Origin of the sequence: Pseudarthrobacter sulfonivorans (genome assembly GCF_024391045.1) — a bacterium.
Lineage (GTDB): Bacteria > Actinomycetota > Actinomycetes > Actinomycetales > Micrococcaceae > Arthrobacter > Arthrobacter sulfonivorans_B.
In genome coordinates, this window is the sequence record NZ_JANFCZ010000006.1 from 56,160 (window position 1) to 168,888 (window position 112,729).

Consider the following 112,729-nt stretch of genomic DNA (forward strand, 5'->3'; position numbering starts at 1 on the left):
GGTCCACTCCGCCCTCGCGGAGCGAATCAAATTCCACGTCCCACAGCCAGGACATGTCCCTGCCGTCGGCATAGTTGTCGTTGATGGCGATCATGGTTGCGTACCCGGCCGCCGGGAACGACTTCAGGCCAAGCCGGAAACCACTGGGATTCTTGACCAGCACAAGGTCCAGGGGCTGGCTGTCCACCACGAGGCTTTCGCCGCGGCCGAAGGCCGGCTCCACCTGGGACAGCGCGGTGAGCAGCGTCGCGTGGTTGGCAGTCGCCGCGCCACCGCCGCAGATGCTGCGCGCCAGCGCCAGCGCCGCCGCGGCATTAAAGATGTTGTAGACGCCGCGGAGCTTCATCGCAGTGGTGACCGTGCCGCCGTCGTACTCAAAATCCGCGGTGTCCGGCCCCACTTTGCGGAGTACGACGTCGGCGGGCGGCTTAAGCGGCAGCGCCGCCGGGGCGGGGCTGCCGGGCGCTGCCCGCATGTCGTCGTCGTTGGGGAAAGTGCTGAGGAGGGAATCGTCCAGGCCGAAGTACCGGACCTCCTGCCCGGTGAGGGTGTCCGCGATGCGGGCCACGCGGGGATCCTCGCGGTTGAGGACCACCGTGCCGGTGGTTTTCGCCGCGATGTGCTGCAGGAGCTGGGCTGTTTTGTCGATCTCACCGAACCGGTCCAGCTGGTCCCGCAGGACGTTCAGCAGGAGGCTGTAGCGGGGCGGGACCCGGTTGACGAAGTGTACGGCGTGGGCTTCGTCGAGCTCCAGGACGGCGACGTCGGCCTTGAGCCTGCCGCGCCAGTCAACCTCGCCGAGCAGGGCGGCTGCCACGCCGCGGGTGAAGTTGCTGCCCGTGCGGTTGGTGAAGACCTTCAGCCCCTGGCTTTCGAGGAGCTCCACCACCATCTTGGTGGTGGTGGTTTTGCCGTTGGTTCCGCTCACCACGGCCACGCCGTGGGGAAGGGTGGCGAGTGTCCGCTGCATAAAGCCGGGATCGATTCTCTCGACCACCAGCCCGGGCAGGGCGGACCCGCCACCCCTGAGCCGGGACACCCGGCGGACTAGCTTGCCGAGCGGAACGCTGATGTAAAGCATGCTCTGTAATATATCCCAGCAACGGCATGGAACCCCGCGGCGGGGAAGCCACGCCCGCCGGGGTGCGGCCGGTTGGCGCACTATGCTGAAGAGATGACAAACCCCCTTTTTGCCGCTGACCCACGCCTTGGCGCAGGCCTGCGGATCGGCGTCCTGGCGCTTCAGGGTGACTTCCGCGAACACCTGCGGGCCGTGGCGGAGTCCGGCGCGGCAGGCGTTGGTGTCCGCCGGCCCAAGGAACTGGACGGCCTGGACGGCCTGATTATTCCCGGCGGCGAATCCACTGCCATCGACAAGCTGGCCCGTGCCTTTGAACTCGCCGAACCGTTGAAGGACAGCATCCGCAACGGCCTGCCGGTCTACGGTTCCTGCGCCGGCATGATCCTCCTCGCCAGTGACATCGCGGACCCTGCCACGGACTTGGCCGGCGCTCCGCAGCAGACGTTTGGCGGCCTGGATATTACCGTCCGCCGTAACGCTTTCGGTCGGCAGCGCGAATCGTTCGAAACGGACCTGGATTTCAAGGGCCTGGAGTTCAGCGCCACGGAATCCGGCGTAGCGCCCGTACACGCGGTGTTCATCCGCGGACCCTGGGTGGAGCGTGCCGGCGCCGGCGTGGAGGTGCTCGCGCAGGTGGAACCGGCAGACCTTGAACACGCGTCCCACGCGGCGAGCCTGCCCGGGACCGCTAGAATTGTTGCAGTGCGTTCCGGCCACCTGCTGGCCACCTCCTTCCACCCGGAAGTGACTGGGGAGAAACGCGTACATGAACTTTTTATCCGCATGATCAGAGGAGACGCGTAAAGCATGTCTGGACACTCCAAATGGGCAACAACCAAGCACAAAAAGGCCATCCTTGACAGCCGCCGTGCAAAATCGTTCGCCAAGCTGATCAAGAACATCGAAGTTGCCGCCCGCTTGGGCGGACCGGACCTGCAGGGCAACCCGGGCCTGGAACTTGCCGTCACCAAGGCCAAGAAGACCTCGGTCCCCGCTGACAACATTGACCGCGCCATCAAGCGCGGCGCCGGCCTGACCGGTGAAGTGGTTGACTACACCGAGATCATGTACGAATGCCGCGGCCCGCAGGGCTCCGCACTCCTGATCGAGTGCCTCACCGACAACAAGAACCGTGCTGCCTCCGAGGTCCGCCTGGCGATCTCCCGCAACGGCGGCACCATTGCCGATCCCGGTTCGGTCAGCTACCTCTTCAGCCGCAAGGGCGTCGTCTCGCTCCCCAAGAAGGAGCTCACGGAGGACGACGTCCTGATGGCAGTCCTGGACGCGGGCGCCGACGAAGTCAAGGACAACGGGGACACCTTCGAAATCCACTCCGAACCGACGGACCTCCAGGCTGTCCGCGACGCCCTCACCGAGGCCGGCATCGAGTACGACACCGACGAAGCCGAGTTCGTTCCCTCCATGGTGGTGCCGCTCGACCTGGAAGCCGCCAAGAAGTTCATGAAGCTGGTTGACGCCCTGGAGGAGCTCGACGACGTCCAGAACGTCTACAGCAACGCCGACCTCAGCGACGAAGTCCAGGCCGCCCTGGAATCTGAGTGATCTTCCGCCTTGCGGCCTAGGGCGGCTGGCGCGTGACCCTGCGGGTACTCGGCGTTGACCCCGGCCTCACCCGTTGCGGCATCGGTGTGGTGGACGTCGAGCGGAACAGGCGGGCCACCATGGTGGCTGTAGGGGTGGTGGGGACTTCGCCCGAAGAAACCCTCGATCAGCGGCTCCTGGTCATCGCCCTGGCCATCGACGAGTGGCTGGATCGTTACGAACCGCACGTCCTCGCCGTCGAACGTGTCTTCTCCCAGCTGAACGTCAGCACCGTGATGGGCGTGGCGCAGGCTTCAGGTGTGGTGATCACGGCCGCGGCCCGGCGCGGAATCCCGGTGGCACTGCATACGCCCTCCGAGGTGAAAGCGGCGGTCACGGGCAGCGGCAACTCGAACAAGGAGGCGGTCACCAAGCTCGTCACCAAGATCCTGCGGCTGGACGCCCCGCCCCGCCCGGCAGATGCCGCGGACGCGCTGGCCCTGGCCATCACCCACGCCTGGCGGGCCGGCAGCGGAGCGGCCGTGGCCACGACCGGACCGGGCAGCATGTCGCTGACGCCCGCCCAGCGTGCCTGGGCCGATGCCGAGGCGAAGGCGCGCCGCGGACGCTGAATGTCCGTGCCGCTTGCTAGGGTATTCGTAGATATGTTCGGATAGCCGGTGCTTCGATCTTTGCTTCGAGGGCCCGGCAGTACACCAGGAGCCAGGCCTTGATCAGTTTCCTTCGCGGAACCGTAGCGCACGTTGGCCTTTCCACCGCCGTGATCGACCTCAACGGGGCCGGCATGAGCGTCAATGCCACACCCCAGACACTCAGCGGCCTCCGCACCGGCGACGAAGCCAAACTTTTTACGTCGCTGATCGTCCGCGAAGACTCACTCACCCTTTTCGGGTTTGCGTCCGACGACGAACGGGAAGTTTTCGACGTCCTGCTCAGTGTCAGCGGGGTGGGGCCGCGCCTTGCCCTCGCAGTCCTCGCCGTCCACGAGCCCGAAGCCATCAGGGTGGCCGCGCACACCGGGGACAACAAAACGTTCACCAAGGTGCCTGGCATCGGGCCCAAGGTGGCCGGCCGGATCGTGCTGGAACTTGCCGGCAAGCTCGTGCCGCACGGCACGGGCGGGGCCGCCGCACCCGCCACGGCGGCAGAAGCAGCCTGGAAGCCCCAGGTGGTAGCGGCGATGACCAGCCTTGGCTGGTCGGAGAAGGACGCCACGGCCAGCATCGACAAAGCCCTCGCGGACGAACCCGAAGTTTCCTTCCGCGGCAACGTGGCCGAAATCCTGCGGACCACCCTGCGGTGGCTTGGCCAGGACGGGGCGCGCGCCGGCAACCGGGTAGGCAGCCGTGGCTGAGCCATCGCTCGTGGCAGCAGGGGAGGAGCCCGAGGAGCGGGCCATTGAGGCTGCGCTCCGGCCCAAGAACCTGGATGACTTTGTGGGCCAGCACCGGGTGCGCAAGCAACTCTCCTTGGTTTTGCAGGCTTCCCGGATGCGCGGGCGCAGCGCCGACCATGTGCTCTTTTCCGGTCCTCCGGGCTTGGGAAAGACCACCCTGGCCATGATTGTGGCCTCCGAAATGAACGCAGCCCTGCGGATCAGCAGCGGTCCGGCCATCCAGCATGCCGGGGACCTCGCAGCCATTCTTTCCTCGCTGTCCGAAGGCGAAGTCCTGTTCCTGGACGAAATCCACCGCATGTCCCGGCCCGCCGAGGAAATGCTGTACATGGCCATGGAAGATTTCCGCGTGGACATCGTGGTGGGCAAGGGCGCCGGCGCCACTGCCATTCCGCTGGAGCTGCCCCCGTTTACCCTGGTGGGTGCCACCACGCGCGCAGGACTCTTGCCAGGCCCGCTGCGGGACAGGTTCGGGTTCACGGGCCACCTGGAGTTCTACAGCGTGGCCGAACTGGAACTGGTGCTGCGGCGTTCGGCCGGGCTGCTGGACCTCAAGGTCAACTCCGCCGGCTTCAGCGAAATCGCCGGCCGCTCCCGGGGGACACCCCGCATCGCCAACCGCCTCCTCCGCCGGGTCCGGGACTGGGCACTGGTTCACGGGATTGAGCAGATCGACGCCCGGGCAGCTTCCGCCGCCCTGGACATGTATGAAGTGGACAAACGCGGCCTGGACCGGCTGGACCGTGCGGTCCTCGAAGCGCTCATCACCAAATTCGGCGGCGGCCCGGTGGGGCTTTCCACCCTTGCCATTGCGGTCGGGGAGGAAACCGAGACCGTGGAAACGGTGGCTGAGCCGTTCCTTGTCCGTGAAGGCCTCCTGGGCCGCACACCACGGGGCCGCATCGCGATGGCACCGGCCTGGACGCACCTCGGTTATGCCGTGCCGTCGGGCGTGTTCGGGCAAGAGCCCCTGGACCTCTTCGACGCAGACGCGGACAACAGCGAAACAGCCGCCGAATGGGCGCCCAACAGCCAATAGGCCGTGCTTTCAGCTTTTCCCTTTAGACTGGGTATGACACCCGGGCGCGTCCGGGTCTTGGTTCCCGCCGGCGGCTCCGATGGGCCGTAGCCGGCCAGCACGACCATCTGCATGGCGGAACGGAACGGACGCTGCCATACGCCAGTACAGAACGGAAACTTCCCTGTGGATCCCATGAACATCGTCTTGTTCGCAATGCTCGGCATCTTTATCTTTATGATGTTCCGCCGCAACAAGAAGACCAAGGAGCAGCAGGCCACGCTGCAGTCCCAGTTCGCCCCCGGTGTTGAGGTCATGACGAGCTTCGGCCTCTTCGGCCGCATTGTCTCCATGGACGACGCCGAGAACAAAGTGGTTCTGGAGCTCTCTCCCGGAAACCTGGCCACCGTCCACCGCCAGGCAGTCACCAAGATTGTTGAGCCTGCTGTTGCAGCCGGCGAGGAACCCACCGTGGTCCCCGACGACGCCTCCTCACTGACCACCCAGGGCCTGGGCACGCCGGCAACCTCGGCCGAAACCCCCGAAGAAACCCTGAAGCGCCTCAACGATGAGGGCAAAAAGGACAGCTAGCCACCGGCAGCCCGTCCGCATCAGGCGTCACGACACCTCTACGGCAGCGGGACCACCGCCGGTGGGAGCAACAGGCTCACACCGGCGGTTCCTCCGTACACAGCGGTTCCTCCGTACATAAGAGAAAGATCGACAATGGCACGAACTGGCCCTAAGAACTCAGGCCTCAGGGTACTGGTGTGGCTCGGCGTTATCCTCGCCGTGCTGACCGCCGTATTGGCCGGCGGCACCATTGCCGGCAAGGCCAGCTGGGCACCCAAGCTGGCATTGGACCTTGAGGGCGGCACCCAGATGATCCTGGCGCCCAAGGTTGAGGGCGGTTCGAACATCAATGAAGAGCAGCTCAACCAGGCGGTGGCCATCATCCGCCAGCGTGTTGACGGCTCCGGTGTTGCCGAAGCGGAGATCAGCACGCAGTCCGGCCGCAACGTGGTGGTCAGCCTTCCCGGCACACCCACCAAGGAAACCCGCGACCTGATCCAGGCCTCCGCGGACATGAACTTCCGGCCCGTCCTGCTTAACGGCGATGCCGCTGCCGTGCCCACGGAATCGCTAACCCCCGAGGACCAGCTCCCCAAGCCCACGGCGGAACCGGCCAACAGCAGTGACGTCAACTGGATCACGCCGGACATCTACAAGCAGTTCGAAACCCTCGACTGCAATAACCCGCCAACGGACAAGCCAGCCGCCTCCGATCCCGCCAAGCCACTGGTGACCTGCGAACCGGCCACGGCAACCACCCCGGCGATCAAGTACATCCTGGGCCCGGTTGAGGTCAAGGGCAGCAACATTGTCACCTCCTCCTTCCAGCTGCAGCAGGGCTCGCAGGGTGCTGTGACCAACCAGTGGGCCGTCAACATCCAGTTCGACAGCGAAGGAACCGCCAAGTTTAAGGACGTTACCCAGCGCCTGAACCAGTTCTACGTGGCCGCCGGAGGGGAATCAGGCAACGATCCCAAGGCGCAGTTCGCCATCGTGCTGGACGACAAAGTGATCTCCGCGCCGAGGTCACTGGCCGTCATTACCGACGGACGCCCCCAGATCACGGGCAACTTCAACGAACAGTCGGCCAAGGCCCTTTCGGACCAGCTGCGCTTCGGCGCGCTGCCCATCAGTTTCGAAATTCAGAGCGACCAGCAAATCTCCGCAACCCTTGGCGGCGAGCAGCTGCGGATGGGCCTCCTCGCCGGCGTCATCGGTTTGCTCCTCGTCGTGGTTTACTCTCTGTTCCAGTACCGGGCGCTGGGATTTGTCACTATTCTTTCGCTGGTGGTGGCGGGCGCCCTGACCTACCTGGCCATTGCGATCCTCGGTTGGACGGAAAACTACCGGTTGTCCCTTGCCGGCGTTGCCGGGCTGATCGTGGCCATCGGCCAGACCGCTGACTCGTTCATTGTGTACTTTGAGCGAATCCGGGATGAACTCCGCGAAGGCCGCGGCCTGGTTTCGGCGGTGGAGAACGGCTGGAAGCGTGCCAAGCGGACCGTCCTGGCCTCCAAGGCAGTCAACCTCCTGGCCGCGCTGGTCCTCTACTTCGTGGCCGTGGGCAACGTCCGGGGCTTCGCGTTCACGCTGGGCCTGACTGCCATTGCGGACCTGATCGTGGTCTTTATGTTCACCCACCCCACGCTGCAGCTGCTCGCGCGCACCAGGTTCTTCGGGGAAGGCCACGCGTTCTCGGGCCTTGACCCGAAGCGGCTCGGTGCCGTGCCGCTCTACCGCGGTGCAGGCCGGCTGCGCACCCCGGACACCAAACCCGCCGTCGTCCGGGCCAAGAACACCGGGGCCGCGGCTGAAGCTGAACGGCGCATGACCATCGCGGAACGCCGCCTCGCGGAAAAGCAGGAGCAGCTGACAGGCTCCTCCAAGAGCGCAGCCAAGGAGACCAAGTAATGTCCAGCTTTGCCACTTTCGGTAACGAGCTCTACACGGGCAAGCGGTCCTACAACTTTGTGGGAGCCAAAAAGATCTGGTTCCTCATCGCCATCGTCGCAGTCGCCCTGTCCATCCTCATCCCCGTGGCCAAGGGCGGATTCAACCTCGGCATCGAATTCCGCGGCGGTTCCGAGTTCACGGTATCCAACGTGAAGGACACCGACTCGGGCCTGGGCCAAAAGGTCGTCGAAGACGTGGTGGCCGGCAGCGTGCCGCGCGTGGCAAATGTTGCCGGCACCACCATGCGGATCCAGACCGACAAGCTCTCTGACGATGAAACCCTCAGGATCAAGGCCGGCCTCGCCACGGCCTACGGCGTCACGGACAACGAAGTGACATCAACCTTCATCGGACCAACGTGGGGTGCGGATGTCACCAAGCAGGCGCTGATGGGCCTGCTCGTCTTCGTGGCCCTGGCTGCGGTGCTGATGGCACTGTACTTCCGCACCTGGAAGATGTCGGTGTCAGCCCTGACCGCAATGCTCGTAACGATGTTCATCACCGCCGGCGTGTATGCCCTCAGTGACTTTGAAGTGACGCCGTCGGCCATCATCGGGTTCCTGACGGTCCTCAGCTATTCGCTGTATGACACCGTGGTGGTCTTTGACAAAATCCGGGAAAATACGGCCGATCTGAATGCCTCCACGCGCCGGACTTTCGCTGAGGAAGTGAACCTCGCCGTGAACCAGACCCTGGTCCGGTCCATCAACACCATGATGGTGGCCATCCTGCCGGTGGGTGCCATCCTCTTCATCGGCGCAGGCCTGCTGGGAGCCGGCACGCTGCGGGACCTGTCCCTGGCCCTGTTCGTCGGGATCCTGATTGGCACTACCGCCACGATCTTCGTGGCGGCGCCTATGTACGCCGCGCTGCGGCAGAATGAACCTGACCTCATCAAGCAGGCGAAAAAGGTTGAACAGCGCCGGGCACAGAACGCTGCAGGCGCCCAGGAACTGTCAGCGCCCGCCGGGGCCTGAGAGCACGCGCCACCAAGGGCCGGGTTGCGTCGGAATACCGACGCAACCCGGCCCTTCCGCATTTAAGGACGGGTTACGGAACTGAACGGCCGGGGGAATAGACTGGGGTAATTATTAGGGTCGTGAGGGGTGCTTCATTGGAAGAACGTTCGGCATCGTTGCCCATGGCAAATGGTGACGGTCAACCGGGCCACGGAGTCCAGGCCGGGCTGACGGCTTCGGCACGCCCGGGAGCGGGTGTGCCGGTGGACAATTCCGGCGCGCGGCCAACGTTTCCCGGGCGTCGTGAGCGTACACGTTCGCGTTTGGCCCGGCTCACGGGCCGCGGCGCCACCACCTACTCACCAATCCTGGAGCCGCTGCTGCGGACGGTCCGGGCCAACAACCCCAAAGAGGATTTCGACCTCATCCAGCGCGCCTTCGATGTTGCGGAGAAGAGTCATCGCGGGCAGAAGCGCAAGAGTGGCGATCCCTACATCACCCACCCTGTTGCCGTAGCCACCATCCTGGCTGAACTGGGCCTCAGCGGAACCACCCTGGCCGCCGCATTGCTTCACGACACCGTTGAGGACACGCCGTACACGCTGGCGGACCTCAAAAAGGACTTCGGCCCTGAGGTTGCCATGCTGGTGGACGGTGTCACCAAACTGGACAAGGTCAGCTTCGGTGAGGCCGCCCAGTCGGAGACCGTCCGCAAAATGGTTGTGGCCATGGCCAAGGACATCCGGGTCCTCATGATCAAGCTCGCTGACCGGCTCCACAACGCCCGGACCTGGCGGTTTGTCTCCGCCGAGTCGTCGGCCCGGAAAGCCCGGGAAACGCTGGAGATCTTTGCGCCCCTGGCTCACCGGCTCGGCATGAACACCATCAAATGGGAGCTTGAAGACCTGTCCTTCGCCGCCCTTTATCCAAAGGTCTACGAAGAGATTGTCCGGATGGTGGGGGACCGCACGCCGGAACGGGAAAAGAGCCTGGGCGTCATCCGTGACCAGATCACCGAGGACCTCCGCGCGGCGCGGATCAAGGCCACCATCACCGGACGGCCCAAGCATTATTACTCGATTTACCAGAAGATGGTTGTCCGGGACAAGGATTTCGACGACATCAATGACCTCATGGGCGTTCGTGTGCTGGTCGACTCCGTGCGCGACTGCTACGCGGCACTGGGCACCATGCATTCGCGCTGGAACCCGTTGCCGGGGCGTTTCAAAGACTACATAGCCATGCCCAAGTTCAATATGTACCAGTCGCTGCACACCACAGTGATTGGTCCTGGCGGCAAACCCGTGGAGATCCAGATCCGCACGCACGAGATGCACCGCCGCGCCGAATACGGCGTTGCGGCGCACTGGAAGTACAAGGATCAGCCCAACCGTACTGCCGTTGGTCCGGGGAGTCCCCGTGATGGCGACATGGGGTGGCTGAGGTCCCTGGTCGACTGGCAGCAGGAAACCTCGGATCCGGGCGAGTTCCTGGATTCCCTGCGCTTTGAGATCAATGCGCGTGAAGTGTTTGTGTTCACGCCCAAGGGCGAGGTGATGGCCCTGCCGGCAGGGTCCACTCCGGTGGATTTTGCCTACGCCGTCCACACCGAAGTGGGGCACCGCACCATCGGCGCCCGGGTCAACGGCAAGCTGGTTCCGCTGAACAGCGAGTTGAACCACGGCGACTGGGTGGAAATCTTCACTTCCAAGGCCGAGGGCGCAGGCCCCAGCCAGGATTGGCAGCACTTCGTCAAGAGCGCCCGTGCTCGGAACAAGATCCGGCAGTGGTTCAGTAAGGAACGCCGCGAAGAAGCGATCGACCGCGGCAAGGAACTGCTGACCAGGGCGATGCGGAAGCAGAACCTCCCGCTGCAGCGGCTGATGACGCACGAGGCCCTGGCCGCCGTGGCCGCCGAGTTCAAGTACGTTGACATCTCGGGACTTTACGCCGGTGTAGGTGACGGGCACACGTCCGCGCAGTCGGTCATGGAGAAGCTCGTCGAAAGCCTGGGCGGCAGCGAGAGCGCCGACGACGACATCACCGAAGTCAGCATCCCCACCCAGGTGGCCAAGACCAAGTTCTCGGATTCCGGCGTGGTGGTCCGTGGCGTGGGTGACGTCTGGGTGAAACTGGCCCGCTGCTGTACCCCGGTTCCGCCGGACCCCATTCTCGGGTTCGTCACCCGTGGTTCGGGGGTCTCGGTGCACCGGACGGACTGCACCAACATCTCCGACCTCAAGGACCAGCCGGACAGGATCGTGGACGTCGACTGGGCACCCACCCAGTCGAGTGTCTTCCTCGTGGAAATCCAGGTGGAGGCGCTGGACCGCAAGTCCCTGCTCTCTGACGTGACGCGGGTACTGTCCGAGAACCACGTCAATATCCTGGCCGCCAGCGTGAATACTTCCAGCGACCGCGTGGCAATCTCACGGTTCGCTTTCGAGATGGGTGACCCGAAGTACCTCAGCCACGTCCTGAGCGCTGTCCGGCGCATTGATGGCGTGTTTGACGTCTACCGGACTACCGGGAACAAGCGACGGAGCTAGCAGCGCAAGTTTTTCCAGGGCGGACCGCTTATGCGGAACCCTTGGCGTGGCTTCGATAGCCAGCACAAGCAGGCGGAGCCGGACGTCCTGCTCCGGGCGGGCCAGCAGCCCTGCCAGGGCGGGCAGGGCCCGTCCGGCGTCCACATGTAGTGCGATGTCCACCGCGGTCCGGAGCGGGCTCGACACCATCAGCCCTCCCATGCTGACCACGTCAAAGGGGCCAAGCCGGACTTCATGAAGGGTGCAGCCGCGGGTGTTGCGAAGACTGGAAATCCGCCGCTTGGCATCCACAAGCAAGGCCAGCTTGTCCGGCTCCTCAGCGCAACCGTAGATCCAGGCCGCCGTCATTCTGCCTGCCACCACCCGCTGCCGGACGGACGCAGGGACGGCGTTGGCTGCCGCCCTGGCCCGGAGCTGGGCCGAGACCCGGACATCAGGCAGCGTATAGCCATGCTGGTGGAACTGTGCCAGGACACCGTCCGCTGCAAGGGTCTGGAGCTCCGGCCACGTGAAGGGGCACCCCGGCGAGTAGAGGTCCGGGTGTGGGGGAGGTGACGGGGTGGCCATCCACCCATCCTGCCGCCTCGGTGCACAAATGAAACAGGCCCGGTTCCGGTTATGTGGATAACCGGAACCGGGCCTGTTTCGGGCGGTGCGCTGGTGGGCCTGGGCCCTCTCGCTTCTGGGCCCTCTCGCTTCTGGGCCAGTTCGCTCCTAGGCCAGTTCGCTCGCTGAGCGCTGGATCTGGTCCAGCCAGGCCTGCCGGGCCTCGAGGGCTTCCCGTGCGGCCTTGATCTTTCGCTCGTCGCCGGCCTCCTCCGCCTTCTGGAGGTCGTCCTGGAGCCCGGCGATGGCTGCTTCCAGCTGCGAGAGTGCGCTGTTGGTGCGGGCCTTGGTCTCCGGGTTCGAACGCTGCCAGTTCTCCTCTTCGGCGTGGTGGACAGCGTCCTCCACCTTGCGGAGGCCTGCTTCGATCCGTCCCATATCGGCGCGGGGTACCTTGCCGGCTTCTTCCCACCGGTCGCGGACGGACTGGAGTGCCTTCTTGGCGGCAGCAAGGTCTTTGACGGGCAGGATGGCGTTGGCCTCAACAAGGAGGGCTTCCTTCACCGTGAGGTTCGCCGCGTACTCCTGGTCGATTTCCTCGTTGGCTGCCTGCCGGGACGTGAAGAAGACGTCCTGGGCGGCGCGGAAGCGGGCCCAGAGGGCGTCGTCGTCCTTGCGGCTTGCCCGGGGTGAGGCCTTCCACTCGTCCATCAGACGGCGGTACTCGCCCGCGGCGAATCCCCAGTCCGTGGAGGACGACAGGGCCTCAGCTTCAGCAATGAGCTTTTCCTTGGCCGACTTGGCGGCCGAGTTGGTGCTGTCAAGCTGGGAGAAATAGGCGCGGCGGTGGCGGTCAAAGACCGTGCGCGCGGCACGGAACCGCTTCCACAGGGCGTCTTCGTTGCTGCGGCCAAGCCGGACTCCGCTCTTCTGGGCCGCCTTCCAGTTTTCAAAGAGCTCGTTCATGCGGGCGCTGGAGGTCTTCCACTGGATCTGGGAAGGATCCTGGCCCGAGATTTCCTCTGCTTCGGCCACAATTGCCTCGCGGGCGGCCAGTTCGGCGGTGCGCACGGCGTCGTGCTCCGCCTTCTCGGCCTTCTCAAGCTCGGTGATTTGGGCGGACACGGCATCAAGCCGTGCTTCGGCGGACCGGAGGTCACCCACCATGTTCCGCTCGGCCAGCTGTTCGCGCAGGTGCGTTACGGTCTTCTGCATGTCGGTGCTGGGAGCCTTGGAACTGATGCGCTGCTCGAGGAGCAGGACCTGCGCCACGATGTCGTCGTACTTCCGCGCGAAATACCCGAGGGCTTCATCGTTGCTGACGCCCGGGTACTGCCCGACCGGGTGTTCCTGGCCATCAATGGTCAGGAAGACATGGCCATCACCTTCGACGCGGCCCCAGCGTGCGGCTTCAGCGAGAGAGGTGGCGGAGGCAACGGGTGCCGGGGCTACGGCGGGGGCAGCGGCGGCCGGCTTGGGCCGGGCGGCGAAGGCTGCCGGTGACGGTGCAGGGCGGGGAGCGGGGACGCGAGCCGCGGGCTGCGCAGCCGCGGGTTCGGCAACGGTGTCCTGCGCTGCCTCAGCCTGCGCCGTCTCAGCCTGCGGGACATCAGCCTGCGGGACGTCCGCCTGCGGGGCTTCAGCCTGCGCCGCCTGAACCTGCCCGGTTTCGGGCGCCTCGGGCGCGTCCCCTTCCTGAGGCGCCGGAGCCTGTTCAGCTACTGCCTCACCGGGCACTGCCTGGTCAGCTACGGCCTGCTCAGCTCGGGGGGCCGTCGCTTCGGTCAGGTCTGTTGCTGTTTCGTCGGATTTCTGACTGTCTGTCACCGCTAAAAGTCTTTCGCTTGGAGGAAAATACTCACATACCGCACCGCAGCCGCAAGGCCGGGCTTCCTACTTCAGAGAGACCGAGTCTATCGTGACTGGTTCCACTGGCGCGCCGTCCGTGTCGCTGCTGCCGGGTGTGACTCCCGCCGCCGCGATGCCGGTAACCACATCCAGCCCGGACGTCACCTTGCCCACCACCGTATAACCGCCTGCAGTATCGGCCGGAATTGTGGTGTCTTTGTAGACAATAAAGAACTGTGTGCCGTTACCGTAGGCATTGTTTGATGTCCTCGCCACGGCGATGGTGCCAGCCGGGTATAGGTTGTCAGCCGGGACATTCTCCAGCGGCCCCCACGTGTACTCGGGATTCCCACCGCCCTTGCCATCGGCGGAACCGCACTGCAGGACACCAAAGCTTTCAGCGGTGGTGAGCCGGTGGCAGGTCTTGCCGGTGAAGTAGCCCTCATCGCTGAGGGACTTGAAGACGGCGGCCGCCTGCGGCGCCTTGGTGCCGTCCAGTTCAACGCTGAGTTTGCCCCGGTTCAGGGCAAGCTCGCCGGTGAAAACCTTCCCCGCGGCCGTTTCGGGCAACGGAATGTTTGCCCCGTTGGTGGGCGGCGCGGAGGGTGTCGGGGACGCGGAGGAAGGGTTCAACCCGGCCTCGGCCGCGGCAAACTCGTCTTCGGTGGGGTTACCGGCAAAGGCAGTGAACTGAAGGACGACGGCGAGCACTACGGCGGCAGCTCCGGCACCGGCGGCGATGAAGTTGTCGCGTTTGCGCCGCGATTCCTGGTCCCGCCGCAGCTCGCGCTTTGCCTCCATCTGCTGGACACGGCGTTTGGCTTCGCGGGCACTGCGTGAACTGGCCGCCAAGGGTCCTCCTGTAAGTCGGTCTGCGGCCGGACAATCAGCTCCCGGACACAATGATCTGGCACCAGCTTCGTGCGCCCTCCGACACCGTATTAGAGATGCAGGCGGATGACGCATAAACTGACTGCCGCACATAGTTTATGCATGAGTTGCTGGACAGCCGCCGTTCCTGGCCCGTTTCGGGCCGAACGCCGGGCAGAGTCCCGACGCCTTCATCAAGAGGAGAACATCCACCATGGCACGCACCGCCTCCCTGTCCGGATTCCCCGAGTGGCTTCCCGAGGAGCGGCTGGTGGAGCTGCACGTGCTGGACACCCTCCGCGAAGTGTTCGAGCTGCACGGTTTCGGCTCGATCGAGACCCGGGCCGTGGAAACCGTGGGCCAGCTGCTGCGCAAAGGCGAGATCGACAAAGAGGTGTATGGGCTCAGCCGCCTGCAGGACGACGAAGGTGAGGAGGCCAGGGCCGGAAAGCACGATCCCCACGCCCTCGCACTGCACTTCGACCTGACGGTGCCTTTTGCCCGCTACGTTGTCGAAAATGCCGGCTACCTGGCTTTCCCGTTCCGGCGCTACCAGATCCAGAAAGTATGGCGCGGGGAGCGCCCGCAGGAAGGCCGGGCCCGGGAATTCACCCAGGCGGACATTGACGTTGTCGGCGACGGCGAGCTGCCCTTCCGCTACGACGTGGAAATCGCCCTGGTCATTGCCGAGGCCCTGAGCGCCCTGCCCATCCCTGACTTCCGCCTGCGCATCAACAACCGCAAGCTCGCCGAAGGCTTTTACCGCGGGATCGGCCTGGACGATACCGCCGGCGTGCTGCGGAGCATCGACAAGCTGGAAAAGATCGGCCCCGCCAAAGTTGCCGACCTGCTTAAGGCCGAACTGGGGGCAACCGACGAACAGGCCCAGCTGGCCTTGAAGTTGGCAGGGATCCGCACGGAAGACACCACGTTTGTGGGCCAGGTCCGTGCACTGGGCGTCACCAACGAGCTCCTCGAGGAGGGCCTCAACGAACTCGAACAGGTGATTGACGCCGCAGTTCAGCGCGCGCCGGGCAAGGTCGTGGCGGACCTCAGCATTGCCCGCGGACTGGACTACTACACCGGCACCGTGGTGGAGACCGTGCTGGTGGGCCATGAGCAGCTCGGTTCCATTTGTTCCGGCGGCCGGTACGACGCCCTGGCGAGCAAGGGCAACCGCAAGTTTCCCGGCGTCGGCCTCTCCATCGGCGTCACCCGCCTCGTGTCCCGAATCCTCAGCCAGGACCTGGCCAAGGCCTCACGGTCCGTCCCCACGGCGGTGCTGGTTGCCCTGACGAACGATGACAGCTGGGGTGCCGCGCAGGATGTTGCCGCCCAGCTCCGCAGCCGGGGCATTGCCACGGAAGTAGCGGCCAAGGCGGAGAAGTTCGGCAAGCAGATCAAGTTCGCGGACCGCCGCGGCATCCCGTTCGTCTGGTTCACCGACGACGACGGCAACCACCAGGTCAAAGACATCCGGTCCGGGGACCAAGTGGCTGCGTTTCCGGAACTCTGGACGCCGCCGTCGGAAGACCTCACCGTCCAGGTGATCACTGCACCCGCGGCGGTAGCGGCGCCTCAGGCCTGAGCGGCGTCCCTCAGGGACGCGCGGTCGCGGGGCACTTCGGCACGGGCACGCCGCCGTCGGCACGTGATCCGGCCGTCCCGGCCCTCAAAGTGCCCTGCGACGGCGCCGCCTGACCACCAGGAAGCGCCCGGCCGCACCGGCGGCCAGGACGGCGGCCATCCCCAGTACGGACGATGGCGGCAGGGTGAAGGCCAGCAGCAGGCAGCCGCCGAAGCCGGCCACGTTGAGCCACTTGGGCGCGTGGGGCGAGTGCACCTCCAAGGTGAAGGCGGCAGCGTTGGTGACGGCGTAATAGATCAGCACGCCGAAGCTGGAAAAGCCCACCACAGTCATCACATCAGTGGTCAGGAGCAGCAGGATGACGACGGCGGCTACCGTGAGTTCCGCGGTCACCGGCACCGTGTGCCGCCCGCCTACCCGCGCCAGCGGTGCCGGCAGGTCCCGTTCCCGGGCCATGGCCAGCGTGGTCCTGCCCACCCCGGTGATGAGCGCCAGGAGCGCGCCCAGGCATGCCGCCGCCGCGCCGGCCTGAAGTAGCGGGGCACCGGCGGCAAGCCGTGAATGGGTCACAGCGTCGAGCAGCGGAGCGGTGCTTGCCGCCAGTTGATCGCCAAGATGGCCCTGGAGCAGCAGCGCCAGTCCCAGGTAGATGACAAACGCGGCGCCCAAGGCTGCCAGGATGGCGCGGGGAATGGTCCTCGCCGGATCCTTGACCTCCTCGCCCAGCGTGGCAATCCGGGCGTACCCGGCAAAGGCGAAAAACATCAGGCCGGCCGCGGGCAGCACGCCCCCGAGCCCTCCCGCAGAGAACCCGACTGCAGAGAAGCTTCCTGCCGCGGGTCCGCCGGCGCCCGGTGCGGCGCCGTTAGGGTGTGGCCCGACGACGGCGGCTACCGCCACGAAGACCAGAGTGGCCAGCACAAGGCACAGCAGGACCCGGGTGAGCAGCGCTGTCCGCGTGATGCCGAACAAGTTCACTACCGTCAGGGCAACCACGGCCGCTACGGCAACAGGCAGGGCAAAATCCGGCGCCGCATAGTGGCCGAAGGTCAGCGCCATGGCCGCGCAGGAGGCAGTCTTGCCGCTGACAAAACCCCACCCGGCGATGAAGCCGGGCCATTCGCCCAACTGCTTCCGGCCATAGACATAGGTGCCGCCACTTGCCGGGTACCGCGCCGCCAGTTCGGCGGAGGCGACCGCGTTGCAGTAGGCCACGGCGCCCGCGAGCAGGACGGCGAGGACCAGGAAATTTCCTGCCAGGCCGGCCGCCGGGGCGAAGACCACAAACACGCCGGCGCCCAGCATCGAACCGAGTCCGATGGAGGTGGCGTCAAACACGCCGAGCCTCCGTTGAAGCTGTTGATGCGGGTTCATGGGGGAGCGGGACCTTTCCAGCGGGTAAACTCGAACGGGATTGTTCCCGGAATGATCCTATGCATCTTTAAGTCTTAGTTTTCCCGCTGTCTCCTTCAGAAAGGCGTGCTGTGCTGCGCACACATGACCTCGGATCCCTTCGCTCCGAGCACATTGGACAAACCGTCACCCTGGCCGGCTGGGTGGGCCGTCGCCGCGATCACGGTGGAGTGGCCTTCGTGGATCTCCGCGATGCGTCCGGCGTGGCCCAGGTTGTGGTCCGTGAAGAAGAGGTCTTCCACGGCCTGCGCAACGAGTACGTCCTGCAAGTCACCGGCACGGTTTCCCAGCGCCCCGAGGGCAACGAGAACCCGGCGCTGGCCACCGGCTCCATCGAGGTCATGGCGGACAAGGTGGTCATCCTGAACACCTCCGATCCGCTGCCCTTCCAGATCGATGAGCACGTCGAGGTGGGGGAGGAAGCACGCCTGAAGCACCGCTACCTGGACCTGCGCCGCCCGGGCCCCGCCCGCAACCTACGCCTTCGCTCCGAAGCCAACCGTGTTGCCCGCGAGCTGTTGCACCAGGACGGGTTTGTCGAGATCGAGACCCCCACGCTGACGCGTTCGACGCCGGAAGGCGCCCGCGACTTCGTGGTGCCCGCACGCCTGGCGCCGGGTTCCTGGTACGCACTGCCGCAGTCCCCGCAGCTTTTCAAGCAGCTCCTGCAGGTGGGCGGCTTCGAGAAGTACTACCAGATCGCACGCTGCTACCGGGACGAGGACTTCCGCGCCGACCGCCAGCCGGAATTCACCCAGCTGGACATCGAAGCCAGCTTCGTGGACCAGGACGACATCATTTCGCTGGGCGAAAACATCGTCAAGGCATTGTGGCAGCTGATCGACGTCGAAATCCCGACGCCCATCCAGCGCATTACCTACGCTGACGCGATGGCGCGGTATGGCTCGGACAAACCTGACCTTCGTTTCGGCGTGGAACTGACCGAGCTCACCGAGTTCTTCAAAGACACCAACTTTGGCGTCTTCAAGGCCCCGTACGTGGGCGCCGTGGTGATGCCCGGCGGTGCTTCCCAGCCGCGCCGCACCCTGGACGGCTGGCAGGAATTCGCCAAGCAGCGCGGCCACAAGGGCCTGGCCTACGTGCTGTTCAAGGAAGACGGCGAACTAGCCGGTCCCGTGGCGAAGAACCTGACCGACACCGAGCGCGCCGGCCTTGCCGACGCTGTGGGCGCCAAGCCCGGCGATTGCATCTTCTTCGCCGCCGGTGAGAAGACCGCTGCCCGGGCACTGCTGGGTGCCGCCCGCGTGGAGATCGGTCACCGCACCGGCCTGATCAACCCCGCGGACTGGGCGTTCTGCTGGGTGGTCGACGCGCCGATGTTCGAGCCGGCCGCTGCTGCTGTTGCCTCCGGTGACGTGGCCGTGGGCGCAGGCAAGTGGACGGCCGTGCACCACGCCTTCACCTCGCCCAAGCCGGAATTCCTGGACACTTTCGACAAGGAACCGGAATCCGCACTGTCCTACGCCTACGACATCGTCTGCAACGGCAACGAGATCGGCGGCGGCTCCATCCGTATCCACGAACGCGACGTCCAGGAGCGCGTGTTCGAACTGATGGGCCTGGACCGCGAGGACGCCCAGACCAAGTTCGGGTTCCTGCTCGAGGGCTTCAAGTTCGGCGCCCCTCCGCATGGCGGCATCGCCTTTGGCTGGGACCGCGTGGTGGCCCTGCTGGCCGGTGTGGAGTCGATCCGCGACGTCATCGCGTTCCCGAAGACCGGCAACGGCTACGATCCCCTGACCCAGGCTCCGGCGCCCATCACGGCGCAGCAGCGCAAGGAGGCAGGCGTTGATTTCAAGCCCCAGGCCAAATCCGAAGAGCCCAAAAAGGCCGAATAACCAAGGCCCTGCATAGGAGAGGCTCCCCGGGAGGAGGAACTGGATCAGTTCGCACCCGGGGAGCCTTTCGCATCTGAAAGGTGGTTCGCCGTGGACGCCCCGTCGCTTCACGCCCTGGCGTTGCTGATGGATTCCGCGTGGCCGGCTCCCGACCGCGCGGAATCCAATGGATGGGTTCTGCGTGCCGCGTCCGGCGTGACGCAGCGCGCCAACTCGGTCTGGGCCCGCGAGCAGGGTAGCGACTCCTCCGCCCAGTACGTGGCCCTGCGGGCGGCAAGGAACTGGTATCGGGACCGCCGGCTGCCGCTGATCTTCCAGGTGTTCGACGACCCCCGTTCTGCGGCCCTTAATGCAGTTCTCGACGGGGAAGGCTTCACCCGGCAGTCCGAAACCCTGGTGATGTGGCTTGAAGCGGAAACTGCAGGCGTTATGCCCGGGCACCCGGTGCAGCAACCCGGGGCGCCGGAATCCGCCGTCGAAATTTCCACCGAACCCTCCGCCGAGTGGCTGGACCTCTGGTGGCGGGTGGACGGCAGGGGAGGCCCCGCCGGGCTGGCCACCGCCCGCACCATCCTTACCGGCTGCCCGTCGGTCTACGCGCTGGTGAGGTCCGACGACGGCGTTCCCGCCGCCGTGGGGCGCCTCGCCCTCCCGCGAGGTGCCGGGAACCATGGCGGCATCTACTGCATGGCCACCCGCCCGGATCTCCGGCGGCACGGCCACGCCCGCCGGATCATGCAGACCCTTCTCTGCGAGGGAGAAGCGCGGCAGCTGGCCGGCTACTGGCTGCTGGTCACTGCCGCGAACCATGGAGCCCGCCAGCTCTACGCCGGCGCCGGCTTCGTGGAAGCAGGCCGCTATCTGTACCGGCAGGACCGGCCGAAGCGGCACCTGACCGGCTGCTGACTGTTCGGGCGCAGCACGCGTCACGGAAGGGTTATGGTTCCGGCACATCAAGGGCGACTCCAAAGGGCTCGCGCGCCTCAGCAGGACTGGGACTTCCCGCGATGACCAGCAAAACCAGCATTAGGAGTTGCTTGAAGGTTCAACTAAAGTACGCTACGATTGCAGCATGACATCCACACTTGCCCAGCCCCCGGTTCTCTTCCTCAGCCATGGCGCCCCGCCGCTTGCCGACGACGCCACCTGGACCCGGCAGCTTCATGACTGGTCCGGCACTTTTGACAAGCCCAAGGACATCCTGATGATCTCGGCGCACTGGGAAAATGCCCCCGTGACGCTCAGCGCCACGCAGCGGGATCCGGGCCTGGTTTATGACTTCGGCGGCTTTGCGCAGAGGTACTACGAAGTTCAGTACGGCGCTCCGCAGGCTCCCGAGCTCGCAACGGAGGTGGAACGGCTGGTCGCCACCCACGGCCACCACGTGGAACGCGATGAGAGCCGCGGACTGGACCATGGAGCCTACGTCCCGCTCAAGGAAATGTTCCCGGAAGCGGATGTTCCGGTGGTCCAAATGTCCATGCCAACGCTGGATCCGCAGGGCCTGTTCAACCTTGGCATGTCGCTGGCACCTTTGCGCGAACGCGGCACCCTCATCGTCGGATCGGGCTTCACCACGCATAACCTGCGCTGGTTCAACCCTGCCGGCGGCCCTGACAGCGCCCCGCCGGCTGCCTCCAGCGAATTCGATCACTGGGCGGAAGAAGCCATGGCACGCGGTGACGTTGACGCCATCCTGGACTTCCTGAACAAGGCACCCGCCGCCCGGCAGGCCCACCCCCGCAGCGAACACTGGGCGCCGCTCTACGTTGCCCTGGGTGCCGCCTACGGCTCCGGTGAACTCCGTGCCCAGACTGCGATCGACGGATTCTGGTACGGCCTGTCAAAGCGCTCCTGGACGTTGACCTAAAAACCCCCGGTCCGCGAAGGCCGCGCCGCGCCGCTGAACCACCGGGAACCCGCTCCGCGCCGCTAACCGGCGTCCGTTACCTGGATCCGCACCGAGCAGACGTCGGCCGCGGCCTTTTTCAGCACGGCTGCGCTGGGGTCGGCAACGTCCAGGAACGCAAGCCTGGACCGGCCGGCGTAAGCCTTCATGGCCGGGTGTTCCAGCACGAGGCCGGCCAGGGTGCGGTCCCCGCCGGGTGCGACGTACTCCACCACGTGGCCACCAAGGACTGCAGCGGCCCGGACCGCGACTTTCTCCACAAGCCCGGCCGCCTGGTTAGCCCGGCGCCGGGCGAACCGCTGCTGTGACTGACCACCCGCGGCGGAGCGGGACTGCACATAAGTCGACCCGGTCTTTCCGGCCAGGAGGACCCCCTCGCTGGCCACGGCGATCCCGTAGCCGCCGCGGCGCACCAGTACCAGCGCGGCGGTCCGGGGCTGGGCGGCCACCGAGGCCAGCCGCTCCAGCGGGTCGCCACCACGCCCCGGCCGCCCGTCAGGCGGCCACGGCGGTTGGAGCAGCGCAAAGGCGCCGTCGGCAGCTGCAAGCCGCACGCCGTCGTCGTCCTCGCTGAGCCGGAACCCGCCATGGGCCGCGCCGAAGCGTTCCACCCACCCCGCAAGCCGGGACCCCGGCACAAAGGCCGTCCGCACGGAACCCGCACGGGCTGATCCCTGGCGGCTAACGCCGTCAGCGCTGCGAGCGGTCATGGTGGTCCCTTGCGAGCGTGCGGATTGGAGAAGCTGAACTATGAGTAGCCTATCTATGTGGATGATCTCTTCGGCCAGGGGCCCGGCAATGACGACGACGACGGCGACAACAGCGAACCGTCATCGTCCCACCACGCCGGGGCAAGCCGCAGCGCTGCGCAGCGCAGTCCCTTGGCTGTCAGGATGCGGCCACGCACCCTCGACGACGTGGTGGGACAGCAGCACCTCCTGGGGCAAGGTTCGCCGCTGCGGCAGCTCGCCGCCGGCACCGACGCAGTGGGTCCCGCGGGACCCAGCTCCCTGATCCTGTGGGGTCCCCCGGGGACCGGCAAAACGACCCTTGCGCATGTCATCGCCAAGGGGAAGGGGCGGAAGTTCGTGGAGCTCTCCGCGATCACCGCCGGCGTCAAGGACGTACGGCGGGTGATGGACGAGGCCCTGACTGCACGCGACCTCTATAAAACAACCACGGTGCTGTTCCTGGACGAGATCCACCGTTTCAACAAGGCGCAGCAGGATGCGCTGCTGCCCGGGGTGGAGAACCGCTGGGTGGTGCTTGTGGCGGCAACCACCGAGAATCCGTCCTTTTCGGTGGTCTCCCCGCTGCTGTCCCGGTCCCTGCTGCTGACCCTGAAGCCGCTCACCGACGCGGACATTGAAGGACTCCTTAAGCGGGCCGTGGCGGACGAGCGTGGCCTGAACGGGAAAGTGGAGCTCAGCGACGAGGCCCTGGCCCACCTGGTCAGACTGTCCGGCGGCGACGCGCGGCGTGCCCTGACTGCCTTGGAAGCAGCCTCGGGTGTTGCGTTCGGCGACGCCGACGACGCCGGCGGGGACTCGCCAGTATCCATCGGGCTCAAGCACACCGAACGTGCCTTGGATGTGGCCGCCGTGCGCTACGACCGGGCGGGCGATCAGCACTACGACGTGGCCAGCGCATTCATCAAATCGGTCCGCGGCTCCGATGTGGACGCCGCGCTGCATTATCTCGCCAGGATGCTCGAGGCGGGGGAGGACCCCCGCTTCATCGCCCGGCGCATTGTGATTTCTGCCGCCGAGGACGTGGGCATGGCCGACCCCACGGCACTGCAGACAGCAGTAGCCGCCGCCCAGGCGGTGCAGCTGATCGGCATGCCGGAGGGGCGGATTATCCTCGCGGAGGCGGTGGTGCACCTCGCCACGGCACCAAAGTCCAACGCCGCGTACATGGGCATCAACAAGGCCATCGCCGACGTCCGGGCCGGACTCGGCAACGGGATTCCGGCGCACCTGCGCGATGCGCACTACCCGGGCTCCAAGCAGCTGGGCCATGGCAAGGGGTACAAGTACGCCCACGATGCTCCGCATGGCGTGGCCACGCAGCAGTATCCGCCGGACGACCTGGTGGGCCGGGACTACTACGAACCCACCGGCAACGGGGTGGAGCGCGATATTGCCGTGCGGCTGGAGCGGCTGCGGAAGATCATCCGCGGCAGCTGAGCGGGACGCGGCAGCTGAGCCGGACAGTGCCGGGCGGAACGGGACCCGGACAGGGCCGGGTGGGAGAGTGCCCGCCAACCCTGCTAAGATGGTTCGTTGTCTGGCAAGGCACGGACGCAATCTCCCACATTTTTCAGTTTTCACTGCTTCATGTCGGGGTTGCCCTGTGCCCAGTAGCAAAAGGCAGCGGTTGGCCGATGCTCTCCATCGTGGAGGCCAGTAACACTGACACACCGCAGATATTGGAAGGACACAAGTGGCTAACAACACTCGTGCTCGCCGTACAGCCCGCCTCTCGCGTGCACTCGGCATTGCTCTGACCCCCAAGGCCGCCAAGTACATGGAGCGCCGCCCGTACGGCCCCGGTGAGCATGGCCGTGCCCGCAAGAAGCAGGACTCCGACTACGCCGTACGTCTGCGTGAAAAGCAGCGTCTGCGCGCCCAGTACGGCATCCGCGAAGCCCAGATGACCCGTGCCTTCGAAGAAGCACGCCGCACCAAGGGCCTGACCGGTGAAAACCTGATCGAACTGCTCGAAATGCGTCTCGACGCCCTCGTGCTGCGTGCAGGCTTCGCCCGCACCATCGCCCAGGCCCGCCAGCTGGTTGTGCACCGCCACATCATGGTTGACGGCGTCCGCGTTGACCGCCCGTCTTTCCGCGTTGGCGAAGGCCAGCTGGTTCACGTCCACAGCCGCAGCGAAACCATGGTTCCGCTCCAGGTTGCAGCAGCAGGCGCGCACCGCGACGTCCTGCCGGCCGTCCCCGCCTACCTGGATGTCAAGCTTGACGCCCTGCAGGCACGCCTGGTCCGTCGCCCGAAGCGCTCCGAGGTTCCCGTAACCTGCGAAGAGCAGCTCGTCGTCGAATTCTACGCACGCTAAATCCCAGCAGCGTATCCAAAGAAGCCCGTGGCAAGCGCCACGGGCTTCTTTGTATGTAAGGTACTTGGGGGACATCTGCGGAACGCAGGAATGCAGCGTGCGCGGTGGGAAGAGATCCACGTCAGTTTCAAGGAGATGAACGTCTATGTCTGGTGGCGATATTGCCGGCCTGATCGCAGCCGGGGTGTTTGCGCTCCTGGTGCTGCTGCTTGCGGTACCCATCCTGAAGCTGGGCAGCGTCTTGGAAGAAATACGCACTTCCATCCGTTCCATAAGTGACGGCGCCACGCCCCTGATGGACGAGGTCACCGCCACCGTGACCACCACCAACCAGCAGCTGAAAAAAGTGGACGGCATCGCCTCCAACGTTTCTGATGCGTCCGCGAATCTCTCCGCACTGTCCTCCCTCGTCGCCGCAACGGTGGGGTCGCCCCTGATCAAGGTGGCTGCGTTCAGCTACGGAGTCCGCACCGCCCTGGCCAACCGCAAGAAGCCCGCGGCCGGCCGCCGCAGCCGCTAGCCACCGGAAGAACTGAACATGAAACGACTTGTCTGGATGGGAATCGGCGTCGCGATCGGAGTCATCGCGTTCCGGAAGCTCACTGAAGCCCAAGCGAACCTCGGGCCCGAAGGCCTGAACCGGGCCGTGAGCCGCATGGCCGACGGCCTCTACGACTTCGCCGACGCCGTACGGTCCGGAATGCACGAACGCGAAACCGACCTCCGCACGGCACTGGGCGTCGAATCCCCGGCCGTTTCAGCGCAGGATGCGGCCCGGCACTAAGGGCCGCAAAAACGCGAGAGAATTAGACCAGTGGTTGCGGCTTGCCCAACTGCTGCCTGTATCAAACTGTCACGCACCAGAAATGCGTGACCCAAGAAGGGTATGAAATCAGCTCATGAAGTCGCAGGAGATCACCAAGCGCTGGATCGACTTTTTTGTCAGCAAGGGGCACACCGCGGTGCCTTCCGCATCCCTGGTTTCCAGCGACCCCTCCCTGCTGTTCACCGTCGCCGGCATGGTCCCGTTTATTCCGTACCTGACTGCCCGGGAAGAGGCCCCCTACTCCCGTGCGACGAGCATCCAGAAGTGCATCCGCACCGGTGACATCGAGGAAGTGGGCAAGACAGCACGCCACGGCACCTTCTTCCAGATGTGCGGCAACTTCTCGTTCGGCGATTACTTCAAGGAAGATGCCATCAAGTTCGCCTGGGAACTGCTCACCACGAGCGTTGCCGACGGCGGTTACGGCCTGCCGCCGGAACTCCTGTGGGTCACCGTCTACCAGGAGGACGACGAAGCCCGCGACCTGTGGCTGAAAAACACCGGCGTCCCCGCAGAGCGGATCCAGCGCATGGGCAAGGCCGACAACTACTGGCACACCGGCCAGCCCGGCCCCGCCGGCCCCTGCTCCGAGATCTACTACGACCGCGGACCGGCCTACGGCGTCGAAGGCGGCCCGCTCGCGGATGAGAACCGCTACGTCGAAATCTGGAACCTCGTCTTTATGCAGTACCAGATCGACAACGTCCGTTCCAAGGACGACTTCGACATCGTGGGCGAATTGCCCAAGAAGAACATCGACACCGGCCTGGGCATGGAACGCCTTGCCATGATCCTGCAGGGCGTCGAAAACATGTACGAAACGGACCAGGTCCGGCCCGTCATCGACAAGGCCGCCGAACTGTCCGGCCGGGAGTACACGTCAGCCGAAACGGCGGATGATCCCCACCACACGGATGATGTCCGGATGCGTGTTGTGGCCGACCATATCCGGTCCGCCCTGATGCTCATCGCCGATGGTGTGACGCCATCGAACGAAGGCCGCGGCTACGTCCTGCGCCGCCTCATCCGCCGCGCCGTGCGTTCCATGCGCCTGCTCGGCGTCGAGAAGGCATGCCTGCCGGACCTGCTGCCCGCCTCCCGCGATGCCATGAAGGGCGTCTACCCGATCGTGGAGACGGACTTCGACCGCATCAGCCGGATCGCCTACGCCGAAGAGCGCGCCTTCCTGCGGACCATTGCGTCGGGCACGGCCCGCCTTGAGGATGCTGTCACGGTCTCCAAGGCCGCCGGCACGCCGCTGTCCGGCGCCGACGCATTCGCACTCCACGACACCTACGGCTTCCCGATTGACCTGACCCTGGAGATGGCTGAGGAAGCCGGACTCAAGGTGGACGAGGCCGGTTTCCGCGCCCTCATGCTTGAACAGCGCCAGCGTGCCCAGGCCGACGCCAAGGGCAAGAAGGGCGGCCACGCCGACCTGAGCGCCTACCAGGAAATGCTGGGCGAGGGCGAGACCGTCTTCATCGGCTACGAAGAGCTCGACGGCGAGTCCCGCGTCCGTGGCCTGCTGAGCGGCGGCCAGCGCGTTGCCCACGCCGCCACCGGTGACGAAATTGAACTGGTCCTCAACGAGACTCCGTTCTACGCCGAGGCGGGCGGCCAGTCCGCCGATACGGGCCTGATTACGGGTGACGGCTTCGTTGTTGAGGTGCTCGACGTCCAGCGGCCCGTCAAGGGCCTGAGCGTGCACAAGGCGATTGTCCGCGAAGGCGAAATTGGCTCGGACTCGCTGGTGCGTGCCGCCGTCGACCGTGAACGCCGCCATGCCGCCGAACAGGCGCACACCGGCACCCACATCGTCCACGCCGCGCTGCACCAGATCCTCGGCCCGCAGGCCACCCAGCGTGGTTCCTTCAACAAGGCCGGTTACCTGCGCTTCGACTTTGCCTGGGGCGAGGGCCTCAGCACCGCCACGCGCTCGGAAATCGAAGAGGTGTCCAACCTGGCGATCCGCAACAACTTCCGGGTGGACACCAAGGTGATGGGCCTTGCAGAGGCCAGGGCCCTGGGCGCCATGGCCCTCTTCGGCGAAAACTACGGCAGCGAAGTGCGTGTTGTGGAGATCGACGGCGCGTGGTCCCGTGAACTCTGCGGCGGCACCCACGTGGCCAACACCTCCCTGATCGGCAGCCTCTCGCTCCTCGGCGAACAGTCCGTCGGCTCAGGAAACCGGCGCGTGGAAGCCTTTGTGGGCATGGACGCGTTCCGCCACCTTGCCGCCGAGCGCGCCCTCGTGACCGAACTGACGGAGATGCTCAAGGTTCCCTCCGGCCAGCTCGCCGACAGGATCGCCAGCACGCTCAACAAGCTCAAGGCCACCGAAAAGGAACTGGACCGCCTCCGGAAGGAGCAGCTCGCGGCTGCGGCGGCCAACCTTGTGGGCACGGCCCGGGATGCCGCCGGCATCAAGGTCATCGCACACGACGCCGGCCAGATCGGCGGTGCCGACGATGTCCGCAACCTTGCCCTTGACCTGCGCGGCAGGCTGGGATCCGAGGCCGCGACGGTGGCTGTGGCCGGCGTGAGCAACGACCGTCCCATGATCCTGGTGGCAACCAATGAAGCCGCTCGGGAAGCGGGCGTAAAAGCCGGCGCCCTGGTTCGTCTCGCCGCAGGGATCCTCGGCGGCGGCGGCGGCGGTAAGGACGACGTGGCCCAGGGCGGCGGCACCGACGCCACCAAGGTCGGCGCGGCGCTTGCCGCCGTCGTGGACGCCATTTCCCGGCGCTAGGGAACCCGTGACTGAACGCGCTTCGGCCGCCGACTACCCCCAGGGCATCAAACTGGGGGTGGACGTCGGCACCGTCCGGGTGGGAGTGGCGATCTGCGACCGGGATGCCATCCTGGCCACGCCGTTTAAGACGCTGGACCGGAACGCCAAGAAGAACTCAGACGTCCGCGTCATTGCCTCGCTCGCGCAGGAACTCGGCGCGGTCCAGGTCATTGTGGGGCTTCCCCGGACCATGAAAGGGGAGGAGCACGCCTCCGCCAGGATGGCCACGGACTACGCCGAGCTGCTGGCGGCCGAGCTTGCCGGACGCGGACTGGAAGTCCCCGTCAACCTGGTGGACGAGCGGCTCAGCAGTGTCACGGCCCATCGCAACCTGCACGAGGCTGGCATGAGCAGCCGCAATCACCGTAAAGTGGTTGATCAGGTTGCAGCGGCGGGCATCCTCCAACACGCCATCGACATGCAAAAAGCCCGAGGCACTGATGTGGGGAGCCGTGTGAGCGCGCCGCCCCGTCAGCAGCCTTCCGGAACAGGCGGGTCGCCCCAGGCTGACACCTCCGCCTCCGACGGCACGTCTCGATCCCAGAACACGGAAGGCTACAGTGAGCCCGTCCAATAACGATGACGCCTCAGGCGCCACCAGTCATGATGGCGCCAGGCCGCTGACCCGAAAAGAGCTCCGCGCATTGGAGAAGCACACCCAGGACACCAATGCGGTGCCGGAGCAGGCCTACCAAACCGGTCAGGACCTGCCGCTGCAGGACTCTGATGCTTTCGAGGAGCGTGACGGCTTCGACGCACCTGCTCCCGCGCCGCAGCCCGTGGCACCACCGGTTGCACCGCCGCTGGTATCACCGGTTGCACCGCCGACGCCGGACCGTGAGCCTGATGCGGCGGCCGAACCCGTTGCAGAGCCCGTGGTCGACCCTGTCCAGGCTCCCCAGCCGGCAGTTCCCACGCAGCCGGACATTCCACCCTCCGTTCAGGACGATGCGCCCACGCAAATGCATCACCAGGTCCCGGCCACCGTGCCGGAGTACCACACGGATGCTGGCCAGGCTGTTGACGCCCAGGATGCCGAGCACTATGAAGGACACCCCACGGGCTACGCCCACCCCGACGAGGTACACCATTACGACGGCGGGCATTACGAGGGTGACCAGTACGAGGGCCACCATTACGACGAGCAGGGCCACACCGGGCACTACGTCGATGACCCCCACGGGCACTACATTGACGACCCCCACCACGCCCACCCGGACGACCACGCCGATGCCGGCCTGCTCGCGAGTGCAGCGGGAAGCTCCGTGGTGACAAAACCCTCGAAGAAGGTCCGGCGCAGACGCCGCCTCCTGGCCCTTCTGCTGACGCTCGTGGTTTTCGTGGCCGCCATCGCCGTGGGAGCACAGTTCCTGAAGCCCCTGCTGGGCAACGATAAAGCGAGCGACTATCCCGGACCGGGCAGCGGTGAAGTCCAGGTTTCGGTCCAGCCCGGTGAGGGAATGCGTTCGGTGGCCACCAAACTCGAATCCGGGAAAGTGGTGGCCAACGCGGATACGTTCCTCCAGGCGTTTGCGGCTTCCGGCGGAACACTTTCCCCGGGGGACTTCACCTTCAAATCGGAGATGAAGAATTCGGACGCCGTGAACGTGCTGCTGGGCCACGATAAGACCAAGGTCATCTACTTCGCCTTGAGCGCAGGCCTGCGAATCGATGAATCACTGCAGGCGATCTCCGAAGGATCGGGCATCAAAGTTCAGCAGTTGAAGCAATTCAGCGATTCCCCGCAGCAGTTCGGCCTACCGGCCAACGCTAAGAACCTTGAAGGTTACATGCACCCGGGGGAGTACCGCTTCCCGCTCGGGACCCCGGCCAAGGACATTCTCCAGTCCCTGGTGAAGACCACCATCGACGAACTCGTGGCGCAGGGCATCACCGACGCCGCGAAGCAGTACGAGGCAGTCATTGTCGCCAGCATCGTCCAGGCCGAGGGCGGCCAGGCCGAGTACGGCGACGTGGCCGGCGCCATCTACAACCGGCTCAAGCCCAACGACCAGACGAACGGATACCTGCAGGTTGACTCGGCCGTAACCTACGGACTCGGCACGAAGAGCTTTAACTTCACCGACGAACAACGGCAGGACAAGTCGAACCCCTACAACACGTACGCCAACCCAGGCCTTCCGCCCGGCCCCATCGGCTCGCCCGGCAAGACAGCCATCGATGCTGCCGCGAAGCCGAAGGCCAACGACTTCCTGTACTGGGTGACCATCAACCTGGACACCAAGGAAACCAAGTTCTCCAGGACCCTGGCTGAGCACAATGCGTATGTCGAGCAGTACAACACGTGGTGCAAGGCAAACGTGGGCCGCTGCACATGAGCCTGAGGGCTGCCGTCCTGGGCCATCCGATCAGCCACTCCAAATCCCCTGCACTGCACCTGGCTGCCTATGCCAAGCTGGGGGTCGAGATCGGCTACACGGCCGTGGACCTGACCGAGCAGGCGCTGCCGGGCTTTATGCAGCGGGTGAGAAACCAGGAGGGGTGGCGCGGCCTTTCGGTGACCATGCCGCTGAAAGCCGGCATGGTCGCCGAAGTGGACGAAGTCCGTGGGGTTGCCCGCACGCTGGGTGTAGTCAACACGGTCGCCTTTGAAGAGACCGGCGGGTCTGTCCTGCGTGTCGGCTACAACACGGACGTCGCCGGAATCGTGAATGCGGTCCTCAACGCCGGAGTGGTGGCGAGTCCCTCCGCTGTAGTCCTGGGCGGGGGTGGAACGGCGGCTGCCGCCGTCGCCGCACTCCAGGAGTTGGGCACCGCCCACGCGCAGGTGTTTGTCCGGGACACGTCCCGGGCCGCCGAAGCGCGGGCCGCCGCCGCAGGCGTCGGCCTTGACATCGACGTCCGTCCCATGACCGAAGCCGCCACTCCCACGGCGAGTGCCGACGTCGTAATTTCCACGCTTCCGCCGCGCGCGGCTGACGTTCTGGCTGACCAGATCGCCGGATTGGGCACCGGAACGCACGGTGTCCTGCTCGACGTGGCCTACGACCCGTGGCCCAGCCGGATTGCCACGGTGTGGCAGGCCGGCGGCGGTGCAGTGGTGCCGGGATTGGAAATGCTGCTGTACCAGGCGGTGGAACAAGTGCGCCTGTTCACCGGGCGCGGTGATGACGTTAACGCGGCAGTCATAGATGTGATGTGTGACTCAGTCGGCCTTCCCCGACGGGCGTTCTGATAGCCATACATGGCAGGATGGAAATTATGTTGCGTTGGTTGACAGCCGGAGAATCCCATGGGCCGGCTCTGATGGGAATTATTGAAGGCGTCCCCGCCGGTGTTGAACTCACCAGCGGACAGATCGCCGATTCACTGGCACGCCGCCGCCTGGGCTATGGCCGGGGCGCCCGGATGAAGTTCGAACAGGACGTGGTCACCATCCTGGGCGGCGTCCGCCACGGCCTCACGCAGGGCGGACCCGTGGCCATCCAGGTGGCAAACACCGAATGGCCCAAATGGGAACAGATCATGGCGGCCGACCCCGTGGACCCGGCAGTTCTTGCCGACCAGGCACGCAACGCACCGCTGACCCGGCCCCGCCCGGGCCACGCAGATTTTACCGGCATGCAGAAGTACGGCTTCGACGAAGCACGTCCGGTGCTGGAACGCGCCAGCGCGCGGGAAACTGCAACCAGGGTGGCCATGGGCACCGTGGCCTCACAGTTCCTCAAGCAGTTGGGAATTGAACTGGTCAGCCACACTGTCTCCATCGCCAGTGTGACCGTTCCGGAAGGCCGGCCGCTGCCTGTTCCTGCCGACGTCATCGCCCTGGACGCAGATCCGCTGCGGTGCTTCGACCGTGAAACCTCCGACGCCATGGTGGCCGAAGTCGATGCTGCCCACAAGGAAGGCGAAACCTTGGGCGGCGTGGTGGAAGTCCTCGCCTACGGCCTGCCGCCGGGACTGGGCAGCTACGTCCACTGGGACCGCCGGCTCGACTCCCGGCTCGCCGCCGCCCTGATGGGGATCCAGGCCATTAAGGGCGTCGAAGTGGGGGACGGCTTCCTGACGGCCGCCCGCCGCGGCTCAGCGGCCCACGACGAAATCGTCAAGGACGCGGACGGAAAGATTATCCGCACCAGCAACCGGGCCGGCGGCATCGAAGGCGGCATGAGCATCGGTGATGTCCTGCGCGTGCGCGCCGCGATGAAGCCCATCGCCACGGTCCCGCGGGCCCTCAAGACCGTCGACGTCAGCACCGGCGAGGCAGCCAAGGCCCACCACCAGCGCTCGGACGTCTGTGCCGTGCCGGCCGCCGGCGTTGTCGCGGAAGCGATGGTGGCGCTGGTCCTCGCCGAAGCCGTCACTGAAAAGTTCGGCGGCGACTCGGTGGCGGAGACCGCACGCAATATCAAGGGTTACCTGGACAGCATTCCGGCCTCCCTGGACTCGATCGGCCACTAGTGCCCCGCGGAAGTAAAGGCGTGGTGCCGGGCAACCGCACCGTCGTCCTCATCGGGCCCATGGCGGTGGGAAAGTCCGCCGTAGGCAGCGAACTCGCCAAGCGCCTTGACGTGCCGTTCGTCGACACCGACGCGCTGATCGTGGACGCCCACGGCAGCATCGCATCAATTTTCGCCGGCCGCGGAGAGCATGCCTTCCGGGAAATTGAAGCCCGCACGGTGGCCGCGGCAGTGGATCGGGCGGAAGACAACGCCTCGGTGATTTCGCTGGGCGGCGGGGCCGTGCTCGACTCCGGAACACAGCAGGTCCTTGCCCGCTGCACCGTGGTTTACCTCGAATGCGATGAAGCAACCGTGGCTGCGCGGATCGCCCGGAACTCCGTGCGGCCGCTGCTGGCCGGCGATGCCATGGCCCGCTGGACCACTCTTTTTGCCACCAGGAAACCCGTATACGAACGGCTGGCCGACCTGGTTTTGGACGTCCGCCACGGTTCGATCACCGAATTGGGGCACCGGCTTGAAGTTGCGCTGCGTGAGTACGCGGCCGCCAAACAGGAAGTTGAAAAGTGAGCGTCGATTCAACCGTCATCAAAGTCACCGGCGAATCCGCGGGGGAAAATTACGACGTCGTTGTGGGCCGTGGCCTCCTCGGTGACGTTCCAGCCCTGCTGGGTGAGCGGGTCCGGCGGGTGCTGGTGATTCACCCGCGCGCGCTGCGCCTTACAGGCGATACCGTCCGCGATGAACTCGCCGCCGCGGGCTTCACCTCGCTGACTGCCGAAATCCCGGATGCCGAAGAAGGCAAACACATCCAGGTTGCGGCTTTCTGCTGGCAGGTGCTTGGCCAGAACGACTTCACCCGGTCCGACGCCATCGTGGCCGTGGGCGGCGGCGCCGTCACCGACCTCGCCGGCTTTGTGGCTGCCACGTGGCTCCGCGGCGTGAAGGTCATCCACATGCCGACCAGCCTGCTCGGCATGGTGGACGCCTCGGTGGGTGGCAAGACCGGCATCAACACGGCAGAGGGCAAGAACCTGGTGGGCTCCTTCCACCCGCCGGCCGGAGTCCTGGTGGACCTGGATACCCTGAAGACCCTGCCGCGCAACGAGATCATTTCGGGAATGGCGGAAGTCATCAAATGCGGCTTCATCGCGGACCCGGCCATCCTGGAGATCGTGGAAAAGGATACCGCGGCTGCCACTGATCCCGGCTCGGACGCCCTGCGCGAACTCATCGAGCGTGCCATCGCCGTCAAGGCGAAGGTGGTCTCGGAAGACCTGAAGGAATCCGGGCTGCGGGAAATCCTGAACTACGGCCATACGCTTGGCCATGCCATTGAACTGGTGGAGCGCTACTCATGGCGGCACGGGGCGGCAGTGTCGGTGGGCATGATGTTCGCGGCCGAGCTTGCCCGCAGTGTGGGCCGCCTCAGTGACGCTGACGCCGACCGCCACCGCAGCATCCTGGAAACCCTGGGGCTTCCGGTCACGTACCGGAAGGACCGCTGGCAGGGGCTGTTGGACGGCATGCGCCGTGACAAGAAATCGCGCGGGGACCTGCTCCGTTTTGTGGTCCTCGACGGCATCGCCAAGCCAGGCATCCTGGATGTCCCGGACACGTCGCTGCTCTTTGCCGCCTACCAGGAAATCGCCTCCTGATGCAGGGCGACCTGGCAGGCACCAGCGAGTGGCCCGAAGCGGGGTTCCCCGGGATCCGGATCAACCCGCTGACGCTGCTGCCGGAAATCATCAACGAGGATGTTTGCCGGGCGGCGGCGGAAGCATCAGCCGACCCGGCAGACCGGATCTACGTCCTCATTGTTGAGGGGCATGCAACCGAAGCAGCCGAACTGCTGGCGGAAGCGCGCTTCAAGGACCCCGAGTCCTTCCGCCTGCGTGCGTTCGAAGCAGAGGTGCTGCGCATCTCCCACCGTTCCGACCGTGCCGTGGAGCTGTTCAAGCAACTGCTGGCGGAGTTCCAGGGAACGGACCGCGAAGCCCTTATCCAGCAGTACTTGGGCAAGACGCACTTTGCCGCCGGACACGCCGCTGCTGCCGTGGACGCCTTTTCCCGGGCGCTTGACCTTCGGGTGTCGCAGGCGGCCGACGCAGCCCAGATCTATTCGTCCGCAGTGGCCCTCCAACGGGCGCGCGACGTCCTGGACCTCGCCAGCTGAGAGCCCTGGCCGTCACCCGACGCGGAGTGCGCTGGATTTACCGGTAGAATAGTTCTTGGATTTTTGACAAACACGCGCTGGCGGGCCGTTCGGCATGCCTGGCCGGCATAGAACGTCTGACAACTCACCAGACTTAAGAAACCAGAGGAAACCAGTGGCAACCACTAACGACATCAAGAACGGCACGGTCCTGAAGCTCGAGGGCCAGCTCTGGAACGTCATCGAATTCCAGCACGTCAAGCCCGGCAAGGGTGGCGCATTCGTCCGCACCAAGATGCGGAACGTGATGTCCGGCAAGGTTGTGGATAAGACGTTCAACGCCGGCCTCAAGATCGAAACCGCTACGGTTGACCGCCGCGACTACCAGTACCTGTACCAGGACGGTGCAGACTTCGTCTTCATGGACACCGCTGACTACGACCAGATCACCGTTTCCGGTGCAACTGTTGGCGACGCCACGAACTTCATGCTGGAAAACCAGATGGTCAACATTGCCATCCACGAAGGCAACCCGCTCTACATCGAACTCCCGCCGAGCGTTGTCCTGGAGATCACGTACACGGAACCGGGCCTGCAGGGCGACCGCTCCTCGGCCGGGACCAAGCCGGCAACCTTGGAAACCGGATACGAAATCCAGGTTCCGCTGTTCGTCGAGAACAACACCAAGGTCAAGGTTGACACCCGCGACGGAAGCTACCTCGGCCGGGTCAGCGAGTAGTGAGCGCCCGCGGTAAGGCCCGGAACCGGGCACTGGATATACTTTTCGAAGCTGAGCAGCGCTCGGCTTCGGCGTTTGACGTGTTGCGGGCACGGCGGGAAAAGACCGATCAGATCATCAACCCGTACACCCTGGAAATTGTGGAAGGCGTCGTCTCACAGCAGACCGCCATCGACGAGTTCCTGGAAACGTACTCCCAGGGCTGGACCTTGGAGCGCATGCCCTCGGTGGACCGCATCATCCTGCGGATCGGCACCTGGGAACTTCTCTACAACGATGACGTCCCCGACGGCGTCGCAGTTAGCGAGGCAGTGGCACTGGCCAAAGCGCTCTCAACTGACGAGTCGCCGTCGTTCATCAACGGACTCCTCGGACGCCTGCAGCAGTTGAAGCCCTCGCTCCTGGCCTGAGGCCTATTCGGCAGGGGGACCAGCGACCACCCATGGTGGAGGCTGGTCCCCTTTCGCATGCACGCCACTGCCCGGCTCAGCCCGCGACGGCGGCGCGGAGCTGCAGGATCCGCTGCAGCTGATGCTTCTCATCGGCCTGGTGCAGCGGGACGTCCCGGCCGCTGAGGATCCGCTGCCGGATAAAGGCCAGCTGGGTGGCGGCCTGGAGGAAGGCTCTCATTTGCGGCCGCCGGTGGTAGCCCGCCGCCCACTGCAAGGCCGTCCGCCTCCCGCCGGGTGTTGCCAGCAACTCCACCTCTGCGGGGGTGAACCAGCCGGCGGCGGAATACTCCATGAGCCGCTGGCGCGTCAGCCTGGTCTCCGCCACACGCAGGAGGATGATCCCGACGACCGCCAGCACGAAGATCGGCACCTGGATGAGCACATACTCGGCCAGGAAGCCTGCGCCCATGCTGTTCCACCGGTTATGGAGCAGCATCGCCGGGACCAGGCCGATGAAGAAAGCCAGCACGGAAACCCCGGTGTGCCACCGGCGCGCGGCGAAACCCATGATGAGGCCGGTGGTCCCGGTAAAGATGGCGTGGGCGAACGGTGACATCACACCGCGGAGCAGGAAGACCTGGGCAAGGCCGGTTGCCGGGCTGCCGGACTCTGCGATGGCCCGGCCGAAGTAGAGGATGTTCTCCGTGAACGCGAACCCGCCGGCGATGGTGAAAGCGAACACCACACCGTCCACCGGGCCGTCGAAGTTCTTCCGGGCCAGGAGCAGGAGCAGCAGCAGGCCCAGGGACTTGGCGAATTCCTCCACGATGGGTGCCTGGACGGTGGCCATGTAGGTGCGGAGGTCCGCGCTGTCACTGAATTGGAAGGTCAGTGCGAAGAACGGCTGGACCAGGAGCGTGACGGCCACGGACACCGCCGCGCCCCAGGTGAACGCAAAGAACAGCAGCCGTTTGGGCTCCGGCTCCCACCGGTCGATGGCATGCACCGTCAGGAGCACGGCGGACAGCGGAATCAGCGAGACCACAAAGCCCGTGACGAAGCCGCCAACCCCGGTGCTGGAGACCAGGAAGGGCACCACCAGCAGGAGGCTCAGGAACGCCAGGGCTGCCCCGCCTACGGTCAGGACCAGCAGGCCCGCGGACCGCTTGCCTTTGCCGTCAGGGCCGGACGCCGAAGGCCCCAGTGCGGGCAGGGGAGCCGCATAGGTGCCAGGCGCGGGACGGTAGTACTCCGGTTCGATCCGGCCCATCCAGGTCGGGTTCGCCTGGCCGGGCAGCGGGTCCGGGGCTCCGGCGCGCCCGCCGGCCCGGCCGGGTCCCCGCGGGTAAGGGTTGGTGGACATAGACGAAAGCCTAATGCCCGGCACCAATGTGGTAATTTTGAACCGCACATGATCCTTTTTTAATTCCGTCCCGTGAGGCGGGGAAAGGGGAGACGAGCGTTGACTTCTGTCACAAGCGCACCGGTTCCAGCCAGGGTTGTCCTCAACCAGGCAGACATTGACCGTGCCCTCACTCGTATCGCCCATGAGATCCTCGAGGCCAACAAAGGCTCCCAGGACCTGGTCCTGCTGGGCATTCCGCGCCGCGGTTATCCGCTGGCACTTCGCCTGGCACAGAAAATTGCAGCAGCGGACCCCACAGTGGACGCCACGGCAATAGTTGGTCAGCTCGACGTCACCATGTTCCGCGACGACCTCTCGCACCAGCCCACCAGGCCGCCGTACCCTACCCAGCTCCCGCTCACGGGAATCGACAACAAGGTTGTGGTGCTCATTGATGACGTCCTGTATTCAGGCCGGACCATCCGGGCTGCCCTGGACGCCATCATCGACCTCGGCCGCCCCCGGATCGTCAGGCTCGCCGTGCTGATCGACCGGGGCCACCGCGAACTCCCCATCCGCGCCGACCATGTGGGCAAGAACCTCCCCACCTCCTCCGCCGAGAAGGTCAGGGTCCGCCTGGAGGAAACAGACACCGCCGCCAACGGGGCCGCCGTCAACGAAGTGGTTATCGAGGGCGGCGCGTGAAACACCTCCTCTCCACCGAGGACCTGAGCCTCACCAATGCCATCCGCATCCTCGACACCGCCGAAGAAATGGCGGCCGTGGGGGACCGCGAGGTCAAGAAGCTCCCGGCCCTGCGCGGCCGCACCGTGGTAAACCTGTTCTTCGAAGATTCCACCCGCACGCGGATCTCCTTCGAAGCGGCCGCCAAACGGCTCTCCGCCGACGTCATCAACTTCGCCGCGAAGGGCTCCTCCGTCTCCAAGGGCGAATCCCTCAAGGACACCGCGCAGACCCTCGCTGCGATGGGAGCGGACGCCGTCGTGATCCGGCACTGGGCGTCCGGCGCGCCGCACCGGCTGGCCGCTACGGACTGGATCGACGCCGCCGTGATCAACGCCGGCGACGGCACCCACGAACACCCCACCCAGGCGCTCCTGGACGCCTTCACCATGCGCCGCCACTGGGCCAGGCTCTCCGGCTCCGGGTCCATCGGGGCAGACCTCAAGGGCATGCGCGTAGCGATCGCGGGGGACGTCCTGCACTCCCGCGTTGCACGCTCCAACGTATGGCTCCTCCGTACGTTGGGCGCCGAGGTCACACTCGTGGCGCCGCCCACCCTGCTGCCCATCGGCGTCGAGCACTGGCCCTGCAAGGTCAGCTACAACATAGACGAGACCCTCGCGCAGGGGGTGGACGCGGTGATGATGCTCCGTGTCCAGGGCGAGCGGATGAATGCCTCGTTCTTCCCGTCCACCCGGGAATATTCGCGCCGCTGGGGCTTCGACGACAACCGGCTCAAGGCGCTGGACAGCCTCGGGCTGAAGGACACCATCATCATGCACCCCGGCCCCATGAACCGGGGCCTGGAAATTTCCGCGGCCGCCGCCGATTCACCACGTTCCACCGTGCTTTCGCAGGTGCGCAACGGCGTCTCGGTCCGCATGGCCGCACTGTATCTGCTGCTCGCCGGGGATACCCGCGAACCAGCCGTCACTGCGGGCGCAGCCACCAACACAGCCCGCTCCACAGAAAAGAGCAACTAATGGCAGACAACAACGGAACGTACTTGATCCGCGGTGCGGCCATCCTGGGCGGCGACGCCGCAGACCTGCTCATCCGAGACGGCGTCATCGCCGCCAAGGGCGCCGCGGCGGCCACGCACAGCGACGCAAAGGACGCCACCGTGATCGAGGCCGCCGGCCTGGTGGCGCTGCCCGGCATGGTGGACGTGCACACCCACCTCCGCGAACCCGGCCGCGAAGACGCCGAAACCGTTGAGACCGGTACCCGGGCCGCGGCTTTGGGCGGCTTCACCGCCGTCCACGCCATGGCCAACAGCAACCCTGTGGCGGACACCGCCGGTGTGGTGGAACAGGTCCACAGCCTGGGCCGTGCCGCCGGCTGGGTGGACGTCCGGCCCGTCGGTGCCGTAACCGTCGGCCTGGCGGGCGAGCAGCTCGCCGAACTGGGCGCCATGGCGGATTCACGCGCCCAGGTGCGGATGTTCTCCGACGACGGCATCTGCGTCCACGATCCGGTGCTGATGCGCCGTGCCCTGGAATATGTGAAGGCGTTCGACGGCGTGGTGGCCCAGCATGCGCAGGAGCCGCGCCTCACCGCCGGCGCCCAGATGAATGAGGGTGCAGTCTCCGCGGTCCTGGGGCTCACCGGCTGGCCGGCGGTTGCCGAGGAAAGCATCATCGCCCGCGACGTCCTGCTGGCCCAGCACGTGGACTCCCGCCTGCACGTCTGCCACGTCTCCACCGCCGGTTCCGTGGAGATCATCCGCTGGGCCAAGGAACGCGGCATCAACGTCACGGCGGAGGTCACACCGCACCACCTCCTCCTCACCGATGACCTGGTCCGCAGCTACAACCCCGTCTACAAGGTCAACCCGCCGCTCCGCACGGACGCCGACGTGCAGGCCCTGCGCGCTGGCCTGGCCGACGGCACCATCGACGTGGTGGGCACCGACCACGCCCCGCACCCCAGCGAGCACAAGGAATGCGAGTGGGCGCAGGCGGCCATGGGCATGACCGGTCTTGAAACTGCACTGTCTGTCGTCCAGCACGCCATGATCGAAACCGGCCTCATGACGTGGGCCGACTTCGCCCGCGTTACGTCCACCGCGGGTGCCGGGATCGGCCGGCTGACGGACCAGGGACGGCCCCTCGAAACCGGTGAACCGGCGAACATCATTCTGGTGGACCCGGCAGCCCGCTGGACGGTGGATCCGGCGAAAATGGCCACCATGGGACGCAACTCCCCGTTTGCCGGGCTCGAACTTCCCGGGAAAGTGGTGGCCACATTCTACAAGGGCCACCCCACCGTCCTCGACGGCAGGCTCAACACCCCCTACCGGGAATCGGCGGCCGCTGCGGCAGGCGCTTCCTGATGAACAGCGAAATGCTCTCCCTGGTCAGCACGGTGGCGATTATCGTCGTCGTGCTGCTCATGATCGGGTTCGGCTGGCGGAACCGCCTCAGGCGGCAGGCCGACGTCGCCCCCTTGCCCGAGGTGCCCCTGGAGCCCGGGGTGCCGGGCGCCCGGGCGGAAGGCCAGTACGTTGCCTCCACCACCGCCGGTGACTGGCTGGACCGGATCGCAGTGCACAGCCTCGGCATCCGCACCAACGCCGTGCTCAGCGTGTACTCCCATGGCGTGCTCCTGGACCGCTCCGGCGCCCCGGCCGTGTACATCCCGGCCGCGAACCTGACCGGCGTGCGGCAGGAGAGCGGCATGGCCGGCAAATTCGTGGAAAAGGACGGCCTCCTGGTCATCACGTGGGAGCTCGGTACCCACACCCTGGACACCGGCTTCCGGACCCGACGGGCCGCCGACAAGGATGCCCTCTATGACTCCCTTCAGCAATTGATCGCCGCAGCCCCCCAGGCAGATCCCAGTGGAAAGTAAGACAGTGACAGAACCTCACGCAGTGACAAAAACAGCACCACAAGCAGAGACTGCGTCACCAGCAGCCACCCCCGCCGTCTTCGTCCTGGAAGACGGACGCATGTTCCGCGGCAGGAGCTACGGCGCGCAGGGCACCGCCCTGGGCGAGGCCGTGTTCGCCACCGGCATGACGGGCTACCAGGAAACCATCACGGACCCGTCCTACGCCCGCCAGCTCGTGGTCCAGACCGCCCCGCACATCGGCAACACCGGCGTCAACAGTGACGACGCCGAGTCCCGGCGGATCTGGGTGGCCGGCTACATCGTCCGCGACGCGGCGCGACGTCCCTCCAACTGGCGTTCGGAACGCTCCCTCGACGAGGAGCTCATCGAGCAGGGGATCGTGGGCATCCAGGGCGTGGACACCCGCGCCATCACCCGGCACCTGCGCGAACACAAGACCATGCGTGCCGGCATCTTCTCCGGCGAGGCTGCCAAGGCATCGGACCAGGAACTCGTAGACGCCGTCCTGGCCAGCGCCCCCATGGAAGGTGCGCGCCTGGCGGAGGAAGTCAGCGTGGACAAGGCCTATGTGGTGGAGCCCAAGGACCACGGCTGGGACGGTGAACCCCGGTTCAGCATCGCCGCGGTGGACCTCGGCATCAAGGCCATGACTCCCACCCGCTTCGCCGAGCGCGGCGTGCGCGTGCACGTCCTGCCCGCCACCGCCACCCTCGAGGACGTGAAGGCAGTCAACCCGGACGGCTTCTTTATGTCCAACGGCCCGGGCGACCCCGCCACGGCCGATGCCCAGGTCAAGCTGCTCCGCTCCGTCCTTGACGAGAAGCTGCCCTACTTCGGCATCTGCTTCGGCAACCAGATCCTGGGCCGCGCGCTTGGCTTCGGCACCTACAAGCTCCGCTACGGCCACCGCGGCATCAACCAGCCGGTCATGGACCGCCGCACCGGCAAAGTGGAAATCACTTCCCAGAACCACGGCTTCGCCGTGGACGCCCCGCTCGACGGCGCCACCCAGGCCCCCGAAGAGCGCTACGGCCGCGTCGAGGTCAGCCACATCAGCCTGAACGACGACGTCGTGGAAGGCCTCGCATGCCTGGACATCCCGGCATTCTCGGTCCAGTACCACCCGGAAGCGGCCGCCGGCCCGCACGACGCCGCCTACCTGTTCGACCGTTTCATCGACCTGATGGCGGACACCAAGAACGGCGCAGAGAACACCACCGATTCCAAGACTGAGGACAAGAAGTAATGCCGAAACGTACAGATCTCAAAAGCGTCCTCGTCATTGGTTCCGGCCCGATTGTCATCGGCCAGGCCGCCGAGTTCGACTACTCCGGCACGCAGGCACTGCGTGTCCTCAAGGAGGAAGGCCTCCGGGTCATCCTGGTGAACTCCAACCCGGCCACGATCATGACGGACCCCGAGTTCGCCGACGCCACCTACATCGAGCCCATCACCCCGGAGGTGGTGGAGAAGATCATCGCCAAGGAACGGCCGGACGCCATCCTCCCCACCCTCGGTGGCCAGACCGCACTGAACACGGCCATCGCCCTGGACAAGAACGGCGTGCTCGAGAAGTACAACGTGGAGCTCATCGGCGCCAACATCGCCGCCATTGAACTCGGCGAGGACCGGGAAAAGTTCAAGGGCGTGGTGGAACGCTGCGGTGCCGAATCGGCACGCAGCCACATCATCCACACCATTGACGAGGCCCTGAAGGCGGCCGAAGACCTCGGCTACCCGATGGTGGTCCGGCCTTCCTTCACCATGGGCGGCCTCGGTTCCGGCCTGGCCTACGACGAAGCCGATCTGCGCCGGATCGTCGGCCAGGGCCTGCAGTACAGCCCCACGTCCGAGGTTCTCCTTGAAGAGAGCATCCTCGGCTGGAAGGAGTACGAGCTTGAAATGATGCGGGACAAGAACGACAACGTGGTGGTTGTCTGTTCCATCGAGAACTTCGACCCCGTGGGTGTCCACACCGGCGACTCCATCACCGTGGCGCCTGCCCTGACCCTCACGGACCGCGAATACCAGCGCCTGCGCGATATCTCCATCGCCGTGATCCGTGAAGTCGGCGTGGACACCGGCGGCTGCAACATCCAGTTTGCCGTCGAGCCGGACACAGGCCGCGTGGTGGTCATCGAAATGAACCCCCGCGTCTCCCGCTCCTCGGCGCTGGCCTCAAAGGCCACGGGTTTTGCGATTGCCAAGATCGCCACCAAGCTCTCCCTCGGCTACACCCTGGACGAGATCCCCAACGACATCACACAGAAGACCCCCGCGTCCTTCGAACCCACCCTGGACTACGTGGTGGTCAAGGTCCCGCGCTTCGCCTTCGAGAAGTTCCCCGCGGCGGACAACACCCTGACCACCACCATGAAGTCGGTGGGCGAAGCGATGGCCATGGGCCGCAACTTCACCGAAGCCCTGCAGAAGGCACTGCGCTCCCTGGAACAGAAGGGCTCGCAGCTTAACTTCAGCTCCGTGCCCGAATGGGAAGTCCCGGAGCTCATCGAAAAGGCCAAGCGGCCCACCACTGAGCGGCTGCACCAGGTCCAGCGTGCCCTGCTCGGCGGCGCCACGGTGGAACAGCTCTTCGAAGCCACGAAGATCGATCCGTGGTACCTGGACCAGCTCCAGCTGCTCAACGAGATCTCCCACGAGATCCGCAAGGCCGGCTCCCTGACGGTGGAAATGCTCCAGCGCGCCAAGCGCCACGGCTTCTCGGACGAGCAGATCGGTGCCCTCACGCACAACTCCGAAGCCGTGGTCCGCGGTGTCCGGCAGGCCCTCGGCATCCGCCCCGTCTACAAGACCGTGGACACCTGCGCCGCCGAGTTCGCCGCGTACACCCCGTACCACTACTCCTCGTACGACGAGGAGGACGAGATTGCGCTGCACGCCAAGCCGTCCATCCTGATCCTGGGCTCCGGACCCAACCGCATCGGCCAGGGCATCGAGTTCGACTACTCCTGCGTCCATGCCTCCATGGCGCTGCGCAAAGCCGGTTACGAGACAGTCATGGTCAACTGCAACCCGGAGACCGTCTCCACCGACTATGACATCTCCACCCGCCTGTACTTCGAGCCGCTGACGCTCGAAGACGTCCTGGAGGTCATCGCCGCTGAAGAGCGCACCGGTGGCGTCATGGGCGTGTTCGTGCAGCTCGGCGGCCAGACCCCGCTCAAGCTCGCGCAGCAGCTGGCCGACGCCGGCGTCCCCATCCTGGGCACCTCCCCGGAGGCCATCGACCTCGCCGAGCACCGCGGCGAATTCTCCCGGGTGCTCGACAACGCCGGGCTGATCGCCCCGAAGAACGGCACCGCCGTGTCCTTCGAGGATGCCAAGAAGATCGCGGACGAAATCGGCTACCCCGTCCTGGTCCGACCCTCCTACGTGCTGGGCGGCCGCGGCATGGAAATCGTCTATGACGAGCCCAACCTCTCCCGCTACATCGCCAACGCCACCGAAATCACCCCGGACCACCCGGTGCTGATCGACAGGTTCCTGGAGGACGCCGTCGAAATCGACGTCGACGCCCTCTTCGACGGCACGGACATGTACCTGGGCGGCATCATGGAGCACATCGAAGAGGCCGGCATCCACTCCGGTGACTCCGCCTGCGTCCTGCCCCCGATCACCCTGGGCAACAACGTGCTCGAGCGCGTCCGCACCGCAACCCGGGCCATCGCCGAGGGCGTGGGAGTACGCGGCCTGATCAACATCCAGTTCGCGCTGGCCTCGGACGTGCTTTACGTCCTGGAAGCGAACCCGCGGGCATCCCGGACCGTACCGTTCGTCTCCAAGGCCACCGGCGTGCAGATGGCCAAGGCCGCGGCCCTGATCGGTACCGGCGTCACCATCAACCAGCTCCGCAGCGCGTACAAGATGCTGCCGGAGACCGGCGACGGCTCCACCCTGCCGCTCGATGCGCCGGTCTCGGTCAAGGAAGCGGTGCTGCCGTTCAGCCGCTTCCGCACGCCTGAAGGCAAGGTGGTGGACTCCCTGCTCGGCCCGGAGATGCGTTCCACCGGTGAAGTGATGGGCATCGATAAGCACTTCGATACCGCTTTCGCCAAGAGCCAGGCGGCCGCGAACAACGCCCTGCCCACGGAAGGGAAAATCTTCGTGTCCGTGGCCAACCGCGACAAGCGTGCCGTCATCATGGCCATCAAGCGCCTGTCGGACCTCGGCTTCGAAATTGTCTCCACCGGCGGCACCGCCGATGTCCTGCGCCGCAACGGCATCCAGGCCAGCACGGTTCGCAAGGTCGCCGAAGGCAGCAGTGCCGAGGGCGAAGGAACCATCGCGGACCTGGTCATTGCCGGCGAGATCGACATGGTGTTCAACACGCCCTCCGGCGGGGAAGCCCGCAGCGACGGTTATGCACTGCGCGCCGCCGCCACGTCCATCGGCATCCCCTGCATCACCACGGTGGCCGAAATCAACGCCGCGGTACAGGCCATTGAGGCGATGCGCACCTACGAGTGGTCGGTCACCAGCCTGCAGGAGCACGCCGCTGCCCTGGTGGCGTCGCAGGCCGCTGCCGCGGAGGCCGCCGCAACGCAGGTTGCGCAGCATGCCTGAGTCCGGCTCCGCAGCTTCCACCGGCCGGGAGTCGTTCGGCTCCCGGCTGGGTGCGGCCATGGCCGCCCGCGGCCCTCTATGCGTCGGCATTGACCCGCACCCCGCGCTGCTGAGGAGCTGGGGACTGGACGACGACGCCGCCGGGCTGAGGCGGTTTTCGCTGACCGTCCTGGACGCCGTGGGTTCGCTCGCTGCCGCGGTGAAGCCGCAGGTGGCGCTTTACGAGCGCCACGGGTCGGCCGGCATGGCGGTGCTGGAGGAAGTCCTGGCCGCTGCCCGGGGTCAGGTGCTCTCGATCGCCGATGCCAAGCGGGGAGATATCGGCTCCACCATGGCCGCCTACGCGGACGCCTGGCTGCGGGACGGGTCGGCGCTTGCCGCCGACTCGGTGACGCTGAGCCCGTACCTTGGCTTTGAGTCGCTGCGGCCGGCCCTTGACTTGGCTGCGGACTACGGACGGGGCGTCTTTGTCCTCGCCCTGACCTCCAACCCGGAGGGCGCCTCCGTCCAGCACGTCGGCGGCATCGATTCGGTGGCGCGCCGGATCACCGAAGCAGCCGCGACGGAGAACGGCCGGTACGACGGGACCCTGGGCTCCGTGGGACTGGTGGTGGGGGCCACGGTGGGCTCGGCGCTGGCTGACCTGCAGCTGGACCTGAGGGCCGTCCGCGGGCCCATCCTTGCTCCCGGGCTGGGTGCACAGGGCGCCACCCCGGCCGACCTTCGCCGGACGTTCGGTGCGGCCTACCCGCAGGTGCTGGGAACCTCGAGCCGGGACATCCTCGCTGCCGGTCCCGGCGTCCAGGGGATCCAAGGTGCGGCCCGGCGGACGCTCGACGGACTTCTTGAGGGCTGACCTGCGGTTGTCCGGTTCAGGCCTGCACCGTTAAAGCCAGGGTCCATTGATTCGAAGGGCACCAAAGGGTAGTTTCAGGACAAGTCCAACGGCGGCCGCCATTGGGCGCAGCTGAAAATTCCCGGGGGTGTCCTCCATGAGCCTGCGACCCTTATCCGCGTCAGAACGCGCTGATGCCCTGCAGAAAGCTGCCGCGGCACGGGCAGCCCGTGCCGCGGTCAAGGAACGGCTCAAAAACGGCGAGACGTCGGCGGCGGACATTATCAGTTCGGCGGCCTCGGACGATGCCTTGGCGCGGATGCGGGTGGCCGAACTGTTGGAGGCCTTGCCCGGCATCGGCAAGGTCCGGGCAGCGGCCATTATGGAACAGCTGGGAATCGCGGCGTCCCGGCGGGTCCGGGGCCTGGGCATTCACCAGCGCCAGGCGCTGGTAGATTTTATAGACGAGAAGTAGGGCGAATAACTCTTCGTCGATCCATACACCGCCGCAAAGGAATATGTGAGCAAGAAACCGGGACTGACAGTCCTCGCAGGTCCGACGGCTGTTGGCAAAGGCACCGTGTCCACCTACATCCGGGATAACTACCCGGAAGTCTGGCTTTCCGTATCGGCCACCACCCGCGCCCCGCGCCCCGGTGAGCAGGACGGCGTCCACTACTTCTTCAAAACCAAGGATGAGTTCGAAGCCCTGGTGGCGGCCGGAGAGCTGCTGGAGTGGGCTGTCGTCCACGGCCAGAACACCTACGGCACGCTCAAGAGCACCGTGAACCAGGCCATCGCGGACGGCAGGTCCGTGCTCCTGGAAATTGACCTGCAGGGTGCCCGCCAGGTCAAGGAGGCTGTTCCGGACGCGCAGTTCGTCTTCCTGGCGCCCCCCACGTGGGACGAAATGGTGCGCCGGCTGGTGGGCCGCGGCACGGAAAGTGCCGACGAGCAGCAGCGACGCCTGGAAACCGCTAAACTGGAACTTGCCGCTGAACCGGAGTTTGACCATACCGTCATTAATGACGACATTCGCCGGGCAGCGGACGAGCTTGTTTCACTCATGGGGCTGACCCCGCACCCGCATCAGTAGCCGGTATAAGCCAGCCCGTTAGAATTTGGAGAATTCGTGTCCACGAACCTTGAAGGCATCATCAACCCGCCGATCGACGATCTGCTGAAGGTAGCTGATTCCAAGTACGGCCTGGTGATCTTCGGTGCCAAGCGTGCACGTCAGATCAACGCTTACTACGCCCAGCTGCACGAGGGCCTGTTCGAGTACGTCGGCCCACTGGTCGACACCAAGCTGAACGAGAAGTCGCTGTCCATCGCCCTGCGGGAAATCAACGAAGGCAAGCTCGTGTCCACGCCGATCGAAGCCGCAGAGTAAGCCAGACTGCCTGTTGACGGAGGTCACGTGCGCATAGTCCTCGGAGTCGGGGGAGGGATTGCGGCCTACAAGGTCGCATCGCTCCTCCGGCTTTTTACTGAAGCCGGCCACAACGTCACGGTGATTCCCACCGAGGCGGCCATCCGCTTTGTGGGGGTTGCCACCTGGGAGGCCCTGTCCGGCAACCCGGTCAGCAACAGCGTCTTCGACGACGTCCATCAGGTCAACCACGTCCGGCTGGGCCATGAGGCGGACCTCATCGTCGTGGCACCGGCCACGGCCGACCTTCTGGCCCGCGCCGCCACGGGACAGGCCAGCGACCTCCTCACCAACACGCTGCTGATGGCCCGGGGGCCTGTTTTGTTCGCCCCGGCCATGCATACGGAGATGTGGCAGCACGCAGCCACCCGCGCCAACGTGGAGACCCTGCGCAGCAGGGGCGTCGCCGTCCTCGAGCCTGCCAGCGGCCGGCTGACCGGCGCCGACTCCGGCCCGGGCCGGCTGCCCGAACCGGAAGCCATCTTCGACGCTGCCATGGCCCTCGGCCAGGGCCAGTCCGATTACCAGCTTCCGCTGGCCGGCCGGACCGTGACCATCAGCGCCGGCGGCACCAGGGAACCCCTGGATCCCGTCCGGTTCCTTGGCAACCGGTCATCCGGCAAGCAGGGCGTCGCGCTGGCCGTTGCGGCCCGCAACGCCGGTGCCACCGTAAGGCTCATCGCAGCCCACATGGACGTCCCGGCCCCGGCCGGCGTTGAGGTGGTGACGGTCGAGACGGCCCTCCAGCTGCGCGAAGCCGCGCTGACGGCGGCAGCTGATTCCGACGTCGTCATCATGGCCGCCGCGGTGGCGGACTTCCGCCCTGCCGAGATCTCCGGCACAAAGATCAAAAAACGCGATGACACGGCGGACCCCGTCATTACCCTGGTCCGCAACCCGGACATCCTGCAGGAGCTGGTGGAGGCGCGCCACGCTGCGGAGCATCAGGCCGCCCGACGCCACCAGCTGATCGTTGGCTTCGCGGCCGAAACCGGCGACAGCCAGGGCGATGTCCTGGCCTACGCCGAGGCGAAGCTCAAGCGCAAAGGGTGCGACCTCCTGGTGGTCAACCACGTGGGAACGGACAAGGTCTTCGGGCAGGACACCAACTCGGTGGTCATCCTGGCCCGTTCCGGCGCCGAACCACAGCTGGCGGCCGGGTCCAAGACTGAAGTTTCGGCCGCCGTGATAACGAGGGTCAGCCAGGAACTGAACCACGTTTCACCCCGCGCCTGACCGGCAGCCGGACAGCGTTTTCCTTAGCACGGGGACACACGCGGCCGGACGTCCGATTCCCAACCAGTAAGGTAGTTGAGTGACTTTACCGCTGCACATTCCCCACACCCACGGGGCCACGCCCTCCGCACTCCGGCTTTTCACGTCCGAGTCCGTCACTGAAGGCCACCCGGATAAAATCTGCGACCAGATCAGTGACGCCATCCTCGACGCGCTGCTTGCCGTGGACCCGGAATCACGCGTCGCCGTCGAGACCATGGCCACCACCGGCCTGGTCCACGTTGCCGGTGAGGTCACCACCGACGCCTACGTGGAAATCCCGCAGATCGTCCGCGAGACCATCCTCGGGATCGGCTACGACTCTTCGGCCAACGGTTTCGACGGCGCCCGCTGCGGCGTGTCCGTGTCCATTGGCCAGCAGTCCAACGACATTGCCGGCGGCGTCTTCAACTCGCTGGAAGCCCGCGAAGGCCGCCAGGAAGACGACTACGACCTCCAGGGTGCAGGCGACCAGGGCCTGATGTTCGGCTACGCGAGCGACGAAACTCCGTCCTACATGCCGACGCCCATCTGGCTGGCACACCGGCTCTCCGAACGCCTCACCGAAGTGCGCAAGTCCGGTGAACTGTCCTACCTTCGTCCTGACGGCAAGACCCAGGTCACGGTGGGCTATGACAAAGACGTGCCGGTTTCCGTGGAGACCGTGGTTATCTCCAGCCAGCACGCCGAAGGTACCAACCTGGACCGTTTGCGCGCCGACCTCGCGTCCTTCGTGATTGCGCCGGTGCTGGCAGCGGCCAACCTGGACGTCTCCCGCGCCGCCAACATCCTGAACCCGGCCGGCGAGTTCGTCATTGGCGGACCCGTGGGCGATGCCGGCCTGACCGGCCGCAAAATCATCGTGGACACCTATGGCGGCATGGCCCGCCATGGCGGCGGCGCCTTCTCGGGCAAGGACCCGTCCAAGGTGGACCGGTCCGCGGCCTACGCCATGCGCTGGGTAGCGAAGAACGTGGTGGCCGCAGGCTTGGCCAAGCGTGCCGAGATCCAGATCGCCTACGCCATCGGGCAGGCCCGCCCGGTGGGCACCTACGTGGAAACGTTCGGCACTGAAACGGTGGACCCCGCGAAGATCAGCGCCGCCATCGCGGAAATCTTCGACCTCCGCCCGCGCGCCATCATCGACGCCCTGGACCTCAAGCGTCCCATCTACGCCAAGACGGCCGCGCACGGCCACTTTGGCCGCGACGATCCCGACTTCACCTGGGAGCGGCTGGACCGCGTGGATGACCTGAAGGCCTTCTTCAACGCCTAGCCTGCCGGTAACGCCCAGCCCATCGCCGGCCCCGGCTGAGAATGTCAGGGCCAGGTGATGTGCTGGTCGGTGAAAGGGGGTGGCAGCCATGGCAGCACCGGAGAGCGTCCGCACCGGGCCTGAGTTTCCGGATGCCCTGCAGCCGTCCCTGCTTCAAGGGTTTCCGGCCCCGCCGCCGCAGAGCGGCCCCCCGCTGGCGCCCCGCCTCCCGGTGGCCAGGGTAGTGGTCGAGTCGTCGCTGCCGCACCTTGACCGCCCTTTTGACTACAGTGTGCCGGCCGAACTGGACCAGGCCGCCCAGGCCGGCGTCCGGGTCAAGGTCCGTTTCAACGGGCAGGAACTCGGCGGGTTCATTATTGAACGCATCGCAGAGTCCGACGCCGGCCACACCCTCGTGCCGCTGCACAAGGTGATCTCTCCGGTCGCCGTCCTCACACCCGCCGTGCGGGACCTGGTGAACGCCGTCGCCGCACGGTACGCGGGAACTGTCAGTGACGTGCTGCGGGTGGCAGTGCCGCCGCGCATGGCACGGCTGGAGAAGGACTTCCTCGCCGAAGCTGCGGCGGAGGCCGGTCCGCGGCCTGAACCGGAAACAGCCGGAACGGTTGCCGGGGCACCGACCGGTGACCCCGCCGTCGTGCCTGGCGCACCGGGGGAAGGCGGCTGGGCAGGCTACCGCAACGGTCCCGCCTTCGTCCGCCATCTGCAGGAGGGCGGCTCTCCGCGGGCGGTCTTCAGCCCGCTCCAGGGCTACGGCCCGGCTGCGTGGCCGCAGCTGATTGCGGCGGCCGTTGCCGCTGTCCGCGCCTCCGGTCGTGGCGCCGTGGTGGTGGTGCCCGATTACCGCGACCTCAACCAGCTTGAGGCGGCGCTGCTGGAGGTGCTCCCGGCAGACGACGTCGCCCGGCTGACGGCTGATGACGGACCCACACCCCGCTACCGGAATTTCCTGCGCCTTCTCGCCGGCTCCGCACGGGTGGCCATCGGGACACGCTCCGCTGCGTTCGCTCCCGTCCGGGACCTCGGTCTCGTGGTCTGCTGGGACGACGGCAACGACCTCCACATCGAACAGCGCGCCCCGTACGCGCACGCACGCGAGCTGCTGCTGCTCCGCGCGGACCAGGAGGGCACTGCGTGCCTGATGGCAGGCCATGCCCGGAGTACGGAACTGCAGCGGCTCGTGGAAGCGGGCTGGGCCATGCCGGTCGAGGCGGAGCGGGCGCTGGTCCGGCGGACAGTTCCCCGCGTCCTGAACACTGCCGACAGCTTTGAACAGGAACGTGACCCGCTCGCCCTGGTGGCCCGGCTTCCCGGTGCCGCCTGGCGGGCAGCCAAGGAAGGCCTGGAACGCGGGCCGGTGCTGGTGCAGGTGGCCCGGGCCGGCTATGCGCCGTCGCTGGTGTGCGAGACCTGCCGGGAGCCGTCCCGCTGCCAGTCCTGCCAGGGACCCCTGGCGTTGGCGGGGGCCAGCTCGGCTATTCCGCAATGCCGCTGGTGCTCCACGCCCGCACCGGAGTGGCAGTGTGTCCATTGCTCCGGACGCAGGCTTCGGAAAGGCGCCACCGGTGTCCTGCGGACCGCGGAGGAACTGGGCCGCGCGTTTCCCGGCAAGGCTGTGGTCACGTCCTCCGGCGATCACGTCAAGGCGGGGGTAGGGACCGAGAAAGCCCTGGTGGTGGCCACGATCGGCGCCGAACCGGTGGCTGAGTCGGGCTATGCTGCCGCGCTCCTGCTTGACGGCGACTCGCTGCTGCGCCGTGAAAATCTGCGGGCCGGCGAGGACACAGTGCGCCGCTGGTTCAATGCCGCAGCGCTGGTGCGTCCCGCGGCCGACGGCGGCCTGGTGGTCATTACGGCAACGGAGAGCGTCGCCGTCGGTGCCCTGCTGCGATGGGATCCGGCCGGGTACGCCCGGCGCGAACTTGAGCTCCGCATGGAACTCCGGTTGCCCCCGGCTGTCCGGATTGCGTCGGTAACCGGGCCGCGGTCCGCCGTCGTCCATTTCACGGCAGCCGTGGAGCATCAGCTGGCGCCGGCGGGCGTTAAACTGCGGACCGCTGGTCCGGCCCCTGTGGTGCTCACGGGTCCGGCGGCGGCCAAACAGGGCGATGACGTCCGCACCCTGCTGTTCTTCCCTTACGGGCAGGCTGGCGCCGTGACCCGGGTGTTGCGGTCCACCAAGGCAGCGGTTGCTGCAAAGCGCACTGAGGAGCCGGTGCAGGTCAGGCTGGACGGCGTGGACGTCCTGTAGCGGGTATCCGCTACTGCGGACGCTTGCCGCGCGAACGCGCGGTCACAATGTCGTGGGCGGCATCCACGAGTTGCCGGGCCGAGTCTTCCCAGCTGAATTCCCCCGCACGGGCCACGGAGCGCCTCGAAACGTCCTGCCAGTGCTCGCCGTCGCCCAGTTTCGCAACGGCCGCGCCGAACGCGGCGGGGGAGTCGGGGTCGACGTACGAGGCGGCGTCGCCGCCCACTTCCCGGAAGATCGGGATGTCGCTGGCGATGACCGGAGTGCCGAGGGACATCGCTTCCACCAGCGGCAGCCCGTAGCCTTCGGCGCGGGAAAGGCTCACCAAGGCGGTGGCGCGTTTGAGCAGGACCGCGTATTCATCGTCCGTGACTCCGTTGTGGAACACCACCTTCGCGCCCGCGGGGACCATGATCTCCAGTTCGGCGCGCCGTTCGGGGGTGACCCTGCTCAGCAGGTGCAGCGTGAAGTCCGGCAGCCCGGCCATCCCGGCAATCAGGGTTTCCACGTTTTTGTAGGGCATGAACGATCCCATATAGACCAGCGTATGGTCGGATCCGTCAGCTGGATTCCGCGGTTCCTGGGCCGGCTGCGGCGCGTTGCCGATGATCCGCACAGGCCGGCTGGTCAGCCGGTACTTGGCCATCAGGGCTTCAGTGGTGCTGCTGATGGTGGCCACGATGTCCGCGCGGTTCAGGAGGAGGCGTTGGGGCCAGAAGGCCTTGTGGTACAGGCGCCACAGGACACGCACCGGCGCCGGCAGGAATCCCGGCGGCGCGGGGTGCTCGTAGTAGATGAGGTCGTGCAGGGTCAGCACCAGCCCGTACTTGCGTCCCCAGCTGCCCATGGTCTGCATCGGACAGACCACCACATCGGCGCCAAGCGGGTTGATCCTGCGGGCCACAAAGAGCTCCGCCGGGGACAGGGGGCTGTTGATCAGTGTGTAGGGCACGTCCGGGAGTAGGGCGAGTTGCCGGCGGTCGCTGATGAGCATGGACACGTCCGCGATCCCGGCAGTCGCTGCGATCAGGCTTGCCCCATAGCGGCTGATGCCGTCGTGGTGGTCGTTCCGGGTAAAACGGGCATCGATGACAATCTTCACGCGGGGTGGTCCTTAAGGAAGCTGCGGATGAAACCGGCGGCCGGCGCGGGCGTTTCGTAGTGGATGAGATGCCCGACGCCGGGAATGACTTTGAGTTCCCCGTCCGGCAGGAGCGCGGCGAGGCGGTGCTGGTCCGGCAGGGTGGCGATCTCATCCTTCTCACCCGCCACCAGCAGCACCGGCAGGGTCAGTTTGTCGGCAACTTCCGCCACGTGGGCGCTGACGGATGCCGTGAATGACTGGAGGAGGCTTTCCCGGTCAGCGAAGGCACTGAAGTAGGCGTGGTGCTGGCCGTGGATGAAGCGGCGCAGGTCCCGGTCGCTCGTTTTGGCCATGGTCTCGCTCATGACCCGGACGATCATGGAGTTGCGCAGCAGCGCCAGGCCCAGCGGCCGGGGGAGCCGCGCGGCCAGCCGGTAGTACAGGACGGCCAGCCTTGTCATGACGCCCTTGGGACCTTCCAGGGCCGGTGCGGCGATCGGATTGATGAGGATCAGCGGCGTAACTGCCCCTGGCTGCGCGGCCACAAAATGGGACGCGATGATCGAACCGAACGAATGTCCCAGCAGCACAGTGTCAGGGCCTAAATCCAGTGCCGCCATGAAAGAGCTGATGAATGCGCCGTACTGTTCCACCGAGTGCGCTCCTGCCGCGAAGGCGCCAGAACTGCCAAAGCCCGGGAGGTCCGGCATGATGACCCGCATGTCGGGCAGCTGGTCCGCCACCCGGAGCAGGCCATGGTGATCGCCGCGGAACCCGTGGATGACCAGGATGGTGCGCGTTTCCGCCGTGGTTTGGACGGGTTCATACGTCCAGTACGCCACGGTGCTGCCGTCCAGATCGATTTCTGCGGCGCGGGTGCGGGCTGCCAGCCCGGGGCTGAAATAGGCCGGCACGTCAGACGGCAGGCGGGTGGCTGTCCTCATGAATCCCGGTCCTAGTTGACGTTGTCAGGGTGGGAGCCGGTGCGCTGCCCGCGCTCAAGCTCGGCCAGGGCCGCCATGTCCCGTTCGGACAGGCTGAAGCCGAAGACGTCCAGGTTTTCCCGGATCCGGGCCTCCGAGCTCGCCTTGGGGATGGCAATGTTTCCCAGCTGGACATGCCAGCGCAGGACGATCTGCGCGGGTGTCCGGCCATGCTCGGCGGCGAGGGCCACCACCACGGGGTCTGCCAGTACCTGCCCGCGGCCCAGGGGGCTCCAGGCCTCCGTCAGGATTCCCAGCGCGCTGTGCTTCTCCCTCAGTTCCGCCTGCTGGAGCCAGGGGTGGAGTTCTATCTGGTTCACTGCCGGCACCACTTCGGCGCTGTCCAGCAGCCGGTCCAGGTGTGCGGGCTGGAAGTTGCAGACGCCGATGGCCCGCACCTTCCCTTCGCGGTACAGCGTCTCCAGGGCACGGTACGTTTCCGTGAACAGGCCCCGCCGGGCACAGGGCCAGTGGATGAGGTACATGTCCACGTAGTCCAGGCCGAGGTTGACCATGGACGCATCAAACGCCTGCAGTGTCTTGTCGTACCCCTGGTCGTCGTTCCAGACCTTCGTGGTGACAAAGACGTCCTCACGCCGGAGCCCCGGCGAGGATTCGCCGGAACCGCCGCTCCCGCCGTCGGAATCAACCGCTGCGCCGAGGGCCCGCGCCACACCAACTTCGTTGCCGTACATGGCGGCCGTATCGCAGTGGCGGTAGCCACTGCCCAACGCAATGGACACCAGTGAGGAGGCGTCGGTCACGGGAACCTTGTAGAGCCCAAACCCCAATTGGTCGATCAGCACACCGTTGTTGAGACTAAGCCGGGGAGAAGGTTTCATAGGACTGACTTTACCCATTCGCAGGGGCCACGCCTTCGAAGCCCACCAGACGGCGCGCGGTGGCTTCATCGAGAATCAGGTCGGTGGCCAGGCCCGCAGTGAGGGCCCCGCGGAGACCATTGATCTTGGATGCCCCCGACACCACGCAAATCCGGCGGCGGACCTGCCGCAACTGTGAGAGGGCCGGGCCGGTGGACCGTTCGTTCAGCACAATGCCATCGGAGGATCCGTCACGGCGGAAAAAGACGGTGGCGACGTCACCCACCACATCGGAATGGGCAAGCATCCTGAGGTCGTTTTCGTCCAGGTAGCCGCCGGCGTAGACGTGGCTCGGGTAATCGGCTTCGACAGACCCGACCCCGAAAATGGCGATGCTCATCCGCGCCTGCAGATCAAGGATGCGCTGCACGCTGCGTTCCTGCCACATGGCGGCCTTTGTTGCCGCATGGTCAAAAAACGCGGGCACGGGGAACTGCTCCACGCGCGCGCCGTAGGCACTGCCAAACCGGCGCATGATGTCGCTCGCGTAGGTGATGCCGGTGGTGTGCATGTTGCCGGCGCCATTGAGCTGGACCACCACAGTGTCGTGGGTGATCTTGCGGGTCAGGTGCCTACTGACTGCACTGAGCGTCGAGCCCCACGCAACGCCGAGGATTGCGTTGGAATCCACCAGCGGACCAATCGTGCGCGCTGCCTGCAGCGCCACACGGTCAAGGGTTTCAGCCTCATTGAGTGACTCCAGGACCGGCACCACGTGTACGTCCACGTTGTACTCCCGCCTGATCATGCTCTCGAGCTCGGGGCCGGTATCCAGCGGATTGCGGATCTGGATCTGGACCAGGCCCGTTTCCCGGGCCGCGGAAAGGAGCCTCGACACGGTGGACCGGGACGTCCGAAGCTCCCGGGCGATGGCATCCATGGTCAGGTCCTGAAGGTAATACATCTGTGCAGCCCGGAGTGCATCCGAGTGGCGGGAGCGCGTCATAGGCCATCCAAACTGCACGTTTGTGCAAAGAGCTTGACTACATTTTCCATTACTCCAAACAATAGTTGAAGAAGGGCGGCTGACCTGCGAAGGTAGCCCCAAGGACTAAACCCAAGGAGCAGTTTTTGGGACTCAAGGACTCATCCCGCCAGCCTCACAGCATGCCTGCGAAAAAGACTGGGCCGCGAGCCGCGGCCCAGTCTTTGAAAGAGCGGCCGCAGGCCAGGGTGCTGATCATCGGCGGGGGTATCAACGGTGTGGGCACCTTCCGGGACCTCGCCCTCCAGGGAGTGGATGTTGCGCTGGTAGAGCGCGGCGACTACTGCCAGGGAGCGAGCGGCGCATCGTCACACATGATCCACGGCGGGATCCGCTACCTGGAAAACGGCGAGTTCCGGCTGGTCCGCGAGTCGGTGGTGGAGCGCAACCGCCTGATCCGGATCGCGCCGCACTACGTGAAGCCGCTCCAGACCACCATTCCCATTTTCAGCACCTTTTCCGGCGTGATGTCCGCCCCGCTGAGGTTTCTAAGCCACAAACAGCAGGGCAAACCCAAGGAGCGTGGGGCGTTCCTGATCAAGCTGGGCCTGAGTATCTACGACTCCTTCTCCCGCGACGGGGGCACGGTTCCGCGGCACCAGTTCCGGGGCCGCAAGCGGGCACTGGCGGAACTGCCCCGGCTGCACCCCGGCATCAAGTACGCAGCCACCTACTTTGACGCGTCGGTGCATAATCCCGAACGTCTCACCCTGGACGTGCTCCAGGACGGTGAGAAGGCCGGCCTGGCGAATCCAGGCCCGGCAGGCAGCACGGCCAGGGCCAGCAACTACGTCTCGCTGCAATCAATGGGCCGCGAAGTCCCCGCAGGAAACGGCAGCACAACAAACGGCAGCACGGTTCAACTTCGCGACGAACTGACGGGTGAGCTCTTCGACTTCACCGCAGATGTCATTGTGAACACCACCGGGGCCTGGGTGGACCTGACCAACGAGGCCATGGGGGCGGCGTCCCGCTTCATGGGCGGCACCAAGGGATCTCACATTGTGCTCGACCACCCTGACCTGCTTGATGCCTGCAAGGGCCGGGAGATCTTCTTTGAACACACCGACGGCCGGATTGTCCTGATCTATCCCATGGGGGACAGGGTCCTGGTAGGCACCACGGACGTGGACGCCGACATGGCCCGGGATGCAGTCTGCACGGACGAGGAGATCGAGTACTTCCTCGAGCTGATCGGGCACGTCTTCCCGGAGGTCCCCGTTGACCGCGGGCAGATCGTCTACACGTTTTCCGGCGTACGCCCGCTGCCGCGCCACGACGCGACCCAGCCGGGATTTGTTTCCCGGGACTACCGGATTGAACGGCAGGCAGGCGGCCGGGGCGCCGTCGTGTTCAGCCTGGTGGGCGGCAAGTGGACTACGTTCCGGGCGCTGGCCGAACACCTGGCCAACGACGTCCTGGCCGAATTGGGCATCGAACGCCGGGTGTCGACGGCGAAGCTGGCCATCGGCGGGGGCGCCGGGTTCCCGGTGGACGAGCCGGGCGTCCAGGCCTGGATCAAGGCCCACGTGTCCGCTGACCGGGGTGCAGACCGGACGGCCCTCCTGCTCACCCGCTACGGCACCAGGGCTGAGGAGGTCATAGCCTTCCTTGACGCCGGTCCGGACCGGCTGCTGCGCTCAACCCGTGAGCTCAGCGTCCGCGAGCTTGAATTCATGGCCCGCCATGAGCAGATCGGGCACCTGGCCGATGTGCTCATCCGCCGGACATCCCTCGCCTTCCGGGGGCTGGTCACCGGCGAGTTGCTCAATGAGGTGTCGGAGGCGCTGGCCGGTCCACTGGGCTGGGACAGTGCAGCACAGGCCCGGGAGATCCAGCACGCCGAGGAGGTTTTGGAACGGTTCCACCGAATTCAGGTCCACAGCCTGGTCGCTTAGTCTGCCCGGCTGCAGCCGGAGCGTTAACGCGCTCCGGCTCAACGGTCCTTCAACCCGCGAAGGACTGAAAACAAAAATAAGGAGTCAACGATGTCTCTTGGAATAGTTTTTCTTTCCGAAGTCTTCGGAACCGCGATGCTCACCCTGCTGGGTTGCGGCGTCGTGGCCAACGTGGCCCTGAAAGGCACGAAAGGTAACAGTGGCGGGTTCCTGATGGTCACGTGGGGGTGGGGTATCGCCGTCTTCTGCGGTGTCTTTGTCGCCGCCAAGTCCGGAGCCCACCTCAATCCCGCCGTGACCCTCGGCCTGCTGGTGAACGGCAAGGCCGAGTTCGCCCCCGGGGTCAAGGTGGATGTGGCATCCACCCTGACCTACTTTGGCGGTGAACTGCTGGGCGCCTTCCTCGGCGCAGTGGTCTGCTGGCTCGCCTACAAGCAGCACTTCGATGATGAGCCCGCGCAGGCCTCCAAGCTCGGCGTCTTCTCCACCGGCCCTGCCATCCGCTCCAACCCGTGGAACCTGGTGACGGAAATCGTCGGCACCTTCGTGCTGGTCTTCGTGATCCTCACCCTGGGCGGAACCCCCTCCGGACTGGGCCCGCTGGCCGTAGCCCTTTTGGTGGTGGGCATCGGTGTTTCACTGGGCGGCCCCACCGGCTACGCCATCAACCCCGCCCGTGACCTCGGACCGCGCATTGCCCACGCCCTGCTGCCCATCAAGGGCAAGGGCAGCAGTGACTGGGCCTACTCGTGGATTCCGGTCGTGGGACCCCTGGTGGGCGGGGCCTTGGGCGGAATCCTTGCCAAAGTTGTTCCCATCATCATCACCGCCGCATCCTGACCGATCAGCCACCCACCCCTGCATACAGACAAGGACGTCACCATGAACCAGTACGTAATCGCCATCGACCAGGGCACCACCAGCTCCCGCGCCATCGTCTTCGACCACAGCGGAAACATCGTTTCAACAGGTCAGATGGAGCACGAACAGATCTTCCCGCAGGCCGGGTGGGTGGAACACAACCCCGCTGAAATCTGGAACAACACCCGCGAGGTCATTGGTTCCGCACTCTCGAAGGCGAACCTGACCCGCCACGATATTGCCGCCGTCGGAATCACGAATCAGCGCGAAACGGCAGTGGTGTGGGACAAGACCACCGGAGAAGCCGTCTATAACGCCATCGTCTGGCAGGACACCCGCACGCAGAACATCGTGGATGAGCTGGCGAAGGATGGCGGCCCGGAGCGGTTCAAACAGAAGGTTGGCCTTCCCTTGGCCACGTACTTCTCGGGCACCAAGATCAAGTGGATCCTTGACAACGTTGACGGCGCCCGGGCCAAGGCGGAGGCCGGTGACCTGGTCTTTGGCAACACGGACTCGTGGGTCCTCTGGAACCTGACCGGCGGTGTGGACGGCGGGGTGCACGTCACGGACGTCACCAACGCTTCCCGCACCATGTTCATGGATCTGGACACCCTGAGCTGGGACGAGGAGATCCTCGGCGTTTTCGGGGTTCCGCTGAGCATGATGCCGGCCATCAAATCCTCATCAGAGGTTTACGGCACGGTGCACACCTCCCAGTTGCTCCGTGAAGTCCCCGTGGCCGGCATCCTCGGTGACCAGCAAGCGGCCACCTTCGGCCAGGCCGCATTTGAGGCCGGCGAAGCCAAGAACACCTACGGGACCGGCTGCTTCCTGATCTTCAACACGGGTGAAGAGATCGTCCACTCGAAGAACGGCCTGCTGACCACGGTGGGGTACAAGCTCGGCGACGCCCCGACCCACTACGCCCTGGAAGGGTCCATCGCGGTCACCGGATCCCTGATCCAATGGCTGCGGGACAACCTGGGCATGATCAGCAGCGCCCCGGAAGTGGAGACCCTGGCGGCCTCCGTCGAGGACAACGGCGGCGTGTACATTGTGCCGGCATTCTCGGGCCTCTTCGCCCCGTACTGGCGCTCCGACGCCCGAGGCGCCATCGTGGGCCTCACCCGCTTCGTCAACAAGAGCCACATAGCCCGCGCCGCGCTTGAAGCCACGGCGTTCCAGACCCGTGAAGTGCTGGACGCCGTCAACGCGGACTCCGGCGTTCCGCTCACCGAACTGAAGGTCGACGGCGGCATGGTGGCCAACGACGCCCTGATGCAGTTCCAGGCCGACATCCTGGGCGTCCCGGTCATCCGGCCCAAGGTGGTTGAAACCACCGCGCTGGGTGCCGCCTACGCGGCCGGCCTCGCCGTCGGGTTCTGGAAGGACCTCGGCGAGCTGTCGGCCAACTGGTCCGAAGACAAGCGCTGGGAACCCAAGCTGGACCAGGCCGAGCAGGAACGCCAGATGCGGCTGTGGAAGAAGGCCGTCACGAAGTCCATGGACTGGGTCGACGAAGACGTGAAGTAGGACGCCCGACAGCAGTTCGTGGTTGCGACGGGGACCCCGTCTCACCACGCAAGGAAGGCGGCCCCTGCCCCGCCCGCTTCGCGGTGCCCACCACACCCGGGCGAGGGGCCGCCTTCCTTGCTTTCGCTGCAGTCACCGTTCATCCGGGAATAGAGCGTCTTCGCTGCTAGCTCAGCCACTCGTGGCGACCTGCGCCGAGGTGAAGGGAGGCGTGCGCTAAAGTAGTTCCATGCGTGCGATCCTTCAGCTTAGCTAGCCGCCCGGTCTCCGGAAACACACCGGACAGCCGAGCGGCCGCCCCTCCATGGAGAGGGGCTTTTGTGTGTCCGGGCATGATTGCCGGGCCGGCAGCAGAAGGGATCAGACCGTTGGGGCAGCACAGATGCCGCAACAGAACAGAAGAGGGCAGCAGTGAGCGTTCAGCCGGAGACAGAGACCGGAACACCAGCAGTAGCGGCGGAAGCACCTGAAGAGGGTGCCTACAGCTTCGCGGCGATGGAAGCCAAATGGCCGCAGGTGTGGGAAGACCTCAAGGTCTTCACCCCCGTCGACGACGGTTCCCGCGAGCGCCGCTACGTGCTCGACATGTTCCCCTACCCCTCAGGCGATCTGCACATGGGCCACGCCGAGGCTTTTGCCATGGGCGACGTGGTGGCGCGCTACCTCCGGCAGCAGGGCTTCGACGTCCTGCACCCGATCGGCTGGGACTCCTTCGGCCTGCCTGCCGAGAACGCCGCCATCAAGCGCAACGCGCACCCCAGCGAATGGACCTACGCCAACATCGACACCCAGGCGGCCTCGTTCAAGCGGTACGCCATCTCCGCCGACTGGTCCCGCCGGCTGCACACCTCGGACCCGGAGTACTACCGCTGGACCCAGTGGCTGTTCAAGCGTTTCTACGAGCGCGGACTGGCCTACCGCAAGGATTCGCCGGTCAACTGGTGCCCCAAGGACCAGACCGTCCTGGCCAACGAACAGGTGGTGAACGGCGCCTGCGAACGGTGCGGCACCCCTGTCACCAAGAAGTCGCTGAACCAGTGGTACTTCAAGATCACCGACTACGCGGACCGGCTGCTCGATGACATGGACGAACTGCGGGGCCATTGGCCAGAACGCGTCCTGGCGATGCAGAAGAACTGGATCGGGCGTTCCGAGGGTGCGCACGTCAACTTTGTGATCGAGGCCGACGGCGGCAAGGCCGCCAAGGACGTCACGGTCTTCACCACCCGCCCGGACACCCTCTACGGCGCAACCTTCTTCGTGGTCGCCGCCGACGCGCCCATCGCCGTCGAACTCGTAACTGACGAGCACGCCGCCGCACTGGACGCCTACCGCGAGCAGGTCAAGGCCCTGAGCGAAATTGAGCGACAGTCCACCGAGCGCGAAAAGACCGGTGTTTTCACCGGCCGGTACGCGGTCAACCCCCTGAACGGCGAAAAGCTGCCGGTGTGGGCTGCTGACTACGTCCTGGCCGACTACGGCACGGGTGCCATCATGGCCGTCCCGGCACACGACCAGCGTGACCTCGACTTCGCCAGGACCTTCGACCTGCCCGTCCGCGCCGTGCTGGACACCGGCGATGACGATCCTGCCGTCTCCGGCAAGGCCACAGCAGGGGAGGGGACCCTGATCAACTCCGGTGTCCTGGACGGCCTGCCGAAGACCGAAGCCATCCCGGCCGCCATCAGCATGCTGGAAGAGCAGGGCACCGGCGAGAAATTTGTCAACTTCCGCCTCCGTGACTGGCTCCTGAGCCGCCAACGGTTCTGGGGCACCCCCATCCCCATCATCCACTGCCCTGCCTGCGGTGAAGTTCCTGTTCCCGACGAGCAGCTGCCGGTGACCCTGCCGGCAGACCTGCGCGGCGAGGACCTGTCGCCGAAGGGCACCTCACCGCTGGCCGCGGCAGAGGCCTGGGTCAACGTGGACTGCCCCAACTGCCACGGACCGGCGAAACGCGATACCGACACGATGGACACGTTCGTGGATTCGTCCTGGTACTTCCTCCGCTTCGTGTCGCCGCAGTACACCGAGGGTCCCTTTGATCCGGCGAAGATCAACGAGTGGATGCCGGTTGGCCAGTACGTGGGCGGCGTGGAGCACGCCATCCTGCACCTGCTGTACGCACGCTTCTTCACCAAGGTCATCCACGACCTCGGCATGATCGACGCCGATGAGCCCTTCAGCGCGCTGCTGAACCAGGGCCAAGTCCTCAACGGCGGCAAGGCCATGAGCAAGTCGCTGGGCAACGGCGTGGACCTTGGCGAACAGTTGGACAGGTACGGGGTCGACGCCGTCCGCCTCACCATGATCTTCGCCTCCCCGCCCGAGGACGACGTGGACTGGGCGGACGTGTCGCCGTCGGGCTCGGCGAAGTTCCTGGCCCGCGCATGGCGGCTGGCGCAGGACGTCAGCAGCGAGCCGGGTGTTGACGCCGCGTCCGGTGACCGGGCCCTGCGGTCCGTCACGCACCGCACCATCGCCGACGCCGCGGCGCTGTTGGACAGCAACAAGTTCAACGTGGTGGTGGCCAAGCTCATGGAGCTCGTCAACGCCACCCGCAAGTCGATCGATGCCGGCGCCGGCGGGGCCGATCCGGCCGTCCGCGAGGCAGCGGAAGCCGTTGCCGTCATCCTGAGCCTCTTCGCGCCGTACACCGCCGAGGACATGTGGAACGTCCTGGGCCACCCGGCGTCGGTGGCCAATGCCGGCTGGCCCGCCCACGACGAAGCGCTGCTGGTGCAGGAGACCGTCACGGCAGTGGTCCAGGTGCAGGGCAAAGTCCGCGACAGGCTCGATGTGTCCCCGGACATCAGCGAGGACGAGCTGCGGGAACTGGCCCTGGCCAGCGAAAACGTCCAGCGCGCCTTGGACGGCCGCGGCATCCGCACGGTGATCGTGCGTGCGCCTAAACTGGTCAACATCGTCCCGGCCTGATACCAGGAAAGGGCCGCTCTCCGGCCGCCGGATTTCCCCCGGCGGCCGGCCTGACGCCAGGAGGCCAGCTTGCCCGACCGTGACGCCGCAGCCTGGCTTTGGCTCCGGCAGCGTATCGCTGCCCTCCGCCCCGCGGGACGTCCGCTGGCGCCCACGGAGGTGCCTGCCGCCGTCGTCCGCACCGCAGTGGTAACAGACTCCGCGTCCGCACTGCCCGCCGAGTGGGTGGCATCCTGTGCAGCCCACGGACTCCTGACAGTGATCCCGATGCCCGTGATGGTGGGCGAGGAGATCTACGGCGAGGGCGAGGACGACATCACTGAAACCATTGCGCTGGCACTTGCGGGCGGAAAGTCCGTCAAGACCTCCCGTCCGTCACCTGGCCAGTTTGAACAGGCCTTCCTTTCAGCCGAGCGCGGCGGATATGAATCGGTTGTCAGCATCCACCTTTCCGGCGGCCTCTCCGGCACCGCCGACGCCGCCCGGCTTGCCGCGGGACGCGTGAAAATCCCGGTGGAGGTTGTGGACTCCGGCACCGTGGGCATGGCGCTGGGGATGGGTGTCCAGAGCGCGGTAGCGGCGGCGGCCGCCGGACTGGGGGCAGCCGCGGTGAGGAGCGCCGCGACCGGCCAGCTGGCACGGACCAGGGTCTACTTCTACGTGCCCAGCTTGGAACAGCTGCGCCGGGGCGGACGGATCGGCGCTGCCGCCTCACTGCTGGGGACAATGTTCGCCATCAAACCCATCCTGGCGGTCGACGCCGGGAGGATCGTTCCGTTGGAAAAGGTCAGGTCTGCAGCCAAGGCCATAGCCCGGTTGGAGGAGATCGCCGCAGCCGACGCCAAGTCCCGCCCCGACGGCCTCGCCCGCCTGGCCGTTCACCATTTCGGGAATCCGACCGAGGCGGAAGGGCTGGCCGCCAGGCTGGCCGCGGAGCTGACCGGCATTCCGCCGGCCCAGATCAGTTCATTGCCCGCCGTCCTGGCCGCCCACGCGGGACTGGGCGTGCTGGCCGTCATCGTCGGGGAAAGTGCGCCGCCTCCCGCGGATCCCGGGCCGCTTTCCACATAGAAGAGGCCTGGGCTGTCACCTAGGCTGTTGAATCCCTAGCGTTGGAACCATGTCACGCCGGGACGCTGAAGCACGCCAATCGGCGCGGCATGCCCGGGAGCGGCTGCAAGCTTCTTTGGGAGACGGGGCCGGGCTTCTGACCGACAGCGAGGGGAAAGCCTTCGAATATTCCGGCGGTGCGCATCCGGGCCCCACGGATGGTGCCCTTCCATCCGGCGGCACGGACACACCCGGCACGGGAACAGCAGGTCCGGCACTGAGATGGCGGGTGGGCACACCCGTGGCACTGCTCATTGCCGTCATGGCCGTGCTGGGCGGCGCCTGGTTCTGGATACAGGTTGCAGCAGGGCAACCGGAAGTGGTCCCGCTCAGCGATTTCTCGCCCCAACAAAGCGGGCCAGCTGATGATGGCGGGAACCCGGGGCCTGGGCCGGGGTCGGACCGTGCAGGGCCTGCTGGTGTGCCACTACAGAACCCTCCGGCCGGTACGGTCATCATCCACGTCGCGGGGGCGGTCGCGGTGCCGGGAGTGGTGCAGCTACCGGCCGGCAGCCGCGTCCACCAGGCTATCGCCGAGGCCGGGGGTGCCATGCCCGCCGCGGACCTCAACCGGCTGAACCTTGCCGCGGTCCTCGCCGACGGACAGAAACTGTATGTACCCGTTCCGGGGGAAAGCCTCCCCGTGGAAGGGCCTGGCGGCGCCGCAGCGGGGCAGGATCCCGGCCCCGGAAGCGCTGGCGCTGCCGGCGCTACCGGGGCTGACGGCGGTGGAAAGGTCAATCTCAACACGGCCAGTGTTGAAGAACTGGAGGCGCTGCCGAAAGTGGGTCCGGTGCTGGCGCAGCGGATCGTGGACTGGCGCAAGGAACACGGGCCGTTCAAGTCCGTCGAGGAGCTCGACGCCGTGGATGGTGTTGGGCCCAAAATGCTCGAAACACTCCTCCCGCGGGTGGGAATCTGACATGGCGAAGCAGAGCCCGTGGAGCCGTTTTGTCGATTCAGCAGTCCAAGGACCGGCTGTGCGCGGTACGTCCCGTCAGGGCCAGAGCGAGCCCACGCAGGAATCCAGAACGGCAGCGGCCGGCGACTCGCGATGGCGGGCCGCCGAGGCCGGAAGGCAAAGCTCTTACGCCGGCAGGCGATCCTCCGACACCGCCGCCCTTCGCCCGGCGGTTCGCCGGGCGGCCGGCAGGCTGACAGATCAGGCGAGGAAGAAGCTACGCGGCACGGACCCGGTGGCGGCAGCCACGGATACACCCCGACGACGCACCGACGTCCGGCTGGGGCTTCCCGCATTGCTTGTCTGGGGCGCGGCGTTGGCCGGAGTCTGGCTTGAACCGGCAACGCTTGCTTTGCTGTGCACGGGATTGGTCGTCCTCGCGGTCCTGCTCCTGGCCCAGGCTGGGCGCACCAGGACGTTGCGGGCCCGCCACAAAAGCTTCTGGACCACCACGGCCATGGCCCTGATGATGGCGGCCGCCGCGGCGGCACACGCGGCAGTCTCTTCGGCACAGCGCCACGACGGACCGTTCGTGGAAGCGGTTGCAGCCGGCAAGTCGGTGGTAGCCGTTCTGGAAATCACGGGCTCCCCGCGGGGCCTTTCGCTCCCGGGCCAGGCGGGGCCGCCCGAACGCTGGTCGGTACCGGCGCGGACGGAGCACGTCACTGCCAGCGGCAACGTCATCCATACCAGGGCCGACATCGTGGTCATGGGCGGCCAGGGCTGGGACAAGATGGTCCCGGGACAAATGGTGCGAACTGCCGGCAAGCTGCGGCCCCCTGAACAGGGCCAAGAGGAAGCAGCCATCCTCGGAGCATCGATGGCACCCGGCGGCGTTTCCGGGGATACCGGAGCCGGAGGTGGTGCTGCGGTCGGTGCAGGGGCCGGTGCTGACGCCGACGCAGGGGCTGGTGCTGCCGCCATGACAGGCGCGGTCTGGCAGATGGTGGCAAGGGAGTTGCGGAGCCAATACGTTGCCGCAGCAGCGTTCCTGGCATCCGATCCCAGCGGTCTCCTACCCGGCATGGTCACCGGCGATACCTCCGCACTGGACCCGGGGCTCACTACAGCCATGAAGACCGTTGGCATGACCCATTTGACTGCCGTTAGCGGTGCCAATTGCAGCCTGGTCCTCGGCGCCCTGCTGGTAGCGGCCCGCAGCCTGCGACTCCCCAGGCCCGCGGCGGCGGCCCTGGCCCTGGCCGGCCTGGGACTGTTTGTGGTGCTCGTTGGCCCCGATGCCAGTGTGCTGCGGGCAGCGCTGATGGGTTCGATTGCCCTTGCCTCGCTGGCCGCCGGCCGGACGGGGCGCGGACTCAGCTTCCTCTGCCTCGCCGTCATGGGCCTGCTGTTGCTCGATCCCGGACTTGCCACCAGCTTCGGCTTCCTGCTCTCAGTCCTTGCCACTCTCGGGATCATTGTCCTGGGCCCCCGCATGATGGAATGGACACCGGCGGTCATTCCACGCTGGGCTGCGGCGGCCGTGGCTGTGCCGCTCTCCGCTCAACTCCTTTGCGGCCCGGTCATCGTGCTGCTGCAGCCGCAGTTTTCCACATACTCCCTGCCGGCGAACATAGCGGCCGCGCCCCTGGTGGCACCGGTGACCTTGCTGGGCACCGCTGCCGTGCCGTTGGTGCCACTGGTGCCTTGGCTGGCCTCCGCCCTGATCGCGGTCGCGGGAACATTCAGTGCAGGTGTGGCCGCTACTGCCCGGACGGCGGCGGGACTGCCGGGAGCCACCTTGCCGTGGCCGGAAGGCCCGTTCGGTCTCCTGACGATGGTGCTGCTGTCCGCGCTAACTCTCGCCGTGGTCTGGGGAGCAGTCCGCCCGCGCCACGCCATGAGACTCATCCTCGGGCTCCACGCCCGGACCGTTTTGCTGCTGGCTTCCGCAGACGGGTGCCTCAGGGCGTCAAGAAAGCCTTTCCTGCCGCCCCCTCGGCTCCATCACTCCGCGGGCACCCCGCCCATCCCGCGCACCCGGCGCGCCCCACACGCCCGCACCTTTCGGAGCGCCCTGCCAACGCGACGCACCGCACATCCCACCAGGTTCCGGCCACGGCGGCTTGGAGGCCGGGATTCCCCATGGCAGGCTTAGACACTGCACCAGAATTTCCGGGAGGAACCCACCATGGCCGCAGCCCAAAGCACAAAATCCAGGACAACGGCGTCGAATGTTGTCTCCTGGCGGGACGTAAACCCTGCCGGAGTCGTCCTGGTGGGCGGACCCGAGGAATACCTGGGCATCCGCGCCATGGACCGCATCCGCGCACAGGTGAGGGCAGCATATCCGGATGTTGAGGTGAGCCGCCTGGCAGCCGGCAGCTACGAAGCCGGGACCCTCGCCATGAATGTCAGCCCGTCCCTCTTTGGCGAACACAAGCTGATCGAAGCTGAAGGCGTCGAGAGCATGAACGATGCCTTCCTCGCGGACGCCCTCGCGTATCTGTCCCATCCTGAACCGGACGCGGTCCTCGTCCTGCGGCATGCCGGCGGAGTCCGCGGCAAGAAACTCCTTGATGCGGTCAAGGCAGGAGGGTGGCCGGTGGTTGACTGCCAACCGCTGAAGAAGGACGCGGACAAGTCTGCATTCGTAACGGCAGAATTCCGGGCCGCGGGCCGGAAGATCACTTCCGACGGGGTGCAGACGCTGGTCAACGCCGTCGGCGCCAACCTCTCGGAGTTGGCTGCAGCCTGCAGCCAATTGATGGCGGACGCCACCGGGGCCGTGACTCCGGAACTGGTGGACCGCTACTACGGCGGCAGGATTGAAGCTACGGCGTTCAAGGTTGCCGACGCCGCCATGGCCGGTAACGGCCCCCTGGCACTCTCCACACTCCGCCACGCCCTGGCCACCGGAGCCGATCCGGTTCCGTTGGTCGCCGCGCTGGCAGCGAAACTCCGTTCGTTGGCCAAAGTGGCCGGTGCCCGGGGATCCTCCGCCCAGATAGCCCGGGAATTGGGCATGCAGCCCTGGCTGGTGGAGCAGGCACAGCGGGATGTCCGCCGCTGGACCCCGGACGGTCTGGTCCGCGCCATCCAGGCCACCGCGGAGGCCGACGCGCAGGTGAAGGGGCTATCGCGTGATCCGGTCTATGCCGTTGAACACGCAGTGACGGTCATCGCCACGTCCGCGCAGGGCCACTGAACCTGGCAAACCTTTGCCGGAAGGCCGGCCGGGAGGACAGTGCCGGGAGGGCCAGCCTCGGAGGCCCAAGTAGAGGCCCCGGCAGGTCCATACGGCAACAGCCGGTCGTTTCCGACAGCCCGCGCGCCAGGTTGAGTTACCGGTGCGCCAAGTGAATTACCCGTGCGCCAAGCGCCAAGCGCCAGGTGAAGTTAAAGAGTTGAGGCCGGCTTCCTTCGGAAGCCGGCCTCAATCATCAGTTCAAGTGAACTGGAAACCTTACAGTGCGTTGACCTTCTTGGAGATCGCCGACTTGCGGTTCGCTGCGTTGTTCTTGTGCAGAACACCCTTGCTGACAGCCTTGTCCAGCTTGCGGCTGGCAGCAACCAGGGCAGCAGTAGCTGCATCCTTGTCAGTGGACTCAACGGCGGTGTTGACGGCGCGGATGGCCGTCTTCAGCTCAGACTTAACTGCGTTGTTGCGCAGGCGTGCCTTCTCGTTGGTGAGGATGCGCTTCTTCTGGGACTTGATATTAGCCACGTGTGAACTCTCTTTTTAATGCGGAAATGGTCTAGAGGGCTTTCAGATTGGCCATTGACTGAGCGGCGTGGGGATACCTATGGCGGCCAACCATCAGTGGCCGTCGACCTGCACGGACACACAGCTATAAAGAATAGCAGAACCCCTGGTGGTTGACCATTTTGGCAGGCTACTTCCAGCCGTGTCGTCTGCGAAGTCCGTCAGACACCAGATCGAAGCGATTGCGGTCCAGCACCGCGCCTTCACGGCGGATGCTGTCAGGGGAGAGCTGCAGGATCCGGCCGAGGTTCGCTTCGCTGGGCCGCCGCTGACGGTCCCAGGCTCCGGTGCCGATGTCCACATAGTCTCCGGAGCGGTGGCCTGGCTGGTCGTGGTCCACGCTCGTCAGCATCAGGCCCAGCAAATAACCCCCGTTGTGGCCTATTAGCAGGACAGGACGGTCTTTGCCCTGCGAGTGGTCCTCTTCATACGGAACCCAGGCCCACACGATCTCACCCGGATCGGGGCTGCCGTCGGGCTGCGGGGCATAGCGGATGACTGAGACGCCCTGGAAATCCCCGGGATAGCCGGTGGCGGCAGCGGGCGACGGTTGGCGGCCGCCCGGTGCGGCCTTGCCCGGCACGGCCCGTCCCGGCACGGCCCGTCCCGGCACTGGCGCGGCCGGTCCGGACCGGAGCTTTTGCAGCACTTTGACGGATGTGCGGATGGCGTTGGCCAGCGAACGGAAGTTGATAGGCATGGGGAAACACTATCGCTGGCCGGTGCCGCCACTTGGGTCCGGATGCGGTGTGATGCCGCAGGACGTGGGACACTGGAGGTTCAAAATGTGCGGCGCGTCCGCAGGGTGCCTTCAGCGCGTCCTGGCGGCGTCCGCGACCCTGCCAACAGTAAGGACCCTGCGTGTCTCCCATGGCCCGCACCGCCCCGGTGCCTGCCGCGACAGATCCGGCCATCATTCGGAATTTCTGCATCATCGCGCACATTGACCACGGTAAGTCCACCTTGGCGGACCGGATGCTGCAGCTGACCGGGGTGGTTCAGCCACGCGATATGAAGGCCCAGTATCTGGATCGCATGGACATCGAACGCGAGCGCGGCATCACCATCAAGTCCCAGGCCGTTCGCATGCCCTGGGAGCTCGATGGCAGCAGCTACGCCTTGAACATGATCGACACCCCCGGCCACGTGGACTTCACCTATGAGGTCTCCCGCTCGCTGGCAGCCTGCGAAGGCGCAGTCCTGCTCGTGGACGCGGCGCAGGGGATTGAGGCGCAGACCCTCGCCAACCTCTACCTGGCGATGGAGAACAACCTCACCATCATTCCGGTCCTGAACAAGATTGACCTTCCGGCCGCCCAGCCGGAGAGGTACGCTGCAGAGCTCGCCAGCCTGATCGGCGGTGACCCCGAAGACGTCCTCCGTGTTTCCGGAAAAACGGGCATGGGCGTCGAAGCGCTGCTGGACAAGATTGTTCGCGATCTGCCCGCCCCCGTGGGCGATCCGGACGCTCCGGCGCGCGCCATGATTTTCGATTCGGTCTACGACACCTACCGCGGCGTCGTCACCTACGTCCGAGTGGTTGACGGAATGCTGCACCCCCGGGAACGCATCCAGATGATGTCCACCCGGGCCACCCACGAACTCCTCGAAATCGGCGTCAGCTCACCGGAACCCACCCCTTCCAAGGGCCTCGGCGTGGGCGAGGTGGGCTACCTCATCACCGGGGTGAAGGACGTGCGCCTCTCCAAGGTGGGCGATACGGTCACCAACATGGCCAAGCCGGCCGCTGACTCCCTCCCGGGCTACGCCGACGCCAAACCCATGGTGTTCTCCGGCCTGTATCCGCTGGACGGCACGGATTACCCGGTGCTCCGCGACGCGCTGGAAAAGCTGATGCTGAACGACGCTGCCCTGGTGTACGAACCGGAAACATCTGCTGCGCTGGGCTTCGGCTTCCGGGTGGGCTTCCTTGGCCTCCTGCACCTGGAAATCACCCGCGAACGCCTCGAGCGTGAGTACAACCTGGATCTCATCTCCACTGCCCCCAACGTGGAGTACGAGGTCACGCTGGAGGACAAAAAGGTGGTCCACGTGACCAACCCCAGTGAATACCCTTCCGGCAAGATCGCCGAGGTCCGCGAACCGATGGTGGCCGCCACCATCCTGGCGCCCAATGAGTTCGTCGGCGCCATCATGGAGCTCTGCCAGAGCCGGCGCGGCGTCATGGGCGGCATGGATTACCTGTCCGAGGACCGTGTGGAAATCCGCTACCGGCTCCCGCTGGCGGAGATCGTCTTTGACTTCTTCGACATCCTCAAGTCCAAGACCCGCGGTTACGGGTCACTGGACTGGAAGGCCGACGGCGAACAGGTGGCCGACCTGGTCAAGGTGGACATCATGCTCCAGGGCGAACAGGTGGATGCGTTCTCCGCCATCACCCACCGCGACAAGGCCTACGCCTACGGCGTGATGATGACCACCAAGCTGCGCGAACTCATTCCGCGCCAGCAGTTCGAAGTGCCCATCCAGGCCGCCATCGGTTCACGCATCATCGCCCGCGAAAGCATCCGCGCCATCCGCAAGGACGTGCTGGCGAAGTGCTACGGCGGTGACATCTCCCGTAAGCGCAAACTTCTGGAAAAGCAGAAGGAAGGCAAGAAGCGCATGAAGATGGTGGGCACGGTGGAGGTTCCTCAGGAAGCGTTCATCGCCGCCCTCACCACCGACGAATCAAAGGACAAGGCCAAAAAGAAGTGACCACCGCGCAGCGGGGGACCCGCTGATGCCCAGCGTTCTTCCCCTTGGCGACCCGGCGCCGTCGGACGGTCTGCTGCCTGCACAGGCAAAAGACGGTGCCGAGCACCGGGCCTTCGGGCTGTATGTGCACATCCCGTTCTGCGCGGTGCGCTGCGGGTACTGCGACTTCAACACGTACACCGCCACCGAACTGGGCGGCGGGGCCTCCCAGGACGCCTACGCGGACACAGCCATCTCGGAAGTCAGGCTTGCCGGGCGGGTTCTCACGGCGTCGGGCCTTCCTGCCCGTACCATGAGCACGGTCTTTTTCGGCGGCGGCACGCCCACGCTGCTTCCCGCCGAAGATCTCGCGCGGATCCTGGGTGCCGCCGTCGACGTCTGGGGCCTGGAGGAAGGCGCTGAGGTCACCACCGAAGCGAACCCGGACTCCGTCACACCCGAGTCGCTGGCGGTGCTAAAGGGCGCCGGCTTCACGCGCGTGTCTTTCGGCATGCAGTCGGCTGTCCCGCACGTCCTGAAAGTCCTGGACCGCACCCACACGCCCAGCCGCGTGCCTCAGGTGGTCCAGTGGGCGCGCGAGGCCGGACTGGGCGTGAGTCTCGACCTCATCTATGGGACGCCGGGGGAGTCGCTGGACGATTGGCGTTACTCCCTCGAGACCGCCCTGTCCTACGAGCCGGACCATATCAGCGCCTACGCCCTGATTGTGGAGGACGGCACCAAGCTGGCCGCCCAAATCCGGCGCGGCGAGGTCCCTGGCATCGACGACGACGACCACGCCGACAAGTACGAACTCGCCGACCAGCTGATTGGCGAAGCCGGGCTCAGCTGGTACGAGGTAAGCAACTGGTCCCGGACACCGGAGCAGGCCTGCAGGCACAACCTCGCGTACTGGCACGGCGACGACTGGTGGGGCATCGGGCCCGGTGCGCATTCCCATGCGGGCGGCGTGCGCTGGTGGAACGTCAAGCACCCCACCGCCTACGCGGGGCGCCTCGCGCAGGGACTGTCACCCGCCGCCGGCCGGGAAACGCTCGACGCCGAAACGCGGGACATGGAGCGCGTGATGCTTGAGGCGCGGCTCGTCTCCGGGCTGCCCATCGCCACGCTGGCTGCCTCGGGGCGCCGTGCGGTGGCGGGGCTTATGGCCGAAGGGCTGGTGGACGCGCCCGCTGCGGTCAAAGGCCGGCTGGTCCTGACCCTCAAGGGCCGCCTGTTGGCAGACGCCGTGGTCCGCAGGATCCTCCCGGACTAACCCCTCCAACAGCACCCCCTCCAAACAGCACGCCCTCCAATGGCAACGCGGGGTCACTCCCTGCCCGATAATCGCGTCATATCGGGCGAGGAATGACCCCGCGTTGCTGTGCTGTGGGTTACTTGATCCAGCGCAGGTTGTACTGGTAGCGGTGCGGCTGGCCCTTGTTGACGTGGATGCCGGCCGACACTGAGAAACAGGTCAGCGCGATCCAGATCAGGGTGGCGATGACGGCGAAGATGTTTCCGACCACCGGAATGAAAACCAGGAGGTTGGCCACGAGCGCCGCGATGGTGGGCGGAAGGCTGAAGTTCAGGGCTTCCTTGGACTCCTGCGCCGTGAACGGTCCGCGCTCCCGGAAGATCAGGTAGATCAGCAGCGACGGCACGCAGCCCAGGATCCCGCCAAAGTGGGCGAGCGTTGCCCATTGCCGGTCTTCGCTGGCCGTCAAGGGCAGCGCATTTGCGGGAACGCCCTGATACTCGGAACGGCCCTGGTCGTCCCGGTGCTCGCGTGCGTTTTGTGCCACGGTTTCTTCCTTCGAAAGTGCAATGGTGCTGGTTTGGAGCCTGTTGGCCTGGTACGACAACAGCCTCTGCAGTACCAAGAATACTGGTTCGTGCGGGAAAAGATGCGGTCGGGGCCGCCACCGGGCCGTTCCGGGGCAGGCGGAGTCAGGGCGCCGTCAGGAAGTCGATGACTTCCTCCACCCGCCCAAGCAGCGACGCTTCCAGGTCCGCGTAGCTGCGCACCGCACCAAGCAGCTTCTGCCAGCCGAGTCCAATGTCCTCCTTGGTGGCGTGCGGCCAGCCAAAGGCCGCGAGGATCCCTGTCTTCCAGTCCTGCCCGCGAGGCACCACGGGCCACTGTTCGATGCCCAGGACTGCCGGGCGGATGGCCTGCCACACGTCGACATAGGGGTGACCCACAATGAGCACGTTGCCGGCGGCACCGGGGGAGGCCATCACACCGGCAGCGATCCGCCATTCTTTGGAGTCCGGCACCAGGTGGTCCACGAGGATCCCCAGCCGACGGCCGGGTCCGGGACCAAAGGCGGCCACCGCCCCGGCCAGGTCATCGATGCCGTGCAGGGGCTCGACGACGATGCCCTCCACCCGGAGATCGTCACCCCACACCTTTTCGACGAGTTCGGCGTCGTGCTTTCCCTCCACCCAGATCCTGCTTGCCTTGGCCACCTGGGCGCGCTGGCCCGCTACACGGACGGAACCCGATGCTGTCCGGCCGGCAGGCGCCGCCGGGCTCTGCCGGGGGGCCGGGGGCATGAGCCTGATGGGCTGGCCCTCCAGGAGGAACCCGTATCCCAGCTTGAAGGAACGTGACTTGCCCCGCCGGTCCTCGAGCGCAACCACATGCATGCCGCCGGACTTCTCCACCCGGGTCACCGCCCCCACCCAGCCGGACTGGGCATCTTCCAGGACCATGTCCCGCTCCACCGGAACCTCCGGGAGTTCGTTCCGGACGGGCGCGGTGATCTCCTGCGGACCCCAGTTCTGGTATTGCATGGATTGTTTCCGCCTCGCGCTAGACCGTGCCCCGAAATGTTCGCCCGGAGCGGTACCAATGCTAACAACGGGGTGAGTCATATTAGACTGTTAGCACTTAGGCATGTCGAGTGCTAATGAGCTGCGACCCCTGCCGTGATGAAAAGGGGCAGCCATGGATGGAGGTGGAGTGTGAGCGAGCCGCGCAAACTGGAAGTACTGCGTGCCATCGTGGAGGACTATGTGCACTCCCGTGAGCCTGTGGGTTCCAAAGCCCTGGTTGAACGCCACCACCTTGGCGTGTCCAGCGCAACCATCCGCAATGACATGGCTGCCCTGGAGGACGAGGGCCTGATCACGGCACCGCACACCAGCGCAGGCAGGATCCCCACGGACAAGGGATACCGGCTGTTTGTCGACCAGATTTCGGCAGTCAAACCGCTTTCCCCCGCGGAACGCAAGGCCATCCAGTCTCTGCTGGAGGGGTCCGATGACCTCGACGACGTCCTGGACAGGACCGTCAGGCTGCTCTCACAGCTGACCAACCAGGTCGCGGTGGTGCAGTATCCGCACCTCAGCCGGGCCACCATCCGCCACATCGAATTTGTCCTCCTGGCGCCACGGCAGGTCCTGTTGGTCCTGATCGCCACGACGGGCAAAGTCGAACAGCGGGTGATCGACGTCGGCCAGGACCTGGGGGAGGACGCCATCGCAGCCCTGCGGACGCACTTCCTTGGGGCACTGGCGGGCACGCCGCTAAGCCGCCTGGCGCAGTCACTGCCGGCCGTGGTCTTCTCTGTCGCACCCGGCCAGCGGGCAGCTGCCCAGGCCTTGGCCCACGGCCTGGAAACGCTCGCCCACAGCAGCCGCGAGGACCGCATGGTTATGGCCGGGACCGCGAACCTGGCCAGGTCCAACGTGGATTTCCCCCTTAGCATCGGTCCGGTGCTTGAGGCCCTGGAGGAACAGGTGGTCCTGCTGCGCCTGCTCAGCGAGATGGCCCAGGACCCTCGCGGGGTGACGGTGAGCATCGGCCGGGAAAACCCCTACGACGGGCTGGCTGAAGCTTCCGTGGTGGCAACAGCCTACGGACCGGACAGCACGGCCAAAGTCGGCGTCCTGGGTCCCACCCGGATGGACTACCCCACCACCATGGCCGCCGTCCGGGCAGTCGCGCGTTATCTGTCAAGAATTCTGGGTCCGTAACAGCCGGTCCAGGCACGAAGATGCAGTCCCGGCAGCCTGGCTGCCGGCAGTACAAACAGGGAAGAGATACGAACTTTGAGCAGCCACTACGACGTCCTCGGAGTCTCGCCGGAAGCCACCGGGGAAGAGATCAAGAAGGCCTACCGCAAGCTGGCCCGCACCCTTCACCCGGACGTCAACCCCGGGGACGATGCGTCGGACCGCTTCAAGGCCGTGACCCACGCCTACGAGGTTCTTTCGGACCCCCAGAAGCGGCGTGTCTATGACACCACCGGCAACGAGAACGGCACCGACAACGGCTTCGGCGGCGGCAGCTATGCCGGCCAGGGCTTCGCCTTCCAGGACATTTTCGATACCTTCTTTGGCGCCGGCGGATCGTCAGGTCCCGCGTCCCGGGTCCGCCGCGGCCAGGACGCCCTCATCAGCGTCCGGATCGAACTCCGCGACGCCGTGTTCGGTGTCAACCGCAAGCTTGAGGTGGACACTGCTGTTACCTGCCCCACCTGCAACGGGTCATGCTGCCGGGAAGGCAGTCACCCTGTGCGCTGCGACATCTGCGGCGGCAGCGGCCAGGTCCAGCGGGCCGTGCGCTCCATCCTGGGCCAGGTCATGACGGCGGCCCCCTGCGGCAGTTGCGAAGGCTTCGGCACTGTCATCAAGGATCCCTGCAATGAGTGCAGCGGACAGGGCCGCATCCGCAGCCGCCGGTCGCTGACCATCAAGGTGCCCGCCGGCGTTGCCACGGGGACCCGGATCCAGTTGTCCGGGCAGGGCGAGGCCGGCCCGGCCGGCGGACCGTCCGGCGACCTCTACGTGGAGATCCGGGTCAACAACGATCCCACCTATGTCCGGGACGGCGATGACCTGCACGCGACGCTCCACATTCCGATGACTGCGGCTGCCCTCGGGACCGAAGTGTCCCTGGACACCTTCGACGGGATGCAGGAAATTGACGTTAAGGCCGGGACCCAGTCCGGCGAGGTCATCACCCTGCGCGGCTTGGGCGTGACCCACCTTCGCGGCTATGGCCGCGGTGACCTCCTGGTCCATTTGCAGGTGGAGACGCCCTCGAAGCTCGACCCTGCCCAGGAGGACCTCCTGCGGCAGCTGGCAAAGTTGCGCGGTGAGCAGTTCACCGAGGGCAAGCTGACGGCCAGCGGCGGGGTCTTCGCCAAGCTTCGGGACCGGCTCGGTAACCTGTAGCGGTGAGCAATCCCGTCTTCTTCAGCGGTGCCGGAGCGCTGGACCATCTGGTTCCCGGTGACCTCTTTACCCTTCAGGGGTCCGAGGCGCGCCATGCGGTAACAGTCAAGCGGCTGGCGCCGGGGGAGTCCGTCGACATCGCCGACGGTGCGGGCAAGCGGCTGACCGGGAAGGTCGTTGCGGCCTCGCCTGCCGAGCTCACCGTCGAATGCGGCGAACTGGTGATGGAGGAACAGCCGCTCATCCGGCTCGTGCTCGTCCAGGCTCTGGCTAAGGGCGACCGGGATGAGCTGGCCGTGGAAACGGCCACGGAACTTGGCATCGACGCTGTTGTGCCCTGGCAGTCGGAACGCTCTATTGTTCGCTGGAAAGGTGAGCGGGCCGCCAAAGCCCACGCCAAATGGCAGTCCGTGGTCACGGCAGCCGCCAAACAGGCGCGGCGCGCCTGGATCCCCGGGGTGCGCGCCGCCGTCGAGACCCCCGGCCTGGCTGCCGCAGTGGCGGCAGCCGACCTGGCCGTGATCCTGCACGAAGACGCGGTCCGGCCGCTGCGGACCGTGCTGGAGTCCTGGCGGGCCGCCGCGCCGTCGGTCGACGGGCCGCGGGAGATACTGCTCATCGTTGGTCCCGAGGGCGGAATCAGTCCCCGCGAAGTCACGAGGCTCTGCGACGCCGGTGCCGTCACGGCACTCCTGGGGAACCACGTCCTGAGGTCCTCCACCGCCGGACCCGCCGCCGTCGTGCTGGCGAGCGATGTGCTGGGCCGCTGGAGCGCCACGAACGCCTGATCCAAACCGCGCGGGCCCGGGCTAACTGACGTTGAACTTCCGGGTGTCCACGTTCAGTTCATCGCCGTTGCCGGCATCCGCCTGCCACACCCGGAGCTCGTAGCTTCCGGACGACAGGCTCAGGGCCAGCGTGAACAGCCCCGACTGCGCAGCGTCGCTGCCGGCCGTAGTCTCACCGGTCAGGTACGGCGTCTTGTCCCCGCTGCCGGCGGTCCGCAGGATCTGCCACCTCAATTTGCCCCCGGGAGCGGTGCTGCGGCCCGTGATCTTCACACTGCCGCCGGCAACGTCCGTGCCCTCCTGGGGATCAATGATCCAAACGGGCGCCACCATCCCGGCGGCCCGTGACATCGGGGCACCCAGCTGGACATGCCCGAAGGCCAGGTAATCGGTGTGGCTGTCCACCAGGACCCGGACCTGGATCTGCTGGCCCGAGTCGATCAGCCCGGAACTGGCGGCCGCCGCCGTGGCGGTGAAGATCAGCTGCTGGATGGCGCGGACTGCCATGTCGGCGTCGAGATTGCTGTTAAAGGCATCCGCGGAAACGTCGACAGTAATAACGTTCTTTCCGGAGATTGAAGTCGCCAGCTCCGTGGGACTCTGCCACGGGGTGAAGTAATCGGGATCAAGGGGCTTGTCGGACATCATGGCCCGCAGCGCACGCGTCACCGGGTTCTCCTGCTCCGGGACGTCCCGGAACTCCCGGTACAGGAACACATTGCCGTTGCTGCGGCCGATCCAGTACACGGGTGCCTTGTTGGAGGACTGGGTGGTTTCCAGCGGGGCGCTTGTGGAGGGCGCCCCGGGGGAACCGGAGGCTGCCGCGGTGGAGATTGCGGTCAAGGTGGGCTCGGGGCCGGGATCGGCAATGCAGCCAGTTAGCAGCAGGAGCGCCGGAAGAAGAGCCAGTGCGCCGCGCGCACGGGACGGCCGCGCGGCACGTGCGGCCCCGCGGGGGACGGATGTTTCCGGCACTCTGATGGCCCTGTCCTTCCTGGTTGTGAAAGTTGGGGCCGAGGCCCCCTGAGCCGGTCCCCGGACGGCCTGGATTTCAAGCATGGCACAGCGCGGCACTCCTCACGGGCCCAAATGACCGCTCGGGCGCAACTGCAACGGGAACGATATGCGGCTGATATGAAGTTGAGATCTAATGTCGCCTGCCACGGCATTCCCGCCCCCTTCGGCAGGCCTGCCGGGTGCTGTCCCGGGCCGCCGCGACGACGGCCCTGCTGGCGTAAGATGGAAGAAACCGCTGGCTCCCGCGTACTCGGCAACAGCCCGCACGCAGTGTCCGGCGGTATTTAATTTCGAAGTGGAGGAGACCACGGGCCCGCGGGCCAGCACCATGACTGAATCAACGAACGGAAAGCGCCGGCTCAACCCTGAGCGTGCCGCCGGAGAATTTCCCCATTCACTTCCCGGTGTCCGGACGGAGGTGGTTCTCTTTGACAACTCCGATCAGATGGTCCAATCGCTCGGCAGCCATGATGAGGCGCTGCGGTACATCGAAGAACAGTTCCCTTCCGTCAACTTCCATGTCCGCGGAAACGAACTCTCCATCAGCGGCCCGGCCAACGAAGTACCGCACATCATGCGCCTGCTGCATGAAGTCCGCGGCCTTGTGGCCCGCGGCACCGTGATCAGCCCGGCCGTACTGCAGCAGCTCGTGGCGTTGCTCCGCAGCCAGTCCCTGCAGAATCCCGTGGATGTCCTCACCCACGACATCCTGTCCAGCCGGGGCAAGACCATCCGGCCCAAGACGCTGAACCAAAAAAACTATGTTGACGCGATCGACGCCAACACCGTGATCTTCGGCATCGGCCCCGCCGGCACGGGCAAGACGTTCCTGGCCATGGCGAAGGCTGTCCAGGCGCTGCAGCAGAAAGAAGTCAGCCGCATCATCCTGACCCGGCCGGCCGTCGAAGCCGGCGAGCGGCTGGGGTTCCTGCCCGGCACGCTGAGCGACAAGATTGACCCCTACCTGCGCCCGCTCTACGACGCGCTGCACGACATGATGGACCCCGAATCCATCCCGCGCCTCATGGCCGCCGGGACCATCGAGGTTGCGCCCCTGGCGTATATGCGCGGCCGCACGCTCAACGACGCCTTCATCATCCTTGACGAAGCACAGAACACCACGCCTGAACAAATGAAGATGTTCCTGACCAGGCTGGGCTTCGGATCCAAAATGGTGGTCACCGGGGACGTCACCCAGGTGGACCTTCCCTTCGGGACGCGCTCGGGGCTGCGCATCGTGGAGGAGATCCTGCAGGGCATCGACGACGTCAACTTCTCAGTGCTGGACGCCACGGACGTGGTCCGCCACCGCCTGGTGGGTGACATCGTCAGGGCCTACAGCCTGTGGGACGAAGTCCAGCGGAACAAAGTCAAACACTCAGTAAGCCGTGAGAAACGGGCGGAGCGCGCATGAGCATCGAAGTGAACAACGAATCAGGGATTCAGGTCGACGAAGCGGAACTCGTGGCCCTGGCCCGGTACGTTTTCGAACAGCTGTACATCCACCCCCAGGCTGAACTGTCCATCCTGCTGGTGGACGAACCCGCTATGGAAAAGCTCCACATCGAACTCATGGACGAGCCTGGATCCACCGACGTGCTGTCCGTTCCGATGGATGAGCTCACGCCCGGGACGCCGGATCGGCCAACGCCCCAGGGGATGCTCGGCGACATTGCCGTGTGCCCCCAGGTGGCGCAGATGCAGGCAGCCAACGCCGGGCACGGGCTGCAGGACGAAATGCTGCTTTTGACCACGCACGGCATTCTTCACCTGCTGGGATATGACCATGCTGAGCCTGAAGAGAAGGATGAAATGTTCGGCCTCCAGCGCCAGCTGCTTTCCGGGTTCACCGGCAAAGACGCACCCGCCGAGACCACTCAGTGACGCCCCTGATCCTTGTTGGCATGGCCCTGGTTTTCCTTAGCACCGCCGCCCTCCTGACCGCTGCCGACGCCGCGTTCACGTTCCTTCCCCGGCATGACGCCGAGGATGCGTTGCTGAAAAGCAGGGGCAACGCCATGCGTCGCATTCTTGCCCAGCCCACGGCGCACATCAGGGCGCTGCGGTTTTGGCGGATCTGGTTCGAGATGGCGTCGGCCGTGGCCGTCGCCGTCCTGTTGCACAGCCTGCTGGACAACGTGTGGCTGGCCGGTTTGGCCGCCACGGGCATCATGGCGCTGCTGGGGTTTGTCATCGTCGGGGTTTCGCCCCGCCAGATCGGCAGGCTGCATTCGGGCGCCGTCGTCCGGTACACGGCGCCGCTGATCCGGTTCCTGACCTGGATCCTCGGCCCCATCCCCGGCTGGCTCGTGGCGCTCGGCAGCGCCGCCGCACCGGGGGCGCCGGCGGGGGACGACGCCTTCTTCAGCGAACAGGAATTCCGCGAACTTGTGGATCGGGCTTCCGAGTCGGACATGATCGAAGACAACGAAGCGGAACTGATCCAGTCGGTTTTTGACTTCGGTGATACCTTGGTGCGCGCTGTCATGGTCCCCAGGACGGACATCCTCTGCATCGACGCCGGCTCCAGCCTCAGGCGCGCCATGTCACTGTTCCTGCGTTCGGGGTATTCGCGCATCCCGGTGATCGGGGACAGCACGGACCAGATCCTGGGAATCGTCTACCTCAAGGATGTGGCGGCGACGCTGCACGAGCTGGGCCCCGACGACGAACAGCCGCCGGTGGAAGCGCTGGCACGGGAAGTCCGTTACGTTCCCGAGTCCAAGCCGGTTAGCGAACTGTTGCGTGAACTCCAGAAGGAATCGACGCACGTGGCCATTGTCATTGACGAATACGGCGGCACGGCAGGCCTGGTGACGCTGGAGGACCTCATCGAGGAAATTGTCGGCGAAATCGTGGACGAATACGATACCGAAAGTGCCGAAGCCGTGCCCTTGGGCAGCGGTGCCTTCCGGGTCAGTGCACGCATGAGCGTCGATGACCTGGGGGAGCTGTTCGACATCGAGCTCGACGACGACGAGGTGGACACCGTGGGTGGCTTGCTGGCCAAGGCCCTGGGCCGGGTCCCGATCGTTGGCAGCCACGTGGAGGTGGACGGCATCTCGTTGCGCGCGGACCGGCTGGAAGGCAGGCGCAACCGGGTCAGCCACATCATTGCGGCGCCCGCTCCAAAGATAGACACTGACCTTGACCACCTCTTTGACGAGGCGGAAGCAACCCAGCAGGGAGTTCCACGTGAGCAAGAAAAATAACCGCCCGGCCGGCAAGGGCTCTGAAACGCCGGACTACGGCGGTTACCGGGCCGGTTTCTCAGTACTGGTGGGCCGCCCCAATGCGGGCAAATCGACCCTGACCAATGCCCTGGTGGGGCAGAAGGTGGCCATCACCTCCGCCAAGCCCCAAACCACGCGGCACACCATCCGGGGCATCGTCCACCGGGAGGACGCCCAGCTGGTCCTCGTCGACACACCGGGACTGCACCGTCCCCGCACCCTGCTCGGCAAACGGCTTAACGACCTCGTGGCTGACACCCTGGCCGAAGTCGACGCGATCGGATTCTGCCTGCCGGCCAACGAGAAGATCGGCCCCGGGGATAAGTACATTGCTGCCCAGCTGGCGCAGCTGGGCAGCAAGCCCGTCATCGCCATTGTCACCAAGGCGGACCTGGTGGACCGGCAGGCCCTGACCGAGCAGCTCCTTGCCGTTGCCGCATTGGGCCGTGAAGTCCTTGGCGAGGATGGCTGGAAGGACATCGTCCCCGTCTCCGCCGCCGATGGCTTCCAGGTGGGCACCCTGGCGGATGTCCTCATCAGCCACATGCCGCCGTCGCCCCCGTTGTACCCGGACGGGCACCTGACGGACGAACCGGAAGCGGTGATGATCGCCGAGCTCATCCGTGAGGCCGCCCTCGAGGGCGTGCGCGACGAACTGCCGCACTCCCTGGCCGTTGTGGTGGACGAAATTGTTCCGCGTGAAGACCGGCCCGAGGACCGCCCCTTCCTCGATGTCCGGGTCAACCTATACGTTGAGCGCCCGTCCCAGAAGGCCATCATCATCGGCAAGGGCGGCGCCCGGCTCCGCGAGGTCGGCACCAACGCACGCAAGGCGATCGAAGCCCTGCTGGGTGCCCGCATCTACCTTGACCTGCATGTGAAGGTCGCCAAGGACTGGCAGCGGGACCCCAAACAGCTGGTCAAGCTGGGTTTCTGACCCGGCAGCGCGCCTTGCCTCGGCCGGCCGAGGGGAAGTTCCCAGAAATGGCGACTAAAATGGACCGGATTGAATTTTTCGAGGAAGGTACACCACATGGGGCTAGGCCGCGATAATCGCGAGTACGGAGCTGACGCGTCCGCCGGAGCCGGACCGGTTTCCCGGCACGCGGACGCCAGCGCCGTCGGCGTGGCCCGGCACCTCGGGGGACAGCGCCGCATGCCCGGCTGGCTGAAGGTCACCACAGCTGTCCTGACCATCGCCCTGCTCGGCGGCCTCGGCTTCGCCGGCTACTGGTACTTCCGCCTCCAGTCGAACATCACCACTGCGCCGCTGAGTGCCGGCGACGACGGGGCACTCGCGGGAGACGACGCTACGGGCAGGATGCAAATCCTGATCCTGGGCTCGGACACCAGGGACGGCAAGAACGCCGAGTATGGCACGGCGGAGGATTCCAAGGGTTACGGCAAGTCCGACGTCATGATGCTGATGGACGTCTCCGCCGACAACAAGCGCGTCAGCGTCATCAGCTTCCCCCGGGACCTTCTGGTTGACATTCCCCAGTGCACCGACCCGAAAACGAAGATGACCTATCCGGCCCTCAAGGGTGTCATGATCAATGAGGCAATGTCGCAGGCTGGCATCGGCTGCGCCGTGGACACCATCAACAAGCTGACGGGCCTGAAGATCGACCACTTCATGATGGCCGACTTTAACGCTGTCAAGGAACTCTCCAACACCGTAGGTGGCGTAGATGTCTGCGTCAGCGACGCCATCTACGATCCGGACTCCCGCCTCCGGCTCCCGGCCGGGACCTCTGCCGTGCAGGGGGAAATGGCACTCGCGTTCCTGCGTACCCGGCATGCCTTTGCCGACGGCGGTGACCTCGGCCGCATCAAAGCCCAGCAGGGCTTCCTGTCTTCCCTCACACGGAAGATCAAGGACGACGGCACGTTGACCAACCCGGCAAAAATGCTGAACATCGCGGACACGGTGACGCAGAACCTCACCGTGGACGACGGCCTCGCCTCTGTGCCCTCACTGCTTACGATCGGCACCCGGCTGAAGGACATCGACATCAGCAAGGTGGCCTTCGTAGCCGTGCCCACCACCCCGGCTGTCTCAGACGTCAACCGTCTCCAGATTGCCGAACCGGCCGGCTCGCAACTGTTCACGGCCCTCCAAAAGGACGTCGACCTTACCGATCCCGCGGCCCCCTCGGACCCGGCCACGGCGTCGGCGGCACCGACGGAAACCGCACCGACGGAAACCGCACCGACGGAAACTGCACCGCCCGTGCCGGCCTACAACAAGGCGATCCAGCCCGTCACCGTGGCCAACGGCAGTGGCGTGCCGGGACGGGCACAGGAAATCGTGCAGGCGCTGGTGGCCGGCGGCTTCACGCAGACCGGCCAGTTCGCGGCCACAGCCGTGACCCAAAGCGTGGTCTACTACGGGACAGGCTTTGAGGACGTCGCCGCTGACGTGGCGGCCCTGCTGGGGATTCCGGCCGCCCAGGTACAGTCCGCGCCGCGTGTTGCCGGCGTGCAGGCCTACCTGGGGACCGACTTCACCTCGGGCACTGCCTATGGGGCAGGCGCCGGCCCCGTCGCCCTGCCGGAGGACATCGTCAGCCAGACCGCCGGCGACAAGAGTTGCCAGCAGGCGAATCCTTACCTGATCGTTCGCTGACCGAGGTAAGACTTAGGTAAGAGGGAGAAGAGGCGGGGCCACGCGGCCCCGCCTCTTCTCCGTATTGCATGTGCAATGCGGGCAGGATACGCCTACCAGATGCTGACGCGTTCCTCCTTCGCCATCCACATGCCGTCCTCTTCGGTCACGTCGAAGGCCTCATGGAAGGCGTCCAGGTTCTTGGCGATGGCGTTGGTCCTGAACTCGTTGGGGGAGTGGGGATCCGTGGCGAGCCGCCGGATGGCTTCTTCGGGCCGGATCACCTGGCGCCAGCCCGCTGCCCAGGAGGCAAAGAAGCGCTGCTGGCCCGTCAGCCCGTCCAGGACTTCCGGTTCCTTGCCGTCCAGGCTGAGGAGGTAGGCCTTGTAGGCGATGGTCAGGCCGCCCAGGTCACCGATGTTTTCGCCCAGCGTGAGCTTGCCGTTGACGTTGTGACCGGGCGCCGCATACGGGGACAAAGCATCGTACTGGGCAACCAGCTTCGCGGTCAGCTGATCGAAAGCTTTGCGGTCATCCTCGGACCACCAGTTCCGCAGCGCCCCGCCGCCGTCGAACTGTGAACCCTGGTCGTCAAAACCGTGGCCGATCTCGTGACCGATGACAGCTCCGATTCCACCGTAGTTCACCGCATCATCGGCGTCGGCCGTGAAGAACGGCGGCTGCAGGATGGCTGCGGGGAAGACGATCTCGTTCAGCATCGGGTGGTAGTAGGCGTTCACCGTTTGCGGCGTCATGAGCCACTTGTCGTGGTCCACGGGCTGACCCACCTCGTCGAGGTGACGGTCGACGTCGGCGTTATGGGCCCGCTCCACGTTGCCGAGCAGATCGGCAGGATCGATTTCCACCGCCGAGTAATCGATCCACTTCTCCGGGTAGCCGATCTTGGCCCGGAAGGCTTCGAGTTTCCGCAGGGCCTCGGCCTTGGTAGCCTCGCCCATCCAGTCCAGGCCGGTGATGCTCTGCCGGTAGGCCTCGATCAGGTTGGCCACGAGGGTCTGCATGCGGGCCTTGTGGGACTCCGGGAAGTGTTTGGCCACGTAGATCTGTCCGACGGCCTCGCCAAGTGCGGCTTCGACGACGGCAACGGCACGCTTCCAGCGGTCCTTGTTGCGGGGCGTGCCACTGATGGTGGTTCCGTAGAAGGCAAAGTTGGCATCCACGAACTCGGCCGAGAGGTACGGTGCAGCCGCGTTGATGACCCGCAGCGCCAGCCATTCCTGCCACACCCGCAGCGGCTCGGATTCCAGCAGGGCCGCTGCCCCGCTGAAGAAGTCAGGCGTGCTCACCACGATTTCGTTCCGTTTCGCGGCGTCGATCCCCGCAGCCTCGAACCATGTCCCCAGCAGCGGGAACAGGGCGGCTGCCTCGTCGGACGATTTCAGGTTGTACGTCTTCTGCGGGTCCCGCAGCGTGACATTGTCCCAGTGGTGGGAGGCCAGGCTGGTTTCGAGGGCCACCACGCGGCCGGCCGCCGACTCGGCGTCGTCCAGGCCGGCCAGGCTGAACATGTTCCGGACATACTCCTGGTACGCGGAGACCATGGGCGCGAACTTTTCTTCGCGGTAGTAGGACTCGTCCGGCAGGCCCAGGCCGCCCTGGCCGGTGTACAGCAGTACGCGGTCCGGATTGCCGGCGTCCGGTGCCGGGTAGATGTAAAAGAGGCCTGACACGTCAGCGCGGAAGAGCCTGCCGGCCAGCGCCACAAGATCGGGCACGGAAGTGGTGGCAAAGACGTCGGCGAGCCGCCCCCGGATGGGGTCCATGCCTTTGCCCTCCACGGCAGCTTCGTCCATGAAGCTGTTGTAGAGGTCTCCTACTTTGCGTTCGATGCCGGTGGCGGCGTCGCCCTTGGCGGCGGCCTCTCCGATAATGTCCCGGACCGCGATTTCCGCGCCGTCCCGCAACGCCGTAAACGTCCCCTCCAGCGGCCGGTCATCCGGAATTTCGGTGGCCTTGAGCCAGGTTCCGTTCACGTGCTGGTACAGGTCGTCCTGAGGCCTGACGGTGTGGTCAATGTTGGATAGATCGATCCCCGAAATGGGCACAGAGGCTCCTTTGTGTGGCGTGCCCCAGCCGGCGCTTGCACCGGCTGCGGCGTCTGCATGGTGGACGTTGCTGGAGGTGATGCTCCTTCATCTTACGCACGCGTGTTACTCTCAAATGGTGCGCGCAGAACTGCTTCTTCTTAGCTGCCGCGGCGAGGCCTCAGACGCGATCTAGCGCAAGGCCCACCCTCGTCGCGGAGTTTGTGTTGCCCGGCCACCCTTTCAGATATGAACCACAGAAAAGGCCCCGATAGTAATGCGAAACGCACAGAAGCCCTCCGGAATGCCCGCCCACCGCTACCTGCCGTTCCAGGATCAGATCACCGTTGAGCTGCCGGACCGTACCTGGCCCGACAAAGTCATCACCAAAGCCCCGCGCTGGTGCGCGGTGGACCTGCGTGACGGCAACCAGGCGCTGATTGATCCCATGAGCCCGGCGCGCAAGATGAAGATGTTCGATCTGCTGGTGCGGATGGGCTACAAGGAAATCGAAGTCGGTTTTCCCTCCGCCTCCCAGACCGACTTCGACTTTGTCCGCCAGCTCATCGAAGGCAACCACATTCCCGATGACGTGACCATCCAGGTCCTGACCCAGGCCCGCGAGCAACTGATTGAGCGGACCTACGAGTCGCTGGTGGGCGCCAAGCAGGCCATCGTGCACCTCTACAACTCCACTTCCGTCCTGCAGCGCCGCGTGGTGTTTAATCAGGACGAGGACGGAATCCTGGATATCGCCCTGCAGGGCGCGCGACTGTGCAAGAAGTACGAAGAAACCCTCGTTGACACCCGCATCACCTATGAGTACTCTCCGGAGTCCTTCACGGGAACGGAACTGGAGTACGCCGTCCGGGTGTGCAACGCCATTGCTGACGTGTTCGAGGCCTCTGCCGACCGCCAGGTCATCATGAACCTGCCGGCCACGGTGGAAATGGCCACCCCGAACGTCTACGCGGACTCCATCGAATGGATGCACCGGCACCTGCACCCCCGCGAAGGCATCATTCTTTCCCTGCACCCGCACAATGACCGCGGCACCGGTGTCGCTGCGGCCGAGCTGGGTTACCTGGCCGGTGCGGACCGGATCGAAGGCTGCCTGTTCGGCAACGGCGAGCGGACCGGCAACGTGGACCTGGTCACGCTGGGACTGAACATGTTCGTGCAGGGCATCGACCCCATGATCGACTTCTCCAACATCGACGAAGTCCGGCGCACGGTGGAATACTGCAACCAGCTGCCCGTGGCCGAGCGTACCCCGTACGGCGGCGACCTCGTGTTCACTGCGTTCTCCGGTTCACACCAGGACGCCATCAAGAAGGGCTTTGAGGCCCTGGAACGGGATGCCGCCGCCGCCGGCAAGGACGTTTCGGACTTCACCTGGGCCGTCCCGTACCTGCCCGTGGACCCCAAGGACCTGGGCCGCAGCTACGAAGCCGTCATCCGGGTAAATTCGCAGTCCGGCAAGGGCGGCGTGGCGTACCTGCTCAAGAACGAGCACAGCCTGGACCTGCCGCGGCGCGCCCAGATCGAATTCTCCGGGGTGATCCAGAAGCGCACCGACACCGTGGGCGGTGAAGTCACCGGCGCCCAGCTCTGGCAGATCTTCCAGGACGAGTACCTGCCCTCCAGCCAGCCGGACGGCCAGTGGGGACGTTACTCCCTGGGCTCTTTCAGCACGGAAACCGATGACGACGGCGGGCTGACCTTGCATGCCAACCTCACCGTGGACGGTGCCCAGGTCCGCCGTACCGGCACCGGAAACGGCCCGATCGCCGCGCTGCTGAGCATCCTGCACGACGATGGTGTGGACGTCCGGGTTCTGGACTACAGCGAACACGCACTCTCGGAAGGCGGAAACGCCACCGCGGCTGCTTACGTCGAGTGCGCCGTGGGGGAGCGGGTCCTGTGGGGTGTCGGCATGGATGCCAACACCAGCACCTCCTCCTTGAAAGCAGTGATTTCCGCTGTCAACCGTGCCATCCGGGATGCCCGCGACTGATCCGGAATAGCGTTGCGCGCCGATTTCCGGCGCGCAACGCCCCGGCATTGCCGGCTTTCCGGGACACAGTGCGAAGATTAACCGTGGTCCAACAATCCTTTGCTGCGCGGGCTTACCGCGATGACGCCGTGGTGTTGCGCACCCACAAACTGGGCGAGGCCGACCGCATCATTACCCTCCTGACCAAGCACCACGGCCAGATCAGGGCTGTCGCCAAGGGTGTGCGGCGGACCAGCAGCAAGTTCGGGGCCCGGTTGGAGCCCTTTATGGTCGCGGACCTACAGCTTGTCTCCGGGAAGTCACTGGACATCGTTACCCAGGCTGTTGCCAAGGGCAGTTACGGCGGCAGCATCGCCGCGGACTATGGTCGGTACACCGTGGCGGCGGCCATGACGGAAACAGCCGAGAAACTTACGGACGTTGACGGCGAAGCCGGCACAGCACAGTACAACCTGCTGGTGGGGGCGCTGGCCTCCCTCAGCCGGGGAGACCACGCTCCGGGGCTGATCCTGGACTCCTATCTTCTGCGGGCCCTCGCAACCGGCGGGTGGGCGCCGAGTTTCACGGACTGCGCCCGGTGCGGTGTGCCGGGGCCGCACACGGCCTTTTCCGCTCCCCTCGGCGGCATGGTCTGCGCTGACTGTCGGCCGCCCGGGTCGCCCGCGCCTGCGGCAGAAACCGTTATGCTGCTGGCCGCCCTCCTGACAGGGGACTGGACGACGGCGGACGGATCGGACGTGCCACACCGGCGGGAGGCCGCCGGGCTGGTGGCCGCATACCTGCAGTGGCACCTTGAACGTGTCCTGAAATCCCTCAAACATGTGGAGCGTGGCTGACAGTGGCCTTGGGAAAAAAGAAGAACCCCGCACGGGCACGGACCGCCCCCGTGGTGGCGCCGTATCCGCATCCGTCCGGCGCGGTCGCGCCGAGCATCCCGGCCGAGTTCATTCCCCGCCATGTGGCCATTGTGATGGACGGAAACGGCCGCTGGGCCAATCAGCGGGGCCTGCCGCGGATCGAGGGTCACAAGGCCGGCGAGCCTGCCCTGCTTGATGTGATGGCTGGCGCCATCGAACTCGGCATCGAATATGTGAGTGTCTATGCCTTCTCCACGGAGAACTGGCGCCGTTCCCCGGAGGAAGTCCGGTTCCTCATGGGATTTAACAAGGACGTGCTTCGCAGGCAGCGGAACCAGCTGGACGAGTGGGGTGTCCGCGTCCGCTGGTCCGGCCGCCGGCCCAGACTGTGGGGATCAGTCATTCGGGAACTGGAAGAAGCTGAGGAATTTACCGCGGGCAACAGCACATGCACGTTGACCATGTGTGTTAATTACGGCGGCCGGGCCGAAATCACGGACGCGGTATCGGCCATTGCCGAAGAGGTGGCTGCAGGCCGGATTAAGCCTGGTTCAATTTCAGAGAAGACCATTCAGCGGTTCCTGGACGAACCTGACCTGCCCGACGTCGACCTCTTTCTGCGCAGTTCCGGGGAACAGCGGCTCTCGAACTTCCTGCTGTGGCAGTCGGCCTACGCCGAGTTCGTCTTTATGGACACCCTGTGGCCGGATGTGGACCGGAGGACGCTCTGGAAAGCCGTTGAGATCTACGCTGAACGCGACCGGCGCTACGGAGGCGCAGTCGACGCTGCCTCTCCCCAAGGGTAGGACTCCATCCAGCAGGCAACGTCCCGGTAGGCCTCCTCCCGGATCGGCCGCTCGGAGAGGAAGACGTCGTGAATGGCGCCGGGATACCGAAAGACCGCAATCCGCCGCCCCAGGCGGAGGGCCCGCGTGGCCGTCTCCTCGACGTCGATCACCGCATCAGCGTGCATCAGCTCCTCAGTCCATTCAGCCTGGATCCTGGTCCGGTCCGAGAGCATCACCAGTACAGGCGCCTTAATGTTCAGCCCCCTGGCGACGGCGGCGTGCCCGGCCAGGACCGCCTTCACCCAGCCGGCCCGAATGGGAAAAGACGTGACCGGACGCCAAACGGGATGGAGCTGCCACTCACCGTGTGCTTCGCTGCTGACGCTCTGCCAATAGCCGGGCATCGCCGGCAAAAGGAAAGGACGCCTCGGATCCGCGCGGGCCACCGGTTCCACGAGCCGCATGGCCAGGTTCCGCACGAGGCTGCTTCCCTGCAGCTCCAGCCAGGGGGCATTGAGGATCAGGCTGGCCAGCTCGCCAGGATGACGGTCCGCCCACAGCGCCGCGATGAGGCCCCCGAGGGAATGGGCCAGGACATGCACGGCGGGGGACCGGCCCGGACCGGTCAGGTGCGAAAGGTCGGCCCTGATCGCTGCCAACGCAGCGGACAGGTCCTCGTCGTAAACCTGGAGATCCGCCGCGTAGCCTGACGTCTGCCAGTCCCGCAGGCTCCGGCCGAATTTCCTGAGATCCAGGGCATAGAAGTGGAAACCCTCTGCCGCGAGATGCTCGGCCAGTTCAGCCTGGAGAAAATAGTCGGCCCAGCCATGCAGGTACAGCACCACCCTGACCTCTGACCCGGAGCCGCCGGCGGCTTTCGGTGCCCCGCCGTAACGGATGAGGGTGGCAACCACGTCTCCTTCGTCGTCGGGCATTAATACCAAGGGGCGGGACTGAAAGGACGGGCCCAGGAAATCTTCTGCCCAAGAACACTCGCGAGGATTCGGAACCGGCTCCGTGGCCGGTTCAGCGCCCGGCAGCGGCCCGGTCATGCGCCGGGTCCAAGGCCGCCGGGTTCGGGCGCGGCGGTGCCGTAGCCGCGCAACCACCGGGAGAGCCGGGCATAGGCGTCGGCACGCACTGCGGCAGGAGAAAGAAAGACGTCGTGGAGCGCGCCGTCAATCCGTTCCACCGTGACACTGCGCCCCAGGGTGAGGGCCCGGAGGGCGATGATGTTCACGTCCAGCACCGCGTCCGTACGCCGCATTTCCTCGGTCCAGAACGGACCGTTGGCGCTGCCCCCCGAGAGCAGGACCAGGACAGGGATGTCGATGCCCAGCCCCCTGGCCACCTGGGCATGACCGGACATGACGGCGCTCAGCCAGCCGGCGCGGAGGGGGAACGCCATGGGCGGCCGGAACCTGTCGTCAAGGGTCCATTCGCCTTCTGCTGAACTGCTGATGGTCCGCCAATAGAAGCCCCGTTCAGGCAGCCTCAGGATCGCTTCCGGCCGGAAGCGGGCCACCGGCCGCACCATCGTGGAGGCTGCCCGGCGTACCAGTGAGCTGCCATGCATTTCCAACCACGGACTATTCAGTATCAGGTTCGAGACTCTTCCGGGGTGGCGGCTGACCCACAGGGCGGCCACCAGGCCGCCGGTGGAATGACCCATAAGCGTCAACTCAGACTGGGCCGGACTTGCTGAATTGCCCTGGATGATGGCCATGGCGTGGCCGATTTCGGCGTCGTAGTCGGCCAGATCTGCCACGTAGCCGCCAGGCGTCCCCGGACGCAGGCTGCGGCCGTGGTTATGCATGTCCAGTGCGTAGAACTCGTAGCCACTGCGCCGCCAGAAGTGCGCAAGGTCAATATTGAAGAAATAGTCACTCCAGCCATGAAGGAAAAGTACCGCACGCCGCGGGCCGGCATTGGTGGCCGGGGGCTGATGGGCGCGCTCCTGCGTTTCCGGAGCGACGGTGCCGGGGCTCAACCGGACCAGCGTCGCGGTTCGCCGGATACCGTCGGCTCCTGATGCTTCAAAGGTGCATGCTTCGAAGCCCGCACCGAGGATGTCAGGCTGCCACTCCATGGCTTTATCGTAGCCGGGCAACCGTTAAGAACGGTCCGGTTTGGTCTGGGCTGCTGAAGGCGGAAAACTAGAGCCATGCGCGTATATCCGACTTTCTTCAAGCTGGCCTTTTCATGGATGGACGCCGAACGCGCCCACAAGATCGGATTCAAAGGGATCAAGCTCGCCCACACCTCGGGCGCAGGCCGGTTGCTCCAGCGGTTTACGGCACCCGCGCCGTCCCTGCAGACCACTGCCTTTGGCGTCACCTTTCCGTCACCGTTCGGCCTGGCAGCCGGCTTCGACAAGGAAGGGCTGGGCATCGAAGCCCTCACGGAACTCGGCTTCGGACACGTCGAAGTTGGCACCATCACTGGTCAGGCGCAGCCCGGGAACGAAAAGCCGCGCCTGTTCCGCCTCATTGAAGACCGCGCCGTGATCAACAGGATGGGTTTCAACAATGACGGCGCGGCGGCAGTCGAACCCCGCCTCAAGGCGGCACGCGCAGCTCTCCAGCGCAAGCACCCCAACATTCGTCCGGTTATCGGGGTAAACATCGGCAAGAGCAAGGTGGTGGAGCTCGACGACGCCGTGGGAGACTACCTGATCAGTGCCCGGAGCCTTGCCCCGGCCGCCGACTACCTGGTGGTCAACGTCAGTTCGCCCAATACGCCCGGTCTCCGTCTGCTCCAGGACGTCCACACTCTTCGTCCGCTGCTGGCCTCCGTGGGGGAGGCGGCCGATACAGCTGCCGGCCGCCACGTCCCGCTGTTGGTGAAGATTGCCCCGGACCTCAGTGACGAGGACATCGACGACGTTGCCCGGCTCGCGCTGGACCTGAAGCTGGACGGAATCATTGCCACCAACACCACCATCGGGCGCTCCGGCCTCAAGTCGCCGGCAGCTAAGGTGGACGAATGCGGTGCCGGAGGCTTGTCCGGGGCGCCCCTGAAACAGCGGTCCCTTGAGGTGCTTCGCCGGCTGAAGGAAGCCACCGGCGGCGCGATCACCCTGGTGGCGGTCGGGGGCGTCGAGACGGCGCAGGACGTCCAGGAGCGGCTGGATGCCGGCGCCACCCTGGTCCAGGGCTACACGGCGTTCCTCTATGAAGGTCCCTTCTGGGCAGCCCGGATCAACCGTGAACTGGCCAGGATGCGCCGGAGCTGAGGGCCGAACGGCATAAAAAATCCCCGGCGGTCCGTCCGCCGGGGATTTTTCAACCCGAAGATTTTATGGGCCGGGTTGGCAGATCAGGAAGGATACTGGCCGCGCTTCACGAGCGGCTTCGGCAGCCGGAGTTTGCGGAACTGCATCGAACGCATGGAGCCGTACCAGACCGTACCGCGCTCAACTTCACCGAACTTGGCCGCCAGTTTCTTGCGGAGCTGGCGGGACAGAATGAAGACATCGACAAAAACGGCCAGGAACATGACCCAGAAGCCGCCCAGGACATAAACCATCTGCTCGCTGGAGGCCGGCACAATCAGGGAGATGATCACGAAGACCAGGGCGCCGAACATCAGGTATTCGCCGAGGCTGAACCGCGCGTCAACGTAGTCGCGGGCATAACGCTTCTGCGGGCCCTTGTCCCGCACCGGCAGGAACTTCTCGTCGCCGGTATCCAGGGCCTGGCGCATTTTGGTCCGCTGGTCCTGTACAGCCTGGCGCTCGGCCGCCTTGGACGCCTTCCGGTCCTCAGGCACCAGAGGCCGCTTTCGGGCCGCTTCCTGGGCCTTGCGCTTGGGCGTGGGCGCACCCTTGCCCAACGTGGCATCCTGCCGGGCGGCCGCTTCAGCAGCCTGCTGGTCTATTGATTCCTGCGCCGAGGGCGCTTCCTTTTTACGTCCGAACACTTGAACAGAATACCTTGCGGCCTAATGGATTCTGCGCGGGTATTGTGATCGCCATGACACGCAATCAGGCGGCAACGCCCCACGACGCCCGAACTTCCGACGCCGGCCACCCCGGTTCCGGCCCCGCCAGCCAGTCCTTCGACGGGACCGGGCTGCGCCAGGCCGTGGAACGTTCCTTCGATACCACCCTGAGCAGGCTCAAAGATCTTGTGGCCATCCCCGGCATTGCTTGGCCTAGCTTCGATCCGGCACACCTGGACGCCAGTGCCGTGGCCGTGGCCGACCTGCTGCGCGCCGCAGGGCTCGACGAAGTCCAGGTCCTGCGCAGTCACAAGGATGACGGCACGCCGGGAGGGCCCGCCGTCGTCGCACGGCGCCCTGCCGGGGAAGGCAAGCCGACCATCCTTCTATACGCGCACCACGACGTACAGCCGCCCGGAGATTCCGGGCTCTGGGATTCGGAGCCGTTCACCGCCGTCGAACGCAACGGCAGGCTGTACGGGCGCGGCGCTGCCGACGACAAAGCCGGGATCATGGCCCACGTGGCGGCCTACACCGCCATGTCCGAGGTCCTGGGTGCGGAGTTCGGCCTGGGCGTCACGTTCTTTTTCGAGGGCGAAGAGGAAGCGGGCTCGCCCACATTCCGGACGTTCCTTGAAACCCACCGGGAACTGCTCCGTGCCGACGTCATAGTTGTTGCAGATTCGAGCAATTGGAAGGTGGGCGTGCCCGCCCTGACCACCAGCCTCCGCGGCCTCGTTGACGGCACCATCGAAGTCCAGGTGCTCGACCACGCTGTCCATTCGGGGATGTTCGGCGGCCCGGTGCTGGACGCGCCCACGCTGCTGTCCCGGCTGATCGCCACGCTCCACGATGCGGAGGGCAACGTGGCCATCGATGGCCTGGTGTCCTATGACAACGCAGGCGTGGACCTCACCGAAGAGGAGTACCGGGCTGACGCGTCCGTGCTCGACGGCGTCAGGCTGGCCGGTTCGGGAAGCATCGCTGCACGGATGTGGACCAAGCCGGCCCTGTCCATCATCGGGTTCGACGCTCCCGCGGTTGACGTGGCATCCAATACCCTCCTTCCGCGCGCCAGGGCCAAGTTCAGCCTCCGGCTGGCTCCCGGCGAGGTGCCCGCTGACGCCATGGAGGCCGTACGGCGGCATGTCGAGGCAAACGCGCCGTTTGGTGCGAAAGTAGTGTTCACGCCGGGCGAGAGCGGGAACTCTTTCCTCGCCGACACGTCGTCGGCAGCGGCGAGGTCCGCCATGTGGGCGTTGGGGGAGGCCTGGGGCGTTCCTGCGGTCGAGATGGGAATTGGCGGATCGATTCCCTTCATTTCCGATCTGGTGGACCTGTATCCCGAAGTCCAGATCCTGGTAACGGGCGTCGAAGACCCCGACTCGCGTGCGCACAGCGCCAACGAATCGCTGCACATCGGTGACTTCAGGAACGCCATAGTTGCCGAGGCGCTGCTCCTGGCGCGGCTCAACGCCGACGGACCCGAGTGAGCAGCCCCGGTCATTTGTTCCCGGAGCGGGTCCCGCCGGGAACAAATGACCGGGCCGCATCGGTTACGTTTGGAGTTAGAGCTATACGTCTGACCGACGTAGCATGTAGCTATAGCCCATACCGTATCTGTAGGGGCAGGCACCGCTGACGCGGAGCCGCCAGGACCGTCCAAAGGTAGGCCAAATGAGCACCGCAACCAACGAGAACACCACCGAAACCGCAGCCGCTGCCAGCGATGAACTGGCTGAGCATGAGGTCAAACTGACCGACGTCGCTGCAGGGAAGGTCCGGAGCCTGCTGGAACAGGAAGGCCGCACGGACCTCCGGCTCCGTGTTGCCGTCCAGCCCGGCGGCTGCTCGGGCCTGATCTACCAGCTCTACTTTGACGAGCGCCTCCTCGACGGCGACGCCGTCCGTGACTACGACGGCGTTGAAGTTGTGGTGGACAAGATGAGCGTGCCCTACCTCAGCGGTGCGAGCATCGACTTCGAAGACACCATCTCCAAGCAGGGTTTCACCATTGACAACCCCAATGCCGGAGGCTCCTGCGCATGTGGTGATTCGTTCCACTGACCCGGTCCTTTCGCCCGGTGCCGGCGCCTGCTTTCTGTCCGCCAAAAACGGCACGAAGGCACGGCGCCGACATGTGGGCGAAAAGCCCGGCGGAGCGGTAAGCTCTACACCGAGTAGTAAAACTTTTAGTGTGCCCGGAAGGCCAGAGAGCCGCCGGGCAACAGCAACAAGTAGGAAGGGCCGTCTGTGAGTTCGCAGAACCGAACCGGCAGCCGACGCAAAACGATCACCTCGATCTCAGGCTTGGCAATTGCCGGCGCGTTGGTTTTGACTGGATGTTCGCCAGAGGTATCGAGGGGGTGGCTGCCCACAGAGCGGGGCACCACCAATCACACTGACCGGATCATGGACCTCTGGGTCAACTCATGGATTGCCGCCCTCGTTGTGGGCATCATTACGTGGGGCTTGATCGTCTGGTGCATCGTTGCCTACCGCCGCCGTAAGGGGACCGTAGGGTTCCCGAAGCAGATCAGCTTCAACCTCCCGCTCGAGGTGTTCTACCTGACCATTCCGATCTTTATGGTCCTGGTGTTCTTCTACTTCACTGACCGCGACCAGCAGGCCATCGATGATCGCTCACAGCCGGCGGATGTTGTAGTGGACGTCCGCGGCAAGCAGTGGGCATGGGACTTCAACTACAAGTCCGGCACTGTCATTCAGGAAGATCTCTACGAAGCAGGCGTCCAGGCGCACCTGACGGGCAACACCATCGACAAGGAAGCTCTTCCGACGCTCTACTTGCCGGTTAATAAGTCAGTTGACCTGGAACTCAACGCCCGCGACGTCATCCACTCTTTCTGGGTTCCCGCCTTCCTGCAGAAGCGCGACATGATCCCGGGCAAGACCAACTACATCCGGTTCACTCCGACTAAAGAGGGAACCTATGACGGCAAATGCGCCGAACTCTGCGGCGAGTACCACTCCGAAATGCTGTTCCGCGTGAAGGTTGTCTCCGAATCTGAATTCCAGGCTCACATGGACAAGCTCAAGGCCGCAGGAAACACTGGCCTCCTCGGCGTCGAGTATGACCGCAACCCGAACCTGAACGAAACGAAGTAGGGGGAGCGACGTGGCTACTTACACCCAATCCGCACCTGTGGGGCCCCTTGAGGCTCCCGTAGTTCCGAAATCCAAGGGACGCATTGTCGTCAACTGGATCACCTCGACGGACCACAAGACCATCGGGTACATGTACCTGATCGCGTCCTTTGTGTTCTTCTGCCTCGGCGGCGTGATGGCGCTGCTGATTCGTGCCGAGCTGTTCGAGCCCGGCATGCAGATCCTGCAGACCAAGGAACAGTACAACCAGCTGTTCACCATGCACGGCACTGTCATGTTGCTGATGTTCGCCACCCCGCTGTTTGCCGGCTTCACAAACGTGATCATGCCGCTGCAGATCGGTGCCCCGGACGTTGCCTTCCCGCGGCTGAATGCGCTGGCCTTCTGGTTCTTCCTGTTCGGCTCCACCATCGCCGTTTCGGGCTTCATCACCCCTCAGGGTGCTGCGTCCTTCGGCTGGTTTGCCTACGCCCCGCTGTCCAACACCACCTTCAGCCCCGGCATCGGCGGTGACCTGTGGGTCTTTGGCCTGGCACTGTCCGGCTTCGGCACCATTCTGGGTGCGGTCAACTTCATCACCACCATCATCTGCATGCGCGCTCCCGGCATGACCATGTGGCGGATGCCCATCTTCACCTGGAACGCCCTCATTACCTCCATCCTGGTCCTGATGGCTTTCCCGCCGCTGGCCGCCGCACTGTTCGCGCTTGGCGCGGACCGTCGTTTCGGTGCCCACATCTTTGATCCGGAGAACGGCGGCGCGGTGCTGTGGCAGCACCTGTTCTGGTTCTTCGGCCACCCCGAGGTGTACATCATCGCGCTGCCGTTCTTCGGCATCGTCTCGGAAATCTTCCCGGTCTTCAGCCGCAAACCGATCTTCGGCTACAAGGGCCTGGTCTACGCCACCATCGCCATTGCCGCACTGTCCGTGACCGTGTGGGCCCACCACATGTACGTCACCGGCTCGGTACTGCTGCCGTTCTTCGCGTTCATGACCATGCTGATCGCGGTGCCCACCGGGGTGAAGTTCTTCAACTGGATCGGCACCATGTGGCGGGGGTCCCTGACCTTCGAAACGCCCATGCTGTGGAGCATCGGCTTCCTGGTCACGTTCCTCTTCGGCGGCCTGACCGGCATCATCCTGGCCTCCCCGCCGCTGGACTTCCACGTCTCCGACTCCTACTTCGTGGTGGCACACTTCCACTACGTGGTCTTCGGCACCGTGGTGTTCGCAATGTTCGCCGGCTTCTACTTCTGGTGGCCGAAGTGGACAGGCAAGATGCTCAACGAGCGTCTCGGCAAGATCCACTTCTGGCTGCTGTTCCTGGGCTTCCACGGAACGTTCCTGATCCAGCACTGGCTCGGCGTCGAGGGCATGCCGCGCCGCTATGCAGACTACCTGGTGGAGGACAACTTCACCTGGATGAACCAGTTCTCCACCATTGCCTCGTTCGTCTTGGGCGCCTCGCTGATTCCGTTCTTCTGGAACATTTACATCACCTGGCGCAGCAACGACAAGGTTGAAGTGGACGACCCCTGGGGCTTCGGCGCCTCACTGGAATGGGCCACGTCCTGCCCGCCGCCGCGCCACAACTTCACGTCCCTGCCGCGCATCCGCTCGGAACGCCCCGCCCTGGACCTGCACCACCCGGAGCTCGCCCAGGTACACACCGTCGAGTCACCTGCTCCTGCGGCTGCAGTGCTCGGCAACGCCGACCAGAAGGATACAGCGCTGTGAAAATCGAGTCTTGGATCTTTGGAGCCGGTGTCTTCTTCTTCGTTCCGGTTGCCGTGGTTTACGGTTTCCTGACGCACTGGATGGAGCCGGTTGGCCTGCTGGGCGTCCTGCTCATCGCCGGCCTGGCCGGAATGATCGGTGCATATCTAGGTTTTACCGGACGCCGCGTCGGCATGCGTCCCGAGGACCGCAACGACGCTGAGATCCACGAGGGCGCCGGTGAGCAGGGACACTTCAGCCCCTGGAGCTGGTGGCCGCTGGTTCTGGGCCTGGCATGCGCGGGCGGTTTCCTGGGCCTGGCAGTCGGCTGGTGGGTAGTGTTCATCGCTGGCGGCCTTGCCGTGGTAGCGCTGGTGGGCTGGGTCTTCGAATACAGCCGTGGGGACCACGCCCACTAATCCCCTCCCGGGATTGCACAGGATTGCACAGTAGACAAAAGACGCCGGGCCCCACCTTCAGGTGGGGCCCGGCGTCTTTTGCCATGTGGTGGAGCCTTTGGGCCGGTGGCCGCACTCCAAGACCGGGGAGGTTTCTCTGCGGGTCCTAGGCGGTTCCCTGAGCCTCAAGAAGTGCCACAAGCATTGACAGGGCACGCTCCACTTCTTCGCGCCCGGAAGGCCCCTCCAGAGTCTCCTCAGCTACTGAAAGTTCCACTTCACAGCCGCAATCAAAATCAGCAGTCATCACTTCGAGCAGGGATCGGGCGTCGACGCCCTGAATTCCTGCCTTCCGGATGGTGACGGGAAGACCCGTGGCTGTCACGGCCCGGACGAATTCCGCCGCCGGACGAGCATGCAACCCGATGGCAGCCGAAACCACTGCCTTGTGTACTGCCAAAACGTCTCCTTCGTCCTGACGGTCCGGAGCCGCCACCTGCTGAATTTTCCAATCCAATATAGCCCTCTCCCGGCCCTCCCACTAACGCGTCTGCATCGTCAGTCCGGTCTAGACCTCTGCGGCGTTGGCTTAAGATTGAAGGGTGAAGAACGAAGCAGGGATGACATCCCGTGGCGGCTAGAGCCCAGGGCATTCGGGGCGACATTGACCGTAGCAGCGGCACAGCCATCTATATTCAGCTCCGCGAAATCCTGCGGGCCTATATCAGCGAATCCTGTCCGCCGGGATCCGCCCTACCTTCCGAGCGTGATCTTGCCCTGCGCTTCGGCCTCGCGCGGATGACCGTCCGCCAGGCGATAGATGCCCTCGTCGGTGAGGAGGTGATTGAGCGGGTGGTGGGCCTGGGCACCTTTGTCCGCAAGCCGAAACTCGATCTGCAGGTCAAACTGACCTCCTACAGCGAGGAGATGCAACGTCGCGGCATGGTCCCGGCGGCGAAAGTCCTTAGCTTCGAGCAGATCGGCGCCAGTGCCTTCCTCGCACGGGAACTGCAGGTGGAGGAGGGGACGCCCCTGGTCCGGTTTCGGCGGCTGTTGCTGGCTGATGGCGAGCCCATGAGTGTGGACGAGAACTTTATTCCCGCACACCGCGTCCCCGGACTTCTTGACGGAGAGCCTCCCACTTCCCTGTATAACGTCCTCAGCGAACAGTTCGGACTGGTGATGGAGTGGGGCGAGGACATGATTGAGGCAACGGCCGCGTCCCCGTCCACGGCCCGGCTGCTCAACGTGGACGTTGGAACACCTCTGCTTAAAATCCAGCGGCACGCGTTTGTGGCGCGTGCCATGGTGGACTACTCAGTTTCGTACTACAGAGCGGACCGTTACAAGCTCTGGGTGCCACTCCAGCGGCCCGGCGCCCGCACCGCACGCAATCATTCCTCGGGGTACCGAAGCAACTAACGGCAAAGGGAAAGGCCCGGTCCAATGGACCGGGCCTTTCCCTTGTTTATTGTCGATCAGTGGCTGAGGCTCTTGCTTTGCTCAGCCGACTCTACTGCGGGTGCGTGGTGGCCGTGGGCGGCTTCCAGCTCTGCCGGCGTAGCAGGTGCCACGCGGTCTTCGAAGAACCACTTGGACAGGAATGCCCGGCGCTTCTCCTTGCTGGTCACGACGCCGTGTTCGTTGGGAACTGCCGGCAGCGGAGCCGGTGATTCGAAACCAACCAGCTTGTACCGCTTGTACTCGTCAAGAGGCGCGTGGACCTCGATGAACTCACCGTGCGGAAGGCGCACGATGCGGCCGGTCTCACGGCCGTGCAGTGCGATTTCGCGGTCCTTGCGCTGGAGGGCCAGTGCAACACGCTTGGTGACGATGTACGCGATGATCGGGCCGACGAAGAACAGCGCCCGGAGCCAGTACGTCACATCGTTCAGCGATACGTGGAAGTGAGTGGCGATGAGGTCAGAACCTGCAGCTGCCCACATGACGCAGTACCAGACGAAGCCAGCCACCCCAATGGCGGTACGTGTCGGGGCGTTCCGAGGACGGTCCAGCACGTGGTGTTCGCGGTCATCCTTGGTGATCCACCGTTCGATCCACGGGTACGTGAACATCACGGTGAACAGGATTCCGGCCGGTACAAGGGCCGGGAGGAGGACGTTCAGGGTGAGGGTGTATCCGAAGATGACGTACTCGAAGTGGAAATTCCCAATGACGCCCGGCATCAGGCGCAGGGCGCCGTCAACAAAACCGATGTACCAGTCAGGCTGGGTACCGGCGGACACCGGTGAGGGGTCGTACGGGCCGTAGTTCCAGATCGGGTTGATCGTAAAGAAGGCCGCCATGAGTGCGATCACACCGAAGACGATGAAGAAGAAGCCGCCGGCCTTGGCTGCATAGACAGGACCCAGGGGATAGCCGACGACGTTTCCGTCGTTGCGGCCGGGACCGGGGTACTGGGTGTGCTTGTGGACAACCACCATGAACAGGTGGAGCACGATCATCAGCAGGATCAGCGCAGGCACCAGCAGGATGTGCAGCATGTACAGGCGGCCGATGACTGCCGTGCCGGGGAACTCGCCACCGAAAAGGAAGAAGGAGATGTAAGTGCCGATGACAGGAATCGCCTTGATGACGCCGTCAATGATTCGCAGGCCGTTGCCGGACAGCAGATCATCGGGGAGGGAGTAACCGGTGAAGCCGGCTGCCATGGCAAGGATCAGAAGGACGCTGCCGACTACCCAGTTCATTTCACGCGGTTTGCGGAAAGCACCGGTGAAGAAGACGCGGAGCATGTGAACGGCAATGGACGCCACGAAAAGCAGGGCAGACCAGTGGTGCACCTGGCGCATGAAAAGGCCGCCGCGGATATCGAAGGAGATATTCAGCGAGGAGCTGTATGCCACTGACATTTCCACGTTCTTCAGCGGCACGTACGAGCCCGCATAGTGGGTCTCCGCCATTGACGGATCGAACCAGAAAGTCAGGAAGGTGCCGGAAAGCAGCAGGATGACGAAGGAGTACAGGGCAACTTCGCCAAACATGAACGACCAGTGGTCAGGAAAGACCTTCCGGCCGAATTCGCGGAGGATTCCCGAACCGCCAACGCGTTGGTCGACGAAGTCGGTGATGCGGCCGCCTTTGGTTTTGGCGACGAAGGGTGCACTAGGCGTTGTTGCTGCGCTCATGCTCATCACGCTCCCAGTAGCTAGGTCCAACAGGTTCATGGAAGTCGCTGGTAGCGACCAGGTAGCCCTCGTTGTCCACTGCGATGGGCAGCTGGGGGAGGGGTCGGCTGGCCGGACCAAAGATTACCTTGCACTCTTGCGTGAGATCGAAGGTTGACTGGTGGCACGGGCACAGCAGGTGGTGCGTCTGCTGCTCATAGAGTGCAACAGGGCAACCGACGTGGGTACAGATCTTGGAGTAGGCAACGATGCCGTTGTAGCTCCAGTCTTCGCGTCCTGCCGACGGCTTAAGCGACGCAGGATCGAGACGCATGAGGAGCACAACAGCCTTGGCCTTCTCGTTGAGCTTGCCCTCATGGAGTTCGTTGAGTCCCTCAGGAATTACGTGGAACGCCGATCCCAGAGTGACGTCGGAGGCCTTGATCGGCGTTCCGTCAGGGTCCCGGGTGAGGCGCTTGAGCTTGCCTTCCTGGGGAGCCCACATGGTGTGGGCCAGCTTGTTATCCGGGCGGGGGCCAAGGTCACCAAAAACCGCGATAGCGGGCAGAGGAGCCAGGGCAACGGCGCCAAGCAGAGTGTTGCGGATGAGGGGGCGGCGCTTGATGCCGGTCTCTTCCACGATGTCGTCCACGATTCGAACCGCTGCGAGGCGGTCCTCTTCGGTGCGGATCGCGTGGCGTTCCTCGGAAACCTCGTGATCGGGCATCAGGGCTTTCGCCCAGTGGACGATGCCGGTGCCAATGCCCAGCATGGCGAAAGCTGTGCCGAGGCCCAGAAGGGCGTTCTGCAGGCGGATCGTTCCGATGCCCGCACCTGAGCCAGCGCCCAGATCGATGGCGAAGTACGCCACCAGGAAAATCAGGGTGCCAACAACGGAGACGCCGAAAAGTATAGCGACCTGCCGTTCTGCCCGTTTGGCGGCCTTCGGGTCCGTGTCAGCCAGGCGCAAACGATGCGGGGGAAGTCCAGGATCCTGGAATTTCTCCACCTCATTCTGACCAGCCGTAGCTACGGTGCCCGAGTGGTTCGGACTGCCGTCACTATGGTTGCCCATAATTCGCCTCATCCTTCTCTCGTCCCGGCGTCCGCCGGGTTAGTTTTCAATGTCAAACTGCTGACTTGGCAGCAGGAGTTTTTGGGGATCCCGGGGTGTCCTAAGACGTCCGGGATGTCAGCCAGATCGTGAAGGCGATGATGACGCCGAGTCCTGCGATCCAGACGAAGAGGCCTTCGGCGACCGGGCCAAGTGAGCCCAGATCCGCGCCGCCGGGGGAGCCGTTCGATTCAATCTGCTTGAGGAAGGTGATGATGTCCCGCTTGCCTTCAGGCGAAACGTTCGCATCGTTGAAGACCGGCATGTTTTGCGGGCCGGAGACCATTGCCTCATAGATGTGCTTGCCGGAAACGTCCGCGAGGGCCGGGGCAAACTTGCCACGGGTGAGTGCGCCACCAGCGGCAGCGGCGTTGTGGCACATGGCGCAGTTCACGCGGAAGAGCTCTCCACCTGCGGCAGCGTCACCCTTTTCGTCTAACAGGTGTTCTTCAGGAATCGCCGGGCCGGCACCCAGGGAAGCGACGTAACCTGAAAGCTGGTGGGTCTGGGTGTCGTTGAACTGGGCAGGCTTCTTGTAGGCCTGGGGTCCGTTCATCTGCATCGGCATGCGGCCCGTGCCGACCTGGAAGTCGACGGCGGCTGCGCCAACACCTACGAGTGAGGGGCCGGCCTGGGTGCCGCTGGCACCCATCCCGTGGCAGGTCGCGCAGTTGGCTTCGAAAAGCTTCTGACCCTCGGCGGTGTCACTTGCGCTGTAGCTGGTGGTGGAGGCCTTCGCTTCGTTGACGGTGGTGGCAACGGCGTAGAGCCCCCCGGTGACGAGTAGTCCCATCAGGAGCAGCGCGATTACTGCGAGTGGGTGACGCCGCTTTTGCGAGAGAGCCTTCACGTGGTGGTTCCTTTATTCGATCCTGCGCCGGCTCCGGGAGCCGCTTCTTGAAATTCTGCCTCTTGTAGAAAAGGAATCAAAGCTTGACTACTTCAGTACGTAGATGACCAGGAAGAGGCCGATCCAGACCACGTCCACAAAGTGCCAGTAGTAAGACGTGACAATTGCAGAGGTCGCCTCAAAGTGGCCAAACTTCTTCGCCGCGAACGAGCGTCCGATGATGAAGAGGAAAGCTATGAGGCCACCGATGACGTGCAGGCCGTGGAATCCGGTGGTGATGTAGAAGGCCGAGCCATAGGCGTTGGATGAGAGCGATACGTGCTCGGATACCAGCATGGCGTATTCCGTGCTCTGGCCTGCGACGAAGATTGCACCCATGATGAAGGTCAGGGTGAACCATTCGTTCATGCCCCAGCGGGCGAACTGGAAAGGTCCGCCCGTTTTGCGGGGCTGCAGCCGTTCGGCGGCGAAGACGCCCATCTGGCAAGTGAATGAACTTGCCACGAGGACGATGGTGTTAACGAGCGCAAAGGGAAAGTTGAGCTTGGCTGTCTCTTCGGCCCACATCTGTCCGCTCGTGGAGCGCAGTGTGAAGTACATGGCAAAGAGACCGGCGAAGAACATCAACTCGCTGGACAGCCAAACAACGGTTCCTACAGAAACCATGTTGGGGCGGTTCAGCGTCGGGTGCGCCGGGGTACTGGGGGCATGGGTCGCAGATGTCACATAGACATTATGTCTATAAAAGTCCGTACTGCCCAACGCAAACCGCCTTTTCGGGGGACTTTTTCTACAAAGACGCGAAATCGCCCGGAAAAGTTCCCGGCGACGTTCACATTGGTCAGGGCTGGGGCGGCTCGATAGCATCAGGAGGTGACTTCTCAGGCAACCGCACCGGCCGACAGCAACACCTGGCCCCGGCTCATCTCAGCGCTCATCACCGGCACCGATCTCACCGCGGACAACACCGCGTGGGCCATGGACAGGATTATGTCCGGTGAGGCTTCGCCATCCCAGATAGCAGGATTCCTCGTTGCCCTCAGTGCCAAGGGCGAAACAGTCGATGAGATCTCAGGACTGGTGGAGGCAATGCTTCGCCACGCAACGCCCATCAGCATCCCCGGTGAGAAGCTGGACATCGTGGGCACCGGTGGTGACCAGCTCAACACGGTTAACATCTCCACCATGGCGGCCCTGGTGGCTGCCGGTGCGGGTGCCAAAGTGGTCAAGCATGGTAACAGGGCGGCTTCGTCGTCCTCCGGCTCTGCCGACGTGCTGGAGGCACTGGGTGTCCGGCTCGACCTTCCGGTGGAGCATGTGGCGCGGAATGCCCGGGAGGCCGGCATTACATTTTGCTTTGCCCAGGTTTTTCACCCTTCCTTCCGTCATACCGCAGTTCCGCGCCGCGAACTGGCAATTCCCACCGCCTTCAATTTCCTGGGACCGCTGACCAACCCTGCGCAGGTTCAGGCCTCAGCTGTCGGGGTTGCCAATGCCAGGATGGCTCCGCTCGTTGCCGGAGTCCTGGCCCGGCGGGGGAGTCGCGGGCTCGTTTTCCGCGGCAACGACGGGCTGGACGAACTGACCACCACGGGGCCGTCCACAGTATGGGAGATCCGTGGGGGCGCCGTCACCGAGTTGACCTTTTCGCCTGCCGATCTCGGTATCCGTCCGGCGACCGTTGAAGAACTCCGCGGCGGAGACGCCAAAGCGAATGCCGGCGTCGTGCGTGATGTCCTGGCCGGGAAGGCCGGCGCCGCGCGGGACGCCGTGCTGGTTAACGCGGCGGCCGGCCTGGTGGCATTTGATGCCACGGCCGAAGGTCCGTTCGTGGACCGCATGCGTGCAGCGTTGGTCCGTGCTGCAGAGTCAATTGACTCGGGCGCCGCCGCTGCCGTCCTGGATAAATGGGTTGCACTCACCCGGCCTTAGTGTCTTCGCAAACAAAGAATGGCGCGTCCCGCAGAGCTGCGGGACGCGCCATTCTTTTTTGTTTTGTCGGGGGCTACTGTTCGAAACCCAGGGCAAAGGCAGCATCGAGGTCGTGCTGGGAGTAGGCGCGGAAAGCGATGTGAGTGGTGGTGTGCACCACGGCCGGAACCTTGGAGAGTTTGTCGGCGATGACGTCAGCAAGATCCTCGTGGCGTGCCACGCGGGCGACGGCGATAAGGTCCCATTCACCGGTTACGGAGTAGACCTCGCTGATTCCCTGGATCGCGGAAATCTCCTCGGCGGTTTCCGGAATGCGCGCGGCGTCGGTCTTGATCAGAACGAATGCGGTGATCACTGGTTCAATCCTTCCGGATCTTTAGGCCGTAGCGGTGCCCCGGCAAGTCTCTGTGGTCTTGCCAGCCTATTACATTGCCGCACCGGTATGCCTGGCGGCGGCTCGTACCGTGTGCGGCGTCAGGACTTACGCAGCCTGCGCACAAGCACCAGGAGTGCACGGTAGCCCACCAGGAACAGCCCCAGGCTGAGGAGCGCCACGATGACGAACGCGAGTACCACTGATTGGCCCGTGAGTGCCCGCAGGATCATGCCGCCGGCAACGGCTCCCAGCCAGATTGCCACACCCGCGGGAAGTGACAGTGGACGCCGCCACGCGCGGGCCACGAGCCACGCGAGCGCGGCGCCGGCGAGGAACGGCCAGGCGGTGAGAAAGACGCCGATGATGACGTCAGGTCGTTGGTGAGCGTCCCTGCCAATCGCCGCGAAAACGAGAATGAGGATGGCGTCGGCCAGTCCTGCGGCCGCTATGGCGGGAGTGCGGCCGGGGGCGGACTGCTGCTGGGTGGAGGAAATCATATCTTCGAGACTAGCGCGGGTCAGCCACCGCAATCATCCGAGCGCCCTACTGCACCCGGCGCACCAGCCAGGTGGGCTCCCAGCGGACGTGGTGCACGTCATCGGCGTCCCACTCAACCAGCACGTGTGTGACCGTATAGGCCACGGCATTGCCGATCAGGGAGCGCACTCTGACAGGAGCTGGCCGCAGCAAGATCACAGGCCTGCCCGGTGCGTTGAGCAGCGCCTGTTCGCGGGACTGGGGGATGAGGGTCTGCAGCATATGACGTCCTAAGAGCCAGGAACTGAACAATGCCGCTGTCTCCTACTGGCGGAAAGATCGGCACTGATCTGCCCAATGAAGCGTGGGAAGCAGACCACCCAGCGTGCCGCCATGCAACGACAATAGGGTTTCGGCGCAGTCCGGGCATCCGTATCATGTACCCGATTTTTCCCGGCGGGGTACTTGTTCAGGCAGTAATTTTCACCCCCGACGGCGCCTGAACCATCGCGACGGCTCCGCAGCGGCCGCGGCAAGGGAGTTGTGCTCACGAATTCGACCAGACGGCTGTGGGGGAGTGTTGCGGCTGCCGTCAGGCTGGGTGGATGCTCAGGGAACGCGCCAGGGTTGGCCAGCGCCGGTGTGCGTGCAAGAATTCCAGCTGAGCCGCATACCCGCGGCCGGACGGTCGGACTCGGGGGATTGTTGATGGGCGCGTGGGATGAATCCGTATTTGGCAACGACGAGGCAGCGGACTTCTCGTTCGAATTCGATGACGCCGACACTGCGGCGAAAGTTGCACCAATCATCGAGAACGCATTGGACAGCGTCCTTGCAGCCACGGCAGACGTGGAGGCTCCAGAGGGTGCGATAGGACTGGCTGCCGCTGCACTGGTGGTCGCCTGGAGCGAACCCGAGATGCTTGGCGGCGATGCCACCTATGCCCCGGAGCCTTGGCCACGAACGGCAGAGCCGTTGCCCGAGCATTTGAACGCCAAAGCAGCTGCAGTGCTTGACCGCATGAAGGACGCAACAGGAAACGAACTGGCTCAGCTATGGGCGGAATCGGGACAAGCCTCAGGGTTCACAGCTGAAATTGAACGGTGGCGCTCACACCTGTCCTGACGCTTTAACTCCGGGCTGGTAGTGCAGCTCCACTGTGAAGCGGGAGCGGAGGATCACTTCGGGTGGATGTCTGCCAAGACCTTGCCGGGGAGAGCGGTCCTGGGGGAGACTCGGGGGACGCATGCTGAATTGATGAAAATTTGGATGGCGGGATAAATCACGGCAAATGTAGGCAACGATGCCTCGTGCCCTGCTGGCGGCAAAGACGCAGCCAACGGAATCCCGCAGACCGAAAGGATCGCAATGGCAGGAATGTTCGTACTATTTGTCGACGCGGAATCAGCTTTCAGGTTCCGGCTAACAGCGCCCGACGGAACTGTAATGGCAGTTTCCAAGATCTTCGGCACCAAGGCCGACGCCGTGGCCGGCATAGCCGCTGTGCGCGAGTACGCTGGCATGGGGCTGATTACCGACCACTGCACGACTGTCCGGGAGATCCCGACTCGCGTCCACGATGATCCTGAAGATCAAGCTCCCGACTTCCCATGCGAGCCCAAGTCCGACATTCACCCGCGCGCGCGGACCGTCCGCACGGCCGTCTCCGGCCCCCGCTGGGCCGGGGCAGTACATCACCTCTCCTGAACCGGCCCTGCACACGGCGACCATCACGGAGTACGGGCAAGCCTGCTGATCTGCGTTCGATCCCATTCACGTGGGAGACCGATCACTCTCTGCAGCTCACCCGCCGCAAAATTCCACGTGCACTTCATGCAGTGGCTTAGCGATTACTCCACGAAGTTCGCCGGGACGCATGCGGATGCAATCCACTCGGCCACCTTCTTCCGGATCCCGGCGTGGAATCAGTCGTCAAACGGAGCCTCAAGGAAGGTGCGCGCATCTTCACCCAGGATTGCCGGAGTATCGGGAATTCACCGAACTTGCAGCATCCAATCCGCACGTCTCTCTCGTCTGCTTCCTTTGCCATCTCTAATCGCAGGGGAGAAGCCGGGTCCGAGCTGCGTCCGTCAATGCAAAAGACCATCCACGAGAGCTCTTCCGCTGGACGGAAGCAAAGGGTGGTGGTTCATCCACCCCGCAAGCAGGATTACTACCAGTCCTCAACGTGTTCCACATCACAATGAAAGGTTGCTGGAACATACCTTCCAACGACCGGAAGTGATAGCTGAGTCAGGCTTGAGGACAATTTCCCCCAAAGCTAAGGAGCTCATAGGATGCAGTACCACCACGACGGATACATCGGACGTGACCCTCGCATCAGGGATGCGGCAGGTACGGGTGTTGATCGCACCGTTGAACTTCCAGAAACCATGGATGTACTCATCGTGGGAGCGGGCCCCGCTGGCATAGTTCAGGCAGCACAATTGACGGAATACCCCCAGGTTCACACGAGAATCATTGAACGGCGCCCTGACCGACTCGTAGCCGGCCGAGCGGATGGACTCTTTCCACGTAGCTGCGAAACCTTCCAGGCCTTCGAGTTCTATGAGGAGATTGCCCATGAAGCTGCACATATGCGGGAAATGAGCTTCTGGGGTCCCAAGCCTGAGCATCCCACGGAGATCGCGCGGGCCGCGCGGGCAGATGATCCGCCCTCATACGTGAGTGAATTTCCTATTCTCACTGTCAATCAAGCCAGGGTTATCGACTATTTCGCGGAGCGGGCCGCCAACGGGCCCGCAAGGATTGACATCAACTACGGCTTCGAGTTCATTGACCTGACGGTGCACGACAGCGGCGAGTATCCCGTAGAGGTGAGGATCAAAGACGAACACGGCAACGATCGCACGGTGCACGCAAAGTATGTGGTGGGCTGCGATGGAGCGCGCAGTAAGGTCCGCGATTGCATGGACGTGGACCTTGTAACGGATCCGGCGGATCAGGCCTGGGCTGTCATCGACATGATGGCCAATACCGACTTCCCGGACTTCCGCACCAGAAGCGGCATTCAGTCCGACAAAGAGGGGTCGATCCTGCTCATCCCCCGCGAGGGTGGCTTTCTGACAAGGTTCTATGTTTCGCTGGACACTCCAACAACGGAAAACAGGGAGCGGATCCGGGCCACGACTGCCGAGGAAGCCATTGAACGTGCCAACCGCATCCTTCACCCCTACTCTGTCGATGTCCGTAAGGTTACGTGGTTCAGTATCTACGAGGTCCGCCATTCGGTCGCCCAGAGCTTCGACGATGTGGCTGCTCAACAGAATCCGCATCTGAATCCGCGTGTTTTCATTGCGGGCGACGCCTGCCATACGCACAGCGCCAAAGCAGGCCAGGGCATGAACGTCTCCATTCAGGACGGTTGGAACCTCGCATGGAAGCTAGGCCAGGTCCTGGAGGGACGCAGTGACGAGTCCCTGCTGAAGACTTACCATGATGAGCGGCAGGACGTAGCGCAGAAACTCATTGACTATGACAAGGAATGGTCTGCCATGATGTCTCGGCGCCCCGAGGAAATGCAGGGCCCGCACGAGATCGTTGACTTCTTCGTGAGCACCGCTAACTTCCCCGGCGGGTTCGACACGAAGTACCAGAATTCCACATTGATCGGGACCTCCGAACACCAAGATCTGGCCCAGGGCTTCCCTCTTGGCATGCGATTGAAGTCGGCCCGGGTTTCGCGGCTTGCAGACACTGCAACTGTTCAGCTTGGCCATCATTTCCGTGCGGATGGTCGCTGGCGGCTATACGCCTTTGCGGACAGGTCGGGTCAGGCCGTAGCTGATTTGGCTGCGTGGTTGGAAACCGCTGATGATTCTCCGGTTACTCGCTTCACCCCGGAGGGGTCCGATATCGACAGTGTCTTTGACGCCAAGGTGATTTATCAGCAGGGGTACCGCGACGTGGACCTGGCCACGGTTCCAGGTTTCTTCATGCCCAAGGTTGGCCGTTACAAGGTGACGGACTGGGAGAAGGTGTACGCCTCGACGCCCCTCGACGACATCTTCGAGGCACGGAAGATAGACCGCGCAGGAGCACTGGTGATTGTGCGACCGGACATGTACGTGGCGCACGTTCTCCCTCTGACGGCGCGCGCAGAAATCACCGAGTTCTTTGCTCAGAATATGGTGCGGGTGAAGGTACAGAGCTTCTCCTGACCAGTACACCGGATCGAGGCAGTGTATCGGGCCACCCACGTCCCGTCGGCCCGATACACTGCTCCCGGATGCTTCCAGTGGACGGATGGACTACCGTAGACGACCGGCCTGGAATAGCCTCATCATGTTCTCAAATCCCCCTTGACGGTCGGGGGCAGGACGGCGAGGCGGGGACGCCGCGCTGCCTGACCCGGGCGACGCCGCTGCGTGCGAGCCGTCCATGACCTGCATGACTACGGCGTCGCCGTCGCGGCCTGACCTTAGCAATTTCGGCGAGCGGTGCGGGGACTTTTTGGCCATGAATGATTCGATCAGCGGGGTGACGTAGGAGCGGCGCAGGGAATGGACGTCCAGGCCGGGGGAGAGGCCCAAGTCCTCGCAGTACCGGTTGAATCTTCGGTTCAGCGCCTGACTAGATAAAAAGCATTTTAAGGCAACATTCAGCGATGCGGCTCAACAAGGAAGACGACGACGTTCGATTTCTCGTCCTTGGCAGGGCTTGTGCCATTCAGGCTGTACTCGTACAGGCCATCAGTTCCCGATGAGCTGCAGACGGTCGTTGGTCCGCCGACATTGGGGCGCCTGCTGCAGGGGCCCTCAACATTTATGACAAAGCTCGCTTTTGAGCTCAATGCCCTCAGGTCGTCTAGGGTGAGTTCCCGTCCGGTGTTCCATCGCCTGGCGATGCTGGGGCACGGGTGGTGTCCATACACAGGAACATTTCCCTGCGCACAACGTTGTCTTCCGGCTTCCAGTCGGATGGGATGGAAAACTGTCCGGCCCGGGGCACCATGTCGTCGGTGACTCTGTCCTCGGCAGTTCGGACGAGAAAATACGCAATGGCGCCAACCATCACCACCGCTGCAAGGGTTACGCCGGTTCTGATCTTCACTGCGTTCCCCCAAAGCCATCAGCGCAGGCACCAATGACGGGGGACTCCCGGCATGGTGTTGACTGCATCGTATCCCCATCCGGCAGCCTTGGCTGTGAAGGTTGCGGTCGTGCAGTCAATACGATGAGATCCGGTTCGGACCCGCCCTGGTCTACTACGGCAAGTTCGTACTGTTACTCGCCGTCAATGGAGGAGGGGCGATCTTGCATCGGATGCAATAATCACTGTTCTACTTTACATAATGTAGATTATCGGCGTTTTATCAGAGTCCCTGGCAGTGGCTGGCGGGGTGAGA

The 112,729-nt window shown here is 65.1% G+C and carries 101 protein-coding genes (1 of these 101 running past the window's edge); 72 read left to right on the top strand and 29 right to left on the bottom strand.

Going from position 1 to position 112,729, the window contains the following annotated elements; all coding sequences use genetic code 11:
• On the bottom strand, positions 1-1,081 hold the 5' portion of the coding sequence (locus NQJ30_RS05875) for a Mur ligase family protein (RefSeq protein ID WP_255768872.1). 212 nt of this gene lie to the left of the window's left edge; 1,081 of the gene's 1,293 nt are visible here — the first part of the coding sequence; its start codon is at positions 1,079-1,081; the stop codon falls past the left edge of the window.
• Positions 1,082-1,174: 93 nt separating this feature from the next.
• On the opposite strand from NQJ30_RS05875, the gene pdxT reads away from it, so the two are divergent.
• The 9 genes from pdxT to NQJ30_RS05920 all read left to right on the top strand — a co-directional run bounded on the left by pdxT (position 1,175) and on the right by NQJ30_RS05920 (position 11,092).
• A complete protein-coding gene (gene pdxT / locus NQJ30_RS05880; RefSeq protein ID WP_255768874.1) occupies positions 1,175-1,885 on the top strand; it encodes a pyridoxal 5'-phosphate synthase glutaminase subunit PdxT in 711 nt (236 codons plus the stop codon).
• Between the two features lie 3 nt (positions 1,886-1,888).
• Entirely contained in the window at positions 1,889-2,644 is a 756-nt protein-coding gene (locus tag NQJ30_RS05885) for a YebC/PmpR family DNA-binding transcriptional regulator (protein ID WP_255768876.1), read from the top strand.
• Between the two features lie 32 nt (positions 2,645-2,676).
• Positions 2,677-3,255, top strand: a complete 579-nt coding sequence (ruvC, locus tag NQJ30_RS05890; RefSeq protein WP_255768878.1) for a crossover junction endodeoxyribonuclease RuvC — start codon at positions 2,677-2,679, stop codon at positions 3,253-3,255.
• 98 nt (positions 3,256-3,353) lie between these two features.
• Positions 3,354-3,998 (top strand): Holliday junction branch migration protein RuvA, encoded by a 645-nt coding sequence (gene ruvA, locus NQJ30_RS05895; protein ID WP_255768880.1) that lies wholly within the window; start codon positions 3,354-3,356, stop codon positions 3,996-3,998.
• Entirely contained in the window at positions 3,991-5,079 is a 1,089-nt protein-coding gene (gene ruvB / locus NQJ30_RS05900; protein WP_255768882.1) for a Holliday junction branch migration DNA helicase RuvB, read from the top strand. The genes ruvA and ruvB overlap by 8 nt, the downstream gene beginning before the upstream one ends.
• A 174-nt stretch (positions 5,080-5,253) precedes the next feature.
• Positions 5,254-5,649, top strand: coding sequence for a preprotein translocase subunit YajC (gene yajC, locus NQJ30_RS05905; RefSeq protein ID WP_255768884.1), 396 nt, complete (start codon positions 5,254-5,256; stop codon positions 5,647-5,649).
• Between the two features lie 135 nt (positions 5,650-5,784).
• Positions 5,785-7,542, top strand: coding sequence for a protein translocase subunit SecD (gene secD / locus NQJ30_RS05910; protein ID WP_255768886.1), 1,758 nt, complete (start codon positions 5,785-5,787; stop codon positions 7,540-7,542).
• On the top strand, positions 7,542-8,561 hold the full coding sequence (gene secF, locus NQJ30_RS05915) for a protein translocase subunit SecF (protein ID WP_255768887.1): 1,020 nt from the start codon (positions 7,542-7,544) through the stop codon (positions 8,559-8,561). Before secD ends, secF begins: the two co-directional genes overlap by 1 nt.
• A gap of 137 nt (positions 8,562-8,698) precedes the next feature.
• Positions 8,699-11,092 carry a RelA/SpoT family protein gene (locus NQJ30_RS05920; RefSeq protein ID WP_255768889.1) on the top strand — a complete coding sequence of 798 codons (2,394 nt, stop codon included), beginning with the start codon at positions 8,699-8,701 and terminating at the stop codon, positions 11,090-11,092.
• Here NQJ30_RS05920 and NQJ30_RS05925 read toward each other — a convergent pair.
• The 3 genes from NQJ30_RS05925 to NQJ30_RS05935 all read right to left on the bottom strand — a co-directional run bounded on the left by NQJ30_RS05925 (position 10,973) and on the right by NQJ30_RS05935 (position 14,338).
• Positions 10,973-11,659: a type IV toxin-antitoxin system AbiEi family antitoxin gene (locus tag NQJ30_RS05925; protein ID WP_255768891.1), complete on the bottom strand. Its 687-nt coding sequence runs from the start codon at positions 11,657-11,659 to the stop codon at positions 10,973-10,975. The two genes, NQJ30_RS05920 and NQJ30_RS05925, sit on opposite strands and share 120 nt — an antisense overlap.
• 147 nt (positions 11,660-11,806) lie before the next feature.
• A complete protein-coding gene (locus NQJ30_RS05930; protein ID WP_255768893.1) occupies positions 11,807-13,465 on the bottom strand; it encodes a DUF349 domain-containing protein in 1,659 nt (552 codons plus the stop codon).
• A 66-nt stretch (positions 13,466-13,531) separates the two neighbouring features.
• Positions 13,532-14,338 (bottom strand): peptidylprolyl isomerase, encoded by an 807-nt coding sequence (locus tag NQJ30_RS05935; RefSeq protein ID WP_255768895.1) that lies wholly within the window; start codon positions 14,336-14,338, stop codon positions 13,532-13,534.
• Positions 14,339-14,570: 232 nt separating this feature from the next.
• Between NQJ30_RS05935 and hisS the strand changes: the two genes are divergently transcribed.
• Positions 14,571-15,944 (top strand): histidine--tRNA ligase, encoded by a 1,374-nt coding sequence (gene hisS / locus NQJ30_RS05940; protein ID WP_255768897.1) that lies wholly within the window; start codon positions 14,571-14,573, stop codon positions 15,942-15,944.
• A gap of 84 nt (positions 15,945-16,028) precedes the next feature.
• Here hisS and NQJ30_RS05945 read toward each other — a convergent pair whose 3' ends face one another.
• Complete coding sequence (locus tag NQJ30_RS05945; RefSeq protein ID WP_255768899.1) at positions 16,029-17,318, bottom strand: APC family permease; 1,290 nt, start codon at positions 17,316-17,318, stop codon at positions 16,029-16,031.
• Between the two features lie 110 nt (positions 17,319-17,428).
• Between NQJ30_RS05945 and aspS the strand changes: the two genes are divergently transcribed.
• The 3 genes from aspS (at position 17,429) to NQJ30_RS05960 (ending at position 21,086) form a co-directional block, all read left to right on the top strand.
• A complete protein-coding gene (aspS, locus tag NQJ30_RS05950; protein ID WP_255768900.1) occupies positions 17,429-19,216 on the top strand; it encodes an aspartate--tRNA ligase in 1,788 nt (595 codons plus the stop codon).
• Between the two features lie 126 nt (positions 19,217-19,342).
• Positions 19,343-20,122: a GNAT family N-acetyltransferase gene (locus NQJ30_RS05955; protein ID WP_304663879.1), complete on the top strand. Its 780-nt coding sequence runs from the start codon at positions 19,343-19,345 to the stop codon at positions 20,120-20,122.
• A 166-nt stretch (positions 20,123-20,288) separates the two neighbouring features.
• Complete coding sequence (locus NQJ30_RS05960; RefSeq protein WP_255768904.1) at positions 20,289-21,086, top strand: dioxygenase family protein; 798 nt, start codon at positions 20,289-20,291, stop codon at positions 21,084-21,086.
• Positions 21,087-21,148: 62 nt separating this feature from the next.
• Here the strand turns inward: NQJ30_RS05960 and NQJ30_RS05965 are convergent, their stop codons facing one another.
• Positions 21,149-21,835 (bottom strand): acVLRF1 family peptidyl-tRNA hydrolase, encoded by a 687-nt coding sequence (locus NQJ30_RS05965; RefSeq protein ID WP_255768905.1) that lies wholly within the window; start codon positions 21,833-21,835, stop codon positions 21,149-21,151.
• Between the two features lie 57 nt (positions 21,836-21,892).
• On the opposite strand from NQJ30_RS05965, the gene NQJ30_RS05970 reads away from it, so the two are divergent.
• The 14 genes from NQJ30_RS05970 to nusB all read left to right on the top strand — a co-directional run bounded on the left by NQJ30_RS05970 (position 21,893) and on the right by nusB (position 35,542).
• Positions 21,893-23,314 (top strand): replication-associated recombination protein A, encoded by a 1,422-nt coding sequence (locus tag NQJ30_RS05970; protein ID WP_255768907.1) that lies wholly within the window; start codon positions 21,893-21,895, stop codon positions 23,312-23,314.
• 256 nt (positions 23,315-23,570) lie between these two features.
• Positions 23,571-24,197, top strand: a complete 627-nt coding sequence (gene rpsD, locus NQJ30_RS05975) for a 30S ribosomal protein S4 (RefSeq protein ID WP_255768909.1) — start codon at positions 23,571-23,573, stop codon at positions 24,195-24,197.
• Positions 24,198-24,342: 145 nt separating this feature from the next.
• Positions 24,343-24,717: a DUF948 domain-containing protein gene (locus NQJ30_RS05980; RefSeq protein ID WP_164199570.1), complete on the top strand. Its 375-nt coding sequence runs from the start codon at positions 24,343-24,345 to the stop codon at positions 24,715-24,717.
• Between the two features lie 18 nt (positions 24,718-24,735).
• On the top strand, positions 24,736-24,981 hold the full coding sequence (locus tag NQJ30_RS05985; protein WP_255768910.1) for a hypothetical protein: 246 nt from the start codon (positions 24,736-24,738) through the stop codon (positions 24,979-24,981).
• Between the two features lie 115 nt (positions 24,982-25,096).
• A complete protein-coding gene (gene alaS / locus NQJ30_RS05990) occupies positions 25,097-27,775 on the top strand; it encodes an alanine--tRNA ligase (protein ID WP_255768911.1) in 2,679 nt (892 codons plus the stop codon).
• Positions 27,776-27,782: 7 nt separating this feature from the next.
• The gene (gene ruvX / locus NQJ30_RS05995) at positions 27,783-28,394 is read left to right on the top strand and encodes a Holliday junction resolvase RuvX (RefSeq protein WP_255768913.1); all 612 of its coding nucleotides are present in this window, start codon (positions 27,783-27,785) and stop codon (positions 28,392-28,394) included.
• Positions 28,378-30,156 carry an endolytic transglycosylase MltG gene (gene mltG / locus NQJ30_RS06000; protein WP_255768915.1) on the top strand — a complete coding sequence of 593 codons (1,779 nt, stop codon included), beginning with the start codon at positions 28,378-28,380 and terminating at the stop codon, positions 30,154-30,156. The genes ruvX and mltG overlap by 17 nt, the downstream gene beginning before the upstream one ends.
• Positions 30,153-31,013: a shikimate dehydrogenase gene (locus NQJ30_RS06005; RefSeq protein ID WP_255768917.1), complete on the top strand. Its 861-nt coding sequence runs from the start codon at positions 30,153-30,155 to the stop codon at positions 31,011-31,013. The genes mltG and NQJ30_RS06005 overlap by 4 nt, the downstream gene beginning before the upstream one ends.
• 26 nt (positions 31,014-31,039) lie before the next feature.
• Positions 31,040-32,239, top strand: coding sequence for a chorismate synthase (gene aroC / locus NQJ30_RS06010; protein WP_255768919.1), 1,200 nt, complete (start codon positions 31,040-31,042; stop codon positions 32,237-32,239).
• A gap of 23 nt (positions 32,240-32,262) precedes the next feature.
• Positions 32,263-32,808, top strand: a complete 546-nt coding sequence (locus tag NQJ30_RS06015; protein ID WP_374113222.1) for a shikimate kinase — start codon at positions 32,263-32,265, stop codon at positions 32,806-32,808.
• Positions 32,805-33,896 carry a 3-dehydroquinate synthase gene (gene aroB / locus NQJ30_RS06020; RefSeq protein ID WP_255768921.1) on the top strand — a complete coding sequence of 364 codons (1,092 nt, stop codon included), beginning with the start codon at positions 32,805-32,807 and terminating at the stop codon, positions 33,894-33,896. Before NQJ30_RS06015 ends, aroB begins: the two co-directional genes overlap by 4 nt.
• Positions 33,896-34,414, top strand: coding sequence for a tetratricopeptide repeat protein (locus NQJ30_RS06025; protein ID WP_255768923.1), 519 nt, complete (start codon positions 33,896-33,898; stop codon positions 34,412-34,414). Before aroB ends, NQJ30_RS06025 begins: the two co-directional genes overlap by 1 nt.
• Before the next feature lie 154 nt (positions 34,415-34,568).
• Positions 34,569-35,132, top strand: coding sequence for an elongation factor P (efp, locus tag NQJ30_RS06030; protein WP_190988303.1), 564 nt, complete (start codon positions 34,569-34,571; stop codon positions 35,130-35,132).
• Complete coding sequence (nusB, locus tag NQJ30_RS06035; RefSeq protein WP_255768926.1) at positions 35,132-35,542, top strand: transcription antitermination factor NusB; 411 nt, start codon at positions 35,132-35,134, stop codon at positions 35,540-35,542. Before efp ends, nusB begins: the two co-directional genes overlap by 1 nt.
• Positions 35,543-35,618: 76 nt before the next feature.
• Here the strand turns inward: nusB and NQJ30_RS06040 are convergent, their stop codons facing one another.
• Positions 35,619-36,887: a PrsW family intramembrane metalloprotease gene (locus NQJ30_RS06040; RefSeq protein ID WP_255768928.1), complete on the bottom strand. Its 1,269-nt coding sequence runs from the start codon at positions 36,885-36,887 to the stop codon at positions 35,619-35,621.
• 99 nt (positions 36,888-36,986) lie between these two features.
• On the opposite strand from NQJ30_RS06040, the gene pyrR reads away from it, so the two are divergent.
• The 13 genes from pyrR to NQJ30_RS06105 all read left to right on the top strand — a co-directional run bounded on the left by pyrR (position 36,987) and on the right by NQJ30_RS06105 (position 52,122).
• On the top strand, positions 36,987-37,574 hold the full coding sequence (pyrR, locus tag NQJ30_RS06045; protein ID WP_255768930.1) for a bifunctional pyr operon transcriptional regulator/uracil phosphoribosyltransferase PyrR: 588 nt from the start codon (positions 36,987-36,989) through the stop codon (positions 37,572-37,574).
• Positions 37,571-38,596: an aspartate carbamoyltransferase catalytic subunit gene (locus NQJ30_RS06050; protein WP_255768932.1), complete on the top strand. Its 1,026-nt coding sequence runs from the start codon at positions 37,571-37,573 to the stop codon at positions 38,594-38,596. The genes pyrR and NQJ30_RS06050 overlap by 4 nt, the downstream gene beginning before the upstream one ends.
• Positions 38,596-39,948, top strand: coding sequence for a dihydroorotase (locus tag NQJ30_RS06055; RefSeq protein WP_255768934.1), 1,353 nt, complete (start codon positions 38,596-38,598; stop codon positions 39,946-39,948). The genes NQJ30_RS06050 and NQJ30_RS06055 overlap by 1 nt, the downstream gene beginning before the upstream one ends.
• The gene (locus NQJ30_RS06060; protein WP_255768935.1) at positions 39,948-40,466 is read left to right on the top strand and encodes a PH-like domain-containing protein; all 519 of its coding nucleotides are present in this window, start codon (positions 39,948-39,950) and stop codon (positions 40,464-40,466) included. The genes NQJ30_RS06055 and NQJ30_RS06060 overlap by 1 nt, the downstream gene beginning before the upstream one ends.
• A 22-nt stretch (positions 40,467-40,488) precedes the next feature.
• Positions 40,489-41,715: a glutamine-hydrolyzing carbamoyl-phosphate synthase small subunit gene (gene carA / locus NQJ30_RS06065; RefSeq protein ID WP_255768936.1), complete on the top strand. Its 1,227-nt coding sequence runs from the start codon at positions 40,489-40,491 to the stop codon at positions 41,713-41,715.
• Positions 41,715-45,053, top strand: a complete 3,339-nt coding sequence (gene carB, locus NQJ30_RS06070; RefSeq protein WP_255768937.1) for a carbamoyl-phosphate synthase large subunit — start codon at positions 41,715-41,717, stop codon at positions 45,051-45,053. Before carA ends, carB begins: the two co-directional genes overlap by 1 nt.
• Complete coding sequence (gene pyrF / locus NQJ30_RS06075) at positions 45,046-45,909, top strand: orotidine-5'-phosphate decarboxylase (protein WP_255768938.1); 864 nt, start codon at positions 45,046-45,048, stop codon at positions 45,907-45,909. The genes carB and pyrF overlap by 8 nt, the downstream gene beginning before the upstream one ends.
• A gap of 136 nt (positions 45,910-46,045) precedes the next feature.
• Positions 46,046-46,363: an integration host factor, actinobacterial type gene (gene mihF / locus NQJ30_RS06080; protein ID WP_255768939.1), complete on the top strand. Its 318-nt coding sequence runs from the start codon at positions 46,046-46,048 to the stop codon at positions 46,361-46,363.
• Positions 46,364-46,408: 45 nt separating this feature from the next.
• A complete protein-coding gene (gmk, locus tag NQJ30_RS06085) occupies positions 46,409-46,984 on the top strand; it encodes a guanylate kinase (protein WP_255768940.1) in 576 nt (191 codons plus the stop codon).
• A 36-nt stretch (positions 46,985-47,020) separates the two neighbouring features.
• The gene (rpoZ, locus tag NQJ30_RS06090) at positions 47,021-47,281 is read left to right on the top strand and encodes a DNA-directed RNA polymerase subunit omega (RefSeq protein WP_026264487.1); all 261 of its coding nucleotides are present in this window, start codon (positions 47,021-47,023) and stop codon (positions 47,279-47,281) included.
• A 27-nt stretch (positions 47,282-47,308) separates the two neighbouring features.
• A complete protein-coding gene (coaBC, locus tag NQJ30_RS06095; RefSeq protein ID WP_255768941.1) occupies positions 47,309-48,556 on the top strand; it encodes a bifunctional phosphopantothenoylcysteine decarboxylase/phosphopantothenate--cysteine ligase CoaBC in 1,248 nt (415 codons plus the stop codon).
• A gap of 79 nt (positions 48,557-48,635) precedes the next feature.
• Positions 48,636-49,871 carry a methionine adenosyltransferase gene (metK, locus tag NQJ30_RS06100; protein WP_255768942.1) on the top strand — a complete coding sequence of 412 codons (1,236 nt, stop codon included), beginning with the start codon at positions 48,636-48,638 and terminating at the stop codon, positions 49,869-49,871.
• An 88-nt stretch (positions 49,872-49,959) separates the two neighbouring features.
• Positions 49,960-52,122, top strand: coding sequence for a primosomal protein N' (locus NQJ30_RS06105; protein ID WP_255768943.1), 2,163 nt, complete (start codon positions 49,960-49,962; stop codon positions 52,120-52,122).
• A 10-nt stretch (positions 52,123-52,132) separates the two neighbouring features.
• Here NQJ30_RS06105 and NQJ30_RS06110 read toward each other — a convergent pair whose 3' ends face one another.
• Genes NQJ30_RS06110 through NQJ30_RS06125 form a run of 4 tightly spaced genes read right to left on the bottom strand, consistent with a single transcriptional unit; the run spans position 52,133 to position 56,016 of the window.
• The gene (locus NQJ30_RS06110) at positions 52,133-53,224 is read right to left on the bottom strand and encodes a glycosyltransferase family 4 protein (protein WP_255768944.1); all 1,092 of its coding nucleotides are present in this window, start codon (positions 53,222-53,224) and stop codon (positions 52,133-52,135) included.
• Positions 53,221-54,150, bottom strand: a complete 930-nt coding sequence (locus NQJ30_RS06115; RefSeq protein WP_255768945.1) for an alpha/beta fold hydrolase — start codon at positions 54,148-54,150, stop codon at positions 53,221-53,223. The genes NQJ30_RS06110 and NQJ30_RS06115 overlap by 4 nt, the downstream gene beginning before the upstream one ends.
• Positions 54,151-54,161: 11 nt before the next feature.
• A complete protein-coding gene (locus NQJ30_RS06120; protein WP_255768946.1) occupies positions 54,162-55,031 on the bottom strand; it encodes an aldo/keto reductase in 870 nt (289 codons plus the stop codon).
• Between the two features lie 10 nt (positions 55,032-55,041).
• On the bottom strand, positions 55,042-56,016 hold the full coding sequence (locus NQJ30_RS06125; protein WP_255768947.1) for a sugar-binding transcriptional regulator: 975 nt from the start codon (positions 56,014-56,016) through the stop codon (positions 55,042-55,044).
• 161 nt (positions 56,017-56,177) lie between these two features.
• On the opposite strand from NQJ30_RS06125, the gene NQJ30_RS06130 reads away from it, so the two are divergent.
• The 8 genes from NQJ30_RS06130 to holA all read left to right on the top strand — a co-directional run bounded on the left by NQJ30_RS06130 (position 56,178) and on the right by holA (position 68,506).
• Positions 56,178-57,953 carry a glycerol-3-phosphate dehydrogenase/oxidase gene (locus NQJ30_RS06130; RefSeq protein WP_255768948.1) on the top strand — a complete coding sequence of 592 codons (1,776 nt, stop codon included), beginning with the start codon at positions 56,178-56,180 and terminating at the stop codon, positions 57,951-57,953.
• 90 nt (positions 57,954-58,043) lie between these two features.
• The gene (locus tag NQJ30_RS06135) at positions 58,044-58,793 is read left to right on the top strand and encodes an MIP/aquaporin family protein (protein WP_255768949.1); all 750 of its coding nucleotides are present in this window, start codon (positions 58,044-58,046) and stop codon (positions 58,791-58,793) included.
• Between the two features lie 42 nt (positions 58,794-58,835).
• Positions 58,836-60,350: a glycerol kinase GlpK gene (gene glpK / locus NQJ30_RS06140; RefSeq protein ID WP_255768950.1), complete on the top strand. Its 1,515-nt coding sequence runs from the start codon at positions 58,836-58,838 to the stop codon at positions 60,348-60,350.
• Positions 60,351-60,761: 411 nt separating this feature from the next.
• Positions 60,762-63,287 carry a leucine--tRNA ligase gene (gene leuS, locus NQJ30_RS06145; protein ID WP_255768951.1) on the top strand — a complete coding sequence of 842 codons (2,526 nt, stop codon included), beginning with the start codon at positions 60,762-60,764 and terminating at the stop codon, positions 63,285-63,287.
• 69 nt (positions 63,288-63,356) lie between these two features.
• Complete coding sequence (locus NQJ30_RS06150) at positions 63,357-64,358, top strand: DegV family protein (RefSeq protein WP_255768952.1); 1,002 nt, start codon at positions 63,357-63,359, stop codon at positions 64,356-64,358.
• 49 nt (positions 64,359-64,407) lie between these two features.
• Positions 64,408-65,319, top strand: coding sequence for a ComEA family DNA-binding protein (locus NQJ30_RS06155; RefSeq protein ID WP_255768953.1), 912 nt, complete (start codon positions 64,408-64,410; stop codon positions 65,317-65,319).
• A gap of 1 nt (position 65,320) precedes the next feature.
• Positions 65,321-67,456 (top strand): ComEC/Rec2 family competence protein, encoded by a 2,136-nt coding sequence (locus NQJ30_RS06160; protein WP_255768954.1) that lies wholly within the window; start codon positions 65,321-65,323, stop codon positions 67,454-67,456.
• A 33-nt stretch (positions 67,457-67,489) separates the two neighbouring features.
• Complete coding sequence (gene holA, locus NQJ30_RS06165; protein WP_255768955.1) at positions 67,490-68,506, top strand: DNA polymerase III subunit delta; 1,017 nt, start codon at positions 67,490-67,492, stop codon at positions 68,504-68,506.
• A 258-nt stretch (positions 68,507-68,764) separates the two neighbouring features.
• Here holA and rpsT read toward each other — a convergent pair whose 3' ends face one another.
• Positions 68,765-69,025: a 30S ribosomal protein S20 gene (gene rpsT / locus NQJ30_RS06170; RefSeq protein WP_255768956.1), complete on the bottom strand. Its 261-nt coding sequence runs from the start codon at positions 69,023-69,025 to the stop codon at positions 68,765-68,767.
• A 169-nt stretch (positions 69,026-69,194) separates the two neighbouring features.
• Positions 69,195-69,764: a type II toxin-antitoxin system PemK/MazF family toxin gene (locus NQJ30_RS06175; protein WP_255768957.1), complete on the bottom strand. Its 570-nt coding sequence runs from the start codon at positions 69,762-69,764 to the stop codon at positions 69,195-69,197.
• A 161-nt stretch (positions 69,765-69,925) separates the two neighbouring features.
• Here NQJ30_RS06175 and lepA point away from each other — a divergent pair, with 161 nt between their 5' ends.
• Together lepA and hemW are read left to right on the top strand one after the other, a co-directional pair.
• Positions 69,926-71,782 carry a translation elongation factor 4 gene (gene lepA / locus NQJ30_RS06180; RefSeq protein WP_255768958.1) on the top strand — a complete coding sequence of 619 codons (1,857 nt, stop codon included), beginning with the start codon at positions 69,926-69,928 and terminating at the stop codon, positions 71,780-71,782.
• Positions 71,783-71,807: 25 nt separating this feature from the next.
• Positions 71,808-73,037 (top strand): radical SAM family heme chaperone HemW, encoded by a 1,230-nt coding sequence (gene hemW / locus NQJ30_RS06185; RefSeq protein ID WP_255768959.1) that lies wholly within the window; start codon positions 71,808-71,810, stop codon positions 73,035-73,037.
• A gap of 118 nt (positions 73,038-73,155) precedes the next feature.
• On the opposite strand, the gene NQJ30_RS06190 is transcribed toward hemW, so the two are convergent.
• The gene (locus NQJ30_RS06190; protein ID WP_255768960.1) at positions 73,156-73,566 is read right to left on the bottom strand and encodes a DUF4870 domain-containing protein; all 411 of its coding nucleotides are present in this window, start codon (positions 73,564-73,566) and stop codon (positions 73,156-73,158) included.
• 145 nt (positions 73,567-73,711) lie between these two features.
• Positions 73,712-74,560: a DUF3097 domain-containing protein gene (locus tag NQJ30_RS06195; protein WP_255768961.1), complete on the bottom strand. Its 849-nt coding sequence runs from the start codon at positions 74,558-74,560 to the stop codon at positions 73,712-73,714.
• A 171-nt stretch (positions 74,561-74,731) separates the two neighbouring features.
• Between NQJ30_RS06195 and hrcA the strand changes: the two genes are divergently transcribed.
• From hrcA to NQJ30_RS06210, 3 genes are all read left to right on the top strand, one after another.
• Positions 74,732-75,745 (top strand): heat-inducible transcriptional repressor HrcA, encoded by a 1,014-nt coding sequence (gene hrcA / locus NQJ30_RS06200; protein WP_255768962.1) that lies wholly within the window; start codon positions 74,732-74,734, stop codon positions 75,743-75,745.
• 75 nt (positions 75,746-75,820) lie between these two features.
• Positions 75,821-76,948 (top strand): molecular chaperone DnaJ, encoded by a 1,128-nt coding sequence (gene dnaJ, locus NQJ30_RS06205; protein WP_255768963.1) that lies wholly within the window; start codon positions 75,821-75,823, stop codon positions 76,946-76,948.
• A 2-nt stretch (positions 76,949-76,950) separates the two neighbouring features.
• Positions 76,951-77,736, top strand: a complete 786-nt coding sequence (locus NQJ30_RS06210; protein WP_255768964.1) for a 16S rRNA (uracil(1498)-N(3))-methyltransferase — start codon at positions 76,951-76,953, stop codon at positions 77,734-77,736.
• 21 nt (positions 77,737-77,757) lie between these two features.
• Here NQJ30_RS06210 and NQJ30_RS06215 read toward each other — a convergent pair whose 3' ends face one another.
• Positions 77,758-78,711, bottom strand: coding sequence for a GerMN domain-containing protein (locus NQJ30_RS06215; protein WP_255768965.1), 954 nt, complete (start codon positions 78,709-78,711; stop codon positions 77,758-77,760).
• A gap of 370 nt (positions 78,712-79,081) precedes the next feature.
• Here NQJ30_RS06215 and NQJ30_RS06220 point away from each other — a divergent pair, with 370 nt between their 5' ends.
• The 5 genes from NQJ30_RS06220 to NQJ30_RS06240 all read left to right on the top strand — a co-directional run bounded on the left by NQJ30_RS06220 (position 79,082) and on the right by NQJ30_RS06240 (position 84,615).
• Positions 79,082-80,167, top strand: coding sequence for a PhoH family protein (locus NQJ30_RS06220; protein WP_255768966.1), 1,086 nt, complete (start codon positions 79,082-79,084; stop codon positions 80,165-80,167).
• On the top strand, positions 80,164-80,637 hold the full coding sequence (gene ybeY, locus NQJ30_RS06225; RefSeq protein WP_255768967.1) for an rRNA maturation RNase YbeY: 474 nt from the start codon (positions 80,164-80,166) through the stop codon (positions 80,635-80,637). The genes NQJ30_RS06220 and ybeY overlap by 4 nt, the downstream gene beginning before the upstream one ends.
• Positions 80,634-81,965 (top strand): hemolysin family protein, encoded by a 1,332-nt coding sequence (locus NQJ30_RS06230; protein WP_255768968.1) that lies wholly within the window; start codon positions 80,634-80,636, stop codon positions 81,963-81,965. The genes ybeY and NQJ30_RS06230 overlap by 4 nt, the downstream gene beginning before the upstream one ends.
• Complete coding sequence (gene era / locus NQJ30_RS06235; protein WP_255768969.1) at positions 81,949-82,923, top strand: GTPase Era; 975 nt, start codon at positions 81,949-81,951, stop codon at positions 82,921-82,923. The genes NQJ30_RS06230 and era overlap by 17 nt, the downstream gene beginning before the upstream one ends.
• 96 nt (positions 82,924-83,019) lie before the next feature.
• The gene (locus NQJ30_RS06240) at positions 83,020-84,615 is read left to right on the top strand and encodes an LCP family protein (RefSeq protein ID WP_255768970.1); all 1,596 of its coding nucleotides are present in this window, start codon (positions 83,020-83,022) and stop codon (positions 84,613-84,615) included.
• A 92-nt stretch (positions 84,616-84,707) separates the two neighbouring features.
• On the opposite strand, the gene NQJ30_RS06245 is transcribed toward NQJ30_RS06240, so the two are convergent.
• Positions 84,708-86,660 (bottom strand): M13 family metallopeptidase, encoded by a 1,953-nt coding sequence (locus NQJ30_RS06245; protein ID WP_255768971.1) that lies wholly within the window; start codon positions 86,658-86,660, stop codon positions 84,708-84,710.
• A gap of 256 nt (positions 86,661-86,916) precedes the next feature.
• Between NQJ30_RS06245 and leuA the strand changes: the two genes are divergently transcribed.
• The 3 genes from leuA to NQJ30_RS06260 all read left to right on the top strand — a co-directional run bounded on the left by leuA (position 86,917) and on the right by NQJ30_RS06260 (position 90,319).
• The gene (gene leuA / locus NQJ30_RS06250; RefSeq protein ID WP_255768972.1) at positions 86,917-88,656 is read left to right on the top strand and encodes a 2-isopropylmalate synthase; all 1,740 of its coding nucleotides are present in this window, start codon (positions 86,917-86,919) and stop codon (positions 88,654-88,656) included.
• An 83-nt stretch (positions 88,657-88,739) separates the two neighbouring features.
• Entirely contained in the window at positions 88,740-89,492 is a 753-nt protein-coding gene (gene recO / locus NQJ30_RS06255; protein WP_255768973.1) for a DNA repair protein RecO, read from the top strand.
• Between the two features lie 2 nt (positions 89,493-89,494).
• Positions 89,495-90,319, top strand: a complete 825-nt coding sequence (locus NQJ30_RS06260) for an isoprenyl transferase (RefSeq protein ID WP_255768974.1) — start codon at positions 89,495-89,497, stop codon at positions 90,317-90,319.
• Here the strand turns inward: NQJ30_RS06260 and NQJ30_RS06265 are convergent.
• Both NQJ30_RS06265 and NQJ30_RS06270 read right to left on the bottom strand, forming a co-directional pair.
• Positions 90,280-91,353: an alpha/beta hydrolase gene (locus NQJ30_RS06265; RefSeq protein WP_374113223.1), complete on the bottom strand. Its 1,074-nt coding sequence runs from the start codon at positions 91,351-91,353 to the stop codon at positions 90,280-90,282. The genes NQJ30_RS06260 and NQJ30_RS06265 overlap by 40 nt on opposite strands.
• Entirely contained in the window at positions 91,350-92,390 is a 1,041-nt protein-coding gene (locus tag NQJ30_RS06270) for an alpha/beta hydrolase (RefSeq protein WP_255768976.1), read from the bottom strand. Before NQJ30_RS06270 ends, NQJ30_RS06265 begins: the two co-directional genes overlap by 4 nt.
• 75 nt (positions 92,391-92,465) lie before the next feature.
• On the opposite strand from NQJ30_RS06270, the gene NQJ30_RS06275 reads away from it, so the two are divergent.
• The gene (locus NQJ30_RS06275) at positions 92,466-93,536 is read left to right on the top strand and encodes a quinone-dependent dihydroorotate dehydrogenase (RefSeq protein WP_255768977.1); all 1,071 of its coding nucleotides are present in this window, start codon (positions 92,466-92,468) and stop codon (positions 93,534-93,536) included.
• Positions 93,537-93,619: 83 nt separating this feature from the next.
• On the opposite strand, the gene NQJ30_RS06280 is transcribed toward NQJ30_RS06275, so the two are convergent.
• Positions 93,620-94,222, bottom strand: a complete 603-nt coding sequence (locus tag NQJ30_RS06280; protein WP_255768978.1) for a DUF3043 domain-containing protein — start codon at positions 94,220-94,222, stop codon at positions 93,620-93,622.
• A gap of 53 nt (positions 94,223-94,275) precedes the next feature.
• Between NQJ30_RS06280 and NQJ30_RS06285 the strand changes: the two genes are divergently transcribed.
• From NQJ30_RS06285 to NQJ30_RS06305, 5 genes are all read left to right on the top strand, one after another.
• On the top strand, positions 94,276-95,736 hold the full coding sequence (locus tag NQJ30_RS06285; protein ID WP_255768979.1) for a dipeptidase: 1,461 nt from the start codon (positions 94,276-94,278) through the stop codon (positions 95,734-95,736).
• 184 nt (positions 95,737-95,920) lie between these two features.
• On the top strand, positions 95,921-96,310 hold the full coding sequence (locus tag NQJ30_RS06290) for a HesB/IscA family protein (protein ID WP_255768980.1): 390 nt from the start codon (positions 95,921-95,923) through the stop codon (positions 96,308-96,310).
• 186 nt (positions 96,311-96,496) lie between these two features.
• A complete protein-coding gene (gene ctaC / locus NQJ30_RS06295) occupies positions 96,497-97,369 on the top strand; it encodes an aa3-type cytochrome oxidase subunit II (protein ID WP_255768981.1) in 873 nt (290 codons plus the stop codon).
• A 10-nt stretch (positions 97,370-97,379) separates the two neighbouring features.
• Positions 97,380-99,107, top strand: coding sequence for an aa3-type cytochrome oxidase subunit I (ctaD, locus tag NQJ30_RS06300; protein WP_255768983.1), 1,728 nt, complete (start codon positions 97,380-97,382; stop codon positions 99,105-99,107).
• On the top strand, positions 99,104-99,505 hold the full coding sequence (locus tag NQJ30_RS06305; RefSeq protein ID WP_255768984.1) for a cytochrome c oxidase subunit 4: 402 nt from the start codon (positions 99,104-99,106) through the stop codon (positions 99,503-99,505). The genes ctaD and NQJ30_RS06305 overlap by 4 nt, the downstream gene beginning before the upstream one ends.
• Before the next feature lie 145 nt (positions 99,506-99,650).
• Here NQJ30_RS06305 and NQJ30_RS06310 read toward each other — a convergent pair whose 3' ends face one another.
• Positions 99,651-99,944: an HPr family phosphocarrier protein gene (locus NQJ30_RS06310; protein WP_255768985.1), complete on the bottom strand. Its 294-nt coding sequence runs from the start codon at positions 99,942-99,944 to the stop codon at positions 99,651-99,653.
• Positions 99,945-100,114: 170 nt separating this feature from the next.
• Between NQJ30_RS06310 and NQJ30_RS06315 the strand changes: the two genes are divergently transcribed.
• A complete protein-coding gene (locus tag NQJ30_RS06315) occupies positions 100,115-100,906 on the top strand; it encodes a GntR family transcriptional regulator (protein ID WP_255768986.1) in 792 nt (263 codons plus the stop codon).
• Between the two features lie 56 nt (positions 100,907-100,962).
• On the opposite strand, the gene qcrB is transcribed toward NQJ30_RS06315, so the two are convergent.
• From qcrB to ctaE, 4 genes are all read right to left on the bottom strand, one after another.
• Positions 100,963-102,633, bottom strand: a complete 1,671-nt coding sequence (gene qcrB, locus NQJ30_RS06320) for a cytochrome bc1 complex cytochrome b subunit (protein WP_255768987.1) — start codon at positions 102,631-102,633, stop codon at positions 100,963-100,965.
• Positions 102,611-103,687, bottom strand: coding sequence for a cytochrome bc1 complex Rieske iron-sulfur subunit (gene qcrA, locus NQJ30_RS06325; protein WP_255768988.1), 1,077 nt, complete (start codon positions 103,685-103,687; stop codon positions 102,611-102,613). Before qcrA ends, qcrB begins: the two co-directional genes overlap by 23 nt.
• A 100-nt stretch (positions 103,688-103,787) precedes the next feature.
• Entirely contained in the window at positions 103,788-104,576 is a 789-nt protein-coding gene (gene qcrC, locus NQJ30_RS06330) for a cytochrome bc1 complex diheme cytochrome c subunit (protein WP_255768989.1), read from the bottom strand.
• Between the two features lie 87 nt (positions 104,577-104,663).
• A complete protein-coding gene (ctaE, locus tag NQJ30_RS06335; protein ID WP_190988360.1) occupies positions 104,664-105,302 on the bottom strand; it encodes an aa3-type cytochrome oxidase subunit III in 639 nt (212 codons plus the stop codon).
• A gap of 147 nt (positions 105,303-105,449) precedes the next feature.
• Here ctaE and trpD point away from each other — a divergent pair, with 147 nt between their 5' ends.
• A complete protein-coding gene (gene trpD, locus NQJ30_RS06340; RefSeq protein WP_255768990.1) occupies positions 105,450-106,508 on the top strand; it encodes an anthranilate phosphoribosyltransferase in 1,059 nt (352 codons plus the stop codon).
• A 73-nt stretch (positions 106,509-106,581) separates the two neighbouring features.
• Here trpD and NQJ30_RS06345 read toward each other — a convergent pair whose 3' ends face one another.
• The 3 genes from NQJ30_RS06345 to NQJ30_RS06355 all read right to left on the bottom strand — a co-directional run bounded on the left by NQJ30_RS06345 (position 106,582) and on the right by NQJ30_RS06355 (position 107,643).
• Positions 106,582-106,863, bottom strand: coding sequence for an Lrp/AsnC family transcriptional regulator (locus tag NQJ30_RS06345; RefSeq protein ID WP_255768991.1), 282 nt, complete (start codon positions 106,861-106,863; stop codon positions 106,582-106,584).
• Positions 106,864-106,982: 119 nt separating this feature from the next.
• Entirely contained in the window at positions 106,983-107,381 is a 399-nt protein-coding gene (locus tag NQJ30_RS06350; protein ID WP_255768992.1) for a DUF3054 domain-containing protein, read from the bottom strand.
• Between the two features lie 46 nt (positions 107,382-107,427).
• Positions 107,428-107,643: a hypothetical protein gene (locus tag NQJ30_RS06355; protein WP_255768993.1), complete on the bottom strand. Its 216-nt coding sequence runs from the start codon at positions 107,641-107,643 to the stop codon at positions 107,428-107,430.
• A 426-nt stretch (positions 107,644-108,069) separates the two neighbouring features.
• On the opposite strand from NQJ30_RS06355, the gene NQJ30_RS06360 reads away from it, so the two are divergent.
• The 3 genes from NQJ30_RS06360 (at position 108,070) to NQJ30_RS06370 (ending at position 111,542) form a co-directional block, all read left to right on the top strand.
• On the top strand, positions 108,070-108,486 hold the full coding sequence (locus tag NQJ30_RS06360) for a DUF4259 domain-containing protein (protein ID WP_255768994.1): 417 nt from the start codon (positions 108,070-108,072) through the stop codon (positions 108,484-108,486).
• Positions 108,487-108,738: 252 nt separating this feature from the next.
• Positions 108,739-109,068, top strand: coding sequence for a YegP family protein (locus NQJ30_RS06365; protein ID WP_308215152.1), 330 nt, complete (start codon positions 108,739-108,741; stop codon positions 109,066-109,068).
• 590 nt (positions 109,069-109,658) lie between these two features.
• Positions 109,659-111,542, top strand: a complete 1,884-nt coding sequence (locus NQJ30_RS06370) for an FAD-dependent monooxygenase (RefSeq protein ID WP_255768996.1) — start codon at positions 109,659-109,661, stop codon at positions 111,540-111,542.
• Between the two features lie 90 nt (positions 111,543-111,632).
• On the opposite strand, the gene NQJ30_RS06375 is transcribed toward NQJ30_RS06370, so the two are convergent.
• Entirely contained in the window at positions 111,633-111,914 is a 282-nt protein-coding gene (locus NQJ30_RS06375; protein ID WP_255768997.1) for a hypothetical protein, read from the bottom strand.
• Positions 111,915-112,729: the final 815 nt, after the last annotated feature.

Excerpts from the sequence above, each read along its gene's own strand:
- NQJ30_RS06130 (WP_255768948.1), top strand. The coding sequence starts at position 56,178 with ATGCCTGCGAAAAAGACTGGGCCGCGAGCCGCGGCCCAGTCTTTGAAA.
- NQJ30_RS05945 (WP_255768899.1), bottom strand. The coding sequence starts at position 17,318 with ATGAACCCGCATCAACAGCTTCAACGGAGGCTCGGCGTGTTTGACGCC.
- carB (WP_255768937.1), top strand. The coding sequence starts at position 41,715 with ATGCCGAAACGTACAGATCTCAAAAGCGTCCTCGTCATTGGTTCCGGC.
- ybeY (WP_255768967.1), top strand. The coding sequence starts at position 80,164 with ATGAGCATCGAAGTGAACAACGAATCAGGGATTCAGGTCGACGAAGCG.
- NQJ30_RS06370 (WP_255768996.1), top strand. The coding sequence starts at position 109,659 with ATGCAGTACCACCACGACGGATACATCGGACGTGACCCTCGCATCAGG.
- glpK (WP_255768950.1), top strand. The coding sequence starts at position 58,836 with ATGAACCAGTACGTAATCGCCATCGACCAGGGCACCACCAGCTCCCGC.
- mihF (WP_255768939.1), top strand. The coding sequence starts at position 46,046 with ATGAGCCTGCGACCCTTATCCGCGTCAGAACGCGCTGATGCCCTGCAG.
- NQJ30_RS06265 (WP_374113223.1), bottom strand. The coding sequence starts at position 91,353 with ATGACCGGGCCGCTGCCGGGCGCTGAACCGGCCACGGAGCCGGTTCCG.
- pyrF (WP_255768938.1), top strand. The coding sequence starts at position 45,046 with ATGCCTGAGTCCGGCTCCGCAGCTTCCACCGGCCGGGAGTCGTTCGGC.
- NQJ30_RS06105 (WP_255768943.1), top strand. The coding sequence starts at position 49,960 with ATGGCAGCACCGGAGAGCGTCCGCACCGGGCCTGAGTTTCCGGATGCC.
- NQJ30_RS05885 (WP_255768876.1), top strand. The coding sequence starts at position 1,889 with ATGTCTGGACACTCCAAATGGGCAACAACCAAGCACAAAAAGGCCATC.
- NQJ30_RS06285 (WP_255768979.1), top strand. The coding sequence starts at position 94,276 with ATGACACGCAATCAGGCGGCAACGCCCCACGACGCCCGAACTTCCGAC.
- yajC (WP_255768884.1), top strand. The coding sequence starts at position 5,254 with ATGAACATCGTCTTGTTCGCAATGCTCGGCATCTTTATCTTTATGATG.
- NQJ30_RS06025 (WP_255768923.1), top strand. The coding sequence starts at position 33,896 with ATGCAGGGCGACCTGGCAGGCACCAGCGAGTGGCCCGAAGCGGGGTTC.
- hisS (WP_255768897.1), top strand. The coding sequence starts at position 14,571 with ATGGCACGCACCGCCTCCCTGTCCGGATTCCCCGAGTGGCTTCCCGAG.
- NQJ30_RS06155 (WP_255768953.1), top strand. The coding sequence starts at position 64,408 with ATGTCACGCCGGGACGCTGAAGCACGCCAATCGGCGCGGCATGCCCGG.
- pdxT (WP_255768874.1), top strand. The coding sequence starts at position 1,175 with ATGACAAACCCCCTTTTTGCCGCTGACCCACGCCTTGGCGCAGGCCTG.
- NQJ30_RS06350 (WP_255768992.1), bottom strand. The coding sequence starts at position 107,381 with ATGATTTCCTCCACCCAGCAGCAGTCCGCCCCCGGCCGCACTCCCGCC.
- NQJ30_RS06365 (WP_308215152.1), top strand. The coding sequence starts at position 108,739 with ATGTTCGTACTATTTGTCGACGCGGAATCAGCTTTCAGGTTCCGGCTA.
- secD (WP_255768886.1), top strand. The coding sequence starts at position 5,785 with ATGGCACGAACTGGCCCTAAGAACTCAGGCCTCAGGGTACTGGTGTGG.
- NQJ30_RS06160 (WP_255768954.1), top strand. The coding sequence starts at position 65,321 with ATGGCGAAGCAGAGCCCGTGGAGCCGTTTTGTCGATTCAGCAGTCCAA.
- NQJ30_RS05955 (WP_304663879.1), top strand. The coding sequence starts at position 19,343 with ATGGATTCCGCGTGGCCGGCTCCCGACCGCGCGGAATCCAATGGATGG.
- NQJ30_RS06135 (WP_255768949.1), top strand. The coding sequence starts at position 58,044 with ATGTCTCTTGGAATAGTTTTTCTTTCCGAAGTCTTCGGAACCGCGATG.
- qcrA (WP_255768988.1), bottom strand. The coding sequence starts at position 103,687 with ATGGGCAACCATAGTGACGGCAGTCCGAACCACTCGGGCACCGTAGCT.
- secF (WP_255768887.1), top strand. The coding sequence starts at position 7,542 with ATGTCCAGCTTTGCCACTTTCGGTAACGAGCTCTACACGGGCAAGCGG.
- NQJ30_RS06040 (WP_255768928.1), bottom strand. The coding sequence starts at position 36,887 with ATGTCCACCAACCCTTACCCGCGGGGACCCGGCCGGGCCGGCGGGCGC.
- NQJ30_RS06175 (WP_255768957.1), bottom strand. The coding sequence starts at position 69,764 with ATGCCTATCAACTTCCGTTCGCTGGCCAACGCCATCCGCACATCCGTC.
- leuA (WP_255768972.1), top strand. The coding sequence starts at position 86,917 with ATGCGAAACGCACAGAAGCCCTCCGGAATGCCCGCCCACCGCTACCTG.
- NQJ30_RS06240 (WP_255768970.1), top strand. The coding sequence starts at position 83,020 with ATGGGGCTAGGCCGCGATAATCGCGAGTACGGAGCTGACGCGTCCGCC.
- hemW (WP_255768959.1), top strand. The coding sequence starts at position 71,808 with ATGCCCAGCGTTCTTCCCCTTGGCGACCCGGCGCCGTCGGACGGTCTG.
- qcrB (WP_255768987.1), bottom strand. The coding sequence starts at position 102,633 with ATGAGCGCAGCAACAACGCCTAGTGCACCCTTCGTCGCCAAAACCAAA.
- NQJ30_RS06125 (WP_255768947.1), bottom strand. The coding sequence starts at position 56,016 with ATGACGCGCTCCCGCCACTCGGATGCACTCCGGGCTGCACAGATGTAT.
- NQJ30_RS06355 (WP_255768993.1), bottom strand. The coding sequence starts at position 107,643 with ATGCTGCAGACCCTCATCCCCCAGTCCCGCGAACAGGCGCTGCTCAAC.
- NQJ30_RS06360 (WP_255768994.1), top strand. The coding sequence starts at position 108,070 with ATGGGCGCGTGGGATGAATCCGTATTTGGCAACGACGAGGCAGCGGAC.
- holA (WP_255768955.1), top strand. The coding sequence starts at position 67,490 with ATGGCCGCAGCCCAAAGCACAAAATCCAGGACAACGGCGTCGAATGTT.
- alaS (WP_255768911.1), top strand. The coding sequence starts at position 25,097 with ATGAAGTCGCAGGAGATCACCAAGCGCTGGATCGACTTTTTTGTCAGC.
- NQJ30_RS06005 (WP_255768917.1), top strand. The coding sequence starts at position 30,153 with ATGAGCCTGAGGGCTGCCGTCCTGGGCCATCCGATCAGCCACTCCAAA.
- NQJ30_RS06290 (WP_255768980.1), top strand. The coding sequence starts at position 95,921 with ATGAGCACCGCAACCAACGAGAACACCACCGAAACCGCAGCCGCTGCC.
- NQJ30_RS06275 (WP_255768977.1), top strand. The coding sequence starts at position 92,466 with ATGCGCGTATATCCGACTTTCTTCAAGCTGGCCTTTTCATGGATGGAC.
- NQJ30_RS06270 (WP_255768976.1), bottom strand. The coding sequence starts at position 92,390 with ATGGAGTGGCAGCCTGACATCCTCGGTGCGGGCTTCGAAGCATGCACC.
- NQJ30_RS06115 (WP_255768945.1), bottom strand. The coding sequence starts at position 54,150 with ATGAGGACAGCCACCCGCCTGCCGTCTGACGTGCCGGCCTATTTCAGC.
- NQJ30_RS05925 (WP_255768891.1), bottom strand. The coding sequence starts at position 11,659 with ATGGCCACCCCGTCACCTCCCCCACACCCGGACCTCTACTCGCCGGGG.
- NQJ30_RS06055 (WP_255768934.1), top strand. The coding sequence starts at position 38,596 with ATGGCAGACAACAACGGAACGTACTTGATCCGCGGTGCGGCCATCCTG.
- aroC (WP_255768919.1), top strand. The coding sequence starts at position 31,040 with ATGTTGCGTTGGTTGACAGCCGGAGAATCCCATGGGCCGGCTCTGATG.
- NQJ30_RS06120 (WP_255768946.1), bottom strand. The coding sequence starts at position 55,031 with ATGAAACCTTCTCCCCGGCTTAGTCTCAACAACGGTGTGCTGATCGAC.
- NQJ30_RS05965 (WP_255768905.1), bottom strand. The coding sequence starts at position 21,835 with ATGACCGCTCGCAGCGCTGACGGCGTTAGCCGCCAGGGATCAGCCCGT.
- NQJ30_RS05980 (WP_164199570.1), top strand. The coding sequence starts at position 24,343 with ATGTCTGGTGGCGATATTGCCGGCCTGATCGCAGCCGGGGTGTTTGCG.
- NQJ30_RS06220 (WP_255768966.1), top strand. The coding sequence starts at position 79,082 with ATGACTGAATCAACGAACGGAAAGCGCCGGCTCAACCCTGAGCGTGCC.
- NQJ30_RS05985 (WP_255768910.1), top strand. The coding sequence starts at position 24,736 with ATGAAACGACTTGTCTGGATGGGAATCGGCGTCGCGATCGGAGTCATC.
- NQJ30_RS06195 (WP_255768961.1), bottom strand. The coding sequence starts at position 74,560 with ATGCAATACCAGAACTGGGGTCCGCAGGAGATCACCGCGCCCGTCCGG.
- NQJ30_RS05960 (WP_255768904.1), top strand. The coding sequence starts at position 20,289 with ATGACATCCACACTTGCCCAGCCCCCGGTTCTCTTCCTCAGCCATGGC.
- NQJ30_RS06060 (WP_255768935.1), top strand. The coding sequence starts at position 39,948 with ATGAACAGCGAAATGCTCTCCCTGGTCAGCACGGTGGCGATTATCGTC.